General features: G+C 35.3%; 130 protein-coding genes, 1 pseudogene and 1 riboswitch (1 of these 132 running past the window's edge). Of the genes and pseudogenes, 25 read left to right on the top strand and 106 right to left on the bottom strand.

Annotated elements, in window-relative coordinates:
• Positions 1-147 carry the 5' portion of a FecCD family ABC transporter permease gene (locus tag MT489_RS11905; RefSeq protein ID WP_244681776.1) on the bottom strand. The gene continues 858 nt to the left of window position 1, outside the view, so only the first 147 of its 1,005 coding nucleotides appear in the window; it begins with the start codon at positions 145-147; the stop codon falls past the left edge of the window.
• A gap of 210 nt (positions 148-357) precedes the next feature.
• On the opposite strand from MT489_RS11905, the gene MT489_RS11900 reads away from it, so the two are divergent.
• Entirely contained in the window at positions 358-1,350 is a 993-nt protein-coding gene (locus tag MT489_RS11900; protein WP_244681775.1) for an ABC transporter substrate-binding protein, read from the top strand.
• Positions 1,351-1,427: 77 nt separating this feature from the next.
• Here the strand turns inward: MT489_RS11900 and MT489_RS11895 are convergent, their stop codons facing one another.
• From MT489_RS11895 to MT489_RS11855, 9 genes are all read right to left on the bottom strand, one after another.
• Entirely contained in the window at positions 1,428-1,934 is a 507-nt protein-coding gene (locus tag MT489_RS11895; protein ID WP_244681774.1) for a PepSY domain-containing protein, read from the bottom strand.
• Positions 1,935-2,267: 333 nt separating this feature from the next.
• Positions 2,268-2,972, bottom strand: coding sequence for a PepSY domain-containing protein (locus MT489_RS11890; RefSeq protein WP_244681773.1), 705 nt, complete (start codon positions 2,970-2,972; stop codon positions 2,268-2,270).
• Positions 2,973-3,093: 121 nt separating this feature from the next.
• Positions 3,094-4,452: a sensor histidine kinase gene (locus tag MT489_RS11885; protein ID WP_244681772.1), complete on the bottom strand. Its 1,359-nt coding sequence runs from the start codon at positions 4,450-4,452 to the stop codon at positions 3,094-3,096.
• The gene (locus tag MT489_RS11880) at positions 4,449-5,147 is read right to left on the bottom strand and encodes a response regulator transcription factor (RefSeq protein ID WP_244681771.1); all 699 of its coding nucleotides are present in this window, start codon (positions 5,145-5,147) and stop codon (positions 4,449-4,451) included. The genes MT489_RS11885 and MT489_RS11880 overlap by 4 nt, the downstream gene beginning before the upstream one ends.
• Positions 5,148-5,438: 291 nt before the next feature.
• Positions 5,439-5,906 carry a cupin domain-containing protein gene (locus tag MT489_RS11875; RefSeq protein ID WP_244681882.1) on the bottom strand — a complete coding sequence of 156 codons (468 nt, stop codon included), beginning with the start codon at positions 5,904-5,906 and terminating at the stop codon, positions 5,439-5,441.
• 204 nt (positions 5,907-6,110) lie between these two features.
• Positions 6,111-6,650 carry a hypothetical protein gene (locus MT489_RS11870; RefSeq protein WP_244681770.1) on the bottom strand — a complete coding sequence of 180 codons (540 nt, stop codon included), beginning with the start codon at positions 6,648-6,650 and terminating at the stop codon, positions 6,111-6,113.
• A gap of 220 nt (positions 6,651-6,870) precedes the next feature.
• Complete coding sequence (locus MT489_RS11865; protein WP_244681769.1) at positions 6,871-7,383, bottom strand: GNAT family N-acetyltransferase; 513 nt, start codon at positions 7,381-7,383, stop codon at positions 6,871-6,873.
• 158 nt (positions 7,384-7,541) lie between these two features.
• On the bottom strand, positions 7,542-8,315 hold the full coding sequence (locus MT489_RS11860) for a Cof-type HAD-IIB family hydrolase (protein ID WP_244681881.1): 774 nt from the start codon (positions 8,313-8,315) through the stop codon (positions 7,542-7,544).
• A gap of 435 nt (positions 8,316-8,750) precedes the next feature.
• Positions 8,751-9,383, bottom strand: coding sequence for a zinc dependent phospholipase C family protein (locus MT489_RS11855; RefSeq protein ID WP_244681880.1), 633 nt, complete (start codon positions 9,381-9,383; stop codon positions 8,751-8,753).
• 256 nt (positions 9,384-9,639) lie between these two features.
• Here MT489_RS11855 and MT489_RS11850 point away from each other — a divergent pair, with 256 nt between their 5' ends.
• The 4 genes from MT489_RS11850 (at position 9,640) to MT489_RS11835 (ending at position 12,032) form a co-directional block, all read left to right on the top strand.
• Positions 9,640-9,822, top strand: coding sequence for a sigma factor (locus tag MT489_RS11850; protein ID WP_244681768.1), 183 nt, complete (start codon positions 9,640-9,642; stop codon positions 9,820-9,822).
• 6 nt (positions 9,823-9,828) lie between these two features.
• Complete coding sequence (locus MT489_RS11845; protein ID WP_307415583.1) at positions 9,829-10,185, top strand: sigma-70 family RNA polymerase sigma factor; 357 nt, start codon at positions 9,829-9,831, stop codon at positions 10,183-10,185.
• A complete protein-coding gene (locus MT489_RS11840; RefSeq protein WP_244681766.1) occupies positions 10,160-11,527 on the top strand; it encodes a hypothetical protein in 1,368 nt (455 codons plus the stop codon). Before MT489_RS11845 ends, MT489_RS11840 begins: the two co-directional genes overlap by 26 nt.
• Before the next feature lie 313 nt (positions 11,528-11,840).
• Positions 11,841-12,032 (top strand): hypothetical protein, encoded by a 192-nt coding sequence (locus MT489_RS11835; protein ID WP_244681765.1) that lies wholly within the window; start codon positions 11,841-11,843, stop codon positions 12,030-12,032.
• Positions 12,033-12,081: 49 nt separating this feature from the next.
• Here the strand turns inward: MT489_RS11835 and MT489_RS11830 are convergent, their stop codons facing one another.
• From MT489_RS11830 to MT489_RS11745, 18 genes are all read right to left on the bottom strand, one after another.
• Positions 12,082-12,951 (bottom strand): alpha/beta fold hydrolase, encoded by an 870-nt coding sequence (locus MT489_RS11830; RefSeq protein ID WP_244681764.1) that lies wholly within the window; start codon positions 12,949-12,951, stop codon positions 12,082-12,084.
• A gap of 122 nt (positions 12,952-13,073) precedes the next feature.
• A complete protein-coding gene (locus MT489_RS11825) occupies positions 13,074-13,646 on the bottom strand; it encodes a DUF1697 domain-containing protein (RefSeq protein WP_244681763.1) in 573 nt (190 codons plus the stop codon).
• 78 nt (positions 13,647-13,724) lie between these two features.
• Positions 13,725-14,147, bottom strand: coding sequence for a VOC family protein (locus tag MT489_RS11820; RefSeq protein ID WP_244681762.1), 423 nt, complete (start codon positions 14,145-14,147; stop codon positions 13,725-13,727).
• Positions 14,148-14,253: 106 nt separating this feature from the next.
• Positions 14,254-14,688 (bottom strand): hypothetical protein, encoded by a 435-nt coding sequence (locus tag MT489_RS11815; protein WP_244681761.1) that lies wholly within the window; start codon positions 14,686-14,688, stop codon positions 14,254-14,256.
• A gap of 19 nt (positions 14,689-14,707) precedes the next feature.
• Positions 14,708-15,379: an alpha/beta family hydrolase gene (locus tag MT489_RS11810; RefSeq protein ID WP_244681760.1), complete on the bottom strand. Its 672-nt coding sequence runs from the start codon at positions 15,377-15,379 to the stop codon at positions 14,708-14,710.
• Position 15,380: 1 nt separating this feature from the next.
• Entirely contained in the window at positions 15,381-16,202 is an 822-nt protein-coding gene (locus MT489_RS11805) for a PP2C family serine/threonine-protein phosphatase (RefSeq protein WP_244681879.1), read from the bottom strand.
• 68 nt (positions 16,203-16,270) lie between these two features.
• Positions 16,271-17,578 (bottom strand): glycoside hydrolase family 125 protein, encoded by a 1,308-nt coding sequence (locus tag MT489_RS11800; RefSeq protein ID WP_244681759.1) that lies wholly within the window; start codon positions 17,576-17,578, stop codon positions 16,271-16,273.
• 187 nt (positions 17,579-17,765) lie between these two features.
• Positions 17,766-18,149 carry a VOC family protein gene (locus tag MT489_RS11795; RefSeq protein WP_244681758.1) on the bottom strand — a complete coding sequence of 128 codons (384 nt, stop codon included), beginning with the start codon at positions 18,147-18,149 and terminating at the stop codon, positions 17,766-17,768.
• Between the two features lie 254 nt (positions 18,150-18,403).
• Positions 18,404-19,441 carry an alpha/beta fold hydrolase gene (locus tag MT489_RS11790; RefSeq protein WP_244681757.1) on the bottom strand — a complete coding sequence of 346 codons (1,038 nt, stop codon included), beginning with the start codon at positions 19,439-19,441 and terminating at the stop codon, positions 18,404-18,406.
• A gap of 466 nt (positions 19,442-19,907) precedes the next feature.
• Positions 19,908-20,975, bottom strand: a complete 1,068-nt coding sequence (locus MT489_RS11785; RefSeq protein WP_244681756.1) for an LLM class flavin-dependent oxidoreductase — start codon at positions 20,973-20,975, stop codon at positions 19,908-19,910.
• 635 nt (positions 20,976-21,610) lie between these two features.
• Positions 21,611-22,207: an NADPH-dependent FMN reductase gene (locus MT489_RS11780; RefSeq protein ID WP_244681755.1), complete on the bottom strand. Its 597-nt coding sequence runs from the start codon at positions 22,205-22,207 to the stop codon at positions 21,611-21,613.
• 30 nt (positions 22,208-22,237) lie between these two features.
• On the bottom strand, positions 22,238-23,305 hold the full coding sequence (locus MT489_RS11775; RefSeq protein ID WP_244681754.1) for an LLM class flavin-dependent oxidoreductase: 1,068 nt from the start codon (positions 23,303-23,305) through the stop codon (positions 22,238-22,240).
• 17 nt (positions 23,306-23,322) lie between these two features.
• A complete protein-coding gene (locus MT489_RS11770; protein WP_244681753.1) occupies positions 23,323-24,171 on the bottom strand; it encodes a VOC family protein in 849 nt (282 codons plus the stop codon).
• A gap of 14 nt (positions 24,172-24,185) precedes the next feature.
• The gene (locus MT489_RS11765) at positions 24,186-24,593 is read right to left on the bottom strand and encodes a DoxX family protein (RefSeq protein ID WP_244681752.1); all 408 of its coding nucleotides are present in this window, start codon (positions 24,591-24,593) and stop codon (positions 24,186-24,188) included.
• A 403-nt stretch (positions 24,594-24,996) separates the two neighbouring features.
• Positions 24,997-25,857 carry an aminoglycoside phosphotransferase family protein gene (locus tag MT489_RS11760; protein ID WP_244681751.1) on the bottom strand — a complete coding sequence of 287 codons (861 nt, stop codon included), beginning with the start codon at positions 25,855-25,857 and terminating at the stop codon, positions 24,997-24,999.
• 153 nt (positions 25,858-26,010) lie between these two features.
• On the bottom strand, positions 26,011-26,469 hold the full coding sequence (locus tag MT489_RS11755; protein WP_244681878.1) for a GNAT family N-acetyltransferase: 459 nt from the start codon (positions 26,467-26,469) through the stop codon (positions 26,011-26,013).
• Positions 26,470-26,474: 5 nt separating this feature from the next.
• Complete coding sequence (locus tag MT489_RS11750; RefSeq protein WP_244681750.1) at positions 26,475-27,152, bottom strand: SDR family NAD(P)-dependent oxidoreductase; 678 nt, start codon at positions 27,150-27,152, stop codon at positions 26,475-26,477.
• A gap of 675 nt (positions 27,153-27,827) precedes the next feature.
• On the bottom strand, positions 27,828-28,037 hold the full coding sequence (locus MT489_RS11745) for a hypothetical protein (protein WP_244681749.1): 210 nt from the start codon (positions 28,035-28,037) through the stop codon (positions 27,828-27,830).
• Positions 28,038-28,420: 383 nt separating this feature from the next.
• On the opposite strand from MT489_RS11745, the gene MT489_RS11740 reads away from it, so the two are divergent.
• A complete protein-coding gene (locus MT489_RS11740; protein WP_244681748.1) occupies positions 28,421-29,332 on the top strand; it encodes a GNAT family N-acetyltransferase in 912 nt (303 codons plus the stop codon).
• A gap of 28 nt (positions 29,333-29,360) precedes the next feature.
• Here MT489_RS11740 and MT489_RS11735 read toward each other — a convergent pair whose 3' ends face one another.
• The 3 genes and pseudogenes from MT489_RS11735 to MT489_RS11725 form a co-directional block, all read right to left on the bottom strand.
• On the bottom strand, positions 29,361-29,564 hold the full coding sequence (locus MT489_RS11735) for a hypothetical protein (RefSeq protein ID WP_244681747.1): 204 nt from the start codon (positions 29,562-29,564) through the stop codon (positions 29,361-29,363).
• Positions 29,565-29,630: 66 nt separating this feature from the next.
• The gene (sstT, locus tag MT489_RS11730) at positions 29,631-30,860 is read right to left on the bottom strand and encodes a serine/threonine transporter SstT (protein WP_244681746.1); all 1,230 of its coding nucleotides are present in this window, start codon (positions 30,858-30,860) and stop codon (positions 29,631-29,633) included.
• Between the two features lie 645 nt (positions 30,861-31,505).
• Positions 31,506-32,049: pseudogene (locus MT489_RS11725) on the bottom strand (GNAT family N-acetyltransferase).
• A 283-nt stretch (positions 32,050-32,332) separates the two neighbouring features.
• On the opposite strand from MT489_RS11725, the gene MT489_RS11720 reads away from it, so the two are divergent.
• From MT489_RS11720 to MT489_RS11710, 3 genes are all read left to right on the top strand, one after another.
• Positions 32,333-33,112: a hypothetical protein gene (locus tag MT489_RS11720; protein ID WP_244681745.1), complete on the top strand. Its 780-nt coding sequence runs from the start codon at positions 32,333-32,335 to the stop codon at positions 33,110-33,112.
• A 223-nt stretch (positions 33,113-33,335) separates the two neighbouring features.
• Positions 33,336-33,848 (top strand): RNA polymerase sigma factor, encoded by a 513-nt coding sequence (locus tag MT489_RS11715; RefSeq protein WP_244681744.1) that lies wholly within the window; start codon positions 33,336-33,338, stop codon positions 33,846-33,848.
• Complete coding sequence (locus MT489_RS11710; protein WP_244681743.1) at positions 33,835-35,052, top strand: hypothetical protein; 1,218 nt, start codon at positions 33,835-33,837, stop codon at positions 35,050-35,052. Before MT489_RS11715 ends, MT489_RS11710 begins: the two co-directional genes overlap by 14 nt.
• A gap of 88 nt (positions 35,053-35,140) precedes the next feature.
• On the opposite strand, the gene MT489_RS11705 is transcribed toward MT489_RS11710, so the two are convergent.
• Together MT489_RS11705 and MT489_RS11700 are read right to left on the bottom strand one after the other, a co-directional pair.
• Positions 35,141-36,025 (bottom strand): CAP domain-containing protein, encoded by an 885-nt coding sequence (locus MT489_RS11705; protein WP_244681742.1) that lies wholly within the window; start codon positions 36,023-36,025, stop codon positions 35,141-35,143.
• Positions 36,026-36,283: 258 nt separating this feature from the next.
• Positions 36,284-37,042 carry a GH25 family lysozyme gene (locus tag MT489_RS11700; RefSeq protein WP_244681741.1) on the bottom strand — a complete coding sequence of 253 codons (759 nt, stop codon included), beginning with the start codon at positions 37,040-37,042 and terminating at the stop codon, positions 36,284-36,286.
• A 119-nt stretch (positions 37,043-37,161) separates the two neighbouring features.
• Between MT489_RS11700 and MT489_RS11695 the strand changes: the two genes are divergently transcribed.
• Positions 37,162-37,614, top strand: a complete 453-nt coding sequence (locus MT489_RS11695) for a hypothetical protein (protein ID WP_244681740.1) — start codon at positions 37,162-37,164, stop codon at positions 37,612-37,614.
• 262 nt (positions 37,615-37,876) lie between these two features.
• Here MT489_RS11695 and MT489_RS11690 read toward each other — a convergent pair whose 3' ends face one another.
• Positions 37,877-38,428 carry a GNAT family N-acetyltransferase gene (locus MT489_RS11690; protein ID WP_244681739.1) on the bottom strand — a complete coding sequence of 184 codons (552 nt, stop codon included), beginning with the start codon at positions 38,426-38,428 and terminating at the stop codon, positions 37,877-37,879.
• A gap of 420 nt (positions 38,429-38,848) precedes the next feature.
• Between MT489_RS11690 and MT489_RS11685 the strand changes: the two genes are divergently transcribed.
• The gene (locus MT489_RS11685; protein ID WP_244681738.1) at positions 38,849-41,239 is read left to right on the top strand and encodes a helix-turn-helix domain-containing protein; all 2,391 of its coding nucleotides are present in this window, start codon (positions 38,849-38,851) and stop codon (positions 41,237-41,239) included.
• 19 nt (positions 41,240-41,258) lie between these two features.
• On the opposite strand, the gene MT489_RS11680 is transcribed toward MT489_RS11685, so the two are convergent.
• Genes MT489_RS11680 through MT489_RS11665 form a run of 4 tightly spaced genes read right to left on the bottom strand, consistent with a single transcriptional unit; the run spans position 41,259 to position 43,293 of the window.
• Positions 41,259-41,486, bottom strand: a complete 228-nt coding sequence (locus MT489_RS11680; RefSeq protein ID WP_244681737.1) for a LexA family protein — start codon at positions 41,484-41,486, stop codon at positions 41,259-41,261.
• Between the two features lie 18 nt (positions 41,487-41,504).
• Entirely contained in the window at positions 41,505-41,849 is a 345-nt protein-coding gene (locus MT489_RS11675) for a YolD-like family protein (RefSeq protein ID WP_244681736.1), read from the bottom strand.
• On the bottom strand, positions 41,849-43,078 hold the full coding sequence (locus tag MT489_RS11670) for a DNA polymerase IV (protein WP_244681735.1): 1,230 nt from the start codon (positions 43,076-43,078) through the stop codon (positions 41,849-41,851). The genes MT489_RS11675 and MT489_RS11670 overlap by 1 nt, the downstream gene beginning before the upstream one ends.
• The gene (locus tag MT489_RS11665) at positions 43,078-43,293 is read right to left on the bottom strand and encodes a WYL domain-containing protein (protein WP_244681734.1); all 216 of its coding nucleotides are present in this window, start codon (positions 43,291-43,293) and stop codon (positions 43,078-43,080) included. The genes MT489_RS11670 and MT489_RS11665 overlap by 1 nt, the downstream gene beginning before the upstream one ends.
• Before the next feature lie 196 nt (positions 43,294-43,489).
• On the opposite strand from MT489_RS11665, the gene MT489_RS11660 reads away from it, so the two are divergent.
• Positions 43,490-44,431, top strand: a complete 942-nt coding sequence (locus MT489_RS11660; protein WP_244681733.1) for a BAR domain-containing protein — start codon at positions 43,490-43,492, stop codon at positions 44,429-44,431.
• 85 nt (positions 44,432-44,516) lie between these two features.
• Here MT489_RS11660 and MT489_RS11655 read toward each other — a convergent pair whose 3' ends face one another.
• The 43 genes from MT489_RS11655 to MT489_RS11450 form a co-directional block, all read right to left on the bottom strand.
• Positions 44,517-45,221 carry an N-acetylmuramoyl-L-alanine amidase gene (locus tag MT489_RS11655; RefSeq protein ID WP_244681732.1) on the bottom strand — a complete coding sequence of 235 codons (705 nt, stop codon included), beginning with the start codon at positions 45,219-45,221 and terminating at the stop codon, positions 44,517-44,519.
• A gap of 52 nt (positions 45,222-45,273) precedes the next feature.
• Positions 45,274-45,750, bottom strand: coding sequence for a phage holin family protein (locus tag MT489_RS11650; RefSeq protein ID WP_244681731.1), 477 nt, complete (start codon positions 45,748-45,750; stop codon positions 45,274-45,276).
• 61 nt (positions 45,751-45,811) lie between these two features.
• Positions 45,812-45,994, bottom strand: coding sequence for a hypothetical protein (locus MT489_RS11645; RefSeq protein ID WP_244681730.1), 183 nt, complete (start codon positions 45,992-45,994; stop codon positions 45,812-45,814).
• Position 45,995: 1 nt separating this feature from the next.
• Positions 45,996-46,232 (bottom strand): hypothetical protein, encoded by a 237-nt coding sequence (locus MT489_RS11640; RefSeq protein ID WP_244681729.1) that lies wholly within the window; start codon positions 46,230-46,232, stop codon positions 45,996-45,998.
• On the bottom strand, positions 46,229-47,146 hold the full coding sequence (locus MT489_RS11635; protein WP_244681728.1) for a hypothetical protein: 918 nt from the start codon (positions 47,144-47,146) through the stop codon (positions 46,229-46,231). Before MT489_RS11635 ends, MT489_RS11640 begins: the two co-directional genes overlap by 4 nt.
• Positions 47,146-47,541, bottom strand: coding sequence for a hypothetical protein (locus MT489_RS11630; RefSeq protein WP_244681727.1), 396 nt, complete (start codon positions 47,539-47,541; stop codon positions 47,146-47,148). Before MT489_RS11630 ends, MT489_RS11635 begins: the two co-directional genes overlap by 1 nt.
• A 1-nt stretch (position 47,542) precedes the next feature.
• A complete protein-coding gene (locus MT489_RS11625) occupies positions 47,543-49,183 on the bottom strand; it encodes a hypothetical protein (protein WP_244681726.1) in 1,641 nt (546 codons plus the stop codon).
• A 10-nt stretch (positions 49,184-49,193) separates the two neighbouring features.
• Complete coding sequence (locus MT489_RS11620) at positions 49,194-49,541, bottom strand: DUF6711 family protein (RefSeq protein WP_244681725.1); 348 nt, start codon at positions 49,539-49,541, stop codon at positions 49,194-49,196.
• A 13-nt stretch (positions 49,542-49,554) separates the two neighbouring features.
• Positions 49,555-52,293: a phage tail protein gene (locus tag MT489_RS11615; protein ID WP_244681724.1), complete on the bottom strand. Its 2,739-nt coding sequence runs from the start codon at positions 52,291-52,293 to the stop codon at positions 49,555-49,557.
• Complete coding sequence (locus MT489_RS11610) at positions 52,293-52,532, bottom strand: hypothetical protein (RefSeq protein ID WP_244681723.1); 240 nt, start codon at positions 52,530-52,532, stop codon at positions 52,293-52,295. The genes MT489_RS11615 and MT489_RS11610 overlap by 1 nt, the downstream gene beginning before the upstream one ends.
• Before the next feature lie 89 nt (positions 52,533-52,621).
• Positions 52,622-52,963, bottom strand: coding sequence for a hypothetical protein (locus tag MT489_RS11605; RefSeq protein ID WP_244681722.1), 342 nt, complete (start codon positions 52,961-52,963; stop codon positions 52,622-52,624).
• A 51-nt stretch (positions 52,964-53,014) separates the two neighbouring features.
• Complete coding sequence (locus MT489_RS11600; protein ID WP_244681721.1) at positions 53,015-53,437, bottom strand: phage tail tube protein; 423 nt, start codon at positions 53,435-53,437, stop codon at positions 53,015-53,017.
• 2 nt (positions 53,438-53,439) lie between these two features.
• Positions 53,440-53,823: a hypothetical protein gene (locus tag MT489_RS11595; protein WP_244681720.1), complete on the bottom strand. Its 384-nt coding sequence runs from the start codon at positions 53,821-53,823 to the stop codon at positions 53,440-53,442.
• Between the two features lie 4 nt (positions 53,824-53,827).
• On the bottom strand, positions 53,828-54,274 hold the full coding sequence (locus MT489_RS11590) for an HK97 gp10 family phage protein (RefSeq protein ID WP_244681719.1): 447 nt from the start codon (positions 54,272-54,274) through the stop codon (positions 53,828-53,830).
• Positions 54,274-54,618 carry a phage head closure protein gene (locus MT489_RS11585; RefSeq protein ID WP_244681718.1) on the bottom strand — a complete coding sequence of 115 codons (345 nt, stop codon included), beginning with the start codon at positions 54,616-54,618 and terminating at the stop codon, positions 54,274-54,276. The genes MT489_RS11590 and MT489_RS11585 overlap by 1 nt, the downstream gene beginning before the upstream one ends.
• A gap of 15 nt (positions 54,619-54,633) precedes the next feature.
• Positions 54,634-54,927, bottom strand: coding sequence for a head-tail connector protein (locus MT489_RS11580; RefSeq protein ID WP_244681717.1), 294 nt, complete (start codon positions 54,925-54,927; stop codon positions 54,634-54,636).
• Positions 54,914-55,075, bottom strand: a complete 162-nt coding sequence (locus MT489_RS11575; RefSeq protein WP_244681716.1) for a hypothetical protein — start codon at positions 55,073-55,075, stop codon at positions 54,914-54,916. Before MT489_RS11575 ends, MT489_RS11580 begins: the two co-directional genes overlap by 14 nt.
• 46 nt (positions 55,076-55,121) lie before the next feature.
• Positions 55,122-56,297 (bottom strand): phage major capsid protein, encoded by a 1,176-nt coding sequence (locus MT489_RS11570; protein ID WP_244681715.1) that lies wholly within the window; start codon positions 56,295-56,297, stop codon positions 55,122-55,124.
• A 3-nt stretch (positions 56,298-56,300) separates the two neighbouring features.
• Complete coding sequence (locus tag MT489_RS11565) at positions 56,301-56,903, bottom strand: HK97 family phage prohead protease (protein WP_244681714.1); 603 nt, start codon at positions 56,901-56,903, stop codon at positions 56,301-56,303.
• Positions 56,866-58,134: a phage portal protein gene (locus MT489_RS11560; protein ID WP_244681713.1), complete on the bottom strand. Its 1,269-nt coding sequence runs from the start codon at positions 58,132-58,134 to the stop codon at positions 56,866-56,868. The genes MT489_RS11565 and MT489_RS11560 overlap by 38 nt, the downstream gene beginning before the upstream one ends.
• Positions 58,135-58,148: 14 nt before the next feature.
• Positions 58,149-59,831: a terminase large subunit gene (locus MT489_RS11555; RefSeq protein ID WP_244681712.1), complete on the bottom strand. Its 1,683-nt coding sequence runs from the start codon at positions 59,829-59,831 to the stop codon at positions 58,149-58,151.
• Positions 59,828-60,289, bottom strand: a complete 462-nt coding sequence (locus MT489_RS11550; protein WP_244681711.1) for a phage terminase small subunit P27 family — start codon at positions 60,287-60,289, stop codon at positions 59,828-59,830. Before MT489_RS11550 ends, MT489_RS11555 begins: the two co-directional genes overlap by 4 nt.
• Before the next feature lie 137 nt (positions 60,290-60,426).
• Positions 60,427-60,813: an HNH endonuclease gene (locus MT489_RS11545; RefSeq protein ID WP_244681710.1), complete on the bottom strand. Its 387-nt coding sequence runs from the start codon at positions 60,811-60,813 to the stop codon at positions 60,427-60,429.
• 46 nt (positions 60,814-60,859) lie between these two features.
• Positions 60,860-61,495, bottom strand: a complete 636-nt coding sequence (locus tag MT489_RS11540) for a hypothetical protein (RefSeq protein WP_244681709.1) — start codon at positions 61,493-61,495, stop codon at positions 60,860-60,862.
• Positions 61,496-61,638: 143 nt separating this feature from the next.
• On the bottom strand, positions 61,639-62,034 hold the full coding sequence (locus MT489_RS11535; protein ID WP_244681708.1) for a hypothetical protein: 396 nt from the start codon (positions 62,032-62,034) through the stop codon (positions 61,639-61,641).
• 447 nt (positions 62,035-62,481) lie between these two features.
• Positions 62,482-62,772 (bottom strand): hypothetical protein, encoded by a 291-nt coding sequence (locus MT489_RS11530; protein WP_244681707.1) that lies wholly within the window; start codon positions 62,770-62,772, stop codon positions 62,482-62,484.
• Positions 62,773-62,800: 28 nt separating this feature from the next.
• Positions 62,801-64,663: a DNA primase family protein gene (locus MT489_RS11525; RefSeq protein ID WP_244681877.1), complete on the bottom strand. Its 1,863-nt coding sequence runs from the start codon at positions 64,661-64,663 to the stop codon at positions 62,801-62,803.
• Positions 64,664-64,695: 32 nt separating this feature from the next.
• Complete coding sequence (locus tag MT489_RS11520) at positions 64,696-64,953, bottom strand: nucleoside triphosphate pyrophosphohydrolase family protein (protein ID WP_244681706.1); 258 nt, start codon at positions 64,951-64,953, stop codon at positions 64,696-64,698.
• Positions 64,950-65,141, bottom strand: a complete 192-nt coding sequence (locus MT489_RS11515; RefSeq protein ID WP_244681705.1) for a hypothetical protein — start codon at positions 65,139-65,141, stop codon at positions 64,950-64,952. The genes MT489_RS11520 and MT489_RS11515 overlap by 4 nt, the downstream gene beginning before the upstream one ends.
• A 6-nt stretch (positions 65,142-65,147) precedes the next feature.
• Positions 65,148-65,357 (bottom strand): hypothetical protein, encoded by a 210-nt coding sequence (locus MT489_RS11510; protein WP_244681704.1) that lies wholly within the window; start codon positions 65,355-65,357, stop codon positions 65,148-65,150.
• A gap of 3 nt (positions 65,358-65,360) precedes the next feature.
• Entirely contained in the window at positions 65,361-67,046 is a 1,686-nt protein-coding gene (locus tag MT489_RS11505; RefSeq protein WP_244681703.1) for a hypothetical protein, read from the bottom strand.
• 13 nt (positions 67,047-67,059) lie between these two features.
• Entirely contained in the window at positions 67,060-67,233 is a 174-nt protein-coding gene (locus tag MT489_RS11500) for a hypothetical protein (protein WP_244681702.1), read from the bottom strand.
• Positions 67,234-67,628: 395 nt separating this feature from the next.
• Positions 67,629-68,120, bottom strand: coding sequence for a DUF669 domain-containing protein (locus MT489_RS11495; protein WP_244681701.1), 492 nt, complete (start codon positions 68,118-68,120; stop codon positions 67,629-67,631).
• Positions 68,120-68,425, bottom strand: a complete 306-nt coding sequence (locus MT489_RS11490; RefSeq protein ID WP_244681700.1) for an organic solvent tolerance protein OstA — start codon at positions 68,423-68,425, stop codon at positions 68,120-68,122. Before MT489_RS11490 ends, MT489_RS11495 begins: the two co-directional genes overlap by 1 nt.
• A gap of 213 nt (positions 68,426-68,638) precedes the next feature.
• Positions 68,639-70,501, bottom strand: coding sequence for an AAA family ATPase (locus MT489_RS11485; protein ID WP_244681699.1), 1,863 nt, complete (start codon positions 70,499-70,501; stop codon positions 68,639-68,641).
• Positions 70,498-70,791, bottom strand: coding sequence for a hypothetical protein (locus MT489_RS11480; protein ID WP_244681698.1), 294 nt, complete (start codon positions 70,789-70,791; stop codon positions 70,498-70,500). Before MT489_RS11480 ends, MT489_RS11485 begins: the two co-directional genes overlap by 4 nt.
• Positions 70,791-71,069, bottom strand: coding sequence for a VRR-NUC domain-containing protein (locus MT489_RS11475; protein ID WP_244681697.1), 279 nt, complete (start codon positions 71,067-71,069; stop codon positions 70,791-70,793). Before MT489_RS11475 ends, MT489_RS11480 begins: the two co-directional genes overlap by 1 nt.
• Positions 71,066-71,929 (bottom strand): DUF1351 domain-containing protein, encoded by an 864-nt coding sequence (locus MT489_RS11470; RefSeq protein WP_244681696.1) that lies wholly within the window; start codon positions 71,927-71,929, stop codon positions 71,066-71,068. The genes MT489_RS11475 and MT489_RS11470 overlap by 4 nt, the downstream gene beginning before the upstream one ends.
• Positions 71,910-73,151 (bottom strand): SNF2-related protein, encoded by a 1,242-nt coding sequence (locus tag MT489_RS11465; RefSeq protein ID WP_244681695.1) that lies wholly within the window; start codon positions 73,149-73,151, stop codon positions 71,910-71,912. The genes MT489_RS11470 and MT489_RS11465 overlap by 20 nt, the downstream gene beginning before the upstream one ends.
• 74 nt (positions 73,152-73,225) lie before the next feature.
• Positions 73,226-73,531: a hypothetical protein gene (locus MT489_RS11460; RefSeq protein ID WP_244681694.1), complete on the bottom strand. Its 306-nt coding sequence runs from the start codon at positions 73,529-73,531 to the stop codon at positions 73,226-73,228.
• Positions 73,531-73,674, bottom strand: coding sequence for a hypothetical protein (locus MT489_RS11455; RefSeq protein ID WP_244681693.1), 144 nt, complete (start codon positions 73,672-73,674; stop codon positions 73,531-73,533). The genes MT489_RS11460 and MT489_RS11455 overlap by 1 nt, the downstream gene beginning before the upstream one ends.
• A 109-nt stretch (positions 73,675-73,783) precedes the next feature.
• Positions 73,784-73,915, bottom strand: a complete 132-nt coding sequence (locus tag MT489_RS22145; protein ID WP_280518590.1) for a hypothetical protein — start codon at positions 73,913-73,915, stop codon at positions 73,784-73,786.
• Between the two features lie 33 nt (positions 73,916-73,948).
• On the bottom strand, positions 73,949-74,239 hold the full coding sequence (locus MT489_RS11450; protein WP_244681692.1) for a helix-turn-helix transcriptional regulator: 291 nt from the start codon (positions 74,237-74,239) through the stop codon (positions 73,949-73,951).
• Between the two features lie 156 nt (positions 74,240-74,395).
• Between MT489_RS11450 and MT489_RS11445 the strand changes: the two genes are divergently transcribed.
• The 3 genes from MT489_RS11445 (at position 74,396) to MT489_RS11435 (ending at position 76,945) form a co-directional block, all read left to right on the top strand.
• Entirely contained in the window at positions 74,396-75,154 is a 759-nt protein-coding gene (locus MT489_RS11445) for a LexA family protein (RefSeq protein WP_280518589.1), read from the top strand.
• Between the two features lie 15 nt (positions 75,155-75,169).
• Positions 75,170-75,388: a helix-turn-helix domain-containing protein gene (locus MT489_RS11440; protein ID WP_244681691.1), complete on the top strand. Its 219-nt coding sequence runs from the start codon at positions 75,170-75,172 to the stop codon at positions 75,386-75,388.
• A gap of 129 nt (positions 75,389-75,517) precedes the next feature.
• Positions 75,518-76,945 (top strand): recombinase family protein, encoded by a 1,428-nt coding sequence (locus tag MT489_RS11435; RefSeq protein ID WP_244681690.1) that lies wholly within the window; start codon positions 75,518-75,520, stop codon positions 76,943-76,945.
• A gap of 253 nt (positions 76,946-77,198) precedes the next feature.
• Here the strand turns inward: MT489_RS11435 and MT489_RS11430 are convergent, their stop codons facing one another.
• The gene (locus MT489_RS11430) at positions 77,199-77,573 is read right to left on the bottom strand and encodes a nuclear transport factor 2 family protein (RefSeq protein ID WP_244681875.1); all 375 of its coding nucleotides are present in this window, start codon (positions 77,571-77,573) and stop codon (positions 77,199-77,201) included.
• A 360-nt stretch (positions 77,574-77,933) separates the two neighbouring features.
• Between MT489_RS11430 and MT489_RS11425 the strand changes: the two genes are divergently transcribed.
• The gene (locus tag MT489_RS11425; RefSeq protein WP_244681689.1) at positions 77,934-78,641 is read left to right on the top strand and encodes a DNA alkylation repair protein; all 708 of its coding nucleotides are present in this window, start codon (positions 77,934-77,936) and stop codon (positions 78,639-78,641) included.
• Between the two features lie 232 nt (positions 78,642-78,873).
• Here MT489_RS11425 and MT489_RS11420 read toward each other — a convergent pair whose 3' ends face one another.
• The 4 genes from MT489_RS11420 to MT489_RS11405 all read right to left on the bottom strand — a co-directional run bounded on the left by MT489_RS11420 (position 78,874) and on the right by MT489_RS11405 (position 84,760).
• Positions 78,874-79,314 (bottom strand): hypothetical protein, encoded by a 441-nt coding sequence (locus MT489_RS11420; protein ID WP_244681688.1) that lies wholly within the window; start codon positions 79,312-79,314, stop codon positions 78,874-78,876.
• A 223-nt stretch (positions 79,315-79,537) separates the two neighbouring features.
• Positions 79,538-79,759, bottom strand: a complete 222-nt coding sequence (locus MT489_RS11415) for a hypothetical protein (protein WP_244681687.1) — start codon at positions 79,757-79,759, stop codon at positions 79,538-79,540.
• 324 nt (positions 79,760-80,083) lie between these two features.
• On the bottom strand, positions 80,084-82,144 hold the full coding sequence (locus MT489_RS11410) for a sigma-70 family RNA polymerase sigma factor (RefSeq protein ID WP_244681686.1): 2,061 nt from the start codon (positions 82,142-82,144) through the stop codon (positions 80,084-80,086).
• 387 nt (positions 82,145-82,531) lie between these two features.
• Positions 82,532-84,760 (bottom strand): AAA domain-containing protein, encoded by a 2,229-nt coding sequence (locus MT489_RS11405; protein ID WP_244681685.1) that lies wholly within the window; start codon positions 84,758-84,760, stop codon positions 82,532-82,534.
• Between the two features lie 441 nt (positions 84,761-85,201).
• Between MT489_RS11405 and MT489_RS11400 the strand changes: the two genes are divergently transcribed.
• On the top strand, positions 85,202-85,420 hold the full coding sequence (locus MT489_RS11400) for a hypothetical protein (protein WP_244681684.1): 219 nt from the start codon (positions 85,202-85,204) through the stop codon (positions 85,418-85,420).
• A 215-nt stretch (positions 85,421-85,635) separates the two neighbouring features.
• Here MT489_RS11400 and MT489_RS11395 read toward each other — a convergent pair whose 3' ends face one another.
• The 11 genes from MT489_RS11395 to MT489_RS11345 all read right to left on the bottom strand — a co-directional run bounded on the left by MT489_RS11395 (position 85,636) and on the right by MT489_RS11345 (position 96,759).
• Positions 85,636-85,866, bottom strand: coding sequence for a hypothetical protein (locus tag MT489_RS11395; RefSeq protein ID WP_244681683.1), 231 nt, complete (start codon positions 85,864-85,866; stop codon positions 85,636-85,638).
• Between the two features lie 150 nt (positions 85,867-86,016).
• Positions 86,017-88,092 (bottom strand): DUF4179 domain-containing protein, encoded by a 2,076-nt coding sequence (locus tag MT489_RS11390; RefSeq protein ID WP_244681682.1) that lies wholly within the window; start codon positions 88,090-88,092, stop codon positions 86,017-86,019.
• A gap of 406 nt (positions 88,093-88,498) precedes the next feature.
• Positions 88,499-90,262, bottom strand: a complete 1,764-nt coding sequence (locus MT489_RS11385; protein WP_244681681.1) for a Rieske (2Fe-2S) protein — start codon at positions 90,260-90,262, stop codon at positions 88,499-88,501.
• A 325-nt stretch (positions 90,263-90,587) separates the two neighbouring features.
• The gene (locus tag MT489_RS11380) at positions 90,588-91,892 is read right to left on the bottom strand and encodes a nucleobase:cation symporter-2 family protein (RefSeq protein ID WP_244681680.1); all 1,305 of its coding nucleotides are present in this window, start codon (positions 91,890-91,892) and stop codon (positions 90,588-90,590) included.
• Complete coding sequence (locus MT489_RS11375; RefSeq protein WP_244681679.1) at positions 91,892-92,476, bottom strand: xanthine phosphoribosyltransferase; 585 nt, start codon at positions 92,474-92,476, stop codon at positions 91,892-91,894. Before MT489_RS11375 ends, MT489_RS11380 begins: the two co-directional genes overlap by 1 nt.
• A gap of 140 nt (positions 92,477-92,616) precedes the next feature.
• Positions 92,617-92,718: riboswitch (purine riboswitch) on the bottom strand.
• A gap of 166 nt (positions 92,719-92,884) precedes the next feature.
• Complete coding sequence (locus MT489_RS11370; RefSeq protein WP_244681678.1) at positions 92,885-93,253, bottom strand: PH domain-containing protein; 369 nt, start codon at positions 93,251-93,253, stop codon at positions 92,885-92,887.
• A gap of 135 nt (positions 93,254-93,388) precedes the next feature.
• Positions 93,389-94,096, bottom strand: coding sequence for a M48 family metallopeptidase (locus MT489_RS11365; RefSeq protein WP_244681677.1), 708 nt, complete (start codon positions 94,094-94,096; stop codon positions 93,389-93,391).
• A gap of 20 nt (positions 94,097-94,116) precedes the next feature.
• Positions 94,117-94,614 carry a YehS family protein gene (locus MT489_RS11360; RefSeq protein ID WP_244681676.1) on the bottom strand — a complete coding sequence of 166 codons (498 nt, stop codon included), beginning with the start codon at positions 94,612-94,614 and terminating at the stop codon, positions 94,117-94,119.
• A 255-nt stretch (positions 94,615-94,869) separates the two neighbouring features.
• Positions 94,870-95,259: a hypothetical protein gene (locus MT489_RS11355; RefSeq protein ID WP_244681675.1), complete on the bottom strand. Its 390-nt coding sequence runs from the start codon at positions 95,257-95,259 to the stop codon at positions 94,870-94,872.
• A gap of 646 nt (positions 95,260-95,905) precedes the next feature.
• Positions 95,906-96,244: a DUF1801 domain-containing protein gene (locus MT489_RS11350; RefSeq protein WP_244681674.1), complete on the bottom strand. Its 339-nt coding sequence runs from the start codon at positions 96,242-96,244 to the stop codon at positions 95,906-95,908.
• 29 nt (positions 96,245-96,273) lie between these two features.
• Positions 96,274-96,759, bottom strand: coding sequence for an SRPBCC domain-containing protein (locus tag MT489_RS11345; RefSeq protein WP_244681673.1), 486 nt, complete (start codon positions 96,757-96,759; stop codon positions 96,274-96,276).
• A gap of 499 nt (positions 96,760-97,258) precedes the next feature.
• On the opposite strand from MT489_RS11345, the gene MT489_RS11340 reads away from it, so the two are divergent.
• The 3 genes from MT489_RS11340 (at position 97,259) to MT489_RS11330 (ending at position 99,600) form a co-directional block, all read left to right on the top strand.
• The gene (locus tag MT489_RS11340) at positions 97,259-98,956 is read left to right on the top strand and encodes a M3 family oligoendopeptidase (RefSeq protein WP_244681672.1); all 1,698 of its coding nucleotides are present in this window, start codon (positions 97,259-97,261) and stop codon (positions 98,954-98,956) included.
• A 301-nt stretch (positions 98,957-99,257) separates the two neighbouring features.
• The gene (locus tag MT489_RS11335) at positions 99,258-99,431 is read left to right on the top strand and encodes a hypothetical protein (RefSeq protein ID WP_244681671.1); all 174 of its coding nucleotides are present in this window, start codon (positions 99,258-99,260) and stop codon (positions 99,429-99,431) included.
• 16 nt (positions 99,432-99,447) lie between these two features.
• Entirely contained in the window at positions 99,448-99,600 is a 153-nt protein-coding gene (locus tag MT489_RS11330; protein WP_244681670.1) for a hypothetical protein, read from the top strand.
• A gap of 381 nt (positions 99,601-99,981) precedes the next feature.
• On the opposite strand, the gene MT489_RS11325 is transcribed toward MT489_RS11330, so the two are convergent.
• The 4 genes from MT489_RS11325 to MT489_RS11310 form a co-directional block, all read right to left on the bottom strand.
• Positions 99,982-101,706, bottom strand: a complete 1,725-nt coding sequence (locus MT489_RS11325) for an ORC-CDC6 family AAA ATPase (protein WP_244681669.1) — start codon at positions 101,704-101,706, stop codon at positions 99,982-99,984.
• 702 nt (positions 101,707-102,408) lie between these two features.
• Positions 102,409-103,779, bottom strand: a complete 1,371-nt coding sequence (gene rlmD / locus MT489_RS11320; protein WP_244681668.1) for a 23S rRNA (uracil(1939)-C(5))-methyltransferase RlmD — start codon at positions 103,777-103,779, stop codon at positions 102,409-102,411.
• 81 nt (positions 103,780-103,860) lie between these two features.
• Positions 103,861-104,256, bottom strand: coding sequence for a hypothetical protein (locus MT489_RS11315; RefSeq protein WP_244681667.1), 396 nt, complete (start codon positions 104,254-104,256; stop codon positions 103,861-103,863).
• Positions 104,257-104,535: 279 nt separating this feature from the next.
• Positions 104,536-105,531 (bottom strand): Gfo/Idh/MocA family protein, encoded by a 996-nt coding sequence (locus MT489_RS11310; RefSeq protein WP_307415585.1) that lies wholly within the window; start codon positions 105,529-105,531, stop codon positions 104,536-104,538.
• A 159-nt stretch (positions 105,532-105,690) separates the two neighbouring features.
• Between MT489_RS11310 and MT489_RS11305 the strand changes: the two genes are divergently transcribed.
• Positions 105,691-106,431, top strand: coding sequence for a YqcI/YcgG family protein (locus MT489_RS11305; RefSeq protein ID WP_244681665.1), 741 nt, complete (start codon positions 105,691-105,693; stop codon positions 106,429-106,431).
• 16 nt (positions 106,432-106,447) lie between these two features.
• On the opposite strand, the gene MT489_RS11300 is transcribed toward MT489_RS11305, so the two are convergent.
• Positions 106,448-106,984, bottom strand: a complete 537-nt coding sequence (locus tag MT489_RS11300; RefSeq protein WP_244681664.1) for a GbsR/MarR family transcriptional regulator — start codon at positions 106,982-106,984, stop codon at positions 106,448-106,450.
• 240 nt (positions 106,985-107,224) lie between these two features.
• Here MT489_RS11300 and proV point away from each other — a divergent pair, with 240 nt between their 5' ends.
• The 4 genes from proV (at position 107,225) to MT489_RS11280 (ending at position 111,005) form a co-directional block, all read left to right on the top strand.
• A complete protein-coding gene (gene proV / locus MT489_RS11295) occupies positions 107,225-108,466 on the top strand; it encodes a glycine betaine/L-proline ABC transporter ATP-binding protein ProV (protein ID WP_244681663.1) in 1,242 nt (413 codons plus the stop codon).
• Entirely contained in the window at positions 108,467-109,318 is an 852-nt protein-coding gene (locus MT489_RS11290; RefSeq protein WP_244681662.1) for an ABC transporter permease, read from the top strand.
• Entirely contained in the window at positions 109,315-110,214 is a 900-nt protein-coding gene (locus MT489_RS11285) for a glycine betaine ABC transporter substrate-binding protein (protein WP_244681661.1), read from the top strand. The genes MT489_RS11290 and MT489_RS11285 overlap by 4 nt, the downstream gene beginning before the upstream one ends.
• A 98-nt stretch (positions 110,215-110,312) precedes the next feature.
• Positions 110,313-111,005 (top strand): YjjG family noncanonical pyrimidine nucleotidase, encoded by a 693-nt coding sequence (locus tag MT489_RS11280; protein ID WP_244681660.1) that lies wholly within the window; start codon positions 110,313-110,315, stop codon positions 111,003-111,005.
• Positions 111,006-111,023: 18 nt separating this feature from the next.
• Here MT489_RS11280 and MT489_RS11275 read toward each other — a convergent pair whose 3' ends face one another.
• The 4 genes from MT489_RS11275 to MT489_RS11260 all read right to left on the bottom strand — a co-directional run bounded on the left by MT489_RS11275 (position 111,024) and on the right by MT489_RS11260 (position 114,763).
• On the bottom strand, positions 111,024-111,722 hold the full coding sequence (locus MT489_RS11275; RefSeq protein ID WP_370876390.1) for an NAD-dependent protein deacylase: 699 nt from the start codon (positions 111,720-111,722) through the stop codon (positions 111,024-111,026).
• A gap of 105 nt (positions 111,723-111,827) precedes the next feature.
• Positions 111,828-112,772, bottom strand: a complete 945-nt coding sequence (locus tag MT489_RS11270; RefSeq protein ID WP_244681658.1) for a siderophore ABC transporter substrate-binding protein — start codon at positions 112,770-112,772, stop codon at positions 111,828-111,830.
• 197 nt (positions 112,773-112,969) lie between these two features.
• Complete coding sequence (locus MT489_RS11265) at positions 112,970-113,692, bottom strand: ThuA domain-containing protein (RefSeq protein ID WP_244681657.1); 723 nt, start codon at positions 113,690-113,692, stop codon at positions 112,970-112,972.
• Between the two features lie 159 nt (positions 113,693-113,851).
• Positions 113,852-114,763, bottom strand: coding sequence for a diacylglycerol kinase (locus MT489_RS11260; protein ID WP_244681656.1), 912 nt, complete (start codon positions 114,761-114,763; stop codon positions 113,852-113,854).
• Between the last annotated feature and the right edge of the window lie 580 nt (positions 114,764-115,343).

Below are 115,343 nucleotides of genomic sequence, written 5' to 3'. Positions count from 1 at the left end.
GCCATTATAATTCCTAAATGCTTCAATGGCAGTTCGCCAATTCGTTTCCGTATATCCATAAATAACACTTGCACACATAACTAGTAACATAATCACCATTGCAACAATTAGACCAGCCCATTTAGTGGTTGTACTTTTTAACAGCATATAAAAAACCTTTCAAACCTTATTGTTATTAAAAACTTACTACTTTAGTTATATCTTTAATTGAGAATGATTGTCAATGACTTTGATAATCATTTTCAATTAAAACAGGTTTTATTTACAAAAATCGTTGACATCATCCAATAATCCAATTATGATAAATTCGTAATTGAAAATGATTATCATTCACAATTAGATTAGGAGGATACATAAATGAAATCAATTAAAGTCATCCTTTCTCTTTTATCCATCTTTACCATATTCTTATTGGCAGCTTGTGGAGGAGCTAACGAGAAAACACAGGATAAGGAGAAAACTACAAATACAGCTGAGGAAAAAAGCTACACCGTTGAACATGCAATGGGCTCTACCCCGATTAAACGTACTCCAAAGAGAGTTGTCATCTTAACAAATGAAGGAACCGAAGCACTATTAGCTTTGAACGTTACACCCGTTGGTGCGGTCCAATCTTGGTTAGGCGATCCGTGGTATGATCATATTTCCGAGAAGATGAAAGACACCAAAGTCGTCGGTACAGAAAGTGAAGTAAATGTAGAAGCAATTGCTGCACTAAAACCAGACTTGATCATTGGAAATAAACTTCGTCAAGAAAAAATCTATGACCAATTAAAAGCTATTGCTCCAACCGTTTTCTCCGAAACTCTAAGGGGTGACTGGAAGGAAAACTTTAAACTATATGCAAAAGCTTTGAACAAAGAAGAAGAAGGAAACGAAGTTTTAAATGCGTTTGATCAACATGTCGCAGACTTAAAAACAAAACTTGGTGATAGTGAAAATCAAACCGTTTCAGTTGTTCGATTCATGGCCGGAACAACTAGAATCTATTACACTGATTCCTTTTCAGGGATTATTTTTGACCAGTTAGGATTCAAACGCACTGAGCAGCAGGCAGAGCTGTTCACACCAGAAAATAAGCTAGGTAATCTTGCAATTGAAGTTGGTAAAGAGTTAATTCCAAAAATGGATGCTGATAATATTTTTTACTTCACCTATACACCAAATGATGATCAAACTGCCATCAACACAGCCAAAGAATGGACAAATGACCCTCTTTGGAAAAACTTAAATGCGGTGAAAAACGGACATACTTATGAGGTAAGTGATGCAATATGGAATACTGCAGGCGGTGTTCTCGCCGCAAACTTAATGCTTGAAGATGTTGAAAAAATCTTTTTAAAAAAATAAGTAAAGTATAGGAGATTGCTACATTATAAGTAGCAATCTTTTCTGTTATCTAGTTAGCATTAATCGTCCTTCAACTATTAGTTAATTATTGTTCCACTATTAGCATCTACTTTAATTTTATGGTTTTCGTTTTGATTTGATAGTTCAACCACATAATAATCATACTTTGTATTAATATCTACTTTGGTCGCTATTCCTGGTGTAATATTTCTGGCAATCGCTATTGCTTCCATTTTAGATATCTTGGCATTTTGACCGATTTCTTGACGATATTGCTCAGCTACATTACTTAGGTCTTCCTTAATCTTTAAAACTGAGCCCGTTTTTGCATCTACCTGAATATCTATGTTGCTTGAGTTTTCATTGTCGATTACATCTATATGATATATTAAATGACCATTATCTTTATCCATTACTATATTCTTGACTGTTCCATTTACTTCTTTTTCGGCAATTTTGCTTGCCTCTGTCATTGACATCATGCTGCCTTTATTAGAAATGAAATGACTATCAGAGATGGAACCCATCCCAATTGCTTTTCCAATTATTATTAATCCAACAATGCTTGTTAGGAATATTTTCATCTGAATTTCCTCCCGTATTAGAAGATACTTATATCATAATCCGCTAAAATGAGGATATACAGTATAAAAAACTGAGAAATTAATGAGAAAACTATGAGTTATGTTAACCTGTTCACTTAAAAAGTCGCAAAACTGGCCAATCGTAAAAAAACACATGAAATTTCAAGAGTATTAATGTGACTTTTTTAAAAATAACTATTCAAAGGGTCATTTTCAAAGGGGAACTAATTATTAGATGGTATGTTACAAAATCCCTCATGTACAGAAATGCCCACCATCCTTTTTTCATGATACACAAAGAATAGCGGGCTTTTAGCCAAATAGTAAGGTAAATTAATCGTCCCAAGTAATAGACATAATTTCTCCTGAAATGGCATTTATTTGCACAGTTGCATCTTTATCATTTTCTCTATCAACTTCTACAAGGAAATACGTTACACCATTCGATTGTTCAAATTCAATGTCATCTACTTTGCCACTAACATTTTTTAGAGCTATTTGAGCAGCCTTCTCCTTCGTTAGTATTTTATTTGTCGTAGTAGGCTGCTTCCCTTTTTGTGTAGTAGACTCCATTATTTTCCCATTGAAAGCATCAATTTTATAGGTTGTTTCCTCGCTTCCTTGTTGGATAGAAGCGTAGTAATATGTTCCGTCATCTTCTACTTTCTTTTCTATATTCGTTATATCACCATTTTGCTGTTGCTTAACAAGCCCTCTTATTTCCGCCTCTGTTTTCATCGTATTCTCAGGCAAATTATTTTGACTTGTTCTTGTCAAGCTATCGACATCTCCAGTTTTTCGATTTACTTCTACTACATATGTTCCTGTCTCTAATTCGAATGTAACTTTGTATTTATTTTCTAGCTTATTTATTTGAACAACGTTTCCGTTATAGCGTTCCTTTACAAGCTTACTTGCTTCATCCGCTGATAGAGGGCTAGCTGATGTAACGATTTTCGTCAATTGCCAGATCACTACGAATAGAACAAGCACACCGGCTACCGTTATAATAAATATCTTCCCTTTATTTATTCTCATTCTTCTCCCCCCAATAATCGTTAAACAAAGTTTTTTATAAAAAATCACTCAATCTTATGTGGAAAGATAACAATAATATTAAAATAGGTACGATAAAATTATATAGGGTTACTCTGAGAATTTAATGAGAATTAACTAATTTAAGCAAAATTTTTGCAGTAGTGCCTTGTCCCTCAACACTATCTAATCGAATTTCAGCACCTATTGCGTTCGCAATATCTTTGGCAAGTGGCAGACCTAGTCCAAATCCGCCAGACTTTCTTGTTCTTGCTTCATCTACGCGAAAAAAACGGTCAAATACTTTTTCCAACTCAGAACCTGGGATGCCTATTCCGCGGTCAATGATTTCAATAACAGCATTTCTTTGATCAGTCCTTACAATAACTTTTATTGATTCTGAACTGTATTTATGGGCATTTTCCATCAGTATATAAAATAATTGTTTTAATTTATTTGGGTCCGTTTTTACAGTAACTTGCTGTTCCCTAATAAGGTTGATTTCACGTTTAAATCCTTCACGGAACGATATTACAGATGCTTCTATAAGTTCAGATAAGGAAATGGTCTCTATTTCTACCTTCCACTTCTCATCATGCCTTGCAAGCATGAGCAATTCTTGTGTCATTTCAATCATTCGTATCGCTTCTGAATGAATCGCTTCAACGGATTCGTCAAACAGCTTTGGTTCAGTATTCCCCCTTCGTTTTAAAAGTTCTGCGTAAGCTTTAATCACCGTCAACGGTGTTTTTAACTCATGGGAAGCATTCGAGACAAACTGTTCTTGCTTTTCATAATTTGTCTCTAATAAATCCATCATGTCATTGAAGGTGTCTCCTAATTGAAAAAGCTCGTTCTTAGATTCCTTTGGTAAAGGAATTCGCTTGAATTGACCGCTTTTTTGAATTTCCCGCATCGTATTGATCAGGGATGTAATCGGCTGAATAATAAAATTGCTTAGCAGCCTAATGGATAAGAGAACAGGAACTGTCGCCACTAATGTAACAAGAATTAATACTAGCTTCAGTGTTTTTAATATATTTTCTGTTGGCTCTAAATTTTTCGTCATTTGTAATTCTGCAACTTGTCCTGCCGTCCAAATAACCGGGATTGAAACAAAGGCATACGTAATTCCTTTATATTCAATAATTTTTTGTATATCCCGCCCGTTATAAGTAATAGGTTGATCACGAAGATCCTGTTGGTCAGGCGCAGTGACGGCAGCAATTACTTTGCCATCTGGCGTTACAATTTGCAGCATCCCATTAATCGGTACATACGCACGCAACAAGGTATTAGGTGTTATCGATGCTTCCGCTTCATTGATTCCTTTGCTAGTTTTTGCTGCTTCCGCCTCTGCACGAACCAATTCGCTTCTTTCCATCATGCTGCTAAATGATAAGTAAATTGCACCATTTATCACAATCAGTAGACAAATAAACATTACGCTTGTATATAAGTTAATTTTACTTCTAAGTTTCATCGCGAATCCTTTATTACATACCCTACGCCGCGAACGGTATGAATGATGGGCTGATCATATGGCTTATCAATTTTGTTACGTAAATAGCGGATGTACACATCAACAATATTTGTATCTCCATAATAATCGTATCCCCAAACCCCGTTTAGCAGTTGCTCCCTACTAAGGACTTGGCGAGAATTCTTCATCAAATAAGCTAGTAAGTTAAATTCACGAGGAGTTAGTTCAATGAAATCTTCTCCCCTTTTGACTTCTCGTGTTACTTCGTTCATTTTTAAATCAGCAAACTGCAGCAAGTGTTGATTCTGATCCACTTCTTCTTGTTTTCGACTTAATCTTAATGTTGCCCGAATTCGTGCCAACACTTCCTCAATTTGAAACGGTTTGGTTATATAATCATTCGCACCTAAATCTAAGCCCGAGACCTTATCCTCTACAGAGTCCTTTGCCGTAAGTAAAATAACTGGAGTATCCTCATCGCCAGAACGAATCCGACGAAGAACCTCTATCCCACTAAGACCAGGTAGCATAACGTCCAATAAAACTAAGTCCCAAGATTGTTCACGAAACATTGTTAAGCCTTCAAGACCGTCTAATGCTTTCCCAATTTGGTAACCTTCATACGACAACTCTAATTCCAATAATCGTGCAATTTTCTCTTCATCTTCGACAATTAAAATATTCGTTTTATCCATTTTTTATCCCTCTTTTAACTCTTATACATATACGATTAATTCCTCTTTTTGTATGGGTAACCTAAGTATACGCAGCAAATGTTTTTTATTTAGAAAAGTAACTATTCACGTTAAAGGACTCAAAAAGAGACACCTTACTTTAGGTTGCCTCTTTTTGTAAAATTCATTTGTTTTTTAGGATCTTTAACACCAAACCATCGATATCTACACTAAATTAGGCAAGGTTTTCCCCTAAAAAAGTGAGTAAAAAGCATCCCTTTACTGAAGGAATGCTATCGCAGATTTATAAATTTAAACAGTCGTTATTTCTATCCCATATTTCAAAGCTATTGAAATCAAATTTTGAATTTCTTGTGGGCTAGGAGGACCTATTGGAACAGGAGGTAATTCTTGAGGAACAGGTACACTAAGTTCCTTAACAAAATGTTCAAATCCAGAGGGATAAACAGATACTAGTACTTTTGCTGTCTCTGTGTTCAACTTGAAGGTATGGGAAATTCCTCTAGGAGCATATACATATGTTCCTGGCGAAGCTTGAATAACTGAATCGGCTATGTTGTAGATAACTTCCCCTTCAAGCACGTAAAAAGTTTCGTCTTCCTTCATATGAATATGGGGTGGTGGTTCAAATCCTCTTCGTTCTTCCATCAAAATAGTAGAGTATCTACCTTTCGTATCCTCTCCACTGACTAAGATAGAAGCCTTATTACCTAAAAACAAAAATGTGTTATCCTTGGACGACTGACGAACAAATGGCATCTCCAAAAAGTTCGACCTCCAATCTTTTAACACATAATTATATGATTATCAAAACCCAATTATGTTTTTAAGTTGGGGGTGACCACCTTTTTTCACTCGTATTCTTTTGCCTTTTTTAAATCACTATCTGCCAAGTTATTTTCTCCTATACTTCGATAAGCAATAGATCTAGCCATGTATGCTCTGAATACTCCTCGCCAATTCTCAATTGGTTTCAAAAATTTCGAGAGCTTTGTTCGCAAATTCGATGATTTCTTCAGATGTGGTTTCGGAGATTCGTTTATTCCCAAGATCTGCTTTAATAATCCAGTACCAGCCTCTTCCTTGAATGCAGTCATAGTTGTCTTCCTTATCAAAAAGCTCTTTTGCTTTCTCAAGAAAAATCAACCCTTTGGAAAGTTGCTTGTTAGAAATTAGAGTGACACCTTCAGAAAATATACTTTGTGCAATAGTAGCATTATTTCCAGATCGTCGAGCAGCCTCGGCTTCCATTTCACTGTATCTTAACGCTTCACCGACTTGTCCCATTGAACGATACATATTCCCCTGTCTAAAGAGGCATTGCGCTAATACTTCATAAGCATTGTTAAGTTCCTCACCTGACAGAGAAGCTAATAACTGATTAATTTTCATTTCAATCATATTGTAGGCATGGAGTGCTTCACTATATTTATCATTTTGTTCAAAAGTAATGAGGATTTCTTCCATTTTCTTTTCAAGTAGTTTAACTTCATGACTAGCCATCCGTTGAAGTATTCTCCCTTTATACATATATTTATTACATGATTATTTATCAAAAGCAGCCTGTAAGTTCTAGTCCACTAATATAATATCTTCGTTTCTAGATTAAAAGTTTCTCTTCATAAACAAAGAACTGCCTAAACAGTCCATTAGCTATCAAAAATAAAGCGCCTGTTAGCGTAAGTACCTTTCTTTACAAATTGTTTTTAAAACTTAAAAACAGCTATTGTCCAATTATGTTATAACGCCAATTATTGCACCGCATAAAGCTCCCTAGAGGATATTCAAATTCGCATTCAGATATAAACTGAAAATTAAGCTTCCGACAAATTGCATTAGAAGCGGGATTATCAATCGAGGGGAAAGCGTGAATGTATTTATATTTCTTCTCCAAAGATGCTTCTTCAACTGCTAACTTTACTGCTTTTGTAGCTATTCCTTTCCCTTGAAACGAGGGTAAAACGCTCCATCCCGTTTCATATACACTTTCATTATTCCAAGTAGTTTGCCAATAACCTACAGAACCAATTGGTTCCATTTTTGACAACAATATAATGCTAAACATTCGTCCTTTATTACCAAGCTCAAGATATCGTTTATGTCGTTTCAAAATCTGTTCCTTACTCTCTGATCCTCCAAGATGCTGCGTCATTTCTGGAGAGTTTATGCGAAGAAGCAAATCAAGATCTTTATCCTCCCAAGGCTTTAACTGAATGATATGGTTATTAGCATCCATATTTTCTACATCCCTCACTAATTAATATTTACTCATTTTTACGAGAGCTAAAAATCCTCTATTCAATGATTTTGTTGTTTAACTATCCTGCCTTGTTGGGAGCTCACATTGGTAGTGAACTATTGAGCTTTACTCATTTATCTAGTGCAATTTCTTAATTAAATTATTTCATATTTTTTTAATGCGAATTCAATGCCATCTTCACCAGATGTTTTTGTAATGAAATCTGCAACTTTTTTTAATTTTTCATTCCCGTTACCCATAGCTATTCCAAGCCCTACTAATTCCAACATATCTATGTCATTCTCACCATCACCAAAGGCAATAGCTTCAGATTTATCAATTCCAAAATAACTTAAAACCTTTGATATCGCTAAAGATTTAGACACCTCTTCTTGTAAAACATTTAATACGTAAGGGTGCCATCTTTTAAATGTAAGATGCGGAAACTTATGAATGTATTTTGCTAGTGCATCATCAGTCGCAAATAGGCACATTAAATATACATCTTCATTACAAATGTGTGGATTTATTGTAGGGTAAATATCTAATGATAAAGTTTCCTTCAATGCTAGTAATACTTCTTCGTATATTACTCCATTCATACTAAATTGTTCGTTATAATATGAAAGAGCGTGGTTCTCTACTTGTGAAAATTCAACCACTTCTTGGACAATTCTTTTATCCATAGTTATTTTATGTATTACCCTTTGCTTATGTTTAACATAGGCTCCGTTTGCTGTAATAAACGTATCTATTCCCATTTCCTCGATTTCCTTGCACATAGACAATGGTCTTCCAGTTGCAGCCACAACTTTTATTCCTTTGCTTTTTAAAGATTTTATTGCATCTTTAGTTTTAATTGAAATACTGCCATCTTTATGATGTGTAATGGTTCCATCAATATCGAAAAATACAATTTTGTACTTCATAAAAATCCCCTTTTTGTGAATATTTGGAGGAACGGATTTCCTTTTCGCTAAATAAATTCTACTTAGGGGTATTAAATCCCTTCTTATCATATCTTCTTACTCTAGACGAAAAAGCGATTGCCCTTATTGGACAATCGCACCCTATAGTTTAAGTTAATAATTCGCAATCAAGTTATATTAAAAGAACACACAATCTACGTAAAATTATAAGCACAGCTATTTTGTTACCTATTTCCCACTTTCATACGGATTTATTATTCCGAAATAAATTAAATCTTCATATTTTCCATCTTTTACTACCTGATCTTTCAGTATGCCTTCCTGCTCCATACCGATTTTTCCATTATTCTACCTGAAGCTGGATTGGACTTAAAATAACCTGCGAATACTTTAAGTAATTTCTTTTCCTCAAATGCAAAATCTATTAATGATATTTTAAAATCTATTAATCAAGTATTGGCTTATTTTCAATAACCCCACATCAACTGATGTCTCTATATAACCAACTATCTGATTGAACGTAAAAACATTAAGTTTTTCATTTAATAACTTCTTGTCGTAATCCATGTCGTCTAATACAAAAGGAACATATTTTTCAACATCTTTGGACTTAACCTCTTCCAAATCTAAAATTGCAGGAAAATGACTAAATGTTTTTCTCAATTCATCTGTAATACCATAGTGTTCTAATAATTTTCCATTTAGTAATCGGAAATCATTATGGTATAACTTATATAATCCTTCATCAGTATCCATTCTGTTCTTTAACCAAGAAAGATTAAAACCTCTAAGCCATATATCATCAGCAATTAAATGTGTACAATACCCTATTAAATAATCACCTTTACTTCCTACATGTGAACTATATTTATGTAAAAATCCTTTATAATCAACACTTCTTGTATAATCTTGTACTTCACCTATAAAGAAATGTGACAAGTTTTTTTCTTCGTGTGAAAAAACAGCATCTGGAGCAATGCTTCCAAGTAAAAATGACGTTTTATCTTCTATCGATAAAGCATCTGCGATTTTTTTACCAATAATCGAATGCATTATTCTTGAACCCATAAATCCCCCGTCCTTTAGTAGTTTTTTCAACAACCCTACTTCCTTATTTCAATAACTAAGTTGTAATCTCCTCCTTTTAAAAGATAGACCTTTCTTTCGAAAACAATTAAGACAATACAACCCAAAAATTAATGGAACGTTTCTAATTCAAATGTTGTCTAATAAATAGACACGTTAGATTAGATCCGGACTAAACAATAATGTCTATACCCATAGATTCATAGTAAAATAATGCCAAGTGAAAAGGAGGGGTCCAATGTCTATATTCAAATCATTTCATAAGAGTTCAGATTCTGAAGAGGTTTCCTTCGAAACACTTATCAAAAAAGAACAGGAAAAACTTTATAAGGTTGCCTTTTCATATGTAAGAAATGAGCAAGACGCATTAGACATCGTACAAGAAGCAATCATAAAGGGTTATCAATCTTTTGAAAGATGAAAGGATATTAATTACTTCTCAACGTGGATGACTCGCATTCTAATAAATACTGCTATAGATCATATAAGGAAGGAAAAGGACGTAATTGTTCTAGAACCTGACTGGTTTGATCCAGGACAAAATGAGGAAAACAATTCGGTTATAACAATGGACATAAACCTTGTATTCGAGCAACTAAAAGCTCCGCAAAAAACTTTATTATTATTGAGATTTTATTATGGCTATTCTATTTCAGAAATATCAGAAATACTTAGTAAACCTGAAGGAACAATAAAATCCCAGCTACATCGCACCCTTCAATTAGTTAAGGTAAAACTTGAAAATGGAGGAGATACATATGGAAAAGCTTCAACGAGATATTAAGAGTATGGTAGACAATGTAGCTATACCAACTGATAAACTTAATAAAACCGTCCATACAGCAATATCCCATGCAAGAAAACAAAAAAAACATTCACTCTTTAATAGGCAGCATGTAATGGTTAGCATTGCTTCTACTTTCGTTTTGGTAATTGCAGCTATATTATTTGCCACTAACTATCCAAAATCATCTGAGTTAGCAGAAGGAATTACAAGCAAACAAGGTATTGGACACTTTTCATATACTGATAGTATTTTTTACGCTGTCGGTGATGATGGGTTAAAAAGAATGGCAATTGAAGGAAAGGTTAAGAATTTATCACTAGAATCAGAAGATCAGAAGATAAAAGTTATTCTAAAAGAAGGATTTTTAGATAGCCATCAAATGGCATTGTCATATCGAATAGAATTTAATGATGAGGTTGCCAGTGCACTTGATAACACGACAATTGAAACTGAACTCCTAGTTGATGGTATTTCCAATGGTTATTCTGGCTTTGGTGGGATGAAAACTAAAGAAATAAGCGAAAAAGGTGATATCTTTTATTTCGAGACTTCTAATGGTTTCCCAACAAATCCCGAGCTGGAGATTCGTATTCATTCGATAAATGAAGTCGAAGGCAATTGGTCCTTCACTTTTAACTTACAAAAGGAAGAAGAGTATTTAACAAAATCAAACATTACATCGAGAGAGGATGATTCTGGAAATTACTTTTCCGTTAATAATGCGTACCTCACTCCATCTAAGTTAGTCTTAAACACAAAAACTGAAATTACATTAAAAAAAGCAATGCCAGCTAATAGTTATCTATTTATGTCTGTTGTTGCATTAGGACCGGATGGATATATTTACCTTTCAGATCCTTTAAGACAGTACAGCAACGATACTAGTGCATCATATGATCCAATTACTAATGATAGAAAAATAAATGAATTTCTAGAAATACCAAGAGGAATTAGTACTTATTCGTATAAGATTGTACCGTATATCGCAACCTATAAGGGCGAAAAAGTTGGTGAATACGAATATAAGTGGAATGAGATTACTTCCCCATTCAGTCAAGGAGCAATACTAGAAACAGACTCTAGGATTAAAGTTGCTGAAATTAAAAACGATACAGAAGAAACTGTTGTATACTATGAAACGGATACTCTATTACCGATTTTCCCAAAAATTATAGATCGTGAAAACGACATAATGCTTGACGCAATATCCTATAAAAAAGATGGAAAATTTATTGAAGTAACTTATCCAAAGATAGACAAACCTGAATCCATGGAGTTATTAATGTATGAAGCTACTTATAAAGTATTTAAAGATTTGGAGATTGGGATAGATTTCTGAGATGATACATCTTAACAAATAAATTAGGTTATCTAAAGCAAAAATTCAAGCATGAGAAGCAATCTTTTCACTAGCTTGAATTTTTTTATTACATTATCTCGGTTTATTACATCAAAAGTGCCTTCTAGATTATTGTAGAAACAAACTTTTTCACATTAATGGAACAAAAATCTTCTCTCCTGAATCTGTTACAACCTGAACACCATCAACTCACCCATTACTTGTTCTGCATACAAGATTTTAATCATACATATATTGATATTGAATTAGGACAAGTCATAAAAAATGTATTAATCAAATCGGAGGGATAGTCTTGAAAAACAAGGAAAAGGATTATCAAGGCAATACTCAAAACAAAAACAATATAAACGTTAATAACAACATCAGTTTTTCTATTAATTTAGGGGATTCACTAAACTTGTTAACCCTTATAGCAGGTTTGTTTATCATTAAAACACTCTCAAAACATTACAAAATAAAGAAGAAACTGCAAAAAAGAGCATAAAAGAAAAAATGTTTCTTGAAAATTTTTCTTCCAGTAGAATTTTTAAACTTTAGCATAACGATTTCTTAAGGATTTCTTCCCATTGAGATAAATATAGTAAGTGTCCTTCATCATCGAGAAATGACATGGTGGAATTCGTATACTTTTCCCTAAGATACTTAGATGTCGAAGGTGTCCATACGTTATCTTTCCCACCTTGCCAAATATTCACTTTAATATTGGATGAAAGTTTATTTAGGGTAATTTTTTTACACAATGCAAGAGCATCATAATATACAGCGTAACCATTATTATGATAAGCCTCAATTGCACCTTTTGTTATAACTAGTTTTATATTTGTATCATCTACAATTCTTTTATCTGCTTCAACCATTTGATTAATAGATTTTTGTACCGTAGCTTCTAAATTATTAGTTAGTTCTCGACTAAGTTTTCGAAAGAAGGATTTTGACATAAACGGAATATATTGATTCATGTACGAAATCATCTTCCAATTTGAAGGTAGGATCTTTTTAGTCTCTTTACTATTTAATGGTATTGCACTACTAACTAAGTTAAGAGAAATGACTTTTTCTGAGTACTTGTCCGCGAAAACTTGGCTAAAAAGTCCACCTGCCGAATAACCAATAACAGAAACTTTCTGAATTCCCTTATTTTCAAGTAATTCATTTACGTCATCTGCTATATCTTCCATTGTATATATCCCATTTAAAGTCGTATCTCCATATCCTGGACGATTCACTGCAATTAAGTGAATATTGTTTCTATCTAATAAAGTTGTATCAGGATGAATGGCACTTGCTGAAGAACCAAATCCGTGAAAGAAAATAACTTTATTCTCATTTTTATCCCCGTAACTCTTAAACGATAATTTACGATTATCTAGTAGATGAATATATGAATCTTTAAAATTGTTCACCTTATTTACCTCATTTCAATTTTCCCAATCACTTTAACTCTCCCGCGTTCACATACTAAGGGAATTGTTAAATTGAATATGTTAACTTATTTTAAAAAGTTAATGTGGAGACTATATAATTATTACTTATTCTGTTTATAGTTGAATTCTTCGACCATACTTGAAAGCTTAGTGATGGTTTTCCAATTTCGGACGGTCGCTGGAACCTCAAGCTTTTTTAGATTATTTGCGAGTTTGGAATTTCGAATGCTGTCGTAGAATAAAAGATAGACATCTCTACCATTTATGACACAGAGTTCTTTTTCATTTATATAAGGTAATAACTTGTCACTATTTACCTCGGAAGGGACTGCCTCCAATAAAGCAACATGAAGACACTCTCCTTTAGATGAAGCACTTGCTTCTGAGATCATTTGATCTGAAAAAGGAGATTGATTAACAATTTGCTGTAATTCTTCTGCTGTCCTAATGATAACACTGCTGGATATCCCAAAATCCTCTTCAATTTTATTATGAATTTTCTTTTGTAAAATCTCCTCAGGTTCGCTCGATTCAAAAAGGATGTTTCCACTTTGAATATATGTCTTAATGTTTTGCAGCCTCAGTTGTTCAAGGGAACTTCTTAATTCTGCCATTTTAATTTTATTATGTCCCCCTACATTAATCCCTCTAAGAAGTGCGATATATATGGTCATACTATTTCCACCTAACATTATTTTAGATTTACATATATAAATTTCCCGCGTCTTCACTACAACCAAAGGCCGGGTATCTTATTCTGTAAACTCCCAATCTGGATTCCAAACGACTTCCCATAAATGACCGTCTGGATCTTGGAAGTATGCAGAGTACCCACCCCAAAATGTTTCGTGAGGTGGGACTGTTATAACTGCGCCAGCTTTCTCAACCTGTTTTATTACCAAGTCCGCCTCTTCTTTACTAGAAACATTATGTCCGATAGTGAATTCAGTGGGGCTTGGTGGTGCTTGCCTCATATTTGTATCAAAAGCTATATCTTTTCGATTCCAAATTGCGAGTTTTAATCCCGATTGTAAGTCGAAAAATGCGACAGCACCATGCTCAAATTCTCTGCCTACTATCCCTTCTGTTGGCAGTCCAAGTCCATCCCGATAAAATTGCAATGATTTTTCTAAATCATCCACACCTAATGTAATGACTGAAATTCTTGGTTTCATATTATTTCTCCCATAGTAAAATTATTTTACTAAGCTTAGTTAACAAAGTTTAAAAAATGTCCTTCACAACTGTTAACAAATTTCGAACATCACGTATTTCGTTTTTTTAATGATATTCACAGTCTTTCACTTCGTAATGCTTCCCCTCATCAGGAAACTTCCCTTCAGGAGGCATCCATGCACCTTGGCAAATTCTCTTTTTATTTTTCACCAAGTAAGCATAAGTCCAATCTCTTTCATTATCAAAATTCACAAGTAAATAATTTCTATTATATTGCCTCCCTATTTGCCTCGTTATTTCCCAATTTTGATTAGGGTATTGATTAATGAGGTATTGATTTAAATACTCCTTCTTTTTTGCAAATTGATAGTCATGTATATAGGGGCGGGCCGCAAAGAACATAAGAAGTAGAAAAGTCAATAAACTAGCAATATATATTCCAGGCTTCCTTAACCTTCTCGGCAAAAAAATAGCGACAATAAATAATAAACCAATGAAAATACTTGATGCGATTATTTCAATAACGGTTATTGGATGCAATTCATCACCCCATTATTTATCATTTGTATTTTTTGATAAATTTCTCAATAGATTCCATCACATCGTGAACAATGTTAATCGTCGTATGAATATCTCCTTTTACCTCTAATCCATGATTTGCATTAGGAATAACGAGCCCTGTAACGTTGATATTTTCATTAATGGATACAATAAGCTCTTCAACATAATGAGGGTCATCCGTTCCTATTACATAAAGAGAAGGAATCTCTGTTTTTAAAAGGGCATTATACACAATCTCATCTTTTATTAGAGGTGTCAGCCAAATTCCATATGTATTTTGTCCGCTAATAAAGTCCTTCTCATTCCATTCATATGCCATTGGAATAGTCCCAATCGATTTACTTAAAATAAAATATATTTCATACTTAGCATCATTAAGAACTTCTGTAACCACAGATTTCACATCTTCATATATCCATTGATCCTGATCATGGTGATCTAGTTTTTTAAAGGCTTCATTGTCTAAATAATTGTAATTAATATGAAGAATATCAACATTCTCATTCATACATACACTTGTCGCATAATGAAAAAGCGGTCGCTGAGTTGTGTAGCCAAGCCCAGGCAACATAATACAAAGACTATTATTTTTTTCGTTACCACATATCCATGTGTAGCTGATTGTCGATTGCTCATTTCTAACTACGCTTCCTTCATTAAATTGATACATTCTATTCACCTCTATTTGGTAGATCGCTTGGATACTGGGCAGAAAATAAGTTTTGGTACTCCCAACAAATGATAGTACCGCTATCTCTCCCTAGATGATCATGAACATGCTGCAACATCCGCCTTAAACTATTCTCTATTTTCAACTCATTAGAAAACTCGTTATATATATTCGTACTATCTTGATAATACTCTTTTCCGCATTCCAATATTCCATCTGTAAGCATTAGTATGACGTTTCTTCCCGGTCTCAGTTCCCTAACGCCAGAAGAGTAACAAGGCACGGGTAGTGAAAAAGTATTTACATAGCCAATCCATTCATAAAATTGGCGTTGATTCAGCTTATATTGCCCTAACTTATGCAACTCGTCATGTAAAAGGTAAACTAAGCAGTCTCCTACCGAAAACCACCAAAGATAGTTATCCTTTCTAACACATATGAGGCATGCGGTTTCTCCTTTTACTTTTTCACATGCTGCAGTAAATTCAGCAGATTGAAAGACTGAAAGTAAATGACCTTCTAATAAAGGAAATACACTTTCAATAGATTTACTCAATATCTCTGAAATGCTCTTCCATTCATTCTGGATGGTACGAATAACTAGGTCCACACTTTCCGAACTATCATGGCCATCCAAAATCATGGAAAGCTCCCAATCATCACCCGACCATACTAAAGCACCGTCTTCATTTTTATTGGCACCTGCTCTTGAATTGCCACCATATCTGCCTATTAGAACATGAAGGCATGAATCTATTTTAATTTCATCGATATACTGAATATCGCTTCCAGACCACTTAAATCTATTATCATTCAAAGAAATCCCCTCCAATTATCGTGCAGTTGATAAAAATAAAGGAAGAAAGCACCATGCCTCTTCCTTTTCTGCATTTATTTATTTCTGGTATTTAAAGGACTTCCTTCAACTGTCTTACCAATATAACTTAATACAAATTCACTAAACATTGAATTGGACCAAGCAAACCACTCACGTGTGAATTCTTCTGGCTTGGATGCATTAAAGCCTTCATGCATGAAGCCTGTTCCACCATCTGTATGTAAAAGTGTATGCAAGATTCTCTCTTTTTCCTTATCATTCAGACTTGTCATCCCTTGAATAGAAAGGGCAATATGCCATATATAATGATCTGGTGTATGGGGACTTCCAATTCCTCTTGCAGCTTTTCCTTCGTAATAGAAAGGATTGTTTCTACTTAAAATAAAGTTTCTTGTATTTTGATAGACTGCATCGTCAAAATCGCAGTAACCGAGATATGGTGCAGAAAGCAAGCTTGGTACATTGGCATCATCCATTAATTGATACCCTCCCATGCCATCCACTTCATAGGCATATATTTTCCCATAAAACGGATGTTCAATCGTACCGTATTGCTCAATCCCCTGGCGTATTTCTTCCCCTAGCTCCTTACACTCCTGTGCCAACTGAGCATCGTTTAATACTTTTTCACAAATCTCAGCAGCGTATCCAATGACGACTGCAGCAAACATATTGGCCGGTACAAGATAACCGTACGTGCAAGCATCATCACTTGGACGGAATCCACTCCATGTCATACCTGTCGGAACAACTTTTCCACCTTTTCCAGCACGCTTTAAAGTTTCTGTGTGTAAATTCGTATCACGCTCAAAACGATATGGTGAATTGTTTTCATGATCTTGTTCTGTTCTCCATACCTTTACGATTGTTTTAACAGCTTCTTGAAATTCATTACCCAAATGAGTTGTTTCATCTGTTGTTTTCCAAAGCAAATAGGCAAGTTGAATAGGATAGCATATCGAATCAACTTCATACTTACGTTCCCAGAGCCATGGAGTCATTTCTGTTTGATCATCATGATATCTCTCACCGCTTGGAGAGCTATTAAACGCATTCGCATACGGATCGTGCAAAATAAATTTAATTTGTCTCTTTACGACACCTACGAGCATATTCTTAATCTCTTCATCTTCATTCGCTGCCAAAAGATAAGGACGAACCTGAGCTGCAGAATCACGCAACCACATTGCCGGAATATCACCTGTAATTACAAAAGTCGTTCCATCATCCATTTGTTTTAAAGTAGTTGAGTATGTATTTATGAAGCACTTAGCAAACATTTCATGCAGTTTGTCTTCACCTGGAAAAGCCTGTTTCACTTGATTAATGATTGCTTCTAATGATGCTGGTACATTTTTCATTTTTGTAAGCTCCTTCGATTCCCAATGTCACATTTTTTATGTTCCGAAAAGTTTATTTTGCTAGTCTTAGTTCCTTTTTCTTTGATGGAAAATTCTATTATTCAAATAATATTATAATATTTTACTAGAAAAAGCTGACAAATGCAGTTAAAATTTTCTCTTTTATTAAAATATATTTAATATACTCTCAAGTAAAACAAGAACAAATCATTATGATATTCCCATCAGGGTCTTTAAACGTAAAATCTGCAAGATCTGGGAATGTTTCTATTTCACTTACAATTTCCGCTCCCATTTCCTGTACTAATTCATAAGCAGCATTAATGTCGTCTGTACTAACATTAAATAGCGGTTGGTTTGAAGGCATGAATTTATATTCCTCGTCAAAACAATGATTGTCTAACGTTAATCCAGGTCTCCCTGGTCCCATATCTATCGTATATATAGGTCCTCTGTAATCAGATTCTTGAAACTCTATTCCAAATAATTTTGAATACCATCTTACCGATTCTTTTAAGTTACTAACATGAATGAAAATGGTATCCACTCTTTTATATATAATAGGTTTCATATACAAAATCCCTCCCACATTAATCATATTTCTAGGCATATCTCGAAATCATTCAATTGCTTATATATTCGGCGGTTTAGCTCATTTTCCTTTATAGATCATTTTTTTGTAAAACGTATGTGAAAAAACATTGTATACATTTTATAAAAATCAAATAAAAAATAGAGCTGATTCTCTACTTACAAAGTCAGCTCTACATCTATACTTTATGATTATTAAAGATCCCAATTTACAAATGACCACTTTTTTCTCTTCTAATTGTTAGACTCTTCCCATGTTTTATTTAACCAATCAGCAAATAACTCTTTTTGCTCAAACTGTGGGTAATGAGCGGATTCATCAAAAATGACAAAATCTTTAACTGGTGCTTCAATTTCATTAAAATACGTTCTTGCGGCATTAACTGATGTCATATAATCATAGTTCCCCATAACTATAAAACAAGGTATTTCCAGTTTATCAACTATACTTGTAATATCAAGTTTTCGTTCCTCAGGTATTAATATCTTCTGAGAGAGAGAAACGCCTTTTATATATCGAACAACATCAAGAAAATTATACTCAGAACTAAAGAGAAATCCTAAATAGTAATCCATATTATCATTAATCAATCTTGCGGCTCCACCATATTTTCGAACTAAATTTCTAGGTGTTAATACATCTCCATTTTCAATCGAGATTCTCAGATTTTCAAGTTTGTTTGCATCTTTCTGATTTCCAGCTAACGTTGCCTGATTGATTGTATAATTTAAACTGTCTAATTCACTTTGAACCGTATTTGAAACCTGACCAATTCCTATATACATTGAAAATTTGTCTGGTGCTTTACTCGCTGCTTTCATTCCTATATATGTACCAAATGAATGCCCAATTAAAATCACTTTTTCTTGTCCCAATAATTCTTTGATATGCTCGGTCAGTTCTAAAAGGTCATCAACATGTAAATCAGTGGATAAATCTGAATAATCCTCAAAGAAATGATATGATTTCCCACTGCCTCGTTGGTCATAATGAACAATTGTAAAATTCTCTTCGAGTAAATCTTGGTACTTCCTAACATAAGGAATTTCCGAACAACCTGGACCACCATGAACAAATATGATAATCGGGTTAGAACGGTCTTTCCCTCTAATCATTACTTCAAGTTTTGTCCCATTTATTTCTACCTGTTCCAAAGTGCTAATACTATTTTTTCCTTTAATGTTTGGTGTCCATGTAGGTAAGACGAAACTAATTAGAACTAATGAAAAAATAAAAATACAAATTACTATCAATTTCTTCTTTCTATTCAAATCCTTACTCCTAATATCTTTTTTATTTTTCTCTCTATTTAATCCTCAAAGAAAAAGCATTACTAACTTAATAAAAACTGTATCCATTCTTCAACGCAAGAGTATCATTTTCCTTCTTCTCCGGATGAATTTATAGTAAAGGAAAATCATAATCAGAGTCTAATAGAAATCATTATAATTAGAATCGAAATAGACAATGGAAATTTAACATATAATTAGGAAAAATAATTTTTCCTAGATTAGCGATGACTCATAATGATTCAAACTCAGTTTGAGATGATAATCGAACAACATATAACAGCTTTGCAAGCTTATTGTAACAGACTTACATGTAAAAAGAGGGGATTTCCCCTCTTTTATTTATTCGCAAAACTGTCTAGTCTACATGTTAATTTTATTATTGGTATCTACACGTTTATCTGCATTGGTATTCTAAATGGTACTTTCTGGTAATAATAAGTACAATTCATGTACTGATCTTTTTTCGGACAACAGGAGCTACTTCCGTGGCTAAAAGCTCAATGGCCCTTGCTACATTTTCAAACGGAATTCCTCCTATGTCCATCTGAACCATAAAACGTCTATGTCCAAACAACTCATATTGATAAAGTATTTTTTCAACGATTTGCTGTGGACTTCCAACAAACAAGGCTGTCTCAGGACTTGTCATTTTTTCTAAGTCTTCAAGTTTCATCTTAAAAGTCATTCCACGCTGGCGGTTTAGGTAAGCCCAATAATTGAAGTAAAAAGGATAAAATTCTTCCATAGCCTGTTGAGTCGTGTCTGCTAAATACCCTTGTCCTGTTATGCTTACGTTTAGTTGTTCCTGATGCCCCGATTCCGTAGCGGCTTTTCGGTAAAGGTCAACCAAAGGCTTATACCATATTGACTCTCCGTCGAGAATGACCATCGCCATTCCTACGCCTAATCTGCCGGCACGATCTGCGCTTTTTGGGGTACGTCCAACACCAAGCCAGATTGGCAACTTTTTTTGTAAAGGGCGTGGAGCAATTTCAGCATTCTTTAATTGCGAGCGAAAGCGCCCAGACCATGAAATTCGCTCATTCTCATTTATCTTTAACAATAGCTCTATATTTTCTTTAAATAAATTATCGAAGTCATTGATATCGAATCCAAAAAGCGGAAAGGATTCTAGAAACGCTCCTCTACCTGCTATGATTTCAGCACGGCCATCCGAAATCAAATCTAAGGTAGCAAAGTCTTCAAATAAACGAACGGGATCAACTGTACTTAAGACGGTAGTGGCACTCGTCAATTTAATTCGTTTTGTTGCTTGGGCAATAGCTGCTAAAACAACTTGAGGGGAGGACACCGCATAGTCTAAACGATGATGCTCTCCAACTCCGAATATATCCAGCCCTCCTTCATCAGCTAGCTTTGCTGCTTGAATAATCTCTTTTATTCGCTGACTGGCACTAATTGTTTCACCAGTTAGAGGACTAGGAACGATATCCGCAAGCGTGTAGAGACCTATTTCAAATCCCGAATGTTTCAAATTCTTCTTAGATTCCATAACCCACCTCTTTCTATTTAAATATATTCACATTACCAGAAGGAGCATTAGGATAATCCATCTTCTTCCCTTCTGAATAGTTGCACCAATTTATTTTTGATTAGCTACTTATTTCAAGTTTCTTATCTAAGAAAATGAGTGAAAATAAATTTATCTCAACACATTTTTTTGTAAAGTGATCCATATTCCACTCCAAGTATTTGAATATGGTGGTTGATATTAATATATGAAAATGAAATAAATAGCGATTAAGTCCCTTGTGAATTATTTGGTTGGTCAGTAGGAAATTTCTCTAAGTCCTTAATGTTATTTGTACTGCCTAGCAGGTTGCTTGCACTAGACGGGCAATACCTTCTTATAAAATATCCACAAAGTTCAATCTATTATTTCTTAGCAAAATTAAATCCCCTAAACAGAATTTTTATAATCTGCGTAAGATGACTAAGTGAAGCAAGAACAAATTCTTACATTTTAAAATGTACAAATTTAAACTTCGATAAAAAAAAGCCGATATCCTATGAATCTAGGTATATCGGCTTTCATGATGTTAAATTATTTCCATGTGTTTCATCATATTGTTTATCAATTAATTGGAACTCTTAGAAATCATCTAGGTACTTACTCTTTTATTGGCTTTATCTGATTTTTTTAAATGCACTTCCCCAAGCCACAACGTCGCTAAGCATTTCATTAACATTGTCTAGATGCATATCACGAGGTTTGAAGTCAGTTCCATTTTCAAAATCTAGAAATAATGACAAGGTTGGATGTGTACGAACGTCTGCAATTTTAAGCTCACCACATATTCCCCGCAAATGTTCCACTGCACGGGCACCGCCTGTAGAACCATAGCTTACAAACCCTGCTGCTTTGTCGTTCCAAGCTTCACGCGCGAAATCAAGGGCATTTTTTAAAGCTCCAGTAATACTATGGTTATATTCTTGAACGATGAATACGAATCCATCCAAATTCGCTAATTTCTCATTCCATTCAGCTATTCCCGGTTCTGTACCATCGCTTGTCCCTAAGAATGGTAAATTAAACGTAGCGATATCGACGATTTCATAATTGGCATCTCCACGTTTATCCGCAATGTCTTTCACCCAATTACCTACTTGTGGGCTTACGCGACCTTGGCGTGTACTTCCTAAAATAATACCTATGTTCAATTTTTCGTTTACTGTATCTTCTTGATTTTGTTGTTTTCTAAATAGTTTTTGTAAAAATCCCATGTTGCACCTACCTATTAATTTTATTGATACTTATTTACTAATCTCTTTTCGAACAACAGGAGCTACTTCAGTGGCTAAAAGCTCAATTGTCTTTGCCACATTCTTAAACGGGATTCCTCCTATGTCCATCTGAGCCATGAAGCGTCTATGTCCAAATAGCTCATATTGATAAAGAATTTTTTCAATGATTTGCTGAGGACTTCCAACAAACAAGGCTGTCTCTGGACTCGTCATTTCCTCAAAGTCTTCACGTGTCATGTTAAAATTCATTCCGCGCTGGCGGTTTACGTAAGTCCAGTAATTGGCATAAAAAGGGTAAAATTCATCCTTTGCCTGTTGGGTTGTTTCTGCAATATACCCATGCCCCGTTACGCTTACGTTTAGTTGCTCCTGATGTCCAGATTCCATACCAGCTTTACGGTAAAGGTCAACCAAAGGCTTAAACCGTCTTGGATTTCCACCGAGAATGACCATCGCCATTCCAACCCCTAATCTGCCGGCACGAGCTGCACTTTCAGGAGTACCGCCAACACCAACCCAGATTGGCAACTTATCTTGTAAGGGACGAGGAGCGATTTCAGCATTCTTTAATGGTGAGCGAAAGCGACCAGACCATGAAATTCGCTCCGTCTCATTTATTTTTAAAAAAAGCTCCATATTTTCTATAAATAATGCATCATAGTCATGGATATCGAATCCAAAAAGAGGAAAGGATTCCAAAAACGCTCCCCGACCTGCTATGATTTCAGCACGTCCATCCGAAATCAAATCTAAGGTAGAAAAGTCCTCAAATAAACGAACTGGATCAACTGTACTTAACACGGTAGTGGCACTCGTCAATTTAATTCGTTTTGTTGCTTGAGCAATTGCTGCTAAAACAACTTGAGGAGAAGACACCGCATAGTCTAACCGGTGATGCTCCCCAACTCCGAAGATATCAAGCCCTGCCTCATCAGCTAGCTTTGCTGCTTGAATGATCTCCTTAACACGCTGACTGGCACTAATTGTTGTTCCTGTATGAGGATTAGGACCAATATCTGCCAGCGTGTAGAGCCCAATTTCAAAACCATTTTGTTTTAACTCTTTTCGCGATTCCATATCACACCTCATTCCAGTTAAAACATCAATTTAATCGCATTACCAGAAGGATCATAAGTGATAAAAACATCGTTTTCTTCCTTTAAAATTGCACCCATTTGCTTCAAATTGGCTGCAACCTTATTACGTGTTTCTTCATCTGAGTAAATTAATGTAAACGACTCAATCCCAACACCGTTTTTTGGTGGTTGTGGTGCCCCTATACCGTTCCATGTATTCAGCCCAATATGATGATGATATTTATTAGAAGAAATAAAAAGTGCCTGATCTCCAAAACGGTTTACTACTTCAAAACCAAGTCCTTTTGTATAAAATTCTTCTGTCTTAACTAATTCCGAAACATGTAAATGGATATGTCCCATTACCGTATCAGCAGGTAGTCCATTCCACGATCCTTGTTTTCCGCTCGATAGCAAATCTGGAAAATTCAAAGGATCCACTGCCATTGCTACTTCCCCGTTACTCCATTCCCAATCGGAGGGATCACGGTCGATATAAATTTCAATCCCATTCCCGTCCGGGTCAGATAAATAAAGAGCTTCACTGACAAGATGATCGGATGACCCGATTCGAACACTATTTTCAATAAAATGTAAGACTATATTCGCTAAATCCGAACGATGCGGTAAAAGAATCGCAAAATGATATAACCCTGTTGTTCTTGCTTGTTTAGGAATCACATTATCTGGCTTTTCTAAAGACAAGATACTAGTTTTTCCATCAGTCGTTAACTTAGCAGATGAATTCGTTTGTTCTAAAACTTTAAAACCAATTACTTCTTGATAAAATTGAAGAGAACGCTCCAAGTCTTCCACTTTAATTGTTACATGACCTACAAAAGTAGTCGGCTTATTATGAAATGTCATTTTATCCCTCCTTATCAACTAGTCTTATTTGAACGAAATAACTTGTAATCCAACGATAATTCTGATTGCTTCGCCAAGACAAAGTATATAGATGCAGCAAGTAAGATTAGATCGAGTTCATATCCTGCCATTTCTCGATTTCCAAGAAATCCTACCGAAAATTTGACCGTAAATATGGCACCTAACATGATAACCGCAAGTAATATTGATACAAGTCGAGTCCCTAGACCCAGTATCAATGCAGCGCCGCCAATTAATTCGATCAATGCAACGACATAAGCCAAGAATCCTGGAATTCCAATGCTATCAAAGAATCCGACGGTATTTGTAATTCCACCTTGAAACTTTGCTAACCCATGAATGAAGAAAATAATACCTAATGCTAAACGCAATACAACCTTGCCAAACTCATTGTTTTTCATAATTTTTTTGCTCCTTTAAAAATAATTAACTTACTTTATGTAAGTAAGTATATATAAGTGTCATAATTACGTCAAGTAACTTAATTTTAAAAGTGTTGTTAAATAATTGTTTTCCAGTTATTTTTTTACTGTACGGTAGCGAAAATTAGAAATATTAACCTTTTCAATAGTGGATGTGACCAGTTTCTTTTTAATTGGCCAGCAGATTTTGTATAAAGGATAGTTATCACCTCGTAATAAAGTAAACACCAAAAGTAATTTGAAATTGAATTACTTTTTAATTGTCGAAGTAGTTTTGACCTGATAATAAATAAATCCCTCAAATAACTCTATTTGAGGGAACAATAACAAACTTCATTTCTTTGTATTAGATATTACTTTTGAAACAAGCTACCTTTTAGCTTTAAATATCTACTCCTTGTAAGAAAGGATTAGTTCCAATTAAACTTTTTACCCGTTTAATCGTATTTGGCCATATAGGTGTACCACCGCTTCTGCTCAGCAAAATCCATCTTAGGCAAGCCAATGATTCGAAAACTTCTAAGTCTTCGTTTGGAATGTCATTTTTTAATAGATACGTGGAACGGAACACTTGGGCAAGCCGTTCCGAGGTGTAAATTCTTTTCAAAGTAAGTGACCAAGCAAAATCATATCTTGAATCACCTAATTGTCCATTCGTCCAATCTATAACAGTATATCGGTCATTCTCTTCCAAAATATTGGCAAGATGAAAATCACCATGAATAATACATTCCTGCATTATTTCGATATGATGAACCAATGAAATTACTGCATTATATATGTCAGGATGCTTGTTTATTTCAGGAAAAAAGTAGTCTGCGAAATCATACTTTGGAAGTTCAATCGTTCCTATCTCTTCAATGTTAGTTTGATGTAAAGATGATAATATTTTTGCAAAATCAATCATTTTCTTATTATTTACTTTAAGGACAGGTCCTCCATTAAAAGTTGTCAACAATACCTTGTGTGAGTTTTGATTTATCCCCCAACCAACTGGCTTAGATACTGATAATCCTCTTTCAAAAAGGACGTTCAATAAACGGAATTGAAAACTTATATCAGGTTTGGAGCTCTTATTCCATACTTTCAGTACAAAACTCTCATTATCTGATTCTATTTTTATTACTTCTGCTTCATAACCTTGATTCATTGGCTGTAAGGTTAAATTGTGTTCCTGAACAATTAAACCATCTAGAATATCACTTTTTTCTATCCAATTTATTACACTTAAAGGTGTACTCAATAGACATTTTCCTTTCACAAACTTATTTTGATTGGTATGTATAGATCCATCACATTCTGCTATCTTTACCATAGAAATTACACTCTGAACGTACGCAAGCATAAATATGACGTTAATTAAGTTTTATCTTGTTTGTTCTTCAACTTTACCTATTCAAATTCCTTCCGAAGATATCCATTCATACTTAATGTCAGGTAAATCTTCTTCATTTTCATGTCCTCTACCAATGATTTTAAACCCATGCTTTTGATAAAATCGTTGTGCATTTACATTTACTTCAAATGTAAATAACGTTAATCTCCCACTTGATTGTTCTTTTGCCCTATCCAATAAACTTTGACCTATACCCATTCCTTGATAATTGATATGAATGTAAAGTTGGCTGATTTCTATTTTATTGTAGGCAATCATCCCAACTACATTCCCATCCAGTAATGCTAAATCTATTTGAAAATCTTTGGTTAATATATGATTCAAAAAATATATGTGATTGTCGACGCTATGAATTTCTTTCTGACCAATAGCCTGTTCCTTACTATCTCGCCACATTTTCACTGTTTGTTCTACGTATTTGGGATGATATTTTGTAATGATAATTTTATGTGGGTTCACTGCTATTACCAAGCTTTTACTGCTTTCCCATGTTCAAATCTTTCAAATAAAAAGGTAAGTATCCTATCAGCTGCATACTCAGGTGTTTTTAAGATTTTTTTATTTACCGTATTTCTGTGCATATATGTATCAACCATTCCTGGTCTAATTGCCATGATCTTAACATTACTTTTCTCTATTCCAATGCTTTTTGTAAAAGTTTCAAGTCCTGCTTTTGATGTCGAATAACAACTTCCACCAGAGGATAAATTGAACGATGCACCAGAAGAAACATTTAAAATTCTTTTTTCTATATCGTATTGTTCAGATTGTTTTATAAAATTAGACGTTAAAATCATTGGAGAAATTAAATTTACATTCATCATTTTTATAATAGAGTCTGGCTCTGTTCCCTCTATATTTTGAGTAAAGTAAACACCAGCATTGTTAATGAGATATAAAGATTCAATAACAGAAGAATCGATTTTCTCAAAAATATTTTTCATTAGTTCTTCTATTTCATATGTATTGTTTAAATCGAATTCGAAGTAATCCAATTTGTGTTTCTTTGAATTTGCAAGTGAAATTAGTTCATTATTCTTTTTTCTAGAAACACATAGTAAATGGTTATTATTCGCTAACAGTTTTTTACAAATAGCTTCTCCAATACCTCTTGATGCACCCGTCAAAATAAAATAATTCACTTCTACCAGCCCCATTTTATGCAATAAATTTTTTCCGAAAAAGTATATAGTTATATTCTTTAAACTTATAAATAATTCCTTCAGTTAACTATTTCTTTATTTACGAACAGAAATCCTTAGTCAAAGAAAAAAGACCATCACATTAGTTTGTGACCGCCTTCTTCTTGGCTCTTACAACTCACCGTGACTTAAACATAATCTCTATCGAATTAAATGCACAACCATAAGTACTTGAGAGGGGTAAGCTAAGTCACTAATGATTGTTCATATATGAGATTATGTTGTGTAGGTCACGTTCTATTTGTGGGATAACAAAATAATAAGAATCTAGAAGTTTGGTGTTTAAATGAGTTAGATCTTTATTTTCGGACATCCCTCAGTGTCACTTTGGATACCATGTGGTGGAATCCGAAAATTGGATTTTTTAAAAGCATGAAAATGGTTAAATATGAAACACACTTGTCGTCCTAGTAATACTTTAATTGCCCTTAAGTCGGTAATTACAGTTATGGTCGTTCCCCTTCCAATGATACTGAAGATTTAATTCGGTATCTTTCCTATTAAACTTAATCTCTAAAGGATCCTCTTCGAAATTCATAAACTCTATATGAATTTTATCGCCTTTTATTTTGTGGCTACCCATCCAAACTCTAATGGTTGTAACTTCATCTTCTTTCACTTCTTCAAGTGTAATGGGTCTAAAATTTGAGTACCCATCTCGAAATTTAATACTTTGAAAACATCCCTCATTCGCTGAAGCAGCCTCCATGCTCCTTCCAACTTTGATTTTCCTATAGCCACATTAATAGCAAAATAAGAAAAATATCCAATGATCAGTAATAAAATAACAATTCCTGTAATCTTTAAGATTTTTTTAATTCTCATCACCTCCTATATAGCTTATTTCCAATATATATTATGCTGTTTAAAAAACAGCATAAAGAAAATGTATGAAAAATCAATAGTAAATAAGTTGCTACTTTAATGGACCTTGATAAGACTTTTGTCAAAATGACTAAAACGATTGTTTCCTATTATTCTTGACGTTAATTATTTAATTACGTAATGCTTTTCAGTTAGAGGATGTTATAATTTGGTATAAATACTACTGTTTACCTTCATACCCATTACGAATATTCCGATGCACAACAATTGATATGAATCAGTCAGTCGTTCAGCGGAGAATGGTATCCCTGCACCAGAAGGGTACGGGATTATCGGGGTTAATGGAAAGTAAAAGAAAGGTTGAATAGGAGGAAGCTAAAGGCATGGAGCGGATAAAAAACCCAAGTATAAAATTAAAAAGGCACTTGGATTACCAAGAGTATGTAGATATAAAAAGCCTCATGAAATACTGTGTGGAAAAGGATAATGTAGCACTAAAGCTAGAGCTTGATTATAAACTAAGTAAACCTCTAGATAAAAGTGAAGATCTTAATAAGATCAATGAATTTATGTTCTATGATGAAGGTACACTTATTGGATATATAGGCATATGTCAATTTGGTGGAGAAACGTTGGAAGTTAACGGTATGGTTCATCCCGAATATAGGAGGTTGGGGATCTTTAGTAGGTTATTCTCATTAGTGAAGGATGAGTGGTATAAAAGAAAATCACAGGATATGTATTTACTGAGTGATAATAATTCCCTACCCGGTCTTGAATTTATAAAGCGTACGGGCGCTTATTATGATAACTCGGAATATGATATGTTTTTAAAAGGTGATCTAAGAAGAGGCTCAGATTTAAACGAATTGAGACTTAGGAAAGCGATCAATAAAGATGCAAAAGAAATTGCAAGACAAAATGCTGTCTATTTTGATATAGACCCCAAGAAAGTGGGTTTAATTCTCCCGGAGGAAGAAGCAAACCGCGGTGTAGATATTTATATTGCTGAATTTAATAACACAATCATAGGGAAGGTTCATTTGGAAGTACATGATGGTATAGGTGGTATTTACGGGTTGGGAGTTCTTCCAGAATATAGAGGGAATGGGTACGGCAAGGAGATATTAATTAAATCGGTGCAGCTGCTAAGGGCAAAGCAAGTGAATGAAGTAATGCTGCAAGTTTCTGTGAAAAACAAGAGTGCATTGAACCTCTATAAATCCTGTGGTTTTGAGGTAGTTTCTACGATGGACTATTACAAACTAAGAAAAGAGATCAATAGTTTGCCTTAATAGGGATAGTTAGATTAAGCAGGAAATTTCAACAATCGAGCGCATATCCGGAATAGGGATTTGCGTGTTTTTTCATGATAGAGCCTAAATGTTTAGTAAGCTCAGCAATCGAGGTTATGGATTTATTCCCATCTAGTAGTAATTCAATAGCTTTTAAATGTATATCATCTAACATTAGTAAAAATCCCATTAAAAATATTTCTTTAGTAACTACTGTGTTTAACTTTTCCATAAAAAAAACTGTACCTCCAATCTAATAATGGAAGTACAGTTCAAGAGAATTACTTATCTATCCAATTTAGTTGATCTCTATTTTTTTCCCTTCTTTACGCCACTCTTTATATTCAGCAGCTGCTGTGAAAAGTACATCTGTAGAAGAGTTAAGTGCCGTTTCAAAAGAGTCTTGTAAAACAGCTATAATAAAGCCTACTCCAACTACTTGCGCAGCAACATCAGGCGAGATTCCAAATAAGCTACAAGCTAGAGGGATTAGTAATAACGATCCTCCTGCAACCCCAGAAGCACCACAAGCACATACTGCTGACAATACGCTAAGAATGATTGCTGTAGGCAAGTCCACTGGTATTCCTAGAGTATGAACAGCTGCAAGAGTTAAAACAGAAATAGTAACAGCAGCTCCAGCCATATTAATCGTTGCACCTAATGGAATGGAAACTGAATAACTATCCTTATTTAAACCAAGATTCTCACATAATTTCATATTTACTGGAATGTTTGAAGCTGAGCTACGAGTAAAGAATGCTGTAATACCGCTTTCCTTTAAGCACTTAAAAACAAGAGGGAAAGGGTTTTGCTTAATCATTACAAACACAATGAATGGATTAACAACCAACGCCACAAAGAGCATACACCCAATTAATATAACAAGTAATTTACCATAGCCGAGTAAAGCGCCGAGTCCACTTGTCGTAATTGACTCAAAAACTAGACCCATGATTCCTAATGGTGCTAACTTAATTACCCATGTTACTAACTTGGAAATAGCATCAGAAAAATTAGAAATCATTGTTTTTGTTGAATCAGCTGCATTTTTTAAAGCCAAACCAAGAAGTACTGCCCAAGATAAAATACCGATATAGTTTGCATTAAAAATTGCCTTAACTGGGTTATCAACAACGTCCAGCAATAATTTTTTAAGTACCTCAACAACATCTTTAGGAGGATTCACGCCCTCCGCACCTTTTGTAAGTGTTAGATCTACTGGAAAAATAAAACTTACAATTACAGCGATTAATCCAGCTAAAAAGGTTCCTATTAGATATAAAGTGATAACAGATTTCATATTCGTTTTTTGACCATTTTTATGTTGGGCGATGGCCGACATAACCAAGAAGAGTACCAACACAGGCGCAATTGCTTTCAAAGCACCTACAAATAAAGAACCTAAAATGACAACAGGTTTTGCTACTTCAGGAATTGTTAATGCAAGGATAATACCAATAATCAGACCTACAATGATTTGTTTTACTAGACTCAAGCGATTCCACTTTTTCAGTAGATTTTTCATAGATGCTCCCCCTACTTGTTATAATCTGTTTTAGATAAAATCGAACTGTTCATTTAGATGATTTTAAATGGAAGATGGTATTAACTATAATGCTAGAGATCTTCAAAAATTCACCTAAATATTAAAGCGGTTTCAATTACATTTTCTCTAATTGATTTTTCTAAACAAAAAAGATAATTGCTTTCTTGTAAGTAAAATTATACGTACTTTTTGTTATATTACAATACTATTATTATTAATGGGAATTATTAAATAAAATGGAATTTAAATAGATATTAAAGACAGGTGAAAGTTTTCAGTAAACTAATTGCTGAAGTTTATTATTTAAAAATCACCACAATCAGTATGAAAGGAAGCGTTGCAAATTGAACTAAAACTTTTATAAGTAATTAAAAAAACAGCGTTTAAATAACACTGCTTACTTTGATTATATTTTCTAATATTACCTTAGAAATTTTTTAATCCTTTTATAACCTTTTGTATCAAAATTAATATGAAATCTTTTTCATTTACAAGACAAACAATTAATTATTTCTAAATGTTCGAGTCCCTTAAATTGAGATAAAGGAAAATCTACTATTTTTCAGTTAATAACCACTTGATCTACAAACATCTAATCTATGTATAACATTTTTTTATGCATTTCTATCCATTCCATTCATCCGCTAGTATTCCATAAATAACATGGTCAACATAATGGTCATATAACCACTCTGCATTTCTAATACAGCCTTCATTTACGAAACCTAGTCTTTCTGGAATACTTCTACTCTTTTTATTCTCAACAGCAGCCCTAATTTCCACTTTATTCAATTTTAATTCGGTAAAAGCATAATCAGTTAATGCTCTAGCCACCTTCGTCATAATGCCATTTCCCTGATACTCTTCTACAAGCCAATAGCCAATATATGCTGTTTTGTTTGCCCAATTAATACTATTAAAGCTTGCAACTCCAACGATATTTCCCTTAAACAATATAACAGCAGTCAGACTTTTATTTTCAGCGAAAACCTCTTAAACACATTTTTATAAAATCTTCAGTATCCTCCTTTTTAGTTGTCGTATCTAGCCATGGAAGCCATTCACGCAGATAGTCTCTCGATTGAATGATTAATTCAAATAATTTCTCACTGTCCCTTAAATCAATAAGCTTTAAAGATAATTCTTCATCAATTTTATGTAGAAACATTTTATTCCCTCCGCAACATGAAAACTATTTTACCAACTTCTTGAACTTAAATCTAATTACCATTGAAAAATATGAAGAATAATAGTCTAGTTGATTTGCTTTGTTCCTCCTCTCAATCTGACTAGGACATGAAAGTTTTAGTTGATTCCTCGTATTATCCAACTTGGCCTCTTCTTTATGTATTTTGATTTTTAAAAAGCTTAATAAAACATAATATAAATAATTTTTTTAAAGGGTGTCCTTTTGATCTCCTCTTCTCTATATAGAGAGTGGAGGGATAAAATTGACAAATCGAATGAACAAAAATGATAGATTAGAATTATCACCGAACCTAGCTTTAAAAATTGGATTAAATGAGAGTATTGTTTTTCAACAACTAGCTACATGTATTCATGAAAATGGAATCTTAATGGATGGAGATTGTTGGGTTTCGTTGACATATGAACAATGGCAAGAGATTTTTCCTTTTTGGTCTACTTCTACAATCAAAAGAATCTTTACCTCACTACAAAAAATGGGATTTATTAAAATTGAACAACACGGCAAACATCGTTATGACAGAACTAATTGGTACTGTATTTGTAGCTCTAAAAACAAGGGTTTTATCCTAAAAAGTACAAAGAACCTAGAAAACATTGCTGAACAGTCTACACAATCTGAAACCAATCCTACTAACAAACAGAACCTGTCTCCTGAGGAAGAGCAAAAATATAAAGAAATAGAAAAAAGGTTAAACGAATTGCACTTCTTCCCGCTCAAAGAATATCAAAAGAAAGAATTGATAGAAGCATGCCAGTCCTTTTCATTGTCCCAAATCATGGATGCCATTCAACAAACAGAGGAAAAGTCTATTTACGCGTGGAAATACGCATATAAAGTATTGATTACAAACGGAGCGCATGCCAGAAGAAATAAGACATCCTTTCGAAAGCCGATTCGTACCGAATCACTGCCAGATTGGTTCGGCAAAGAAGAAAAACTAATCAATTTTGAATTAGATGAAGAAATGCTTATAAAGAAAAAACGACTGGAAGCGATACAAGCGAAATATAGAGCCGGGTAATTATAATCGATTGCTTTGCATTCCTAGAAAAATACATATATTGACGAACTTCATATACAAAAAAGATGTAGTATGTGTGCTTATAAGGCGAAATTTTGAAATTACCAATTTTATATGATTTTACATATGTAAAAGTCCATTTTAATTGAATTTTTTATTAACTGTGTCATAAGGAGTATTCTAATTCGTCTAATAAGTGAAATCGAAGACGGGGGACGGTGTTATGTCAAAAAGTAGCTTAATTATATCCGAATGGTTTCATCAATATAGCAATGACGTTTACAACTATCTAGTTTATTATACCGGGTCTACAGATGTAGAAGATTTGGTCCAAGAGGTTTTTATTAAAGTTATAAAGGGGTTGAAATCATATAAAGGAGAATCTAGTCCAAAAACTTGGATATTCAGTATTGCACGTAATGTTGCCATTGATGATGCGAGAAAAAGAAACAAAAAAAGAAATCTATCATTGGACGAACAAATGATCACCGCTGATGAGGATTCACCAGAAAAAATCTTTTTGCAAAATGAAGAAAAAAAAGCATTATATCATGCAATTCAAATGTTAAAAAGTAATTACCGCGAAGTGGTTTTACTAAGAGGTATTAAGGAAATGACGGTTTCAGAAACTTCCGAAATTCTTAATTGGAAAGAAGAGAAAGTGAGAAGTACTTATTCCAGGGCACTGAAGTCACTGAGAAAGCTACAAGGTGGGGATTTAAATGACGAACTCTAATCAAAAAGATATGGAACAACAGCTCCGTGACTTACCATCCTTTCAGTTGAATAAATCAAGTCAAGATAATATTCACAAACAGTTAATTAAAACCGTTATTCATTATGAACAGAAGGAAAGGAAAGCAAACATAATTAAAAAATTATTTGCTAGTTTTGCTGGTGTAGTCGCATTTTCCTTAGTCATATTTTTCACTTTTACAATGATTGATGGGCACTTTTTAAATGGCAATACAGATACTAAGAATCATGGGGCCAATCAGGGTCCAGATAAAACACAAAATCCTCCTATAAAAAACACGACTGAATTTAATGCCGAAAAAGCGAAGGAATTAACGACCCAATACCAGCAATTATTTAATTCTTTAGCAGAAGAAGCTAAAGAAAATAATGACAAAATCACATCCTTTGCTTCTAAAGCTGAAATTCAACAATCTTTTACTGGAGTTTTGACAGAAGAATTTGCAGCTTCCATCGTTGACTCTTATTTTACGGAGAAAGACGGGAATGTATTTATCATTCCAAAGACTGGTCCAGCTTGGTTATTAGACGAAGACTTTACTGTTACGAAAGTAGAGGATGATCATTATATAGTTACACAGGAACAAGATACCCTCACCTATGGCCATGCCTTAGTAACGTATCACTTTAAATATGTTGATGATAATTGGCTAATTAGTAAAGTGGAGATAACGAACCTTGATGAAAAAGAGATCGTAAGGGAAACTGCACAAGAAATTATGGAAGACATTGATAAATTAGATATGGTGAAGCTATCGGATTATGTCCATTCTGAGAAGGGTCTTTTGTTTTCACCTTATGTATTCGTAAACAAAGAATCTGTCGTTTTTCAAAAGGATGAAATTAGTGAGTTATTAAATAACAAAAACAAATACTTGTGGGGATATTACGACGGAAATGGGGATCCGATCGAGCTTACAACAAGTGAATATTTCGCAAAATTCCTTTCTGCTGAAAAATTTTTAAAAGATGGCTTAGTATTGGTTGATGATTTAAAGGAACGCGGTAATATTAAGAACAATATTAAAGATATCTTCCCTCAATCAAAAACGGTCGAATATTTTCTAGAAGGTACCCAAGAAAATGATGGTATGGACCGGGAAAGCATTATACTCGTATTTGAAAAAGACCAAAATGGTATATGGAAGTTAGTTGCAATCGTGAATGATGGATGGACGATTTAAAATAAAAGCTACACCCAATAATTATTTATGAAGTGGGATAAGGTTTAAGCCTTGTCCCACTTTTGTAATTACCGCTAATTTTGAAATTTCACTTTCCAATAAACATTTGAGTCCAATGTTTACCAGTCTGTTCGTAACCAACTCCGATATGGGTAAAATCCTTACTTAAAATATTTTTTCTGTGTCCTTCACTATTCATCCATGCTTGTACTACTTCTTGAGGAGTTTGTTGTCCCTGTGCGATGTTTTCCCCCGCACTTTTATAAGTTACACCAAAGTCTCTCATCATATCGAATGGAGACCCGTAGGTTGGACTCGTATGTGAGAAGTAATGTTTTTGTTGCATATCTTCAGATTTTTTTTGGGCAACACCACTTAATTGGGTATCTGCTTGTAAATCAGGCAAGCCTTGTTTTCTTCGCTCTGCATTTGTTAAATCAATCACCTGTTGTGCTGACTGAGTGATACCAGTAGTTTGTTTTTTTTCTGGCTGTTTTGGTGCTGGTTTTGCTTTTGTTTCTGGTGTTGGTGCTGGCGCAGGCTTTGGTGCTGGTGCCTGTTCTGTTGTTGGTTGCTGTGTTGGTGCTTTAGCACCTTGTCTTTCCTGCTGTGTAGGTGCCTGTTGATAATTTGGTGGTGGAGCCGCTTGTCTATCTTGCCATTGTGGTTCTTGCTGAGACATCGGCGGAAAACCCAGTTGATCTTGCCACTGATTTGGCACTTGACCATAATTAATATCAGGGACTTCCACTTGGAATTGATATTCTTCTCCAGGCTCTATCGGAATAAATTCGTATTTCGCCCTTTGGGTTAAAAGCGCTTGTGTGTGAGGATAATCCTTACTAGACATCGACGTAGACATACTAGAAATGTTAAGATCCTTGTTAAGATCCTTGTTATTATCATTGTTAATATTATCTGCATTGTTACTACATGCTACAAGGCTAAGAATGATGATAGGTGTTATTAACATACTGCTTTTCTTCTTTATCAATTAAAATCCCTCCTTTGAAACGATATTCTTACATCTTTATTTTTGATTATTTTTTCAAAAAAATTACTGGTAAAAATCAGTTATTTGTATGAATTTTATTGCAAAAAAGTTAAAGACTAATGATGCTCAGATAAATATTCTGTTATAGAATTGTTTCATGTGACTTTAAATAAAAAAAGACACCCAAATAGGTGTCGTAAAAGTCGTTGCAGATTAGAATTATTGAAAAAATGCTCTCTAATTTACCTTTAACTTCTGTCCCACAAAAATGACATTTGGATTAGAAATATTGTTAAGCTTCTGCAACTTCGCTACCGACGTATTAAATTTCAAAGCAAGCTCACTTAAGGTATCACCCTTTTTTACAACATAAACGTCAGTATTTTGTGATTTTTTATGTTGTACCGGCTGTATCGTTGTCAGATCTGAATACCCTATATTTAAATCTACTGGTTCACTTATGCCATTCACTCGACCATTGTCCGTGTATTGCCAAATAGAACAAGGAATACCTGGACCCCTACTTTCATCTTTATACCATGCTAACCATATTGGAACGTCTATTTTATTTATATAATTTTCAAGGTAGTTTTTATTGACATAGAGAGCAACCTTTTTACCAGATTGTTTTTCCACATAATCTAAAAACGTTTTTGCTGCATTAGTCAATTGCTTTTTACTTAAATTAGCACTATTTGTTTCAAGATCTAATGCAAGAGGACCACTTAAGTTAAAAGCTTTTGTTACTTCCAGAAAATGCTTTGCTTCATTAATTGCATCGTTTTCGGAGGTTATATGTGAAAAATGATACGCACCTACACCTTTAGGAAAGTTTTGAGCTAACGCATTTTTTGCATTTTCCTTAAATTTCGGGTCAGTATAGCCAACCCCTTCTGTCGCTTTAATGAATACAAAATCGATTCCATCATTTCTTACCTTTTTCCAATCTATTTCCCCCTGCCAGTGGCTAACATCAATTCCTTTATAAGTACCCATGTGAATCATTCCTTTCTATATATCTTATATAGCCCCTCTCAGAAGGTACTGAAATTTTTCAGCATTTTTATGAAAGCAACACGCTATAACCTATATCAGACTTAGAGGGGTGTGGCTTTTTGAAGAAGAAGATATTAGCAGGAATTGGGGCATTGACCTTAAGTTTTAGCTTATTGGGATCAGCTTCGGCAGCTGGAAATGTGCAAGTGGACTTGGCTAAAGTGAGAAATGCGACAGCAAAATATCATGATGTCAAGAAAGCTATTGCAGATGGCTATATTTCAAGCGATTTTCTTGTGCCTAATATGGGTATTCATTTTGTAAAGGAAGAATTAATTGATGGAGTCGTTGACCCGTTAACTCCAGAGGTTTTAGTATATGAACCAACAAAAAATGGACTAAAATTGGTTACTGTGGAATATATGTCTATTCCACCTAATAGTTTATTCGGGCAAGAAATGGACCCTCCTCATGGTGAACTACCATATACCCTACATGCATGGATATGGGCTCCGAATCCAGAAGGCATGTTTATGCCGTTTAATCCAAGAGTGGCCAATGTAAAAGAATAAGTATTATTATTGAGAGTCGCTTATGAATTAGCGACTCTTTCAAATTTAAAAATAATATGGCATTACATGTTCTCAAAAATGGCTCTATGTATCAAATGTTCTAATAAGCGGAAGACGATGGAAAAGTTCAGAGTACCGTCCCTGCTTAAAAATATTTTTAACTGACCTAAATATGTACGGTTATTTCTCACATCTAGGTGTTTTTATATTCATTTTTTTATTAACCTTATTTCGTTATTCTATTTTTCAGTTAAGGTAAAAACTACGATAGTATTTTTCGGTTTAAAGTATTTTCCATCAAGTTCCAAGCTTCATAACAGCTTGTAGTTGTTAAATAAGGTTCAAATCCGAAGTTTAAGTACATATTGATTGCTTGATAACTCGTAGTTTGAGATGTTAGATAGGCATTTGAATGGTGACTTGCCAAAATGTTCATTGCTTCACTAAGTAATGGTTTTGACAGTTTCTTTCCTTGATATTCTGGAACCACACTTACCCAATGTATTCTACCCGATATTTCCCCACTGCCACTTAAGTCTCCATACCACGCTGTTGTTGTTGCGATTGCTTCCCCATCTTTATTCACAATGAATAGACAACGCATTGACATTTCATCAATATGTGATCCAAATTCTTTAGTGAAGTGTTCTAGAGCAGCTTGTTCATTTTTAAATTCATTTACACTCGCTTCAATTCTAGCCCAATTATGTTCGTCTCCTTTTTCAAAGAATCTAATTTTAAAGCCGTCTAGAAGTGAATACTGTGGAATGTTCAATAAATTTTTTCTCACCATTTTCAAAGGAATACTTTTCATTTAAGCCTCTCCTAACTCTACTACTTTAATTTTTTTACTACATACTATTAATTGTAAGATAATTTCAGCCTTATTAGCTCTAAAAGCTGAAAGGATAACCTTTCTACTGAATCCTTCGTTCTTTATGACACTGCATTTAAGGAATATTATACCAAAACATTTCTTCTCTTATGGTCGTCACTATGAAAATAAAATTCAACTTCAAATTTGCCGATCATCCAAAAATAATCAGGATCAATGTACGCCTGAATAAAGGTGTTCCAATTGTATCAATTTGTTTTACCACACTTTGATAGATACCCCTATGACCAAGCTTCCAAATTATTGTTCTCCACGTTTTCACCAAAGCCCAACTCTGCGCATAACCTAATTTAAGAATTTATCACTTTTCATTTTCGTTTTGAGAGGGGTTTCATTTATATGGAACTAACAGCAGCTCACTGGATGTACTTAGCAGGAACAGTGATCATTATTTTAACGATGCTGTTTCGCCAAAATGTAGTAGTACCTTCGATTCTTGTCACATTCTTAGTTGGTTGGATTTATACTGGTTCCTTTATAGCTGGCTTGCAAACCATCTTCAATGCTAGTTTAATTGCGGCTGGGGAGTTGTTTAATATTTTCCTAATCATCGCAATCATGACTGCCTTATTATACTCATTGAAAGAATTAGGTTCGGACGAACAGATGATCACACCTTTTCAGAGGGTAATGAAGAATGGCCATATATCCTTCTGGGTCATTATTTTCGTCACATATGCAATTTCCCTCTTCTTTTGGCCAACACCGGCAGTTCCATTAGTTGGTGCATTGCTTATCCCAGTTGCTATTCGCGCCGGACTTCCGCCAATTGGTGCGGCCATAGCAATTTCACTAGCTGGCCAGGGAATGGCGTTATCGTCCGATTACGTCATTCAAATTGCTCCAACCTTAACCGCAACTGCAGCTTTAGTGGACGTTGCACCAGTCGCAGATCGTGCCTTTATTTTGTCATTAATTACAGGGATTACCGCCATTGTAATTGCTTATCTCTCTCTTAGAAAAAACATTTTACAACCATCTAATCAACACCTCCAAGCATGGGAAAATAGTATTCAAAATCTGAATGAAAGCGAAAAACTTTCCGAAACGAAGCAACCTCTGAAAAGTAAATATAGTCTTCTCTTTGCCATTCTCATACCAATCACATTTTTGTTGATTATAATCTATATGGTTCTTACGAAATTCTCCGATGTTCTTCCTTCTATTGAAGGTGGTACTGGAGCAGCATTAATTGGCGGAGCATCCTTTATACTCCTTATTGCAGCTTCTATCTTTAACAATATAAAGGCATCACTAAATACGGTTAGTGACAATATCGTAAAAGGATTTGTATTCGCTTTTAAAGCAATGGGACCAGTGATACCAATAGCTGGGTTCTTCTTTATCGGCAGTGGTGAATTAGCAGCAAAAATATTTAGTATGAATGTAGAAGAAACTCCATCTTTCTTATTTGATCTTGTCCTTGCTGGGCAGCAATTCATACCTGAAAATAGCTTTATAGCAGGCTTCGGTATTCTTATAATTGGAATGATTACTGGATTGGATGGTTCAGGGTTTTCAGGTCTGCCTTTAGTTGGCTCTTTATCTGGAGCATTAGGTAGTAGTGTTGGAGTAGATGTCGCTACGCTTGGAGCCATTGGCCAAATGGGGGCAGTATGGGTAGGTGGAGGAACACCTTCACCTATAAAAAACACTCAAACATATCGAAACTATAATTTAAAGGTAAATAAGAAAAAAATAAAAAACAAAAGAGCACAACGTGTGCATGTAGTGTTGGTAGCACTCATGCACCGTCCGCCTACTCACGATAGGCAAACACTTGCTGTACCCTTATGTCTATTTTACAGTCATAGGGCTTATTTAGCAACGGTTTGCTATCACAGGCCGTTGCTTTTTTGTTTCCGAATAGGAGACGTTGAAATGGAAAATAAGTATCATTTTGGGCACTTAGAAAACTATGCAACATTTAATAGTGTGCAAGAATTGAATCTACACGTAAATGGATTTCGTGATAAAACTACAGCGACTGAATTTAAAGTACTTTGGTTCATTAGTAAGTACTCAGTAAAATTTATTGGTGCTGCTCATTTGAAATTAGAAACAATCGCTGAAGGGATTAGTATGTCTATTAAGACTGTCCAACGTGCAATCAAGTCGCTTATTGATATGGGAGCTATTCAAAAGGTAAATACAACTAGACCAATCAAAGGAGGACAAGGGGCCAATATATATCAGATCCAACCTTCTTATGACCTTGATGTCCAAGCGCAAATGTCCAAGCGTGAGGATGACGAAAAACATGATGATAGCAACGGTCAACAAAGAAAATCTGAAAAACAAACAGCTTATTCTTTAAGCAATAAATCTATTAATTCTATTAATACGTATACGGCGCAAGAGATTGATGGTGACACTCATTATAGTAAGCCGTATTCGTCATTCATAAAATCAGTTGGTTATTTCATTGATGATAGAAAAACCGCATCTAAAATGTACGGAATCTACTTAGCTCAAACAAGATATATTAAAAATTCTTTTGACAAAAACACTCTACTAGATACAGCTATTAGCGCAATACGCACTACATTTCTCACTACTAAAAAGAAAGAAATTAAATCTATAACTGGCTATTTTAATGGAATATTGGATAAAAAATTAGACTACTTATATGTGCAAGCAATGGAACAAATGTGGGATGAGGATGACAATGATAAGATGCATAGCAATAATCCATCTAACCCTATTCTTTACAATTGGTTAGATGAATAAGTTTGCAATAAAACTTCTCTTAAAAGAGAAGTGGTCTTTTTAATACTGTTATGGTCCTAGGCGATCCAGGCATAAAAGAAATATAACCTTTTTCTTTTAGTCTATCCATGTGCCCAGAAATAGTAGAAACGGATTTAAGACCTAGATCATCCATCAAATCTCTATAAGCCGGTGAATATCCATTCTTTTCAATATAATTCATAATAGCATTTAATACTTCTTTTTGTTTTGTTGTTATGTTTGGCATTTAATATCTCCCCCTAAACTACATTATTTGTATGTTGATAATTGAATCAAATTTAATTTTATATATGTTTTCTTCAAAATCTTTTAGTCGAATATGTTTGTTTATATGGTCTACATAATGAATAAATCCCTCAAGAATCCCGTTAAAACCATTTAACCAATGCGTAATAGAAACAGGGCAATGATATTCCAAAGCAGTATGTATTGTTTCGTCAAATTCATCAAATCGTGACATGTCTAATATTGGTTTTATCATTTTACCTTTGTCGAAGTGATGTGAGATTATTTGCTCTTTATGTTCTGGGAGCATCATCCTACTTGATTCCCAGCGTAAATTAAGTCCTGGAGTTAGTTTATTAACCATTATTTATAGTGCCCTCCTATTTTGACAGCTCGTTCCGATGCCTGACCAGCTGCAGTTAATGAAGATGCTCTATACAAAGCCCTTCGGCCATATTTATCCCAAATAACATCAAATGCAGAATTAAGGCTTTCCTTTAGTAGATAGTTGTCAAATAAATCAATCTGATAATTATCTGATGGTTGCAGGTTAGATAGACTGACTCCTAAACTTCGAACAGGTTCACGATCCCAAAATTCTAACAGTAATTTGTATGCAGCATTAAAAATATCTAGGTCATAATTCGTTGGTAAAGGTAATGTAACTTGACGGTGGAAGCCTGTTGGAAAGTCGAAGTCTGCACCACGTACGCCAAAGGATACTGTCACACCCATATAACCTTTCTTTCGACATCTACGGGCTACTTCAGTACATAGTTCCAGGAGGACTATTTTTATTTCTTTTAAACTTTTGTAGTCCCTGGGCAATGTCATATGATGGCCAACTGCTTTTTGTTGATTATGTGTTTTGACAGTAACTGGCGAATAATCGATACCGTTTGCAGTCTGCCAAAGCACTTCTCCATTAATGCCCCATTTCTTTTTTAATGTTGGTAGTGGGTGTTTTGCTAAACCTCCTATTGTAAAAATCCCCATACCTCGTAAGTGTCTCTCCATTTTACTACCAACTCCGAACATGTTACCTATCGGCATTTTCCAAAGTTGATCTATGTTGCTTTCATCTAATCGGAATATCCCGTCTTTGTTCTTTTTGGCAAAGTTGTCGCAAGCCATTTTAGCTAAGATTTTGTTAGGTCCTATTCCTACTCTTGAATAAACTCCCGTATCCTCCAAAATCTTTGCCTGTACCTTTTTAGCAATTTCAAACTGGTCACCAAATAGTTTCTGACTACCTGTTACATCCATAAACTGTTCATCGATACTAAAAGGTTCAACTAAATCGGTAAACTGCTCCATAATTTTTGTAATTTGAATGGAGACATCAATATATTGTTGCATGTGAGGACGGACGACTTCCACATGAGGACATTTTAATTTAGCTGACCCGAGAGTTTCTGCAGTAGTTATTCCGTATTTTTTAGCAATTGGACAAGCAGCTAAAACAATCCCACTTCGCCGTTCTGGATCTCCCGCAACTATTACGGGTTTATCTTTTAAAGAATGATCACGGACCTTCTCCACAGTAGCGTAAAAGCTTTGCATGTCTGTTAGGAATATTATTTTTTCGCCCATTATGCTCCCATCCTTTTGTGAAAAGGACCAGCTGAAAGGATGTTTTCTAATTTGAATGTACGAAATTGTCGTTTGGTGTAACAATAGGCTTTTACAGCTTTATCAGTTACAGCTAGAACCTTAATTATTCGCTGTGATAATTGGCTATCGTTATTTATATAAATAAGTTCTAACCTTTGCTCCGTACCCACAGCTCGATTAATTATCCCAATCATGACCTTTTACCTCCAAACGTATGTTTGTATTTATTATAAGCAAACATACGTTTGTATTTCAAGTGGTAAAAATTTGTTAAAATGAAAAGTACTAAATAACAGAAAATAGTGAAATATTGTCTTTTTAAAGGAGTTATTGTTGTTTATGCAGAATATAGTTTGGTGTAAAATGTGGAAAGTATAAGGAGAGAGTCATTTGCGTAATAGAATAGTAGAAGGAATCCTATCAGCAGTAATCCTTGGAGTAATAACTTTTTTTAGTAATTTAATGTTAACTGATTGGTTCATTGAAAAATCTGTTTTAACAATAGGTGATTCAGTAGAAATTGACAACGAAACATATTTATTACCAATTACAATTAATACATTTGAAAAGGAAATAAATAATCTAAGGATAGGTTTCCCAGGTGACATAAAAGGAAATCAGATAAAAGCCAACATTCCATTAGAGATTAATAAAATCGAAACTGAAAAAAATTACTCAATCATTGAACTTACCGGTCTTTCAGAATTAAAGAGCTATCAATTAACATTAATAGCAAAAAAATACATTGAGCCTAATTCAATTGTTGTGCACAAAAATGGCAATAAAATTAAAGTGAACTATTCTATTAATGATTTAAAAAGTCCAATTAAAGAACAGATTAAGTTCATTGTAATTAATAGTCTTATATATGCAGGCTTAATATTTTTAATATCGCTATACCAAGAAAAAAGACGATCAGAATTAATAAAGCAAAATGCTGAATCAATAAATTCTTTAATTCAAGGTAATAAAGAATCATTAAATAATCTAATTGAAGATCGAGAAAGACTTCAAAAGTCTCAAGAAAAAACTAATAAAGATTTGGAAAAACTTGATTTAGAATTTAAAGAAATTAATTCAAGGCATGCAAAACTAAGATTACTTTACAATGCCAAACTAAACGACTATAGCAAGGAGTTGAATTTTTGGAGAAATACTATAAGGAGAATTTTATATCAATTACCTGATGGAAAAAGTAAAGCTGAGGAGGTAATTAAATCAGTTTCTTCAGCTTTAAAAACTCAACAAACTCATGGTAATATACAGCACGATTTCGAGAATTTAAAAATCCTCTCAAAATATTTAAGCGATAATGATAAGAATGAGGGGTAGATATTATTCTATATTAACCCACCCTCGTTCTACTTAAAAAAATAAAAAGAGAAGGCTATCATATCCTTCTCTTTCCTAGTATCAATTAATTCGTAGTAATATATGCGTCATATCCTTTTTTCTTAAGTTCTTCAACAAGTTTTTCGGCGTTTTTAGGATCAGCATATGCCCCCAATTGCACTCGATGCAACTTGCTAGAATTGTCAGCTGTCTCTGTCTTAGTGGGTGGCCTGCTTACCTGTTTCTTTTTCAAGTTCAATGCTTTCGATAAGCCGTCAGCATGTCCTCGAGCAACCTTTTCCAAGAATGAAGCTTGCTTTAAAAGTGCTGCGTCATTAGCATTATCGATAAAACCTGATTCTGTCAAACAACTCTGCATCCCTGATTCCCTTACCATATGAAAGTTTGCCTCTTTCTTGCCACGGTCTTTGAATCCAGTAGTTTTAATAATTTCATCATGGAGAACATTACGCTTATTATTAGTTGCTGGCTTTGTTTTATATATACCATTATAAATAAACGATTCAAAGCCAACACCGCCTCCTGCATTAATATGAACAGAAAGTAAATAATCAGCTTTCCAAGCATTCGCCATATCAGTACGCTGTTTGAGTGTAAGTGTTTGATCTCCAGTACGGCTTAACTTAATTTCTACATCTTCATATTCATTCTTCAAGATTGATTCAATGCGTTTGGAGATTGCTAATGTTAAATCCTTTTCTTTTAATCCGTTTCCGACTGCTCCGGGATCAGTTCCACCATGACCTGGATCGATAAATATTTTAACCATTGTTTTTTCCTCCTTATAATTTTGAAATTAAAAAAAAAGCGACGATTACTCGTCACCCAGTTAAATCATTCTTTCTCTTTTCAGACCTTGCTAGCTTCGATTCAATTTCTTCTTTCACCCAATTCGTTAATTTAGATAAAAGCCATTCCGGTACCCATTCTCCCCACCCTGCTCGAATAGAATTTGCTGTCATCGATTGGATAATATGATATAGCACTCCAAAAGACAATAGACCAAAAATAATACCAGGTGCACCAAAAATCATGTCTAATAAATGCCCACCTGCCGGCAAAAGCAAAATAAAAAAAGTACGGAATATACCATCTATCCCATACTTGCTAGCATATGTTTTATCTTTTTTACTTGCCCTTGTTCCACTGATCCAATCCATTGTTGTGAAAAATAATAAAGCTGACATGGTGTACATTACGGTCTCACTGGTACCATATAGGTATTCAAACATGGGTACCAGAACGCTTCCGAGTAACCCTGCAAGTAATCGTTCAGTTGATAATAAAAATTTTTCCATCCTCTCATCTCCCTAAATTTAAAATTAAAAAGAGAAGCTCTAGTTACTGTACACTATCACCCTAAGATTCAATATGATTAGGATTCCACTTCTCCAATAATCCTTCTAAACTACCTCTTTTTCGTAGTTCATCTTCTGTTTTTTTTCTTAATTCTAGTACATCTGGAACTAGCTTTATTCCTAAAGAATTTTCCCTTGTTGCCCTCTCTCCCATTTCGCATAAATCGGCATACAGAATTTCCATTTTACATTCCTCCAATTAAGATTAAAATAGTTTCAAATTGCTCTGCTTGAGATATTTTAAGTTGTGATATTTCGTCAATATCAAATTCTTGACCATCTATTAGTTTAAAAGATGAAAAATCAGTAATTCCACGAAAAGCAAATACTTCCGAATTACCTATATATCCAATAATAGAAGTATCGGATTTAACTATTTTTTCAGCTTCGAATACCTCACCATAAGCAATTAAATTCTTCATCGTATAGCACCCCCATTATCTATTCTTTCTGCGGTTGTACCAGAGGGTTGACCTGTCCTTTTCGAGATAACACCGCCCTCAGTAGCATATAAAGCTACTTGGTTTTGACTTCCACTACTAGCCGCGGAATAGACGTGTGCGCTACGTCTTGACGATATGGCAAAGGCTTTATTACTTAAACTACAACCATGGTTTTCCACCCGACTAGCACTTGCAAAAATACCATCTCGACTAGCTGAAACGGAATCCATACAAGACATGAATAATACGCGGGCACTTGAGTCCACGCCTAAACCAAAAGCATAATCAGTATTAGTAGGGTAAAATGACGATACCGAAACGGTAGCATGACAATTTGTAACTCTTATTGCATATACTTTATAATTAATCGCTTTAGCTATATCTGTTATTTCAACATCTCCATCAAATGCGATTATTTTAAAATCATTAACTGATGATAAAAGACTTCTCATGGAACGAAATCCGTGAACTTCGATAATTCCTTGTGATGAATAATCACCAGGTAACACCCTAATTCGTACATCATGCATAATAATTTTAGGTAATTTATCAATCGCTGTCTGTATGTTTTTAAAAGCAGTATCTTTTGTTAAACCATTATTATTGTCATTACCTTTTACTGCATCGACATAATAAATGATATTTTGAGTAGTCGCTAATCCATGCACTCCGTCCTGCAATCTTTCCGCCTCATGTTCATCAAGAGCTTGATATGCGCCAACTATCCCTTCCTCGATGTTATTCATGTTACTTGCAATAATTGGTGTGCCTGCCTCGATTACAGCACCTTCAGCAGGAATAAGTGTAATTGTGCCATCTCCATTGTCTTGCATAGAAAATGTACGTGGTCTTTCAACCTCTCTGTTCTTCCATTGATTTGGTACATAAAGCATTAAATCACTTCCTCTCCACATGTATACATGCCACAATACCTAAAGTTATCAACGTTTCCACGATAATAAAAATGCAGCAAGGAAAGATTCTTATCTAACCGTGCTGCATCGTTATAATCAAACGGATCATTTGCTTTCCAGTCGAGTTTATTTGAAATCCAATCCGGAGGTGTATAGTGTTGTCGCAATATTTCTTGATTGCTCTCAATTCGGTTTAGACTATCAGCAAATTCGATATACTTGATATCTCGATTTGTAATAACTATAATCTCCGGAAGTGATTCAAAGTATGATATTAACCCAGCAATGACTTTAGTGTTATTTTCTACTCTATTTAAATCATCAAAATTATAAAAGTCATCTTTTGTCCAATCTAGTTTAGGTATAATCCACACTTTAAACACCGCCTTTCGTTACAGTTTTTCCATCCAAATAGCCTTCAAAGTTAAATTCCTGTTTAATAATACGACTTTTCTTTTTGGCTCCAAAACCATCTTCGACAAGGACCGCATCTCCACATTCTAACGCTGGATTCTGACGCCAGTTGGTATCATATAAAGCTCTAAGGTTAGATTCATTTATAATCCACTCAGCAATTTGTTGAGCGTGTTGTACTGTGTTTATAAGCGGATTTTCCAACTTTAAGGAATCCCCTGTCTTAACAGCAGAATTAATAAATGTGACTTCTTGCCCTTCTTCTGAACCATCTTCAATTACCACTACTGTCAACGATTTAATCAGCTTGTCCAGTTCAATTTGTGGCTCATTATAAGTGTTGTCGAAGTTTATATACTTAAAGTCATAGTCCTGATCAACCTCTAATGTAGTCATTCCTGTGAATGTATCGTATCCGGAAAAGTTCAAGTAACCTGTGCTTTCAGTTAAGAGTTCTAGCTGTTTTATAGTGACTACGCCAAAACGGTCTTGATATACCACGCTTCTTCCTGCTAAACCAACATACTGTAGCGCATTCCTGGAGTTTAACTTCTCTTTAAAACCACTGGTTAATATCTGCTTTAATTTAGAATCAATTTGATAATTCTTAACTCCCGCTTTTATTAATATGTCCTGTGTAAGTAAATAAAGATTCGTATTTGTAATACTGGTATACTCTTCTTGCTCCAACAATTCAAATACATCTCGAGCAGTAAAGGTAGTTGTCAATGAACCTTCATCTGATTTCCATTCGGTAAGGTAAAACATTCCCATCGGGACAAACTCATAATCATCTGACCCTTCTACAAGCTCAAGTCCAATCTCAACTGTAACCTCTTGTCGTTCTCTCAGATATTTGTATACTCCATCAGGATTCAATATATTAAAAGCTCTATCGCTGTTGTCCACAGTAAAAGTAATCTCATTGGAAGGGATGGTGTCTCCAATAACGTTCATTTCTTCGATGATGTTCATGCTAATCAATTTATTACCCTGGTATTCTTTGATAAGACCAAAATCCACTTCTGTTACTCTTGCTCTTCGATTTCCATTGGCCCATCGTTTAATGCTTATAGTGATTCGGTTATAGTTATCAAGATTATGTTCCAAGACATAAAGAGATTCTGTATTTTCAATTACTTCTTCTTTGTGGATCTGTTGGTTATTCGAGTCAAAAACATAAATGTCAAAATCTGCTGCATATTCATTTGTAGATGTATCAAAAGTAATCGTTATGCCTATAGAGCTATGAGGTTCCGAAAAATCAAATTTAATCACTTGAGATGGACTAAAACATCCATTTTCGTCACATAAATCAGAACTTACCCAGCCTACTTCGCTATTTGTTTCATTTTGCTTAGGTGGAATGCAAAAGCTACCATCCAGTCTGAAAAAGTTAGGCTCAAAGGTAGCGTATTTGTTGGTTAGATTACGTTTTTTATTGGTGATTTGAGCTTTCCTGCTTATCACAGCTTCACTAGTAACAGAGACAGTGTTATCTTCGTAAGCCTCATTGTCGAGGATTTCAAATGACACCTTTGCTGTGGTTTTCCTGCTAGGTGCATAGATTTCATCTTTAAATCGTCTACTTACTTGAATCAAATCTATACACCTACCTTTCTACTAAATCAAATTTAATATCCTTATATCGAGGAACACCGTTTCGATAATCAATCAATCCAACGCTCCTATCGCCACAATAAAATGTACCTGTTCTAATACCATTTGTTTGCGGATCTGAATATTTTACACTAATGAAAACGGGAGAAACAGAATTTAACACCTGACTTAATTGGTCTTTACTAAGATAATTATAAGAGACTTCCAATTTCCGTTTTGTTGCAATACGTTCAATGATCATCGTTCCTCTGGAATTACGCTCAGCTTTACTTAAATCCATAATTCCAATATTCAAATCAGAAGGAGCCGGCATGTCGACTCCGTTAATACTAAAGACCACTCTACCGCCTCCTTTAAATTTGTTGAATCATAGATTTTCCAACTCGAACCTTTTCTTGATCGATATACGGATTGATTATTCTTCCGACGGTTTTCCCATCAAGCTGTAAGATAACATCTCCACTTTTACCTGAACCTTTACTAAATTGCATAGCATTAACAACAGCCGAACTTACAGCGCCTGCAATAAGGTCTTGTAAGTCATCCAGTGGAGAAACCACTTCACGACCACCAGGGTTATCACCGATTAATGCAAGAGTAGGTCCATTTGTTATTCCACCTTTTGCTAAAGCAGGAATCTTTGGAATGTCAGGTATATTTTTTACTCCTACTATTTTATTTTTAGCGCTATTAAAGTTACTAATAAGAGTATTTAGGAAGCCAACCGCTCTGTTATAAACAGATTTGAAACCGCTAGTCAGTCCCTCAGTTAATCCATTTTTTATGTTATTTAGAGCTTTTTTCGCAGGTTCTGCAACATTTACTTTAAACCAATCATATGCTCCTTTGAATTTATCCTTGATAGCTCCCCACACTTTACCAGCTGCATTGGCTATAGATGTTTTCCAATTGTCAAAGGCTTCCATTGGCCTCTTTGCTACATTGTCACGGAACCAATCATATGCTCCTTTAAACTTATCTTTAATTCCCGTCCAAATAGGTCCTGCTTTATTAGCAATGTTTTCTTTCCAATTGACAAGAACATCTGAAAAACGCTTCGCTACATTATCCCTAAACCAATCATATGCATTTGCAAATTTACCTTTTATTCCCGTCCAAAGTTCATTAGCTTTTGTTTGTACTGCTGATTTCACATTTGCAATGGCGGAAGTTATTTTATCTCCAAGATTCGTTTTAAACCAATTATACACATCAGCAAATTTCCCTCTGATAGCTGTCCAAATATCTCCGGCTTTGTTTGCGACTAAATTTTTCGAGTTTGAAAAGACATTAACAATTTTGCCAATCACATTTGTACTAAACCAATTGTAAACATCTAAGAATTTACTTTTTAAAGCATTCCACATATTTCCGCTATAAGTTTTGAAATTATTAATTAGGATGGAAATTTTCCCTCTGATAAATGTCATGACATCATCGAGATATCTTTGTGTCCCGGATTTGATTAATTCGAGCCCTTTCGTCCACCATTTACTTATCGTAGGACCAACATTTTTAAATAAGTTAATGGCTAAACCACCAAAGTTAGTTATGCCTTTTAGGATTCTTCCGATAAGGAGTAAATTCAGGATATTCCAAATGGCTTTTATAGCACCAAAAAATACGTCTTTACACCCTTCCCAGACTTTCTTCCAGTCTCCGGTAAAAACGCCTGTAAATATTTTTAGTAATCCAAGTACAACGTCAATCAAGCCATCAATTGCACCTTTTATATTTCCCCATATTAATTTCACTATAAATTTTACGATTGGTGTCATGATTTTGAGGAAATTCTTCCATGCCTGACCCATTTGAGCAGAGTTTTCTTTCCAAAACTTTGCCACGTATTCAAACTTTTCAAGAAGATATTCTTTAACTGTTTGATATACCTGTTTAAAAATCTTTCCTAAAGGCTTGAAATATTTCTTAACTTTATCAGCGAATTCTTGAACCTTTTTACTAATTTTCGTGAATGCTCCTTCTGTCGGACCAGTTGCAGGTATTATCGAATCAAAACCACTTCCTTCGATATCCCCGCCTGATCCAGTGCCTGTTCCACTACCGCCAGAAGAATCACTTGGTTCTGATAGTTGGTTGATTTCATCAAATCCGGCAATGCCTCTACTCGCTTTTGCCGCCTTCGTTGCTTCTTTACCAGCTTTTTTATAAGCTTTTCCTAATCCCCCAACGGCTCCAGTTTGCTGTTTTGTTGCTGCAACTTGCTGATTAGTAACTTTTACTTGAGAACTTTGAGTTTTAATAGATTTCCCGAAAAGAGCTTGCATGAATTGAGAAACAACAGATGTGACTCTTAATAAGGAGTTCGCAAAGTTCTGCAACAAGGGCATAACAGTAGTGGCAAGAGGAATAAAAGCTTGTCCTATATTAACGCGAATATCATTAAAGGTTCGTGTTAATGCTGCTAATTTCCCTGCAAATGTGTCAGTGTATTTTGCTGCATCTCCTACTTGCCATTGAGTCTCTTGGATAATCCCATTAACTTCTGCTTGGATTTTTTCTTGTTGAGTTAGCTGATTAGATGTTTTCCCAATAGAACGAGCGTATTCTTCCCACATCTTTGCTACGTTCTTGGTTACCCCGGCGTTATCGACTAGAATACTATTTTCATTTTTTAAACCTTCAGTAGCTGAACTAACGGCTTCACCAAGTGAGTATGAAGCTTGTCTACCAAAAGAAGCTGCGTCTTTTAAGCGGTTCATGACAGACTGTATTTGCTCATCGTTATACCCACGCGCCGCTAGATTTTTATATGCGGTTACAGCATTAGTAAGAGGGACAAGTCCATCTTCTATATAGTCATCAATAAACCCCTTTGCTTTTGCAAAGTTCCGTCCCTGACCAACTAAAATACTTTCCAACCCTTTAAATGCACTTTCCAAGTCGCTAGCAGCCATCATACTATCTTTTACAAACTTGCCAATTCCAATGGTAGCAAGAGCTGCTCCTATTTTCCCCATTATGCCTTTTACATTCGATTTAAAGTTATTTAAGTTTTGCTGAGATCTTGCTAATTCTTTACGCATTCCACTGAAATCAGCACCGCCGCGAATTAACAGGTTTCTTTGAGCCATTACTTCACCTCCTCGGTTCCGCCGAATAAAGCATTAAGTCGTTTAACTTGTTTAAACATTTCCTCATCAGTCATTTTCTTTTTCTCAGGCTCTTTTCCAAGAACTTTATTTAAACTAGGAAACTTGTTAATTCTTTGCCAATATGCCCCCAAATACGTTAGAACGATCTTTTCTTCATTTAACGCTCTTTGTTTTTCATTAAAATCTTGTATATTAAGATTTAACTCATGAGGCGTCATTTCGTTGTAATCTGCTATGCTTATTCCGATATGGATTGCGGATTTAAGAGACTGTTCCCAATCCCAAGCAATTGCTTGGTCTTCCGACTCTACTCCACAATCCGTTGAAAGTTTTTTTGTTCTTCCGCCATCTGTCCGAACGCAGCATTAAAAGCTAGTGTCATTTTTTCTAAGAGTTCGCCATAGTTATTCGCCTTATCTAGCAAATCTTCCATATCTTCAAGTTTTAAAGTTTCATTGTTTTCTTTAGCATCCGATAACAATCCACAATAAAAGACTTTTTCAATGGTTTCCAAATCGAAATTTTCCAAATCGATGTCGTCGAAAGTCATTCCAGTTAATGCTGTTAATGTTTTCAAAGCCTTGTGTCCAAAACGTAATACACGTGGTCTATCGAGATTAATAATGACTAAATCATTTTTATCGCTCATGTTCATCCTCCTGAAATATAAAAAATAGACTAGGGATTCATCTCCCTAGTCTTAAGAACCTGTTCCTACTGCTAAATTTGGCTTACCTGAAACTTTTATCGTAGCTGAAAAAGATAATGGATCCTCTAAATCTGCGCCGGTTGCAAAATTAGTTACAACCCCTTTAAATTCCCATTTTGCATTAACTTCTGGAGGGAACTCAATTGTAAAGTCTTCGGTAACTCCGCTTTCAAATAAATCATAAAGTTCTTTTTGCCCTTTTCCTGTTTCCGGATTAAAATATCCTTCTAACGGCACTTCTCCACCGTCTTTAAAGCCGCCAATAAATTCACGATATCCCCCGTCTGAATCTAATGTAGTGACATCGATTGTATCCGCCGATAAGTCAAGTCCGCCTATCGATGTTAATCCTGCTACTGGTGTAGATGTGGTTTTTCCTATTTTCAGTTTTGTTCCTAATGCTCTTTTAGCCATTGTTATGCCTCCTCATAATAAAACGTCACGTCAAAGATTCCTCGATAAAGTTGTAGTTCATTTTCATATGTTTCTGCCTGATTGTTAACAGTCATGTCCTGTATATAAATACCTTCATTTCCAATGTTTCTGAGTGGCAACGTGTCTAACTGTTTTCTCAGTTTTATAGATAAATCTTGAAGTTGTGAATACGATGAGCAAAGAATGTTTAGCAAATACCCAGCTTCAGTATGATTTTGAATGCCTTCAAACGTCTTTGTTTGCTGAAATCGTGATTTCTGATACACAAGAAAAGGGGCTCTCTCACCTTCAGGTGCATTAGTTGGATAGATTCTATTTTTTAATTCCGGAATTTTATTAATCTCATAACGTAATGCCTTTTCCAACTAATCACCCCCTAAGTTCCTTATCAATCCGCTTAGACATTTCATTAACGATGGTATCCTCTATTTTTCTTTTATTATTGGAAAGTGAGTCTCTAATAAAATAAAATCCCGGGATGTATTTTCCGTTTTTCGTAAAAAATCCATATTCTTGTGACACAGGATAATATCCCGTTATATCTCCCAATGAATTTCTCTTCTGAAAAACGTCATTCATCGAACGATCAAAAACAACACGATATACTTTCTTTCCCTTTGTTCGTGTTCGCTCACCAACTAATTTGATACCTTTTTTTAAATCTCCAGTCTGAACAGGAGCCTTTACTTTCGCATCTTTCGATGCAATATTCATTCCTTTTCGAGCAGCTGCTGTAACCGTTCGTTGAGGAACATCTCCAAGTTTTTTCAAATCCCTTTGAAGCTTTTTCATTCCCTCAATTTTGAACTTAGCCACTATATCAACTCCTTGCATAATAGCTGGAGTAATATGTTTTTCTCTTGAAAATTAATCGGTGGTGAAGATAACTCGAAAGTCCTTTCTCCATACTTAATTCTCATATCCGATGTGATACCTGGAACATATCGCATGTTGATTTTATGAGTAACCTCACTATTTACAGTTTCTGCTGCAAAGAACTCACGGCCACTCATTGGATAAATACCGGCACGCACTGTAAGTATTTCTTCCCATTCAATTGGATCCTTTATTTCTTCACCATAGTCATTTTGGGTACCTTGTAACTTTTGAAAAGTAATAACATGTCGAAATTCGCCTGGATTAATACGAAATCTAGACATTAAAAAATACACCCCCTATAAAAGATTGATGGAGTGCATGTCCAAAATTGATTTAATAACAATGTTCACCTTGTCATTTTCGACAGTGAAAGTACGATTATCATATAGTTCATTGGAAAGGACCATCAATGCAACGGTTAGGTCCTCTTTCATGTCCATTGCTTTATCATCGAGACCGGTATAACCCTTAATATAAGTCTTACATGCAGCTAAGATGGTTGTGAATGTTTTAATTACTTCTGGATCTTCGGTGTTGTATTCTCTGGCATATTCCATCAATTCTTTAATGGTGACCTCACTTACTTTCATCTTCAGTCACCTTCTTCTTCGTCTCTACCTTTTCCACGTATCCAGCACTTAGAAGGTCCTCATAGATAACCTTCTCCTTAATATCCCGAACTTCTCCGGGAGCCATGGTGACAGCGCCTGCAAAACTAACTAGTGCCTTGACTTTCATCCACATCACCCCCTAAAAAAAGAGAGGTGGGAGTTCCCCCCACCCATTAAGCTCCTGCTTTCATAATAAGCTTAGCAATTTTTTGCGCGTTTTCCACTTTCGAATCAATTTCAATCCAACCAACAACACCAACGGCATGTTGAGTAGCGTACTTTTCGCGAAGAACTTCAATTGAAACATCTTCAGCAAGTTTTACAGCAAGTCCACTCATATCCCCGTAATAGATAGCTGTCTTACTTGCTTCCAGTCCTGGCATATTGTCCGATGTATAAACATCTTTGCCCAGTAGAGTATATCCCCATTTTGAATTAAAGTCTTTTTGAAGTAAGTAAGTGCCATCGCCATCCTTCAACTTACGAATAGCCTTTCTAGTTGATTTATTCATAATCCAAATAGACTCACCTTGGAAAGCGTCAGGTACTTCTTCTTGAAGATCAATTAATTCATCAGCAGTTACTACTGTTGAACTAGCAGCGACAACTTTTAGTTTTACAGTTGAAAGTCCTGAAACCTTGTCTGTAGTACCATTAAGTAATTCATTTTCAATCCATTTAGCAATTGACTCCGCCATTTTATTAATAACAAAACTTGCAATGTCAAACTGAGAGTTATTAATTAAAGACTTAGAAACTTTGCTTAGTGCACCAGCCAAAAATCCTTTTAAAGAGATTGAACTGAATTTTCCACTAGTTGATTCTAGTTCAACAAATTCATCGGCATAAGCCATTTCAATTGTTCCAGCTTCTTCGTCGTAATATGGGATACTCAGTGTGCCGCCAACATTATAACGAGTCGCTAACTGGTAGATTGGAGAAAGGTCATAAACTCTTTGAATGATTTTATCCGCGATGGACGAAGGAATAACCGCACCATTATCACCGACAGTTAAGTTAACATCTTGTCTTTCTTCGACTATACCGCGAATGTAGTTAGTGAATGCACGTTCTTCAGCAAGTGCTCTTTCTTCTTTCGCTGATTTTTTCACAGGTTCTTTCTTCTCAAAGCCACGAGCTTCCACTTGCGCATTCAACGTGTTATCAATTTTAGTGATTTCCGCCTTAATTTCACCAAAACGCTTATTTTCTTCATCAGTGAAAGCACGTGTTTCCTCTTTCACTTTCTTTAGTAATCCGTCCATTTCATCAAGTAGATTGTTGCGTTGCTCTAAAAGAGATGGCATAGAGCGATATTCAATTACTGGTTTTGCTAGTACATTTAACATAATTCATTTTCCACCTTTCAGTTTTAAAATTTCTATTTGTTTCTCATATAGAGAATAATCAACGTTTTCCCGTTGTTCTTCCTTAGTTAAATCTTCAATTTCAGCTTTAAAATCAGTACTTCTGTTTTCCGAAATGACGTCTTCCTCACCTCTTGCCTCAATTGATGTAGCAATATAAGCAGGTGTTTTGTCCAATATTGATACTTCCAACAGGTCAATATCTTTCAAGAATCTTCGCTGTATTCCATCTGGACCATCTTGCCAATCAGGGTCATTGTCAATAAAACCAAACGACCAACCCCTTAATTCACTATTTTTGGCTTTTTGAATTACTTCATCATCGGAAACGGTAGCAATTGCTCGTAATCCAATATTGTCCTCGTACAACTGCAAGTTTCCTTCTTTAATGGATCCTAATTTCTTCTTTACATCATGGTTAAAACGAAGCTCCACATCATCTGCTTTCTGTAAGGCACGTTCAAATGTTTTCGGCTTAATCTGCTCTATAAACCTTCCCCTTGGAGATGGTAGTATTCGGCTATCTCTTGCTACCGCATTTACATAGCCATCAAGTAATACTTGGTTCCCTCGGATTTCTATTCTCATCTTCCTCACCTCCCTCCAAGGTTTTACTGGAATTATTCATATTAGATGACTTGTCTGTATTAGGTGTGTAAACAGCGCCTGTCTTAATGTTGTATAAAACGTCATTTAGACCAAGCACAATCAAATCTTCAAATGCCTTTATTGGCTCTGCATCTTCAAGGTATCTAACCTCGTTAATGCCAAAAATCTTATTTTTAATTGCAATCTCATAAGCTTTGAATCGCTTCTCGATATCGCCTTTAAGCAACTCCTTTGTATCGAAGGCAAAATAAAAAGAACCTTTTTCACTTGGCAGTAAAAGGTCCTTGTTTAAGGCGGTTTGTAAGGCTATTAGAATTGGTAGAATACAAACCTTTATCCAATTGTTATATACCTCATCACTTGCTGTTCCATCTAAAATAGATTCAGGAACAACAAATATTTTACAAATCTCTGCTGAATTGGTTTTCTTATTTTCATTAAGCTGCATTTCAACGGAAGTATTCGCAGCTTCTTGAAACTCCATTCCGTTATTCAATATGACGACATTCTCATCATTGTTTTTATATAGGTTTTTCCAGGCTAATTTGAGCTCTTCAATTGCTTCTTTACTAAGTCGATTTAGAGCTTTTAAAAACCCTTTTTTGTTTCCGCCTGTCTTAACAAGTGTGTCTTCAAATACCAATGAGTTATATGCAACAGAAAATACTTTATTATTTTCTTCGATAATGCCCATACCTGTTATTCCATCTGTCGTTTTTCTAGTTAATTTAAGAAACTCAAAGTCTCGATACATCGCTCCATGAACTAAAATATCATAGTCCTTAAAGATAGGATCCGTGTTCTTTTGAATTGACACATTAGTATGTTCCACATAATGAAGGCTCTCAATTGTATTTCGGTAACGATTTATAAAAGCATACCCAGCGCCATTAAGCAGATAATCTACAATCAATGCTTTTTTAAACTGAAAACCATCTAGAGTATCCTTGGTTTCATCATTGAGAAGAAATATACGCGCATCATCTTTTATCTCAGTAACCTTTCTGTTTTCAGATTTATAAAGCATAATTGGTAGTGAAGCTACTGTGTCAGAGATAATACCAACACAAGCACTTACAACTGGGATAGTTAAAGCTTCTTTGCTTGTAATTGTCGTATTACCAAGTAATGCTTTTAACAATACATCATCCACCTGTGGAGTTAATTCCTCTGACCTTTTCTCGCTTTTTCCAAATGGCCATAATCTCACTTTCTCACCTCCTCCTATATTACCTGTGCCCCCCAATCCGCATCAGGATTGAAAATTACATCTTGCTGTAGTAAATAAATAGCGTTAATCAAGCTAACAACCATATCGACTTTACCTGTAGATTTCTTTTTGTTTACATACATGTTTTTGTTAGTATCATAGGTTACTTTGGCATTCTGGAAGTTTTCCTCTAATAGCACGTTTTCAGTGTAATGGAACTCTTTATTAAGGATTTTTTCCTTTAATAGCTTAGTAGGTGGATGCAGAACACTTGAATGTTGTCTGACTTCCACTGTTGTATACCCTTCTCTTTCAAACCTTTGAGCACTAGATAAACAGTTGTAACGGTCATAACCTATACCCATAACCACAACATTATGCTTTTCTTCAATAGCTAAGATCATTTCCTCGATGAACCCATAATCAACTGTCATATCCCCACAAGCAAAACAAACTCCTTGTTGGATAAAATCATAATAATTAATTTTTTCCAGTTTATTTTTTTCTTCGATTCTTTCTTCTGGAACAAACGCAAATGATTCAGCATATATTTCTTGGTCCTCTTCTGTAACCATTGAGTAAGAACAGTTGTCCGTTGTCATCGCTAAGTCTAGCCCTACCCAAACTTGACGGCCAGACCAATCAAAGTTATCAATCTTACATTTTCGTAAATCGTCCACATTGATATATGCCTCACCACTGTTACTAGGTAAGAAGTGGTTCATATGTTTACAGAGGTATTCTTCGCGCTCAGCTGGCTTTTCAATAGCAGTTTTCCTTGCATCACGAATTTCATTGAAGTTTTCCTCAATTCGTAATGGATTCGCCTGGTATAATCCAGTGTCATCCCAAAGATGCTCTTCTTCTGCATAATAAAGAAGGGCAAACATGCGGTCATCTTCGACAAAACCGTTAAATACCTTTCGGATGTACGCAAGTTCTTCCAACATGATTGATTTATCTTCAGCATAAGCGGTTGTAAGTTTGAAGCGTAATGGATTCTTTACGTTCAACTGCCCCGATCTCATTGCATTAATATTCTTATAGTCCTTAAATGCTCCAACTTCATCCGCAATAAAAGCACTTGGTCGAATCGAGTTATTTTTATTCGCTTCAGCTGTTCTTGCCTGGAAGAAACTATTGGTTAATTTACAAATAACTTTCCCGTTTAAAGTTATTGGAATAACAAAGTACTTACTTACTGCCGGACTCGCATTAATGATTTGCGACATTGCTTTCTTAACTTCACCAGCAAGCTCCCTATCCAAACAAATCGAGTAAAACTCTGAATAATCATCCTCTGTTAACATCAGAATGATGAGAATCAATGCACAAATAAACGTTTTAGCATTTTTCCTCGGTATAAATAAAGTTACATCACGATAACGATATTTCTTTGGATCATCTTTAAACCGCCATCCAAAAATATTAACAAGAAAAAAAGCCTGGAAATCTTCCAGACCTTTTAACACAGGTTTTCCAATCACTCCTAAACCAGTTGCAAAGTTTAGCAATGAAAGAATACCTTCAATTGTTTCAATAGCATCTTCATCAAAGTAGTAATCAAAATCATCACTATCTTGCTTTTTTAAATCTCGTAAAAACAAATGACATTGAATAATTACTTCTTTTGTAGTAATTTCTTTTCCAGATGTTACTCTTTCAGCATACCTAATGGCTTTTTCTAAAAGAATCACTTCTTACCACCAGATAATACTTTTAACAAAGGATCATCTTCCTTTGCTTTAACCTGGAAATTAATGTTTCCAAGTTTTGCCCTACTTTGTGGAGAGAGACTCAATTCATTACAACATCGGAAAAAGTCTTTTGTATATTTTTCTTTAGCCCGCATCAAATTGTTATCAAGTAGTTTTTCTATGTCTTTATTAATCTGCTTTTCAATTTGCTGCAGACGATCAATGGAAATAGCGAAAGTACCTAAAATGTAAATATCCAAGTTACCAAGAATCCCACTTGCTTGTAATTCCTCAACAACATAATTGAAAATTTTCTTCTGCCTAGCGTTTAAATGCTTCGGAGGGGAAATATTATCAGCTGCCCCTCTAAGCTTTTCCTCCGTCTGTTTTCGAACCTCTATCTCTTCTTTTGTTAGGTTTTTACTCATCGTTTTTACGCTTTTTGATGGCCTAACCATTTCCTCACCTCCTGTGAAATAGTAAAATCTTTTTTATACATCCTAAAAATTTTCATTTAGGGAATTTTTTTCGAGCCGATGTGGATACGTGGTGTTCCGTAGGTCAAAAAAATTCGACCATGTCCCCGGGGGGGATATTAAGCAACATTTTCCTGTTCTTTTACAATTTCCAACAATTCCTCACGACTAATCTCACCGCATTCAGCTAACTCATGATGATATTTACAAAGTGAAATAAGATAGTCATCATCCAATCGTTTATTCCAATCCTCTGCAATTGGTACGATATGATGGACCTCTATATTATGAAAGTTATATTTTAATTGAGTGTTATGCAGTTCTCTTATACATACTTGGCATAGATGTTTATCACGTTCCTTAATATGATTACGTTTCTTTTGCCATACCTTGGACCATCTGAACTTATCAATGTAGGTAGTCTTATAGTTAGTGCGTTTAGGTTTATGCGGACACTTATACTTACGATCATGAATACCACCACAATACTTACAACTCTTTAGCAACACTAATCACTCCATGAAAAAAAGCCATCCGGAATGGATAGCTCTATTATTCTTCTTCTAAATCATCTGGGTAAACAACTGTTTCAAATACTTCTCCAGTTGCTTCATCTTCAATAGAAATCGTAACTTTGTTTTTCTCAGGATCAACACCATCAAAAATTTGATATAGCATTCCACTTACTCCTAAGCTCATTGTTACAAATCCATCAAAACTGTTTTCAAATTCATCTCGATTTACAATTGTTCTAAACTCAGAGAATTTTTTGTTATGAGTAATATCTTTAACAGATGCAAAATCTTCACCGCTTATTATGTCTTCGATAGATGTTTTCATCTCAGTTTCTAATTCTGACAACATCTCTTTGTGCTTTGATTTTGACATCTTATAAGTAAGAGATCCATCTTCATTTTGTATTACTTCACTAATTCCATCAGCTTTTGCTTCAGCAATTACCTGGTCAATACTCTTTTCATCTTCATCTAATCCTAAAAATGAGGCAGGTAGAGTAATTTCTACACTTAGAAGGTTTTTATCTACTTCAATAGATTCATTGTCAGTTTCAGCATTTTTCTGTTCAGAATCAACTTTAGCTGGATCAATAGCTTCTTTTTTAGTTTCGTCCTGATTACATCCTGTTATTACTAACAAAAATAGCATTAAGACTATCGATATTTTTTTCATTATTAATTCCCCCTTTTTGAACATAAAACAATTGTCTACTAAATGGAAGAATTTCGCAATAAGTTATAGTTTTATATGCTATTACTATAATAGGAATTTTCAATAGTTTCAGCATGGTAATGGTAAGTTACCTAAATAGTACTTTATTTGGACAATACCTCATCAGCAAATTTAATCATTCTCATAACCTCAGCGTGTTTACTTTTGATGTAGTTATAACTATAGTTTAGTTCATTTGCAATTACTTCTAATGTTTTTCCTTCAACATACTTTTTATAAAGAATCTGGTTCTTTACACCTCTAAACTTTCTAATTAGCTTTTTTGCATCACATAGATCATTCATCTTATGCGCTAATTCATATTCAATATTAGATATATTTTCTTCTAAATTAGCAGCAATAGATTCACGTTGTAATTTAACTCCTTGTAAATCACCGGAAACCCATCTTTTTAATTCCCTTTTACTTCTCTCTAAATTAAATTCAAGAAATTCAATTTCTTCTATTAATTTTTGATAGTCAAGTAGCCATTCATACAATAATGGTCACCCCTTTTGAGTAAAATGCGTTACGTTCTGTTACATCTGTTACGCGCTCAAACCATTGGTACATAACGATTTGTTATCATTTTGAAAGTAAAACGTAACGCATTTGACCCCTATTTTTCTTTTATAAGATAACTTTTTTGTATATTTATATATAATATTTATATAAGAAAGTGATTTTATCTGTTACATCTGTTACACAACCTTCAAACACTTGATACAACTGGATTTCATACGTAACAGATATCTGTTATACGTAACGCATTTATCCGTTATTTTGCGCATTTTTAACTAAAATGGTCATTATTTTGACTAATTTCTTGACCAAAAAACGGTCAAGACCTTTTGACCAACCATTGATATAACTGCATTCATTTTTTCTATTTGACCAAAATTTGGTCAAGCGCGGAAATTTCATGGTAGATTTAATCGAAATGTGAATTAAAGCTGTTTCAATTCCAAACTTGTACTCGCTATTAAAATTGGTTTTCTAATCAATTGATAAAGTACAGCTTCAATATCATCTACTAATACTTCCTTGATGAATGGACTTCTCAAAGGCAACTCATCAACTGTTACAGGGAAAGGAATATCTAATTCCATTTCTTTAGCCATTTGAGTAATAACCTTTAATCTATTTCTATCTGCACAAACAATGTATAGCTTTTCTTCACTAGCTTTTTTAATTAATTCAGTAGTTTTTCCACAAACTCTCCTGCCACCAATCATCATATTTCTTTCACTCCTTCGCTCTTTCTGTCTACTCACTTACAAATATTCTTTTATTCTTTCCATCCACTCTTTGGACAACCGTTGCATATCCAAATAACTGTCGAATTTGTTTACTGAAGCTAATATTACTAACGGCTTGATATCCATTTTCCGAACAATAAAGCTTGTATTGCATATAAATGTCACCTACAACCCCACGTTCAAGCTCAACATCTTCGTTATTGATAAATGAAATGATAGGATTATTTTCTTCCTGGTATTTTTCAAGTTCTGCTTCAACAGCTTTAGATTTAGTAAATTGATGATTCTTTAGTAATCTTTTCAATGCATCCAAGGCAATATTTAACACATAATGCATAGATTCATCGGATAATAGTTTATCTGTAATAAACGGGTCAAAATCTTCATCATTTGTACTAAATTTCGCTTTAAATGGAACAATCTGCAATCTTCTTCCTAATCCGTCACTATAATCATTTATTCGCGGCATTTCGTTAGCACTAAATATTAGCTTTGCATAGTTAGTAAAATCAAAAGGGTCCTTACCCTTACGTTCAACGTTTAATGTTTCACCAGTAGATAGCTTTTTGAAAATAGAAGACTCTTTGATATATCCTTTTGAAATATCGTCACCGATGTTAACGAGTTTTCCAAATAGCTCAGCTGTCTTAAAACGTTGATCTAGTTCATTCAAATCGAGGGAAGCAACATTATCTGAACCAGCAAGTTTTCTTATGATTTTAAGAAAAGAGGATTTCCCATTTGATCCATCACCAGTAAGAATAAATGTTGCAGCAAACTCATTTCTTCTAAATAAAATGTATCCAAGAATCTCTTCCAAAATCGCACGGATTTTTTTGTCCTGGACTGATATTTTATTTAATGTTTTATCAGTCACTTCATAATAAGCATCCTTTATGTAAGCAACCGGTATTTTATTTCGTGTTATTATATCCGGTGAAAAATCTTCTAGTTGCCATGTCTCTAAGTTAAAAACACCATTCTTCACAACTACATATTTTGTGGGTGAAAATTGTTTTTCCTTTGCCTTCAGCTGAAGATACGCTAATGTTTCTTGGCGCTGCATACGTTTGAGATTGGGAATATGCTTAATCATTGAGCCTTCAATGTCTTCTTGGCTATCACTATAAACTCCATCTTGATAGATATGAAGCACGTTGACTATTTTACAAATATGATGTTCATTTATAAGGAAGTCTCCAAATTTTTCATGTTGAAATTGATTCTTTACAAAGAAGGATTCCTTCATGAATGCATCATCACGTAATATTATATTTAATTCCGATTCGGAAACAGGTTGTTCTAAAATATATTTATTAATGATAGAAATGGTTTCTTTAATATCATTCTTGGCCATTCCCTGGGACTGCATTTTTAAAATATAGGTGAACAACTTATCGTTACGTCCGTCACCCTCTTCAAGTTTGGCCAAGTTAGGATTTTTCTTTGAGTACGGATATAACCATATTGGCATTGGGTCATGGTCATTCACTTTACGAATCCATTTACGAGTTTTACCGTTTATCTTGAGTGGATCAACCGTGTTTTTCATACCTAGTTTGTAATCACAAAGGATTCCGATATTGGAAAACCACTTTATTTTATTTGAAGTTAAATCGTAACCTTTGAAGTAGAAATGCATGCCGTTATCAGTCTCGAGGACAGAACATTGAATGTCCTTGTCCTCAACGATTTCAAATAATGTTTCTGCTTCGTCTATATCATCAACATCCACCATGATGTAATCCTCATCTAAAACTCCAACAAATGACTCGTATTTTCTAGCAGTATGATAGGATAATAGCTTATCGGAATCTTTAAATTTGGTTGCTGCATGTTTTCCCGTACCTTTTAAATAGCCCTTATAGATTGTAATCACCTACTTTCGTGCAAAGGGAAATTTTATTCTTGCAAAAGTACTTGCTCAGCCATTCTCACGCAACATGCTGCTGTTTCTATCAATTCACGATAAACTGAGTCCATATCGTTTTCCTGTAACGCTTCAGCTACTTCCCCTGCTTCTTCCATAATGGTAATGAAGCGCATCTGTAAATTTAATTCATTCGGATGTTTTATATTTTGCCTTTCACATTCCTTATTGATATCCGTTAATATTTTGGTTCTTGGAGTTTCGTTTTCATTTTCGTATCCCATAGTCACTCATCTATCTCCATTCTCTTTTTCTCCAAATCCCTTGCAGCCTTTACTGTTTCATCAAATATTTGAATGAGTCTATAACCATCTTCTTCAGGTAATTTTTTTGAAAGAGCATATACCTCTTTTCTCCGTTGTACGATTGTGTTGGAATAAGGAAAAAGTATAAATCCTTTTCTCAAAGCTTCGAACATTTCGATTCACCCCAATCCCATTTGTTTTGCAGCAGATTGAACAGCCATGTACATCGCTTGATTATCCGTAAAATCTTGTTTTTTCAATGCATCATAGTTAGATTTGGAAAGCTTAGCGAATACTGGAACCATTGTTAATAGTCCAGGTAGCACCTTGTTAATTTCGTCTCTCATCATTTCTAATTCAATCTGAGACATGCCGTTGAATTTGTTCATCCATTATTCCTCCCCTAAAAAAGCATTGATTCGTTCCACCGCTAAATCCCAATACCACCAGTAATCTAATTTACTTGGTATATCCATATTGGTTATGTCATCATTCAGGATAAAGCATCTATCAGGTGTATAAGATATTTTTTCGGCAGAACCGTTTTTAACTCTTTTTAACTCATGGTCATTCTTGTCCACACTTGCAAAAAGACGAAACACCTTTTCTTGCATTCTTCTTCGGCCATAAACGGCATAATCATATTTGCTACTGATTTTTACAATCTTTTGAAACTTAATAAGTTCCTTACAACTAAAAATTGTTTCTTCTGGATCAATGCCTTTTACAAACCAATTAACAATTGCTTCATTTACGATTGGTAAATCATTATCAAGTGGTTTTAGCTTTTTAACATACGCACCTTTTGATTTGTACTTACCTTCAGCATCTACCAAAATATAATTGTTCACATCTTTTTGAATAACTTTGACAAACTCTTCAAACTCAAGTTCCATCCTTGTACGTTGTTCCCATTCATAACAAATGTCATCGATTAAACGGTAATCATCATAATTCCTTAACTTAACGAGGATACCGTCAGTATTGGATTGAATAACTTCACAATGTGGCTCTAGCTTTTCTATTAAATCGAGTAATAACGTCATACCACCAATACATACATTATTGGCTTGCCTTGGATCATAAAGACCGTTGTATTTATCTTTCATTGCCCCATATGTACCGTTGATTACGATTTTTAGTGGCGCTTCACGTTTGTCTTTAGCTGCCTTATATTCCAATCGTCTATCACGTATTTCACGGAATTTCTTAGGGTCCTTTACGTTGCGTGAAAGATAATCGTATTCAATCATTAATGCTGGGTAATACGATGCAACATCGATATTTACAAAATGGCCGGTACCAATATAGTTATTCCTAGCTCCATGTAAACCACCCCAGGCAAATATGTGGGGAACACCTGCAACATCGATTTCAAGAACCTTGCTATAGTCTTTGTTTTCCATATAGAAGTTTAATACTTCGGTATATTTGTTGATTCGTAATGTTGATGGAAATGAAAAATCAAATTCGTCATTTCTTGGTACATTTGGTTGTTTTGCATCCAGGATAACTGCACTCAATTGAGCCTTTGTTTTTGAGATATTCCGCAAAGGAAGATTAAACATTTTCAGTAATTCAAGTTGTGATTCATATTCAGATATTGTTTCCGTAAAGATATGGATTGTTTCATGAACATCATGACGGCAATACTTAATGACATCTACAATTTCTTTCTCTGTTAATGGTCTATCCGTATCAAAGGAGACAGAAGTCTCCCTTATGTCATGTCCTTGAAAACCTTCAAGTTGCTTTAAGGACCTGAATTTGTTTGTCATTACGTCGAAATTAAGGAGTTGTATCTTCCAAAAGTCTTTATAAAATTTCCAACCTGGTTCATGTTTCTTGATGATCCACTCATTTATCTCTTGCGGACTAAATCCACAAACGATAGCCTTCAAAATATATTGATCGTAATGTCTCGAGTTGTAACCTATCCAAATATCTTTCTTACGTTTGTTATAGAATTCAATTAAAGCCGTTTCATTATTTACAAAAACGTGTTCCGATTGACTTGCAGCATCCACGATTACTACTAACCAATCATGGGAAAAAACTTCAAAATCGTAAAAGAGCAAAATATTTCACTCCTTAAAACCATTCATTTTCTTGATTTTCCACATTAACTTCCGTCGCTCTTAATATGGCCAGTTGGCTAACTAGCTCACGTCTGGATTTCCCTGCAGTATCGTAATAACCTAATCGGTGTAATTGCTCTATGATGTGGTTCATCATGATATCCTGCTTGGCTTCAAATGCTCTCATGAATTCACATCCTTATCTAATAAACATTTTAGTCGAACTATTCGTTATGATAGCGACCTAATTATTAAAAGTATTATTAAGGTTAAAGCTAACCCTAAATAAACGAGTTTTCTTTTCTTTACTAGAAAGTTCCATAAGTTTTCAACTGCTTTTTGGGTTAACTCCAATATCCAATCGAAAAAAATTACCATTACATCAGCAGCCTTTCTATGTCACTCTTTGTGTCTACTAGTCACCTCTTATGTTGATTCGGATGCTGTAACTGGTACCTACGACCATCTACTTCAATAACAGTAGGAACACCATTTTTCATCTTTATAACTGTAACTATTTTTTCTTCTTTCACGCCGTTCACTCCCAAAATAAAAGGGAGCCGCTAAGCCCCCCTTATTCAGTTATTCAACTTCAAAGATTTCAACAATCTTAAACTGATCAAATCCGCCCTTATCAGTAGTTTTGTCTAATAGATACTCAAATTGCCCATCAATCTCTTCATGAATATCCAGGACAAGATCCGCATAATCAGCAAACCCGGTAAACTTAACTTCATCCTTTTCGCAATCCCACAATGCACGCAACATTTCATTGTTTTGGTGAACCTGAATTCCAAATGCTTTATCATTTTGTGGCTGCATGACTTTGTTATAGAAAATGCGTTGCCCCTCATATTCACCATCAACAATTTTGAACCAAATAGTTAACATTGGGTCACCTTTTTTGGATTCAGTTAGCTCCATTTTTTCAACTTCTACCTCATACTGCCCATCTGGAAGTGGTTCAAAATCACCGAACCCACCGTTTTCTTCAACTTCCTTCACATCATTTTCTAAAGCTTCTAAATCTACTTGTTTATCAAACTTGCTCCAATCAAATTTCTTTTCTGCCATTATTCATCGTCCTCCTCAGTTACATTTGCATTTACTGTCCCATCATCATTAACACTGTACTCAATGCCTTTATGGTCTGATTTAGGTTCTTCCTTCTTAGTTGGAGCATTCTCCATAATTTCCTTTGGTGTGTCATAGCTGAACTTTAAATCAACCAAGAAGTAGGTGCCGTATTTATTGTGCTTTTCACTAATTTGAAATGATGTTAAATAGATATCTTCCTTTGCTTCAGCAACTAATTCTTCCGCTTCATCACGAGTATCAGCGTAGTGCTGCTCTTTTGCATTAAGTTCTTTAACTGCCATTTTACATTCCTCCAATTTAGATTTTTATATTGTGTTTCCTAATAAACTGATTTGTAGTTATATAAACAGGTATCGCTCTTCCATTTTTCCAATTCACTCTAACTGAGCGAAATGAATATGGCCTATTTGCATATTGGAGGGATCCGGATTGGTAATCCCTTTCCCTCCGAATTTCTCGTAATCTCCTATATCGTTTTCTACGATATCTATTTATCAATCACGGGTCCTGCGTGTTCTACGAGTACGTTTTGGTGTTTCCTCTTCTTCCGCAAGAGCATCTTCACCAGGTGGTGTATCATCCTCAACTGGCTTACGCTCTCTTCGCTGACGACGAGGTTTTTCTTCCTTTTGCTCAGATTCATCTTCGGTCTTACGGGAGCGACGCTCACGCTTTGGTTTTTCCTCATCTACCGATTGTTCTTCCGTATCCACCTTTTCAGTTTTCGAAGAATCTTCACTGTTTCGTCTAGTTCTTCGACGCTCATTAGGGGTATTCGATTCTTCAGTTTTATCAGCATTTTCATTAGATCGACTGGGCTCGTCCTTATTTTCTTCACTTTTAGGCTTGTTCTTTGAAGCATGAAGGTTTTTATTAGCCTCATCGTATACATCAAATAATTGGTCGACATCTAATTCAATTTCAGATACTGGTAGATTTGGTAACCTCCCACCACTAAAGACATAATCTTTAGATTTAAACACTATTCGACGGTCATCATCGTCCGCTACAACCCGACCGACAATATCAACCATTCCAGCAATTTTTAATGCGGCTTTTTCTTGTAAGTTAGGTTTAATAGCCGTTATTTTATCCCCTGACTTTTTAGTAACATCTTTTGTAGTATCCTCGTGTGAGATTAGAATAATATTTTCATAATCCAAATGAACAACACGTTTCATTGTGCTCAAATATTCAGTTCGGACCATGTCCCATGCTTTGAAGCTATTATCAGCTTCGTGCTCAATCCCAAGTTTTTCATACATGTATAGGCGGCACGCTTCGAATGTGTCTTCTAATAAGTCCACAATGACGGTTTTGAATTCATTATTTTTCTTTTCCAATTCGAAGAGGGCATCTTTAAATATGTCCCAAGCTAATTTTGTGTTAGTCACACGGCCAGTAGAAGTGACTTCATTCGCTATTCTGAGATATGGAGCATCAACAAAACGAATGTTTCCATCAGTATTTAACATTATTGGATTTGGAAAACCATTCGCAAATGTGGTTTTTCCTGTAAACGGCGCACCATATAACCAAATGACCCGTTTTGTAACTTTCTCAACGTTTCTTCGTTGGGCACTAGGTAATTGCATAATCATATCTCCTTTGTAATCAGTTATTATTTCTAAATAATCAGGCGCGAATCTAGGAATGCAGCTAAAACAATTCCCACTATTATTTCTTTTTGAAAAATCCGTTGTCTTTTCAATTTTTCGAGTGTTGTTCAAGAAATAAACACTTTCCATTTCTTTAAATTCAATAGGTACAAAAGTAAGATTTGATTCTTCAACTGCTTGTACAAGTCGTTTACGAAAATGGAATAAATCTTCATCCTTTTTCTGCTTTATGCTTGTCTTTGGGACAAACAGATAAGCCAATCTTTTTACTTTAAAACCATCTTGCTCCAAACGATCTTTATAGATGTGCAGCTGCCCACTATCCATGTAATTTTTTATATGGTTACTATATTTAAAGTCCATGACCATAGATGTGCCATCAGGGGCAGTAATAATCAAATCCACATAGCCAATGAAATCGTCATGATCTATTTTGTATTCATGGATAAACTCACAATCTGAAAACTGCTCTAGGAACTCTTTCACTTTCGGAATTAAGATTTCCAGTTTCATAGATTCTTCAATGATCGCATCCGTAAGTACAGGAAACTCATTAAAATAATCTTGGATAGCTGTGGTAACATCATGCTCAACACCTGAATGTAATGCTCGACCAATGATTAATGGATTGTCTGCATCAAACTTAGGTATCTCTGTTAAGCGTTGGTTGTACCGTAAATCATAGTGATAATGACAATCGTTAAAGAGTGAGACTCTTGAATAAGAATATTGAGTCATGTTTTCATCACTTCCAGTAACTTGGCGTTCGATTCATATACCTGTTTTAGATGGCTTTTAAGGTCACTGATAGCCTTTTTATCTATTAATAACTCATTGCTTTGGATAAACTGCAAAGCGGACAAAATGTCCTTAGAATAGCCTTTAAAACGCCACTTGCGAATAGTTTCTTTACTGATGGGATTGAAAACTTCTTCGTATCTTTCTACAACGACATTCATGCTGTCATATTCTTTAACGCGTACATTATCGATAGTGATTAAGACTTTCTTTTCGTTCTTCTCAGCCATTAAAACCACCTCTCTTTCCAAGACTCAAAATCTTTTGGCCGCAATATATAAGCCTCACCGCCTGAATCTTTTATTTTTCGAATGTTATAGAGTTGTAGTTTACTAGCAACTCCAACATCTGTTTTTAATTCAATTCCGTGAAAGGTACCATCAATGCACGCTAATATGTCCGGAACGCCTTCTTTGGTGTATTGGGACCCTGCCCAATATTTGATATGCCATACATCCTGGTCTTTCAGGAATTTAATGACCTTCTTTTGAAAAGCTGATTCTTTCATTCCTCAATCACTTGCCATTCGATTTCTTCATTGTTCATAAATTCTTCCAGTGCATCGAGCTGTGATTCTGTTCCGATTACCTTATACATTTCAGTAAATGTTTTTTCATCTATTGCCTCGTCAGGTACAGTAACATTATCTTCGTGATTCGTTTCTACATTCGTAGCTTCTACATATGAAAGAAGTCTTTCAACTTCTTTTTCAGCATCTTGTTCAATCTGTTCCTTAATGTTTGGAACTTCCGCACCATAATCCAGTAAACTTACATATGCCGATTCTGGAAGATTAACTTTGAATTTTGTATTAATTAATTGAACATGAGATTTTATTATTTCTTGATCTGCATCTTCTTTATCTTGTTTGATTCCAAGATGTTCAGCTTTAGCAGTAAGCTCTTCTTTGATGGATTTTATTGTTTTACTTTTATTGAAATATTCCTCAGTAATAGTCAATTGAGCAGAGTACTTTTCATTAAGACCTTCCTTATCAAGTAATTCGTCTATCACATCTTGAATTTGCTTACGCTTTTGTTCTTTACGGTCGTCTTCAAATTGATCATGCTGCTCTTTCAATGGAGCAATCACGGAATCAAACTTCTTATTCAATTCCTTGCATTTATTTTCGAATTCCGTTACAGAAGCAGTGAGCTGTTTCTTAGTTTCCTTACGATAGGTATCAAGTGCCTTTTTACCCTTGTTTAATTCAGCAATTGTTTTCTTGCATTCAGCCACATCTTTTTCGGTGAATGTAAGACCTTCATACTTTTTCAAACTGTCATCCAAAATTGCAGATAGTTCATAAAAATTAAATTCCACTATTGCAGGTGTTAACGTAATTGTTTTAACTTGTAAATTGTTCATCTTTTTCCTCCTCTTCAAATAACGCATCTGTATAATCTTTACGTTCATCAAGTACTGCTTTCATACGCCATTCAATGGACCCAGCAGTTAACAGATAGTAGTAAAAACATGGTCTATCTTGACCAATACGATGGATCCGTTTCTTACTCTGTTCAAACAACTCACTTTTATCGGTGAGAGTAAAATAAACAATTTTATTGGCCTTCTGCAGATTCAGACCCATTGCACCGGCTTGATATTGAATCAACGTGACGCTATTTCCATGGTCCTCGTATGCAGATAAATCTTTTAAATCTCCATTTACAGTGGCAATCGGTCTATCGATCATGTCAACCAGTGCCGCGTATTCTTTTTTAAAGTTGTAAAAAATTATTACTCTATCGTTTGTACTATCAATTAGATCCTTCACATACTGAAGCTTATTTTGGTTATAGACTCCGGCTAGCTGACGTAAATACAATTTCTTAGTAGTTGCCGTATCTCCAACAAGAAGCTCGTCACCAATTTCGATAATGTGGTCCTTTTTAAACTGAACGTACTCTTTGGTACTTCGTATTTTGACAATCTGATCATTAACTTTCGGAAGGTCAAATACTTCTTCAGTTTTCATAAATACCGCACCATGTTTGCGTAATTTAGCTTTGAGCCTTTCGACATTTTTATAACCCACAATGTCATATGATTGATTACGATCGTTCCATTCCTGGACGACGAACTGTTTCATGAACAGTTTTTTATTAATCTTCCAACCTAGCAAATGAAGCTGACTCCATAATTCCTCATACTTCCCACCAGTTGGAGTTCCAGATAGTAAAATTACATTATCGGCTCTTAGTTTTAATATGAATTTGCTACGATTGGAAGACTCATTTTTGATCATGCTGCTTTCATCCAACATGAGTGTAAAATCTTTTAATTTATGTAATTCAGGTCTTCTCCAAACCTTGTCATAGTTGATGATTAATACACTTTCAAGTGGAATGTTTTCTATACGTTGCTTGTCATAAACAATCACGTTATAGTCGTAGTGCTGTTCAAAATGCTCTTTCCAATCTTCTATTTTTGACTTCTGACAGATTACTAGATTGAATGGTGTATTTAGTTCCCACATCTTCTCAGATCCTACAAATGTCTTCCCTAGCCCCATATCGAGATAGTAGGCAACACGATTATTTTTGTAGGTTTCATTCAATACTCTTTCTTGGTGTGGGAAAAGTTTCATTTACATCACCAATTTTCGTGCTATAATGTGCTTGAAAATATTTTTTATTGGCCACTTTGCAGAGTGGTCTTTTTTTATTTCCATCTGATTACAAAATAATGAACATCATACTCACTAATTAAACCTAATCTTTTTTCAGTTTCGAACTCACATTTATACCCAGCTGCCTGTAGATATTTCTGAATAACTTTTAAGGATCTAACTTCATCTTGTGAATGAATCTTCCTTCTATAACCTGTGTAACCCTTTAATGCTGAATCCTCAATTGATTGAAGAACCTTTTTGAACAAAGGACCTTCCAAAACTTCCTTTTCAAATTTCTTCTTACCTTCTTCTGATAACTCCATCATTTCATTTGGAGTTTGTATTTTAACTAACATTAGTTATCACCTCCTTGATATTTATCAACCATGTACCCGACTGTGACGATTTCTCGTAAGTTCGTTGAATGTTTTATATGATTAAGCTTTGTGTGTAAATCTCCATCCACTACACATTTCAAAAGCTCTTTGCTGATTGACATTTATATCACCTCCTTTAAAGCGACAAATTAAACTATTAAATAACTATTTCGACCTATTTCAACTACATTTTTTGCATCTAACTGTAAAAAAAATAAGTAAGGATTACTTCTATTTGTGTATCGTGATGTTCCCCATAGTTAAATTAATAAGCTTTACTTCCTTTCCATATTTTCTTGACAATACCGTTTCGAATATGGGCACAAGCTTTCGAAGTTTTTCCTCAGTTATTTCAATCTTCATGATGTTCACCTCTATAAACCATATGCTGATTCATTATGAGGACTGCTCTATAACTTCAATATTTTTTAACATTTCAATCCGTTCAGCAATTTTCCTTTGAACATGTACGATTTTTTCGTACTTAGGACCAAAAAAAATTTCCTCGTACGTCACATTGAATAAATACATGTACTTTTTTATCAGATCATCCGGTAGACTGCTAGAATCCTGCTCATACAACCATAACGTTTTAGGGGAAACATGAAGTATTTCTTTGGCGAACTTTGCTTGGTTGTATCCGGTACTCTCTCTCAGTTCTCCTATGGTCCATTGTTTGAAAATCATTACCATCGCCTCCTTATGTTTCCAATAATATTACTAAATTCATGTAAATTCAATAAGAAAATACGAAAATATCATACTAAATTAATTCTTTACGAATTTTTCGTAATGTGTTATTGTGTAATAGTGAGGGAAAAAATATTAAAAGGCGGTGATTTAATGATTGAAGAGCTAGATCAAATAGTCGAGGAGCAAAAAAAAGTAATTGTACAGAACATCAAAAAATATCTTAAGCTTAATAATCTGACCCAATCAGATCTCGCAGAAAAAATTGATATAGCAAAAAGTACTATGAGCGATTACATGAATTATAGAGCGAAGCCGAGCTCAGGTGTCTTAGAAAAGATGGCTATGGTTTTTGGGGTAACTAAAGCTGATATTGATACAACTTATAAAAACAAAGTAGTAGACATTGTAAATGGACAGTTAGAATATGTTTCCAAAGAAACTAACATGTTTAGAGCAGTTGAGGAAACTAAAGGTTCATATCAAGATTCACAAAAACCTTTAAAATTAAAGAAAAGTAAAATTCCTATTCTCGGCAGCATAGCAGCTGGACAACCAATTGAAGCAGTTGAAGATATAGTGGATGAAATTTATCCGGCGTACGATGTTAAAAATTATCAAGATGTTTTCGGATTAGTTGTTCGTGGTGAAAGTATGAACAAAATTGCACCTAATGGACACTATGCAATTTTAAGAAAACAAGAAGAAGTGGAAAATGGAGAAATAGCAGCTGTAATTGTGAATGGAAGTTACGCCACATTAAAGAAAGTTTATAAATTTACAGACTTAATAGTATTAGAACCCTGTTCTTTTGATGAAACAATTATCGATCAAAAATATACAAAAGAAAATTGTGATGACATCAAAATAATAGGTAAATTTTTATACAGTGTAAGTCCAATGATTAACTAAATAGGCGGTGGAACAGTGTTTGATGTCGGCAGATGCCGACTGAATGAAATCTTACAAAAGAAAAAGATGACCCAAGTTGACTTAGCTTTTAAAGTAGGAATGAAAAAACAGCAAATAAACGCTTATGCTAACAATGAAACAATCATGTCATATCGTACAGCGAAGAATATATCATATCATCTAGATGTTAAAATGGAAGATTTATATGATTTCATTCGGTCGGAAGAACAGTGAGTTTATCTCACTGGGCACGACAGTCAAGTACTTACTTTACTCCGAACTACATAACTTCAATTTTCACTTCACATACTTCTCATACATATTTCCACATCATTGTTTAATAACTTTTATTGAGGTGAGAGAATGAATACTGTTATATATATTCGTGTGTCAACAGAAGAACAAGCTAAACATGGATATTCCATTGCTGCTCAAAAGGAAAAGCTAGAAGCATTTTGTGTATCACAAGGTTGGAAAATTTCTAATACTTATATCGATGATGGATTTTCAGCTAAAGATTTGAATAGACCAAAATTTAATATGATGTTAGATGAAATTAAGAAAGGAAATGTAGACGTCTTGTTAGTTTATCGTTTAGACAGACTCACAAGATCTGTTTTAGATTTATACACTATTTTAAAAGTATTAGATGAACATAATTGTAGCTTTAAAAGTGCAACAGAAGTATACGATACTACTAATGCAATGGGTCGTTTGTTTATTACCCTTGTTGCTGCCATCGCACAATGGGAGCGCGAAAATACTGCTGAACGAGTAAGACTAGGTATGGAGAAAAAGACAAAATTAGGTATTTGGAAAGGCGGTACTGCTCCATATGGTTATAAAGTTGTAAATAAGGAGCTTGTTGTTAATCCAGATGAAGTAGATTTAGTTAAAACGATATTCTCACTTTCTCGTACCTATGGGTTCTTAACTGTCGCAAAGAAGTTAAATACAATGAATTTTGACACACGAAAAGGAGGGGACTGGCATGTTGATTCTGTTAGAACGGTGGCCAATAATCCAGTTTACGCAGGATATTTAACATTTAACGAAAGTCCTAAAACATATAGAAAACCTGCATCTGAGCAAACTTTATACGAAGCAGTTCACGAGAGAATTATTTCAAGGGAAGAGTTTTGGGAACTGCAAGACATATTAGAGAAAAGAAGAATGCATGGTGGTAAAAACCAAACCAGCAATTATTATTTTTCAACAATATTAAAATGCGGCAGATGCGGTTCTTCTTTGTCTGGACATAAAGGTGGTAGAGGTGAAAAAACATATAGATGTTCAGGGAAAAAGTCAGGTAAAAATTGTACTAGTCATATCATAAAAGAAGACACTTTGGTAAAAAAAATTTTTAGTGTTTTTGATGATCTAGTTGGAGATTTCATTGGATCATCCAACGTATCTGATTATTCGTTTGAAAAGATATCCGAATTAGAAAATGAATTGAAATCAATACAGAAACTGCTAGAAAAACAAAAAACATTGTATAAGCATGACATAATAGACATTGATGAGTTGATTAAGGAGACTGAAACCTTACGAGAGCGCGAAAAGGAAATCACTCAGGAATTGAAAACTATTAAAAATAGCAACAAGCACAACAAAGAAGAAATTGAAACTATCGTTGAGAATATTGATTCATTATGGACACATGCAAATGATTACGAAAGAAAACAAATAATGACGACCTTGTTTAATCAAATTGTAATTGATACTGAAAATGAGTACCAGCGAGGTACTGGAGTCCCAAGGGAGATAATAATCGTATCAGCCAAATAATTAAATGTCTTGTGTCGGTAGAAGTACTTTAATTGCTTGGTCTTCACTTGTAGCGGTAGCTGGTTTTGCTAAAGTTCCTGTTATGGAGCTTGTTCGAAAAAGCATCTTCCCTGTTTTCGCAGGTCTGATTATTTCAACGATCATTGGATTATTAATTTTCTAGAGAATCGAGGGAGTGTTCCTCGATTCTCTTTTTTGATTGTCTTTCCTTTCAATAAGAAACATTCAATACCATAAAATACATAAGTTTTCTCTAGAACATCCCATTCTGATTAGGTGAGTCCTCTGATATAGCTTGGCCAATATCCCACAGTTCAACAATTTGATCATCTTGAAAACGAAATATATGTACAACAGCCACTCCAAGATCATTTGGATTCTGCTTCACATGGGAGTGAACTGCAACTTTATCTCCATCTTGAATAGCAAGTTTTACATCAAATATCTTTTGAGGGTTTTTAGTTGCATTCTCTTCCATTGCTAGCATGAGAGATTCTGCATCTCCAGGAAAATAGGGGTTATGGTGACTAAATTCAGGACCAACGTAACTTTGGTATGCTTCCAGAACTTTTCCTGATGCTACGAGTTTAAGAAAAGATACCGCTTTTTCTTTAATGGACTGATTCAATGTAAATTGTTGTTCCATACTCAGCTCAAACATCCTTTCATTTACGGATTTATTTGCATTACAATTAATAGAAGTTTAGGGTAAGAAAAAAATGATGTCAATTGTAGGAATCTTTACGATAATTTTCACCAGTATATTTTTAAAAATTAAATACAGTAAAGGTTTAGCTATGGCTTTGTGTTATTGTTTAAGAAGGTAGATTTTTTTGGAGTTAGGACTTGAAGATTTGTTTTCATAAAAATGCGCTTAAGCTAATGAAAAATACTTTTTAAAAGATTATTGGAAGAAGTATGGAATCTTGATAAGAAATAGGAATTACTTATTTTAATTATGGGTTAATTATGGAAGGAAGTGCAAAACTTGGATTTTGAAACAGTTATGGCAGAACTTGAAGCGCTAGGCAAGGAGCGAACGAAAAAAATATACATATCCAATGGTGCCCAAGAGCCGCTTTTTGGCGTGGCTACAGGTGCTATGAAACCAATCGCAAGGAAAATAAAAATAAATCAAAGTTTAGCTGATGAGCTTTATGCAACAGGCAACTACGATGCAATGTACTTTGCTGGCATTATTGCTGACCCCAAAGCCATGACAGATGCGGATTTTGATCGTTGGATGGATGGAGCATATTTTTATATGTTGTCCGATTATGTGGTAGCAGTAACTTTATCAGAGTCAGATATTGCACAAGACGTTGCTGATAAATGGATTGCAAGCGGTGACGAGCTGAGAATGTCAGCGGGCTGGAGTTGCTACTGTTGGCTCTTAGGCAATCGCAAAGACCATGAATTTTCCGAAAGTAAGATTTCCAATATGCTTGATATTGTAAAAAATACCATTCATAATTCACCAGAGCGAACGAAATCAGCTATGAATAATTTTTTATACACCGTTGGGACTTCATATTTACCGCTACATGACAAGGCTGTAGAGACTACAAAGGAAGTAGGAATAGTAGAAATCAAACGGGACAATAAAAAAAGCAGTTTCCTAAACGCACACGAAAGTATTCAAAAAGAAATCGATAAAGGTAGAATTGGTTTTAAACGCAAATATGTAAGATGTTAAAAAGAGCTCACCTATGGGGGACGCTCCTTTTGTAGAAGTGACTGGCCTAAAGGGTTCATTTATCTTAACTTCGATGCGAGAACTATTGGTGCACGCTAATTAAATTTCTACATAAAAAGGCCACTCCTTAATACCTATACGTGCTAAGGATTGGCTTTTTTATAGATTAATTTATAGCTTGTTAAGAGTACCAGAAAAAAAGAAGTTTATGAATAAACTCTTCGAAACTTTTTCATTTTGATTTCAAGTCAATTGTTTCTGACTTTTTATTCCATTCAATTTGCAATTTTACTTTGGTGTCTTTAGTTGAAATAGACTCATTACTAGCTATTGAACCTAAGTAATAAATTCCCTTTTCAGGTACATCTTTGAAATACGCAGCACCATTTCCAACATCGCTACCTAAATCATAATTATAGCTTATTTTACCTGTCGGGTTTGGTTTCTTGCCTATATACTTTGTATACAATTTCGTTGAATATTTATCTTTATCTTTCGCCTTATAAACGATATAAACTGCTGCCCAATTATCACTGTGTCCCTTGTACTCATGATACTCCGTATTTATGTCATTTAAAATGTCGTTCTCAATACCAGAATAAAAGTCACTGCTCTCACTGCAACCACTAAGAACTATTAAACACACAAACATCATACTTATGATTCTCTTCAATTTAACGGATTGCCTCCTTTACATTAGGGATGCAAAATTCTTTATTAAATTGAATCCACATGAAGTGGAGCTAATTATAAAAATATAGGTGTTATCTTTTGATTCAAATCTCCATTGATGATATCCATCTTGTCGGATACTGACTTAAGAAGATTTTTAATAATTAGTTTAAGCCCTATCACTTTCTTGCTTTGCTTTCCAATAATGCAGTACTTTATTTTCACTATACTTTATAGACGTCTTCTTTTGAGTTCTCTAATTGCATTCGTTCCAATTCTAATCTCAACTTTTCCGTCTCCAGCAAATAATTCTTATGTTTCATTTTTTCTAATTCCAACTGGTCTTGAATGAATTTACCTTTGATACTTGCACTAGAACGCAAATGTTCCGTTATTATTCCAAGTATTGGAATTGAACAAATCATAATACCAATAATCCACCACAAAAAAATCACCTCATTTTTTCTGTTTTCAATGGTTTAGTACAATATGGATAAGTAATATATAGTTTATATACGGTAGAAAAGACATTTAGATTCAAGGTTGTATGAAATTAATTTCTTCATATTATAGAGCTTGTGTAAAAGAATATCTTTCCAGTTTTCATGAGATAAAGAAGACCCGGAAATCGTATTCTAACGAATTCAGGGTTGGGATCCGAGATGTTTATTTTTACTGGGAAACGCATTTTAGTTTTGAAACCTTTAAGTACAGACTGCATTGGGCAAGCTTGAGTTCTGATAGGCTTTTAGACACATAAGCATGAAACATTATTCCAACGAAATATTCACTACATCATCCAAATATTTTGTTGTACTATATTCATAAATCTCCAGTCTTTTAGGGTTCACAATCTCTTCATCGTCATTACTTTGTAACTCTATAGTCTGAACTGTAACGAAATAACGGGGCTGCTCAATTTCTTCATATACGAAAGGGTTCTTCTTCATATCGTATTCAATCCAGTTTTTATCAACTAGAACTCCTTCATAATCTATCCCCATGGAATTAACTTCATATTCGTCTTCATTCATAACACGGAATTGAATCTGATCGTATGCTCGATTTTTGATTTCATGATTACTTATGACAATTTTGGTAGGTTGTCCAACTTCCACTTTGTCGATGGAGATTGTACTACCTGCATATTCAAAGGTTTGAGGATATGTCTGAGAAGCATCCAGCTCAATAGATTTTTGCTCTTCATATACTAAATAAACAGAATTGAACTGAACTGTAATCTCTTTCGGTTTTTCTCCAAAAAGTGGGTCAAAATGTGCTTGAAAAGAAATCCAAGTGCCGTCGTTAGTTACAAAAGAGTTACCATATAAATCAGCTTCCAATATTTTATCGACCACTTTTAGATTGTCAAAATCAAGATTTTGTACCCTCTTCCCTGGCAGTTCATAGTTAAAAGCACTATGCAGAATTGTCGTTGTTGGAGCAATCGTTAGTTTATCAAATCGAACAGGAATCCCCTCGATTTCTGTTTTTACATCTAACGTATATTCTATAGAGGGCCGTTTTGTTACAGAGATCTCAAAATTCCATTCCCCTGTTTTATTTTCTATGTTTTCGTAATCTATAAGAATATTCTGTTCAGAGTCATCACGAATTAATTTGTGAAGCTTTATAATCTTAAATTTTATTGTATCTTTATCATTTAAAAGTGGCCGCAGACTTAACTTTCCTTGATACACATTCTTTTCTATATTATTTGAATCCGATTTAAGATCAGGAGGAAAGTATCTTGGGGGTGTTGTATGGCTCATGATTTTATATTCGTCCTCCACAGAAACGCCCTCATAATAATCAATCATATATTGATTCTCTCCCACTGTATCTTCTATTTCATAAAAAATCAGCGTCTGTATATCATCAGCAATCACACTCTTGAGCTTAATTTTGACCCCGCCGCTTTCTGCTTCCATGTTCAATCTTTTCCCCATGCCATGTTGTATAAAGGCACGCAATTGCTCATCTTTTTCTGTCCGTGCATAGTAGTGGTTGGTCATAAACCCTGTAAAAAATTCTATACCTATTAATAAAGTAATAATACCTACAAAGATAAGCCCTATTCTTTGACGCTTGTTGTTCTTCTGTTTTTCTTGCTTCTCCTTTACAGCAAGCCTATCTTTGACGTTCTCCATGAAACCAGATGGCACATGGAAATTCTTCATCCTTTCAGTAAGAGTTAACAAGATATCCTGAAAGGAGCCCAAATCCTCTCGACAGTCTTGGCAATGATAAATATGCATCTCGACATCAATCTTTTTCGAACGTTCTAGGGTTCTTTCAAAGTAATCAATGTAATTCTTATAATACTCCTTACAACCATTAGAGGATGACCCGTATTCCCATTCTTTTTTAAGTGACTGAATTCCTGAAAACAAAAGTTCTTTCAACTTTTCCGCTGAAACGTGGAGAAGTTGTGCCGCTTCCTCTCGAGAAATTCCTATAACATATGTAATCACCACTGCTTCCCTCTGATCCTTATCCAACTGATCGAGTGCTTTAAATAAATCGTGACGATGTTCACCATCCTCAGAAACTTTTAAACTTTTTTCATCAGAAAGTTCCCGGCACGTATGTAGAAATATAGACGTTGCCCATATTTCGAATGATGTTTCTCTATTAAATCGAGGCAATTCCTTATCCAATTTAATGATAGATCTGTAAAAAATCTCTTCTATTTGCTTCTGATTCCTAAAATAGCACCAACCAAGTGTATAGAACGATTGTTTATGCTGTTCGAACCAATCAACGATAGACTCCGCGCCCTTTTCTCTTATCGTAGTGATTGTCATGGAGTCTATTTTTGCTGGGATCATAAATCTATATCCCCCTTTTTAACTTTTCTTTTTATCATTCTCTATTATTCTATCCATTGTCTCTAATAGTTGAGCTTTTCTACCTGTAATGGCTGTAAATGTCTATTTTCTTGGACACTTAACTCTGTGGTAGTTAAACAACTTATTGTACTGTATATTTTTTCCCGAATTTCCAGATTATTTAATCCTATTATAGCTTTGTTCATCAGTTAAATAAATTAGATTCTGGATCAAAATAAATATTCATAAACTTATTAATTTTTCGGTGGATGAATCACTGAATTTTGCATCCTCTGATTGATCTGGTTGAAATTAATGTTAATTACTGTTTTAGACAACATTGCAGCTGCTTGGCTCCCCAAATCAATAGAAACAATCAATCCTTTTCTAAATCTGCTTTAATAAGTATTCACACACTCTACTCGAATTAAGCCTAGCGGCAACATAAGGGAGCTGGACTCCTCTAGCGCCTTCGAGCGGAAGTCCTAACCATAAAACTTTCTCGTCAATAATCACAAATGGAAATGGAAAGCTTTCATCCATCCAGTCATCGCACTCGCTCCACTTTTGATTCGAAATAATGGTCAATTTTATTCGTTTTCCTCTATTTAGTAACTGTTTAGTCCATTCTTCAGATAACTTGCTACCTTCCGGCAAGGATATGGTAATTGTTGTCTTTGCCGATCTCATGTCTTGAAAAACAGCATCTAATTTACGCGCATGAATCCATCTTAATTTTGGGTGTTGGTTTCGAATCCATGTACCAATCTCTTTCGTTGTAACCATTTGTTTATTCCTAACCTGATGGTCAACAAGTTGCCGCAGTGTTTTTCCCGGATAAATGTTCTTTTCGATAAAATTTCTGTTGCTGACGTGAAGAAACTTTCCTTTAGTTCTTGTAATGGCTACGTTAATCAATCGTTCGCTTTCCTTGCCGGTTATTAGCATACCAGCCCGATTTTGCGGAGCACCATCGACCGTATCAAATATCATCACATCCCGTTCACTCCCCTGGAATCGGTGGACGGTAGCCGCAATAATATCCGCTTGACTGCGCTCTTTCTCATATATCTCTTCAAGAAGCAGATCCATTAGATTCGCCTGGGCACGGTATGGCGTTACATATCCAACCGATTTAGCTCCACTTAATGTTGATTCATGAATTAATTGAAAAGAAAGCAAAAGCTGCCATAGATTGAATCTGGAATTGGTTGTTTTATCACTTATACAATGTAGACCTGTGAAACTCGTATCCAAGAGCACAGAAGCTTTCTCTTTAAAAGGAGCAAGCCTTGTGATGCTACTTCTGCTCTTATAGACACTTTCGTGATTTCCAACGAGGGAATGATAGATGTACTGATTGGTAAAAGCTGATATATCAGGGTGCATCCTCCGCTGTTCTTTTAATAAAAATAGTTGAGGATGAAGTTTCTCTTCATTCAGCCCTTCCACCACTCCAGCCTTATGGAACACATCCTCTTTCAGCCATTTGGCCACAAGCGCGTCACGGCTTGAAGCAATCGGAGGCAACTGCTTGAAGTCGCCGCAAATAATGACTCGCTTTCCCAAAGTTGCTGCAAAAGCTGCCTGTGGTACATATGCCATACTTGCTTCATCAAGGATGACAAGATCATAATCAGGTTCATAAATAGCACTGTCACTAGCCGCCTTTGCCAGCGTCGTGCCTACAATGAACGCATCTTTTACTAATTGAACTTCTTTCTTACGTATTTTTTCTAGTATTCTCGTAATCTTGGTTTCCAGTTCAAGAAGAACGTCAGAATCTCGTTTACTGAAAGATTGAGCTAAGTCTTGCTTTAAGTGGCGCCTTTCTTCAACTAGTCTCTCTCTATCTTGAGCAAGGAGCGGATCCTGCTTTTCAATCATCAGATTTGTTGTAATTTCTTGATGAGATGATAGAGTTTCCCCATTGATTCCACCGTAGCGGAGCACATCCCCTTCTCTAAATCTTTTTTTCTTTTTAATAAACTTAGTCAGTTCCCCCATCAATACATCGACAGCTTGATTGCTATGCGACAAAATCAACACTTTTTTCTTCTGAAAATATTTATTAGCTGCTGTTCTGGCCAATGTGTATGTTTTTCCAGTACCCGGTGGTCCCCAGACGAACGTAGTTGAATTATATTTGGAACGCAAAACCAATTCATGGAGGTTACTCTTAATCTTTTCCTCAGGATGTTTCGTTTCCACTGAAGGATTCATCAATCTCTTTATTCGTAGTCTTTTTAGTTTGCTTTTTTTGATTTCATCCAAGCGCTCTATTAATTGTTCAAGTAATTCCCAAGGGTCATGCAGAAGATAAGCATCTGGGATGAGATCACCGAAGCTTTGTTCCAATGTAAGTATGATTCCCCTACCTTCAGAAGATAGTACCTTTCCACTGCTTTTCATCGTTCCCCATTCCAATTTTATGGAGGATCCAACTGGTATCCTTAATGAGATAGCAGTATCAAAATAATAGCTATAAGAGCCGGCGTTTGATAATAGTCTTCCATTTATGACAGAATAGCGACTTCCGCCAAACTTTTTTAAGTGATTAATCTCCTGTTGCAGAGCTTGCTGCCATTCTTTTATATACGTTTTCGTTGTTGTCATTTGCTTCCCCTTGTCATTTACTACTCGGCTTTATTCCCATAAAACTAATTTTATATATAGAAAAAGTAACATAAAACTTAAGTAAGAGATTTCTATGTTACAAACTTTTTACTAAGACCCTAAGGAGTGACCACGAATACCCTTGCCTCTGAATAGTTTTTCACATGAATCGCAGAGAAAAAGTTAAAAAAAAGCAACGCCCAAATGGTTAGTTGCCTTCTTTCATTATGTATTTTACCACGCATTCTTACCTTGAATCAGTAAATTACTAGCTAGAATACTAATGGAAATTATTTCTCCTCCAAGTATAAAGCTTTCATCATTTTCAAAGGATTATACTAATCTTTTGGTCTAAATCTAACTGTAATCATATATTTTATTAGAAGGATACAATATATATTTTTATGTAATACCCTACCATATGAAAGAGGTGTTGGTAAAATGTTTGTTGTTTATTTTTTAGAAGACAAAAATGTTTTATTAAATCAGCTGCTTAAACGTGTTCCATCTGTAGGTGAAGATATCAGTATTAAAGGTCGTAAAGGTAAAATTACAAGTGTTGATAGTATTGATGAAAAAAAATTTCACGTTCAAGTTATTTTTGAAAAGGTGAAAAAAAATACACTTATTGTAGATAATTCAAAAAAGAAAAAAAGGTGAGTAACATTTGTTTATCTCTCTACCGATCATTTTTTTCACTTTCACATAGACAAGGATTTTTTTCAGACAGGAGTTTTATATAAATGGCAGTAGTTTTTTTGCTCCACAATTTATAGATATGGAAAAGGCCTCTCTTATTCTGGAGAGGCCTTTCTTACTAGCTAGAATTCCACTTTGTTTTCTATAAAGCAGTAAGCTTATTTGGCTGCCTTTTACTATACTTTAAAGACTTCTTCTTTTGGATTCTCTAATTGCATACGTTCCAATTCTAACTTCATTTTTTCAGTCTCCAGCAAATAATTCTTATGTTTCATTTTTTCTAATTCCAACTGGTCTTGAATGAATTTACCTTTGATTTTTGAACTAGAACGCATATGGGCAGTTATGATGGCAGTAAGCGCAATAACTGTCATTAAACAAAACATGATACCAATAGTCCACCACAAAAAAAATCACCTCATTTTTTCTATTTTCAATAGTTTCATTCATTATGGATAATATATATCTATTTGATTTTGGCAGCATATGGTTGCTAGTGATTTTCTATATTTATATCGAAGAATTTTTGTAACCATAGCATGTATGTATTAAATGTTTTATCTTAAAGTAAACGTCACAACATCATCCAAATATTTTGTTGTATTATATCCATGAATCTCTAATCTTATAGGAATTACTGCCTTTTCTGCCTCTTCTGCATCGTTACTGTATAACGCCACACTTTGAACTGTATAGAAATAACGGGGCTGCTCGATTTCTTCATATGCGTAAGGATTTTTATCTAAATCGTATTCAATTCCATTTTTATCGATAAGTACACCTTCTGAATCATATTCACTTGAACTAATCACATTTTCTCCTTCCTCACTCACGATATCAAAGTTAAGTCCCAGATATTCTCTATTCTCAATTTCATGATTACTAATGACAACTTTAGTTGGCTGTCCAACTTCTACCTTGTCAATGGAGATTGTACTGCCTGCATATTCAAAGGATTGAGGATATGTCTTAGAAGCATCTAGCACAATGAATTTTTGTTCATTTACCATTAAATCAACAGATTGGAATTGAATGTTAACCACTTTTGGCTTTTTTACAAAAAGTGGGCTAAATTGTATTTGATAAGAAAGCCAATTATTGTTTTCATATCCGCCATAACTGCCATACATATTCGCTTCAACTTTTTTATTATTCACTTGTAGAGAATCAAAAGCAAGTCCATGTATCCTCTTCTCCGGCAGATCATAAATATAAGAACAATGCAGGATCGTCGCTGTTGGAGCAATCGTTAGTTTATCAAATCTAACCGGGACACCTTCGACCTCTGTTTTTTCATCCAACGTATATTCTATAGAGGGCTGTTTTGTTACAGGGATCTCGAAGTTCCACTCCCCTGTTTCATACTCCATGTTCTCTTGAGCCATAAAATTATTCTGGACAGAGGGCTCACCAATCAGTTTCTGAAGCTTAGTAATCTTAAGTTTAATTGTCCCGTTATCCATTTTTAATGGCAGCAGACTAAGCTTTCCATGATATACGTTCTTTTCTCTATTATTTAGATCGGATTTAAGGTCAGGAGGATAGTACATTGGAGAAGTGTCACGACTCATGATTTCATGTTTGTTCTCCACAATAAAGCCTTCATTGTAATCCATCATGTATTGATTATCTTCCGCTGAATCTTCTATTTCATAAAAAACAAGCGTTTGTATATCATCAGCAATCACACTTTTGATCTTAATCTTTACCCCATTGCTTTCCGCTTCCAGGTTCAGCCTTTCACCAAAACCGTGTTGTAAAAAAGCACGCAATTGCTCATCTTCTTCTGTCCATGCATAGTAAAGGTTGGTCATAAACCCCGTAAAAACTTCTATACCTATTAATAATGCTAGAACACTCGCAAAAATAAACCCTATTCTTTGACGTTTCTTGTTCTTCTGTTGTTCGTGCTGTTCCTTTTCATCCAGCTTATCCTTGACGTTCTCCATAAAACCAGATGGCACATGGAAATTTTCAATTCTTTCTTTAAGATTTAGCATAACATCCTGAAAGGTGCCCAAATCCTCCTGACAGTCTTGGCAATGATAAAAATGCTTCTCGAAATCAATCTTTTTCGAACGTTCTAGAGTTCTTGTTAAATAATCGATGTAATTCTTATAGTACTTCTTACAGCCATTAAAGGATGACCCATTCCCCTTTTCTTTCCTAAGTGACTGAATTCCTGACAACAAAAGCTCGTTCATCTTTTCCGCAGAAACTTGAAGTAGATGTGCAGATTCTTCTCGAGAGATTCCCATTATATATGTAAGGAGCACTGCTTCCTTCTCATCCGCTTTTAACTGGTGGTCTAGCGCTTTGAATAATTCCTGCCGTGGTTCACCTTCCTCGGAAACTTGTAAACTTTTATCATTAGAAAGCTCGCGGCAGATATGTAGAAAAATAGACCTTACCCACATTTCGAATGAAGTTTCTCTTTTATATCGGGGCAATTCCTCGTGCACTTTTATAATGGCCCGGTAAAAAAGATCTTCTATTTGCTGCTGATTCCTAAGATAGCACCAACCGAATGTATAGAATGATTCTTTATGCTGTTCGAACCAATTAACGATAAATTCCATGCCATTTTCTCTTATAGTAGTAATCGACATTGAATCTATTTTTGCTGGGATCATTAATATGTATCCCCCTTTAAATTTTCTTTTTATATTTGAATTCTCTATTAGTTTTTCCAACGTTACGAAAAGGACGTGGGCAGGCGATTCAAAACTTAAATACCCGTCTCTAATTTTGAAACTTGCTACCTGAAAAGGCTGTGAATTTCTACTTTTCTTGTACACTTAACTCTATTTATCTTAAAACCAACTGGATTGCATATTTTCCCCTTAATTTCCAGGTCGTTTAATCCTATTATAGCTTTGTTTATATGTTAAATAAATTAGATTCTGAATCTAAATAAATATCAGTAAACTATGTAAATTTAGATAAACATAAAAAAACAACAAAGTTTACGAAAACAGCCTACCAAAAAAAACCCACTTGAAATTGATCAAGCGGGATTCCATTTTTCTTTTTTCACAATCATTCATCTTCAAATAATTTTTCACCGCGGTGGAGGCGCATTGCAATTCGAGCTGTATGTGGCGTTTCCCTAGCTGTTGGCGCATGGCCAGCTAAATAACGAGTTACTGCGAGGATCAACGTTTCTTGTGCATGACGAGCCAGCTCGGAATCCTCTATTTCCCAACGTTCATGTTCTACCATCGCTGCTTCATACATTTGAAAAGAATGAAACTCTGCATCCTCTCTCAGCAAAGCATGCCCGAGTGTATTGAAGAGTTCACCTTTATCACCGCCGCGTGCCAAGTAATTCACTACCCAACGTGCTGATTCTGTAACTTGTTGTTGTTGATTCATCATTTCCAATAATTCAGCAGGATTCTGCGGTTCAGCTTCTATATTCTTTGGTTCTGGTCTCCTTGCAGAAGGTGTATTGAGGAAACGATCAAGATAGACACTCATCGCCCCATGGAAAACAGCGCGGGTTAGTTCAGGTGTCGTGGAGCGTCTTAACGTTTCATGTACCGCATGCGCATGAGTAAAAGTATGAAGTGCGGTAATCCAGTCATTGAATTCATTTTGTACATGGAAACGGGAAATCCGTTCCGCCGCCGCCAAAGCTACGAGCTGGGCCAAACGTACAGGAGAGATTCCAGTTTTAAGTGCATCCAACATCGTATTTACTGTCTTTAAAGCATTATCTGATAAAATTTGCTTGACCAATGCTGCTTCATCCACATCAATTTCCCCTTGAGCTAAAGGATTAGCAAGAATATCAGGTAATTCCTGGAATGCCTCCATTAATGGTTTAACCAAGTTCACAGGTGATTGCCAGCTATGGGATTCTTCACTCCGGGATATATTACCGATACCGGGTAACAATGATGATAATACATATGGCCGGTGCTCAAAACCAATCTGATTGAGAATCTCGAATGCTTTATTATGAAAATCGACTGTATGACCTGTATTTACATAAAAATGATCCGTAATCGCTGTCATCATCATGTCAGCAAGCTGCTCATTCGAGAAGCCTAATTCAATCGCTGTCAAGAGTACTCGTTCAGCTCCCTGAGAATCGCGGACCTCTACACAATGACGATACCATTCAGATAATTGTTCGAATGATTGGGTATTCATTTCATCTGAGACAGGAAGTGGTCCGAGTAAAAATCGTGTTCCTCTTCCGGAACTTTCCCTTGCAACATGAACGAGACCTTGAAACAATCCTAAAATCTGACCGGTTTTATCCAATTTAGGCAATATATTAGTCATGGCTGTTAAAATCGTCAAACCAGAACCCCAGCCACCTTGATGATGTGTCGTTCCGAATTCGACTCCTACCTGTGCGATCTCAGTCGCTGGAAAACCAGCTTCCATCAATCCGACAACTGATTTTGCGATGACAAGACTTAAATTTTGCTCAAGCCCTTCACGTAATCGCACTCTTAATTTTTCGACTGTTACTTTATTATAAGGAACAGGGTTGACCCAAACCTCATCTTCTTTAATTTCAACAGGATATGTAGCGACATCATCTGCCCATGGATCCAAGGTTCCGCCGCTTTTTATATCAAAGCGAGCATGATGCCAGTGACACGTTAAAATCCCATTACACAAGCTTCCTGTATGGAGGGGAAAACCCATATGCGGGCAACGATTATCCACCGCATATACTTGTTTTTCGTGAACAAATACTGCAATTGCATGACTTCCACCTTTTATTACCTTTGCACCTTCATCTTCTAGCGTCTTTAATGACCCTGCATAGATCAATTCTGACAATGGTTTCACTCTCCCTGAAAATGAATTCAATAACCCCTCAAAGTGAATGGAAAGAGGACGTACAAAATAGTTACCTATAATATTATATTAAAGGTGGAATACAGTAATCCTTCATAAGTTGCGAACTTTCTCATCCAAAAGTCTGTTACGCATAAGAAAGTGCTGGTAATAACTTTAACGAATTACTTGTGACCCTGGCTAATGAGATTTTTTTTGGGGTGAAATGAAATGTTCTACTTTTGCGACTTCTTCAGAGTGCAAAAAAAATCCTATTCAGCTTGCGTAATTAATCACCGCAAGATGAATAGGAGCATGTTTTTACCTTTTAAGCACTTTGCTTCGTAACAACAATTGTTTCTTGCCTTTTCCTATTTGGCAACATATTAAAAATAATATTAAGCGCAATAGCTGTTAGACTACCAGCAACAATACCATTACTCGTTAATATTTGTAGTCCTGATGGAAGTGCTGAAAATAGGTTAGGTGCAACCGTAACACCAAGACCTAACCCGACAGAACAAGCAATAATCATCGAGTTTTCTTGGGAATCGGAAATAGTTTTACTTAGCATTTTAATCCCTTGAGAAACGACCATACCAAACATCGCCATCATTGCTCCCCCTAAGACGGAGGTTGGAATAATGGTTGTGAATGCCGCAATTTTAGGCAGGAAACCAAGGGCGATTAGCATGGAACCAGTAATTAAAATCACTTTTCGAGACCGAACACCTGACATTTGAATCAAACCGACATTTTGCGAAAATGTTGTGTATGGGAAGGCATTGAAGAGACCACCAATGACGGAAGCTAGCCCTTCTGCTCGATAACCTTTTGCCAAGTCCTCTTTCTTCAGCTTCTTTTCACAAATATCACTCAGAGCAAAATAAACACCCGTAGACTCTACTAAAGATACCATCCCAACGATTGTCATTGTAAGAATGGCTGACCATTCAAATGTCGGATATCCAAAATAGAATGGCTTTACCATTTGTGCAACTGCCGCATCCTGTACCGGCATTAAATCAACCTTACCCATGATACTGGCAGCAATTGTACCAACACCAAGACCGAGTAATATGGAGATTGCCCGAATAAAGCCAGTGGAAAAACGGAAGATTAAGATAATCGTTATTAAGGTTCCAAAAGCTAATATAATATTTGACAATGACCCAAAATCCGCCGCATCTTGGCCACCGCCCATATTATTGATTGCTACTGGAATTAGCGTAATACCAATAATAGTCACAACGGAACCTGTTACAACTGGTGGAAAAAATTTGATCAATTTGCCAAAAAAGCCAGCAATCAACATGATGATCAATCCAGAGGCAATGATGGAACCATAAATAGCAGATATACCAAATTCCTCACCAATTTTCATAATCGGACCAACTGCAGTAAATGTACAACCAAGCACAACAGGGAGGCCAACTCCAACAAATCGGTTACTCATGATTTGTAATAGTGTTGCAACTCCACACATCAAAATATCAATCGACACAAGATACGTTAATTGTTTATGATCAAATCCCAACGATTTTCCGATAATTAATGGCACGAGAATAGCGCCTGCATACATAGCCAAAAGATGCTGGATTCCTAATGTGGTGGACTTCAATGCATTTTTCATTAGTTGGAACTCTCCTCCATAAATTCGATTTTCCCATTTTGCAAGGATGCAATATTAGCAAGTGATTCAACCCGAATTCCGCGATCACGAATCAATTGACCACCTTTTTGGAAACCTTTTTCAATAACAATTCCAACTCCCGCAAGTTTTGCTCCTGCCTGTTCAATCATTTCCAGTAAACCTAAAACGGCTTGTCCATTTGCTAAAAAGTCATCAATAATCAACACAACGTCATCTTGCTGAATAAAATCACCGGAAATTGAAATTTCATTTGTTTCCTTTTTTGTAAAAGAGTGAACTTTAGCAGTATAAAGATTTTCTGATAATGTTAATGACTTCCTTTTCCGAGCAAATACAACGGGGACATTCATCAAAAGCCCTGCCATCGTTGCTGGAGCAATACCAGAGGATTCGATTGTAATAATTTTTGTAACACCAGCTTCCTGAAAACGGACAGCAAATTCCTCGCCAATTTCCTTCATTAAATTCGGATCTATTTGATGATTTAAGAACGAATCCACTTTTAATACGGTATCTGACAAGACTCTTCCTTCTGAAACGATTTTATCCTGTAATGCCTTCACAATGTTGTCCCCTTTCAACTAACTGACTTAAAATGAAAAAAACTCGGAGACGATGCCCCCTATTAAATATAGGTAGCAAAGTCTTCGAGTTTGAGTCTTAAAGAAATAGGAAAAAACAAGATTATCAAGTAACCTTATTTTTCCAATCATTTGCCACCCATAGTCGATTTGTTTACGGCAAATTGGTAGAAACTTGCAGGCCCTATCCCCGCGATTATATGAGTGAATAACTATAGAATTGTAGAATATTGTTATTATAGCACTTCTATTCGGATTTTCAATCATTACTTTTTTGGTAATAGAAAGATAGATATCCAAACGCACAATGCAAAAGATTTAAGGCCTTCTTACATTCAATTGATTGTAAAACTGGCATCTTTATATTTAAAGCCAATAAAAAAATATAAATTATAATAGGGCATTTGCAATTAATCTGTCTAGCTTACGAATATCAATACCTTTTTTCAGATTAACTTTAATATGACCAGCTTTTGTCCATAATTCAACCTCTGCGTTTACATCAAGAAAACTTCCGGCATTCTCTGTTGACCACATGTGAATTGATGAGTATGGCAGAGAATAGATTTCAACCTTTTTACCAGTTAAACCCTGTGCATCCCTTACAATTAACCTCTTAGTTGTAAAGATTGCACTATCCCTGAATGTTTTATAAGCAGCAATAGCTTTTTCACCGTCTACAAATAAATCATTTACGTCATTTGGAATTGGACACTCCGAAATAAAAGTCCATGTCAATATTCCTTGAGGTACAGCCATTTGAAAGCCTCCTTCTAGTTTTACTGACATTCTATCACACTTTTCTGAAAAAAGAAGATTGCATAGATAAAGAGAGCAGGTATCCGCTCTCTCCGTTTTAATATGCACTGAAAATCAACCACTCAAACGGGACTACTAAATAGTCATTTTCCAGCTTGATAAAGTCAACCAGTTTTCCTTTTCCTTATAATCAGGCATTATTTTTCCAACAAGACGCCAGAAGGATCGGTCGTGATTCATATGAACCATATGGCACATTTCATGAACGACTACATAGTCAATGACCTCAGGTGGTGCCATTGCTAGTCGCCAATTAAATGTTAACTGTAGCTTTGAATCACAGGTTCCCCAAGTTGCTTTACTATCCGAGATACGAATAGAACGTGGTTTTGTTTTGAAGTTGCTTTGATAGGAGGAAATGCTCTTTTCCACTAACGCCTTACACTGTTTGTAATAAAATCGTTTCAAAGCTTGCTTTATTTTTTCAGTGTCTGGCTGCTTTACATAAATATGAAGCTTGTCATCTTCAAACACTACATGATCTTGCGTTATATTAATATCTTGGAAAATCTGAATGGGATAACTGTTACCTAAATAAAGAAATCTCTCACCATACTCATAGACCTTTTTCTGCGGCCCCAGCTGCCTATCCTTCATTTCTATTAATTTTTGCTGTATAAGATCCCATTTTTCTTCTAGTATTTGAAGTACTCTATCATCCGATGTCCCTCTCGGAGCTTGAACCTCAATATTTCCATAACTATCTATTGTAATTCCTATAGATGTACGATTTTTGTACTTGATTTCAAAACGTATTGTCTCACCTAAGTAGGTATGTATCATGTCATCACCTGTATTACGGCTTATTCCCTGTATTTGATTGCCAATCCTTTTAAGAAATTCCTGGCATATTTATCTCCGCACTCTTTATAATTCTTATGTCCTTCTTTTCTTAATAAAGCGCCTAGCTCCCCTTTTGTAACCGTGATTCCTGCATTTTCGAATATTTCCAGCATATCCTCAGTCGTTAATGCCAATGCAATTTTCACTTTCTTTAACAGGAGATTATTAACATTTGCACTTTTCTTTATAGACGGATCTGGCGTATCAGACTGCCCTGGTTTTGGCTCTTGTTTTCCTCTTTTATAAATAATAAAACCATTTAAAAATGAATCTAACATACTGTTATTACATTTTAATTGCTCCTCACTTTCCTCATCATACTCGTCGTATTTTGTGAGAATCTTTATTACTTCTGGGACTGATACATTTACTCCCCCAAGTTTAAAGATCTCTGCCATTTCTTTATTCTTAATTTCCAGCGCATATCTCAATCGAATTAATATATCGTTATTATCCATAATAGACCTCCATAAAAATAGCGTTAAGCCTCACTCTAATCAAAGGCAAAGACTAATTGTTAATCTAATACTACCTTATCGTAAATTGGATATCAAAAAAGTAAATAGGCAGCTCCTAATGGGGTAGTTGCCTACTTTTGAAACTTTTACGCGACATTTTTACTTTTCTAGAGTGTAATTGGCAAAACCAATAATAACGGATATCAAATGGGATATTGTATTGTTCACAAGAAAAGGTCCCAAAAATTCTATTCTTCATCTACTTACGAAAATTTCATATTGTCTTCGGACAAAATCCTTTAATTGTTCCATCCTATCTTTATTGTGGATTACTTCAAATGGAACATAAACCTCATGTTTTTTTAAAGTAAAACTTCTCATATCTTTTATATTAAAATGAAAGAGTTCCTGAATATCTTTTTGAATCATTTTTCCTTTAAGTGATTCCTGATTACCCGGATCAACATGTAGTATCAAACAGTTGTAACGTTTTTCCCCATATAAAGTAGCAAACTTTGGCATCCCGCCACTAAAACTAAAAGGCTTATATCCCAATGTTAAACTCTTTGGGGCAAGGGTATAATTCATACTACCGAGACCATTTAAAAACTTATGAAGTTCACTAAATACTTGTAATTCGTTCATTTACTTCACTCCTAGCATCCTATTATTATGTCAAATGACTTACTCTTAATCCTAATACTGAATTAATACGAATGCGAACTTATTTCCATTACTATTGTATATTTTTCATTTTACGATATTCAAATTGTTTCTTTAAATGCTTGGGTAACGAACAATTTGCCTATGCTCAGCTTTATGGGTTAATAGGAGAAAAAAAGAAATCGACGAAGATTTGGTGAAATGATGTGAGAATATATTTTTAATATGAGTTGGAAAAAAAAGAGGGGATTGCGCGAGTAGAGTAGAGCATATAATGATAATTATGCTCTTGAGATGTAGAAAAAAATCAGGAGCTTCGAGAAGGTAAAATACATGCGTTCATGGGGCAAAAGTATAATTTTGTTATTAATAGGTAGTACCCAAATCGACCGATAAAATATCCTCTCAAATTAGACCCCAGCACAGACAAAAAGTATAGGTCCAAACGATCTATCGTTAAATAACACAATGTAGATAGGTTAGAAGCGGTAGTTTGTTGTTTTTTTAGCAATTTTAGAATTACTTAACGACTAGTAATCTAATTAAAAAAAGAGTCCCAACTAATTAATAGTGAGCGGACTCCCAATCAATTTGATAAAAAGGTAATGTTTGGCATTTCCTTAGTATTCTATAGCGAACTGGATGCCTGAACAAGCAATTTGGCTAGGACATCATAAGGAGGTAAATCCCCTTCATAAATTTTTAACCATTTCCGCTCCGCAGGACCATCAAAACCTTTCGGTACATCAAGTCCAGCTGCATTCATAATCATAAAAGCAATGGCGTCCTTGGAGGGTGAGATTACCGCAGCATAATGACCGTTTTTTAGGAAATGCGGCTTCTTATATTGAATTCGTTCTTCCACTTCAGGTATAGCTTTATGGACCAATTGACGAAGTTGATTTGTGACTTCAATCTTCCACGGCTGATTAAGACTTTCGATAAATTTGGTAACTTCCTGGTTCATTGTTTTCACCTTCCTGCTAACATGTATTCTTATATCTTTTCCAGATGTTTGGCAAACCGCTCCATCGAATCGATTGCCCCTTGTTCCATTCCCGTATCTAAAGCTCCCTGTAGTGCTTCGGCTGATTTGAACTCAGTTCTGCTCGTCAGTTTTGTCTTCTCTCCTTCAATTTCTTCAAAAGTATCGTACGTCACTGACTCATACTCATTAAAGGGTTCGACGTCAAAAATTTGAGTATAGACTAGCCTTGTAGGACTGGTAACCTCTCGATAACTCCCAATAAACGGATACTCGGTGCCATCTTCTCCCTTTTGGACATACCTATAGGAACCACCTTGACACAAATCGACATCACAAACATAAAGCGGTACGCCTCCGTAGCCCCACCAGAGAGAAACATGTTCAGGTTTCGTCCATGCATCCCAGACTAATTGCCGGGGCACATTGTACACTCGCTCAACAATAAGAGACAGGTTCTCTACACGAGAGACGGTTTCGATTTCGGTTTTGCTCATGCTCATCCTCCATAAGAAAATTATTCCACACCATCGTATGGTATGTTTTCTCCTCAACACTCATAGCCTTTGAGGTTCTAGTTGGCAGGTAATAGTATGGTATTTGTAAATATTCGATTCAAAATGGCTATTTTCCTTCATCCATTTTCCTGTCTTTTTAAGAACATCCCTCTTTTTTTCTAAGTGCTTTTAAAGGTTTAAAAAGAAAAGAACCGGAAATCGGTAATATTTATTTTCACGAAATCAGGATTTTAGTTAGACAATTATAAAACTAATTGCGCCACACACTCAACTTGTCCCAAGTGTATGCAGCAACACATGGTGTGTTTGGTGAGTTTACACTCGTTTTATAAAGTTATCCCGTTTAAAAAGCAGATTCTATCATCTTCATTAAAAATTTAAATTGTTGATCCTTTTGAAAAAGCTAGTTTTGATAACTAGAAAACTATATTATAATTATTGAGATAATTAAATTATTTAAAGGGGGAGGGAGTTATCCATGACACAAGTTACAGGTCATAATTATTATAAAGAATTAATTGATTTACAAGATGTAGAAGGGGTCGAAGCTCAATTCCGAAGTTTACTTGAGGTTCCGATCGAATCCGTTTCTGACCTAGAAAAGTGGTTAAAAGATGAAAAGGATTTAATGATTAAAATCAATGAGGCGATGACAGGTCACCAAGTCGACTTCTATCGCAACACAGATAATGCGGACATCAAGTCAACTTATCTTCACGATCAGCAAGTCATCCAACCACTTTTAATGAAATATGAAGCAAAACTCAATGAGAAATGTTGTGAGTCTCCTTATTTAAATCAATTAGATGAAAACCGTTATGGTTTAATGCGACGCGTCCGTGAGTCAAAACTTAAACTGTTCAGAGAAGAAAACATTCCATTAATGGTAAAAGAACAAGAGCTCTGTACGAAGTATAGTGAAATTATGGGAGGATTAACAGTTGAATGGGACGGTGAGGAAAAGCCTTTTCCATTTATCCAATCCCAACTGGATAATCTAGACAGAGCAGTAAGAGAAAAAGCTTATCACGCGATGATGTCAGCCCATCGTCAAATTAAGCCCGATATGGATGCCATCATGGACGAACTCGTTCAACTACGTCACCAAATTGCATTAAATGCAGGCTTTGAAAATTATCGTGATTATATGTTTGTGGTCAAAAATCGTGAGTACAGTGTTCAAGATTGTTATGACTTTCATGAAAATGTAGAAAAACATATTATTCCGGCTTGGAATCGACTAGCAGATGTCTTTAAGTCCAAGCTTGGTGTTGATACATATCGCCCTTGGGATAACACAGCAAAATTGATGAAAAACCCACCATACTCCGAGGTATCTACTCTTATGGATGGCGTTTCTGAGATGTTAGGAAAGACCGACCCTTATTTTGCAGACCGTTTCGATTACATGAGAGAGCATGGGTTACTAGATCTTGGAGATCGGAAAGGAAAAAGCCCAGGTGGTTTCTGTACTCCCTTACCTGTTTCAGGGGATACCTTTGTTTTTGCGAATTTTAGTCCATCCTTTTTCTCTCTTATCGCATTAATTCATGAAATGGGCCATGCAGTGAATGGGTACCTCGAGTTTTCAGAACACGGTCCTCTTGAAGAATACCAGCACAGAATGGAAATTGCTGAACTGTATTCACATGGGATGGAATTGCTCTTATTGGATAAGTTAGATCGTTTTTATCCAGAAGAAGAAGATTTTAAGAGCGCACAGCGTGAAGAGCTGAGACGGGCATTTACAATGTTATACGGCCCATTGTCAGGAGACCTTTTCCAGCATTGGATGTATACGAATCCTAATCATACTGCCAAAGAGCGTGATGAAAAATACTTTGAAATCTCAAAACGTTATGGCTTGAACCCTGTCGATACTTCTGGGTTTGAGGAAGAAATTGGGATGAGCTGGTCAGGCACTCTTCATTATTTCGAAGTTCCTTTCTATAATATTGAATACTCTATCTCCATGCTTGGTGCTCTACAATTACTTGAAAATTATCGAAAAAACCCAGAGCAAGCTGTCGAATCCTTTAAAAAAGGTGCAAGTGGGGACTACAATCAATCCATCGCAGCTATTTATAAAGAAACTGGGGTTAGTTTTGATTTTTCAGAGCCGGCAGTTAAGCGAATGGGTGAATTCCTAGAAAAAGTCATTCAAGACATTGGTTAACGAAGTGGGAGCTTGGGATTGTTTTTAGCAGAGGACAATCGGAAGTAATCCGCACAAAAAGGTACAACTAGTGAGATTCTAGTTGTACCTTTTGTTTTATAGTCAAAAGATCTATTCACAATATTTTCGATTGCCTGAGAAGAATGAAGTCGCGGTCCTAGCCTAGGGGTTTCAATATTTTGATTTTCCATGTTTTTTGGGGAGTCAACCTTCAATCGACGTCAGAATGCGGGAAAGTTGTTTGTCCTGATTGTGGTAGCGGAATGCACATCAAGCCTGATAGACGTAAAGGGGCGTATGTATGCTGTGGGGTACGTTAAATATACGTCTAGGTACTGCTCGTCGCATATCATTGCGGAAAAGGAATTACTACAAGCAGTTAAGAATAACGTTAATATGGATAGGCTATACGGTATTGCCGAAGAAAAAGCTAATTCGGTACAATCAATACCAAAAAGGAATTAGCCCGTATTGACAAAGAATTAGCCGAAATGGATAAACGCTTTGACAAGCTGTTAAGTCTACACGCTGACGATAAAGTTACGCCAGAGCAATTCATGCGACAAAACGAACGAATAGTACAGCAACAACAAGGATTAGCGAATAAAAAAGCTGAACTAATCGTATTGTTTGATGCAAGGTAAGACCTGGCCGAACAATTAATAAGTTTTCAAAAAAGAAATAGAACGGTACTCGACCCTCGACATTGACGAAGTACAGGTCATGAAACACGTTCTACAAAGGTTATTGCAAAAAATTGAAGTATTTGAAGGCGGAAAATTAAAATTCAATATAACCTATCCAACCCTCTTCTACAAGGTACAGTCTAACGGGCTGTATTTTTTCTTTCAAGTCTTATTGTACACTCCACCTATTTATTGATTATCTAGGTCTTTTGGTAAAACGCTGCTACTGCCGAAAGAAGACATTGCTCCGCAAACTTTTTCAATGCTCCTTTAATCAGCAGTATATCTAAATAACCTGAAAATTAAATGCAATAAAGGCAAAGTCATTCAGTAACGCTCTTAGAGAATTTCAATATCGAAAGCTATTTGAGCACCGCGCTCAGATTTCGAAGGTATAAATCTGACCCTTTTTTCATGAAATAAAGATTTGTCCTTATCCTCTTGAATGACCATTGCTTGATCAAAGTAATAATCAATACCATCATCACCTTTAATAAAGCCGGCATCTCCCCTTATCCAAACAACAGACCCTTCAATTTTCCCTGGAAAAGTTGCATGTTCAATGATATTGTCTGATATCTTAGTGACTTTTTTAATCCAAGAACCCGTTTTTTTACTTCTAGATTTATCTATACGCTCCGCCCCTTGTATATGATGAGTTGGAATATCATGATAAAAACAATATGCGTAATCAAAAGCATAGGTAGTTCCTTTTCTCCCTGTTCCATTGTCTATGATATTCAAAATATTGTATTCAGCTGATTTGTTTACATATTTTGATAACAAAAGAGATTTATTGGGAAACTGAAAACGAAAAGTTCCTCTACTTTTACATGTATCAGCTAATGTTACTAAGAAATCTCTATCAACTTCACTAAATAATGATTCCATAGATATAGCATGCTCTTTTAACGTTTTATTGACATGCTCTAACTTCACAACATCAGTACCTTTATTTTGCTTGAAAGATATACTTAAAGATTGATCTAACAATTGTACGAATCTACGGATATTACCATTTGAAGCATTTATTAGTTGTTCAAATAGATCTCCTTCGTCGCCTGCTAAACTAAATAAAAAATCATATTTCATTTCATCTTCCATAGCGTTTGAAATATATCTTTCTACTAATGCTAATGCTTTTTCTCTAAAAGCTTGAAACCCCTCCTCATTGGTTATATCTTCTTGTAGCCATACTACATCCCCGTATCTTGTTTCATTTAAGATATCGGAAAATGAATTTGGATAAACCGCAATTTTAGTACGGACGAAATCCAAAGTTCTTAATTGATTCATTAATACCTCAAATAAAGCGGGCTCCCCCTCCTCTCCTTTAAAGAAGGATTTGTTAATTGATCCGGCTTCATCTATTAACAGTAATATCTTACCGTTAAAATCTTTTAATAATGTGTCGTAGGCATGGTTAATATCCGATATACCTGGTGTTCTTTTTTCTTTAAGTTCTAAAACTTTACCTTCTCTATATTCAGCAGAAATTTCAAAAAAATTCGGTTTAGCTTTTCCCGAATAATTTAAATCCTTTTGAATTTTTTCTACATATTCATCTGCACTTAGTTTTCTTAACTCATTAAAAATTGTTGCAACCTTTTGTTCGCTTCCGAAGATACTTGGAGGTAAACTTGTTATGCCATTATGTAAATTAGCTAACTTTCGGCTATCCTGTAAATGCATAAAAACTGAGGATAATTCCTCTATAAACTTTAATATGAAAGAATTGTATATTTGTATTGGATCGGAAATATGCTGAAAATCACTTAATCGAATATAAACTGGTAAAATAATCTCTTCTTCATGGAGTATTGATGGTACCACAGAGTATAAATAGCAAGCATGATTCGCTCGTAAATACATCGTTTTTCCGGTACCCATTTTTCCTTTAACGATTACATTTTCAAAATCAAATGGATTTGTTAAGCCCTCTGTAGGGTCGATAAATAAATCCAAAATTTGTTCAGTATCAAATTCATCTGCATTCCTAACTTTAAATGGTCTTTTTGAATATAACACTCGTAATTTATCCGTTTCTGTAATAATTTCTGGCATTTTATTCTCCCTATAATCTATAAACTTTAATAAAAGCATTATACCAAATATTAGGGATATTTTTAAGGGATTATGATAAAGCACTTTCTTTATTTCAAAAAGATTGAAAGTAGGATGAAAGACTGTAAAGTAAACGAGTTTGTTTTGGATCAAGAATTTTATACAACAAAAATAAACACTTATCCCCACCGGCGTTAAAATAAAGATTTTCGACCGAACCCTTTTTACTCATTTTCGTGTATAAGCTGTCCTTTTTTTTGCCTCTTTTTCCCCTAATTTTCGCCAGCAATTAAACGAAATCAGGGTCGGAATCAAAAATGTTAATTTTTTAGATGAAAAATTTATTATTAGGTTACAAATTTTGTACAACCCTATTAAACTCCTCCGAAATCACCCGCTCCAAACCCGCATTCCACCGTCGCTGTTAAAATAAAGTTTTCCGACCGAACCCACATTTTGAACCTTTTTTGATTCAAAAATGGCCGTTTTTCCGCCTCTTTTCCACCTGTTTTTTCACATTTTTCCGGGAGTTAAAATAAAGTTTACCGAGAATGTTGCATAAGGGAAAGAAGAAGAAACCGAGACAGGACAAGGGATGTTCATGAAAAAGACCCTGAAATCGGAAATGTTTATTTTCACGAAATCGGGGTCGGATTGAGAGATGTTTATTTTTACTGAGTAGAGTTTATTTTAGTTAGACAATTACAAAACTAATTGCACCACGCACTCAACATGCATCGTCTGCGGAAACATATCCACCGGCTGCACCTCAACCGTCTTATATCCGCCATCTTCCAAAATGCGCAAATCCCTTGCCAAAGTTGCAGGATTACACGATACATAGACAACCTTTTTCGGTTTCATGTTAATAATCGTATCAAGCAGTTCCTGGTCACAGCCTTTACGTGGTGGATCGACTACGAGAACGTCAGCTTGGATGCCTTGATTGTACCAATTTGGAATGACGGTTTCTGCTTCCCCTACTGCAAATTCAACGTTTATGATGCCGTTTAGTTCTGCGTTTCTCTTTGCATCTTCAATTGCTTCAGGAACAATTTCGACTCCGTATACTTTTTGGGCTTTTTGAGCTAAAAATAATGAGATTGTCCCAATTCCGCAATATGCGTCAATTACCGTTTCTTCTCCGCTCAAATTCGCATATTCTAGAGCCTTATCATAAAGGACTTTCGTTTGGTCTGGATTCACTTGATAAAAAGAGCGTGCGGATATAGCGAATTTGATGTCTCCAATATAATCATAGATGACTTCTTCGCCCCACAGGACCGTTGTTTGGTCACCAAAAATCACATTTGTACGTTTGGAATTAACGTTTTGTACGATGGACTTAATACCTGGTGTTGCCTCAGCGATTTCCTCTACAATTTGTTTACGGTTTGGCATATCTGCAGTACGGGTAATCAAGACGATCATCATTTCACCGGTCTTTTTACCGGTACGTGCCATCACATGTCGTAACGTCCCTTTATGAGTTTGTTCGTTATAGGCTTTAACACCATACTTACTGCAAATCTCCTTGACCTTTTGTAGTATAACGTCATTTTGCTCCATTTGGATGAGACACTTTTCCATATCAATGATGTCGTGGGATCTTCTTTGATAAAATCCTCCTATCAGTCCGCCTTCATGCTCACCAATTGGAACTTGGGATTTATTCCGATAACGCCATGGCTCATCCATTCCTAACACTGGATGAACAGTTACATTTTCAAGTTTTCCGATCCGTTCCAAAACGTCGCGAACTTGCTTTTCTTTCGCTATCATTTGTCCTTCGTAGCTCAGATGTTGAAGCTGGCAGCCGCCACACTCTTTATAAATCGGACATACCGGCTCAACCCTATACTTACTTTCTTCATGAAGTTCAATTAAACGTCCGAATCCGTATCCTTTATTTAACTTAGTAACTTTAATTTTCGCTTTTTCACCTGGTAATCCATTTGGAACAAAAAGCGGATATCCATCAACCTTTGCTACTCCGTTGCCATCATGAGTCAAATCTTCAAATGTAACATCTATATAATCATTTTTATTTACTGGTGCTTGAATTTTAGCCATGAATGTCTTCCTTTTCAGTACATTTTTACTTTAATGATTGTAACATAATTTGTTTTTTTCACATAAAAGGAACACGATGAATTATCTCTTCTTTATAACTAAGTAGCTTTGAAGGAAAAAAATAGCTCCTAACCCCAAGATAAAGATTTCATTTTTCCATCCCAATGCTCTAATTGAAATAATGAAAGCAATGATAAAACCAAGTCCAAGAACTAAGCATAATCCGATATAAATTATTCTCCAGGTTTTCTTTTTAAGCCAAAAAGGTCCCAATCCAGTTATTAACCCCAAAAGTAATAGAATGATCACAATAGTTATTGCAACTGAAATGTCAGGTGTTGCATTCTCATATCCTGAATTCAGTGCTTTATATAAACCTGTTCCTATTAAAAAGAGTATCCCAAAACCTATTGCTACAAACATAGTTAATATACCTGCGACAATACCTACTATCTTAGTAATCTTATAAAATTTCATTATTCACCTCAAAATTTATTTCATTATATTCACTATGTTATTTAACGATTGGCTGAGTCGAATTTAAAAATTTTTCAACGCATTCACCTTTTCCAATTTTATCCTAATCATTCGTAATATAATAGGATGAAATCATCAAGATTTCATCCTCATTAATTCCCTACTACTCTCAACTTCTCCACCACCACTTGCTTTGAGTAAGATTGTTATCATTCCTTTTAAGTGGTTAGCAAATGAAACAAAGACCCCATCTTGTAAAAAAGATGGAGTCTTCCATAATTAATTTAATTCAATTCTTTTTCCTTCTTCTTGTGAACGCGCAGCTGCTTCATTCACTGCTGTTAAACGAATAGCGTCATCTTTCGTGATAGAAGGAGTTGTTCCATTCAAAATGGCTTCTGTCCACTGTACCATTGGCATCGGCAATGCTTTTGGTGCTTCTGGATTTTCCCAGCCTTCAAAATGTTTTCCAGTTGCTCTAAGCTTTCCATCTTCATATAAAACAGTTCCTTCAGTACCATACAGTTCAAGCTGGAATGGACTTCCGTTAGATACGAAGCTTGTTTCGATAATCCCTAAAGCACCAGATTCGTATTCTACTAGAACGACCGCATTGTCGTCTACACCATGCCCATTTGTTTGTTGAAGTCTCGCTTGAACGGCAACAGCATTTCCAGCAAGACGATTCGTTAAATAAATTGGATGAGCACCAAGGTCGATTAATGCGCCACCGCCAGCTTCTTCTTTACTGAAAAAGCGTTCCGGTAACCAGCCACTTGTTGCTCCTTCATTCGGAACAGCACCGTTATGTGCAAAGCGGCAACGAATTGTTGTAAGCTTACCTAGTTTTCCTGAATTTAATGCCTCTTGAGCATATAAATAATAGCTTTCTGTCAATCTAGGCAATGAAAGCATTAATTGAACTCCATTTGCTTCTACAGCTTGATAGATTTCTTCACAATCTTCCACTGAGAAAGCTAACACTTTTTCTGAAAAAATATGTTTCTTATGATTAGCAGCTGCAATCATCACTTCTTTATGTAAACTTGTTGGAGTGCTAATGATAACCGCATCGATATCAGCATTTGATAATACTTTCTCCAAATCTGCTTCAAAAGGTACTCCAAGCTCTTCTGCCCACTTCTTACCGCGTGCAGGATCCTCATCCCATACTAATTGAATGGAAAGGTTTTCATTATCCCGAGCATTTCTCGCATAATCATCAGCATGTACATGCCATCTACTCAATAAAGCAACATTAATCAATTCATACACTTCCCTTCTATTAATTATGAATCCCAAAAAATGAGAATCATACAAAGCTATTATATCTTTATATATGCAGGATGTGAACTTTATTTGTTATCGCTAACAGTTTTCTTTTGTTTTATCTAAAAATCATGCGGGTAAATATGTCAGTACGAGGTGATTTGTATGAACAGTCTCTTATTGACAAAGGAAGAGATGTCTAACCCAAATTTAGTCCCAGAATGGGTGGCTAGAGAATACAAGAAATTTAATAAAATCGTGACAAACAAAACCTTTCCTTGTACATTTGGGATGGCTGGAGAGAAAAAAGGTGAACTCCGTTATTCCTATATTTCACAAGATGATTGGTCCACACTTCCCGCAACTTTAGAAGAATTTATTTCTCTTTTTGATTCATCAAAGCAATTGATTCGCCATGGCTTTTTTCTATTTGTAGAACCTGAACAAGAAGAAAAATCGTTAGAATATTATCGTCAATATTTTTGGAGAATCCTTCAATACTTGCATGAAGTAGATGAAAAACCATGGCCAGAAGACTATCCTATTGATCCTGATCATCACTTATGGAATTTTGTATTTGCTGGAGAGCCTTTTTTTATTTTCGGAAATACACCAGCATATAAACAAAGAAAAACGAGGGATTTAGGTAATAGCCTTATCCTCGGATTCCAACCTCGCAGAATATTCGAGGGATTAGAAGGAACTTCTAAAGGCGGCATCATGTCCCGTGAAAAGGTAAGGGCAAGAGTTGAAAAGTGGGATAAGTTGCCTAAGCATCCAAATATAAGCCATTATGGTGACCCAGAACATCGCGAATGGAAACAATATTTTATTGGGGACGATGCCAAACCAATTGAAGGCGAATGTCCTTTTAAGCATAAAGAAATGAAAAAAACCTGTCTATAAATGACAGGTTTTCCTTTTACTCTCTTTCTTTCGGAACTAAGGAAAAAATTTCGTGACTTTCAAATGATTCAATTAAACGATCTAGCCATGTATAGTATTGAAGAATATATTCCAATTTTTCTATATCGATTTTTGCCAGCTCCTTAATTTCCTCACTAGCATTATCATCCGATACGAGTTGCTTTAATTCAGACAAAGACTTTTGAATGGAATGGATATGCATTGAAATGGCACTTTTCCATTTTGTCGAGAATAAGTCGATAAAACTTTGATACCAGTCTTCTTGTACTTGGTATAAGTCTTTTCTTACTCCTTTTTTCCAAACTCTCTCTACCATTTTTAAATCAGATAAAGACCTAACGGACGTACTCATACTCGTCTTACTCATTCCTAGTTCTTCTTTCATTTCGTCAAGAGTGATCGGTTCATTATGAAAATACATCATTCCATATAATCTTCCTGCAGAAGGGGTAACACCATATAAGTCAATATTTTGTGCAATCGTCTCTATTATTCGTTCACGTGCTCTGTCTAGTTGTTCTTTTCCTTCCACTTATTTCACATCCTAAAGAATAATCGCTCCTTTATTTAGAGTATAATTCCGTGCGTCTAATGTAAAGTATCATATTGCAAAGCAATCGGGAGTATTCGCGAGGATTATTAAGAATAGGCAAGATTTGTTTTGTACAGTTTATACTGTACGTACTATATACATTGAATATCAAGCTATATGCTGTTTGAGTTACAAACTGCATTTCCCCTAAACTTATATAGGTAGTGAAGGGGTGAAGTCATGAAGGAAATTATGTTACAGAAAAAAATAGAAGTAAAAAATGTAACGAAGATTTTTGGTAAAAACATAAAAAGAGCAGCACAATCTATACAAGAAGGAAAAAGTAAAAGTGAAATTCTTAAAACAACGGGCGCAACCGTCGGTGTAAATAAGGCAAACTTTGATGTATACGAAGGTGAAATTTTCGTCATTATGGGATTATCTGGGAGTGGAAAGTCTACACTTGTCAGAATGCTGAATCGGTTAATTGAGCCTACATTTGGTCAAGTAATATTAGATGGACAGGATATTGTCTCTTTAAATAAAGAACAATTACGCGAAGTGCGCAGGAAAAAGATCGGGATGGTCTTTCAGAAATTTGCTCTTTTTCCTCACCGTACGATCTTGGAAAACACCGAATATGGATTAGAGATTCAAGGTGTCGCAAAAGACACTCGCAAGAAAACGGCCATGGATGCCTTGAAGATTGTAGGTTTGGAAGGATATGAAGATCAATATCCTAGCCAATTAAGTGGTGGCATGCAACAAAGGGTTGGGCTTGCAAGAGCACTCGCAAATGATCCAGATATTTTGCTAATGGATGAAGCTTTCAGTGCGCTTGACCCTCTTATTAGAAAAGATATGCAAAACGAGTTGCTTCAATTGCATGACGAAATGGGGAAAACGATTATCTTTATTACACATGATCTTGATGAAGCGCTCCGAATAGGAGATAGAATTGCCCTAATGAAAGATGGGGAAATTGTTCAAATAGGTACTCCTGAAGAAATTTTGATGAATCCTTCAAATCATTATGTTGAAAGATTTGTTGAAGATGTAGACCTTTCGAAGGTATTAACAGCTAGCCATATTATGAAGCCTGCTGAAACAGTTCAAATAGACAGAGGGCCTCGAGTCGCTTTACGTTTGATGAAGCATCATGGAATTTCCTCTATTTACATTGTTGATAAGCAAAATCGCCTTCTAGGTGCTGTTACTGCACAAGATGCAAATGCTGCATCAGAGAAAAATCAATCTCTCCAAGATGTCCTCATTGAAAACATTACTACGATTGCTTCCGATACGTTGCTAACCGATCTTTTCAATGTCGTTTCAACTGCTTCCATTCCAGTTACAGTAGTGGATGAAGAAAATCGTCTACAAGGAATTATTATTCGTGGAGCCCTTATTGGTGCATTAGCTGGAGATAATGATTTTATTAATGACCAAGAAAACTCTGTTGACTTGCGGGAGGTGAATTAAGTGAGTGATTTATTACCGCGAATCCCTCTCGCTTCGTGGATCGACCAGTTTCTCGATTGGCTCATTACACATTTTGGAAGCTTATTTGATGGGATTACAGCTTTGTTGGAAGGGATTGTTGATGGAATTGTGAATAGTTTAGCATTCATTCCATCTATAATTCTTGCAATCCTATTTGGACTTGTAGCATGGTGGATTTCAAATAAAAAAGTTGCCCTATTTTCTCTTATTGGCTTTTTAATCATCGATTATTTAGGCTACTGGAGTCCGATGTTACAAATGCTGGCCCTTGTTGTAACATCAGTCGGTATATCGATTGTCATCGGTGTACCTATTGGCATATGGGCTTCGCAAAAGGAATCTGTAAGTAGAATTGTGACACCTATTCTTGATTTTATGCAGACAATGCCGGCATTTGTTTATTTATTGCCAGCCATCTTCTTTTTCAACATCGGTGTCGTGCCCGGAATAGTTGCATCGGTTATTTTTTCAATGCCTCCTACAATCAGGTTAACGTCGCTGGGCATCCGTCAAGTGCCTGAAGATTTAATCGAGGCGACAGAAGCTTTCGGCTCCACGACCGGACAAAAATTAATGAAAGTCCAGATCCCACTAGCAATGCCGACAATCATGGCCGGTATCAACCAAAGCATTATGTTGGCATTATCGATGGTGGTCATCGCCTCAATGGTCGGTGCACCAGGACTTGGTGAAGAAGTGTACCGTGCCGTGACCCAATTGAAAACCGGTGTCGGGGTTGAAGCAGGGTTGGCTATCGTTATTGTCGCAATCATATTAGATAGAATTACTCAACATGCTGGAAAGCAAAAACAAGGGGGAAGTCAATCATGACTTTATTTAAAAAGATAACAGGATTAGGAGCTGCAAGTATTTTAGCATTGGGACTAGCGGCTTGCGGAAGTGATAATGCCAACTCGAGTGGATCGGGATCTGACTCAGTAGGTAAAAGTGTAGATTATAAGATTACTGGAATTGACCCGGGAGCTGGCATTATGCAAGCAACAGAAGAAGCGATTAAGGAATATGAACTTGATAAATGGAAGCTTGTATCTGGTTCAGGTGCTGCGATGACCGCTTCTTTGAAAAAAGCGTATGATAAAAAAGAACCAATTATCATCACGGGATGGAATCCACACTGGATGTTTTCCAAATATGACCTGAAATATTTAGATGATCCTAAAGGGGTATACGGCGGGGCTGAAGAAATTCATTCGATTGGCCGTCTCGGACTAAAAGATGATCATCCAGAAGCATATAAAGTTCTTCAACAGTTTAAATGGGAAGATACAGATATGGGTGCTGTTATGGTAGATATTCAAGATGGTGAAAAACCCGAAGTAGCAGCTCAAAACTGGATTAATGAAAACGAAGAAAAAGTAGCTGAATGGACAAATGGCGTAAACAAAGTAGATGGTGACAAGTTGAAGCTTGTGTACGTTGCTTGGGATAGTACGATTGCGAGTACGAATGTCATGAAACTTGTTCTCGAAGATCTAGGTTATAACGTATCGATTTCACAAGTAGAAGCTGGACCAATGTGGACAGCAGTAGCTGACGGAAGTGCTGATGCTTTATTAGCTGGTTGGCTCCCGGTCACTCACCAAACATATGCCGAAAAATTTGAAGGTAAGTATGAAGACATTGGAGTCAGCATGGAAAATGTAAAAATCGGTCTTACAGTTCCAGCATATATGGATATTGACTCTATTGAGGATTTAAAAGAATAATAATTTCGAAGCCCTTCGCAATATCATGCGGAGGGCTTCTTGCCCTTTTTCGAGATTTGCGGTAACCTATTTACTAAACTTATTAAAGGGTGTTTTTCATGGATTATAAAGCTATTATATTTGATTTAGATAATACTCTACTAAACTACTCTGTGAGCGAATTGAAATCCATGCAAAAAACAGTGACAAAGCATGGATTAATACACAATAAGTCGTTTACTTGGGACCATTTTTGGAATGTGTATACAACGATTAACATGAATTACTGGAATGATCGAGTAAAATCCAATTACTCTATTTATCAAGTATTGGAGTACTCCTTCAATGACACGTTAAAAAACCTGAATCTTGATATCACAGAATCTAAAATTTTGGCTAATTTTTACTGGGAAACATTTTGTACTGCGTGTGATTTTGAAGAACATGCACAAGATCTATTGTCCCATTTACATGGAAAATATCGAATGGCTATCATATCAAATGGGATTGGAGAAGCTCAGAGGGGCAGACTGTCTGCCGGTGGAATTGATCACTTCTTTGACGAATTGATTATTTCCGATGAAGTCGGCTACTGGAAGCCTGATAAAGAAATTTTCGAAGAAGCGCTAAAACGATTAGATATTAGCAGTACTGATGCCCTATTTGTCGGGGACTCACTTCAAGACGATTACTATGGAGCGTTAAACGCAGGAATTGATTTTTGCTTTTACAATCGTATGGGACATTCAATTGAGAAAAATATCCGTCCAAAATATATGATTGAAAATCTGAATAAGTTAATGGCCATATAAAAAAGATCTCTTCTGATTTCAGGAGAGATCTTCGTCTATTTCTTTTAGCACTTCCCCGATTTTTCGGTCATTCACTACGAGATCAGCGTAAATATCAAAATCGGTTGGTTCCATATTAATAATCACAAGTTTTGCACCATTCTGTTTTGCGATAATAGGAAATTGGTTTGCAGGAGTTACAGTTAAGGAAGAACCAAGAACAATAAACAAATCTGCTTTTTCGCTTTCTTCCGCTGCTTGTATTAGCGCGTCTTCAGGAAGCATTTCACCAAATAATACAACAGAAGGTCGAAGCTTCCCTCCACATTCACACATAAACTCTTCATTTGCATATTTCTCATTTCCATATTCCTTGCCGCAGTCCTGGCAATGAACTTTTTTCATCGTTCCATGAAGTTCTATCACATTTTGACTTCCACCTTCTGTATGGAATCCATCAATGTTTTGAGTGATAATACTTTTGATAAGTCCTTGTTTTTCCCATTTCGCTAGAATTTCATGACCTTTATGCGGTTTCGCTTGATTTAGTCCAAGCACCCTGTGACGGTAAAATTGGAAAAATTCCTCAACGTTTTTATTTAGGGCTTCTGTGCTAGCGATCTGACTTGGATCTTTTTTAGTCCAAAGTCCTTTACCAGCAGAACGGAAATCCGGCAACCCACTCTCCGTAGACATTCCAGCACCAGTTAAAATAACTGTATAGTTAGAGTCCATCATCCATTGTGATAACAATTAGACAACCCCTTTCACTTCTACTCACTGTCATTATAACATTATTCAAAAAAAGAAGACCGCTCCCACATAATGGAGCAGTCCCACCTATTATTCTAGTGCACTTTCTACTTCTTTCACCATGCTAGAAACGGATTCAAGCCCGCCTCCAGATAAATACCAATAGTCCGGATCTAAATAAATGATTTTTCCATTTTTATAAGCATTTGATTTTTTCACCATGTCATTTTCAACGATTTGCTTAGCTGATGATTTCCCATCAACTGCTGCCCCTCTATCAACGACGAATAAATAATCCGGATTCTTTTCAACAATGTATTCAAAATTAATGCTTTGACCGTGTGTTGATACTTCAATCGAATCGTCTACTGGCGCAAATCCAAAAACATCATGAATAATTCCAAATCTTGATTTTGGTCCATATGCACTTACTTTTCCTTCATTGGCCAATACGACTAATGATTTACCGTCAAGGCTAGATGCTTTTTCATTCAATGTTTTTATGCTTTCTTCAATGGCAGAAAGTTCTTTGTTTACTTCATCTTCCTTATCAAAAATGTTGCCGATTGTTCTAGCATTTGATTCAAATGATTCCATATATTTTTCAGTATCAACACCTAGGAAGATTGTTGGAGCAATTGCTTTGAATTCATCATATAGCTCCATTTGTCTTCCAGAGATGATAATTAAATCTGGTTTAAGTGAATGGATTTTTTCAAAATCAGGCTCTTTCAAGCTTCCTACGTTCTCATACTTTTCATCTTCGTACTTCGCTAAATATTTTGGTATATTTGTTTTTGGTAATGCAATTGGTTCGATTCCGAGTTTATCTAACGTATCAAGAGATCCAAAATCAAAAACAATCACTTTTTCAGGATTCTTTTTCACCTTAGTTTCGTCTAGCTGGTGTTTAATAGTCAATTCTTCTGAAGGTGCAGCACCTGTATTTTCATTACTATCTTTTGTATTTGTCCCACAAGCAGAAATTATGATCATTAATGCGGAAATAACGAATATAGAAAAGATTTTTCTCATTATCTTCACCTCTAAAATTTAATTATGTAAAATTATCTATGATAACCATTATCAATTACTCTTAAAAAAATAACTCTTTTAACCTCCTTGTTTCTCTGTGATAATGATATTCATTCTCAATTAGTAATATAACACAAATAAATAATAATTCAACTAAAAAAATCCTTGTCACAAATTAGACAAGGATTCATGGATAATTATTTTTTTGAAATTTCTTCTAATGGCTTCGCGTTTCCGTAAGTTGGATACGGTCGATTAGATGGGCTTACATATTTTGCTGCGTTCACAAGCACTTTTTGAATCTCTTTATTATGATACGTTGGGTACGTTTCGTGACCAGGTCTGAAGTAAAAAATCTTACCGTTACCTCTTTGGTACGTACAGCCGGATCTGAAGACCTCTCCTCCTTCAAACCAACTTACAAAAACTAGTTGATCTGGAGCTGGAATGTCGAAATGCTCTCCATACATTTCTTCTTTTTCCAATTCAATGTATTCTCCAATCCCTTCTGCAATTGGGTGAGAAGGATCAACAACCCAGAGTCTTTCACGATCATCAGCTTCACGCCATTTTAAATTACAAGTTGTCCCCATTAATTTTTGGAAGATTTTCGAGAAGTGTCCGGAATGCAATACTACCAGACCCATTCCTTCTAAAACACGTCTATGTACTCTGTTCACAATTTCATCAGTTACTTCGTGATGAGCCATATGTCCCCACCAGAAAAGTACGTCTGTATTATTTAGAACTTCTTCAGTTAATCCATGTTCAGGCTCATCTAAGGTTGCTGTATTCACATCTTCAAATCCATTATCAGATAAGGCTTTCGCGATTGTTCCATGAATGCCTTCGGGGTAAATATCTGCAACGACTTGATTCATTTTTTCGTGGCGATTCTCATTCCAAACTGTGATTCTCATGCTTTTCCTCTCCCTTTTATATAATCTCTTAATATAGAGTCTAAACCGCTTTCATACTCTAATATTGTTAATATAGCAATTATATGGAAGATGAACAAGGAATTAAATTCAAAAATGTCTAAAATGAAAAACAGCCTTTCACAAAAATGAAAGACTGCTTCATACTTTATCCTGTTCCCTGATTTTATCAATCGGTACAAAAACTTCTAAGTGGCGATATAGGTTTGAAAATTCTGCTGGAAGCAGCCCACCATACTCACCATCAATGTTTAGCTGCATTTTTTCTTTCGATTTTACTTTTATATAATTTGCCTTCGTATAGATTAAATTCGGATCATTAATATGCTCTCCACGAAGGGCTAATGATGCAATCCGAATGAATTCAGCTAAGTTTGTCTTTTTCAAAATCATCAGTGTGAATAAACCATCATTTATCGATGAATCGGGAGCCAGTTTTTCAAAACCACCTACAGAGTTGGTTAAGCCAATTAGAAAGAGCATGATTTCCCCTTCAAAAAGCTTTCCATCGTATTCTATGGTTACATCTGCAGCGTGAATCGAAGGAAGCATTTCAATCCCTTTTAAATAATAAGCCAGTTGCCCTAATACGGTTTTAAGCTTGCTCGGGACTTCATATGTCAACTCTGTTAACCGTCCACCGCCAGCAATATTGATAAAATAACTATCATTCATTCGACCAATATCAACCGGGATAGTATCATTTTTAAGGATGACATCAACAGCGTAATCAATATCCCTCGGTATATTTAATGCGCGAGCAAAATCATTCGTCGTTCCGGTGGGAATAATTCCGAGCTTTGGACGATATTCCTGTTCCGCCAACCCGTTGACCACTTCATTGATTGTGCCATCGCCGCCAGCTGCAATAACAATATCGTATTTACGATCAACAGCTATTTTGGCAGCTTTAATCGCATCTCCCTCACCTGTCGTCGCATGACATGAGGTTTCATATCCAGCACTCTCTAATTTTTGCAAGACATCTGCTAGATTACGTTTGAAAATTTCCCGGCCTGAAGTCGGATTATAAATAATTCTCGCTCTCTTCATACACTTCACCCCATCACCAAGAAATCAATAATTGAACTTTTACTATAATCAATTAAGCATCCGGACATATCATACCTCTTTTTTTCAAGAAAATCCAGAATCCTTAACAAGAATGGGCCAGGAGTATGGAGATGATGTGAACTTTTTCGAACAGTTTGGGTAATGACCTTGCGATTTTGGTTCTTTCTTGTGAACCAATCGCTTATTGAATATTTCAATCGGACAGCGGAGGTGGTTTTCATTGGAATGCGGGCACTTTGAACGATCCAATTGGACAACTGTGGCTATTTTCTATGGGACACGAGCACTTTGAATGCTCCAATCGGACAACTGTGGCTATTTTCTATGGGACACGAGCACTTTGAATGCTCCAATCGGACAACTGTGGCCATTTTCTATGGGACACGAGCACTTTGAACGATCCAATTGGACAACTGTGGCCATTTTCTATGGGACATAAGCACTTTGAATGCTCCAATCGGACAACTGTGGCTATTTTCTATGGGACACGAGCACTTTGAATGCTCCAATCGGACAACTGTGGCCATTTTCTATGGGACACGAGCACTTTGAACGATCC

The organism is Lederbergia wuyishanensis, assembly GCF_022900255.1.
GTDB classification, from domain to species: domain Bacteria; phylum Bacillota; class Bacilli; order Bacillales; family Bacillaceae_C; genus Lederbergia; species Lederbergia wuyishanensis.
Note: the sequence above shows the minus strand (reverse complement) of the source record. Positions and strands in the feature narration are given on the sequence as shown.

Coding starts and splice junctions, on each gene's coding strand:
- MT489_RS11900 (WP_244681775.1), top strand. CDS start 358: ATGAAATCAATTAAAGTCATCCTTTCTCTTTTATCCATCTTTACCATA.
- MT489_RS11895 (WP_244681774.1), bottom strand. CDS start 1,934: ATGAAAATATTCCTAACAAGCATTGTTGGATTAATAATAATTGGAAAA.
- MT489_RS11890 (WP_244681773.1), bottom strand. CDS start 2,972: ATGAGAATAAATAAAGGGAAGATATTTATTATAACGGTAGCCGGTGTG.
- MT489_RS11885 (WP_244681772.1), bottom strand. CDS start 4,452: ATGAAACTTAGAAGTAAAATTAACTTATATACAAGCGTAATGTTTATT.
- MT489_RS11880 (WP_244681771.1), bottom strand. CDS start 5,147: ATGGATAAAACGAATATTTTAATTGTCGAAGATGAAGAGAAAATTGCA.
- MT489_RS11875 (WP_244681882.1), bottom strand. CDS start 5,906: ATGCCATTTGTTCGTCAGTCGTCCAAGGATAACACATTTTTGTTTTTA.
- MT489_RS11870 (WP_244681770.1), bottom strand. CDS start 6,650: ATGGCTAGTCATGAAGTTAAACTACTTGAAAAGAAAATGGAAGAAATC.
- MT489_RS11865 (WP_244681769.1), bottom strand. CDS start 7,383: ATGGATGCTAATAACCATATCATTCAGTTAAAGCCTTGGGAGGATAAA.
- MT489_RS11860 (WP_244681881.1), bottom strand. CDS start 8,315: ATGAAGTACAAAATTGTATTTTTCGATATTGATGGAACCATTACACAT.
- MT489_RS11855 (WP_244681880.1), bottom strand. CDS start 9,383: ATGGGTTCAAGAATAATGCATTCGATTATTGGTAAAAAAATCGCAGAT.
- MT489_RS11850 (WP_244681768.1), top strand. CDS start 9,640: ATGTCTATATTCAAATCATTTCATAAGAGTTCAGATTCTGAAGAGGTT.
- MT489_RS11840 (WP_244681766.1), top strand. CDS start 10,160: ATGGAAAAGCTTCAACGAGATATTAAGAGTATGGTAGACAATGTAGCT.
- MT489_RS11825 (WP_244681763.1), bottom strand. CDS start 13,646: ATGACCATATATATCGCACTTCTTAGAGGGATTAATGTAGGGGGACAT.
- MT489_RS11820 (WP_244681762.1), bottom strand. CDS start 14,147: ATGAAACCAAGAATTTCAGTCATTACATTAGGTGTGGATGATTTAGAA.
- MT489_RS11810 (WP_244681760.1), bottom strand. CDS start 15,379: ATGTATCAATTTAATGAAGGAAGCGTAGTTAGAAATGAGCAATCGACA.
- MT489_RS11800 (WP_244681759.1), bottom strand. CDS start 17,578: ATGAAAAATGTACCAGCATCATTAGAAGCAATCATTAATCAAGTGAAA.
- MT489_RS11795 (WP_244681758.1), bottom strand. CDS start 18,149: ATGAAACCTATTATATATAAAAGAGTGGATACCATTTTCATTCATGTT.
- MT489_RS11785 (WP_244681756.1), bottom strand. CDS start 20,975: ATGGAATCTAAGAAGAATTTGAAACATTCGGGATTTGAAATAGGTCTC.
- MT489_RS11780 (WP_244681755.1), bottom strand. CDS start 22,207: ATGGGATTTTTACAAAAACTATTTAGAAAACAACAAAATCAAGAAGAT.
- MT489_RS11775 (WP_244681754.1), bottom strand. CDS start 23,305: ATGGAATCGCGAAAAGAGTTAAAACAAAATGGTTTTGAAATTGGGCTC.
- MT489_RS11770 (WP_244681753.1), bottom strand. CDS start 24,171: ATGACATTTCATAATAAGCCGACTACTTTTGTAGGTCATGTAACAATT.
- MT489_RS11765 (WP_244681752.1), bottom strand. CDS start 24,593: ATGAAAAACAATGAGTTTGGCAAGGTTGTATTGCGTTTAGCATTAGGT.
- MT489_RS11745 (WP_244681749.1), bottom strand. CDS start 28,037: ATGAGAATTAAAAAAATCTTAAAGATTACAGGAATTGTTATTTTATTA.
- MT489_RS11740 (WP_244681748.1), top strand. CDS start 28,421: ATGGAGCGGATAAAAAACCCAAGTATAAAATTAAAAAGGCACTTGGAT.
- MT489_RS11735 (WP_244681747.1), bottom strand. CDS start 29,564: ATGGAAAAGTTAAACACAGTAGTTACTAAAGAAATATTTTTAATGGGA.
- sstT (WP_244681746.1), bottom strand. CDS start 30,860: ATGAAAAATCTACTGAAAAAGTGGAATCGCTTGAGTCTAGTAAAACAA.
- MT489_RS11715 (WP_244681744.1), top strand. CDS start 33,336: ATGTCAAAAAGTAGCTTAATTATATCCGAATGGTTTCATCAATATAGC.
- MT489_RS11710 (WP_244681743.1), top strand. CDS start 33,835: ATGACGAACTCTAATCAAAAAGATATGGAACAACAGCTCCGTGACTTA.
- MT489_RS11705 (WP_244681742.1), bottom strand. CDS start 36,025: ATGTTAATAACACCTATCATCATTCTTAGCCTTGTAGCATGTAGTAAC.
- MT489_RS11700 (WP_244681741.1), bottom strand. CDS start 37,042: ATGGGTACTTATAAAGGAATTGATGTTAGCCACTGGCAGGGGGAAATA.
- MT489_RS11690 (WP_244681739.1), bottom strand. CDS start 38,428: ATGAAAAGTATTCCTTTGAAAATGGTGAGAAAAAATTTATTGAACATT.
- MT489_RS11685 (WP_244681738.1), top strand. CDS start 38,849: ATGGAACTAACAGCAGCTCACTGGATGTACTTAGCAGGAACAGTGATC.
- MT489_RS11680 (WP_244681737.1), bottom strand. CDS start 41,486: ATGCCAAACATAACAACAAAACAAAAAGAAGTATTAAATGCTATTATG.
- MT489_RS11675 (WP_244681736.1), bottom strand. CDS start 41,849: ATGGTTAATAAACTAACTCCAGGACTTAATTTACGCTGGGAATCAAGT.
- MT489_RS11670 (WP_244681735.1), bottom strand. CDS start 43,078: ATGGGCGAAAAAATAATATTCCTAACAGACATGCAAAGCTTTTACGCT.
- MT489_RS11665 (WP_244681734.1), bottom strand. CDS start 43,293: ATGATTGGGATAATTAATCGAGCTGTGGGTACGGAGCAAAGGTTAGAA.
- MT489_RS11655 (WP_244681732.1), bottom strand. CDS start 45,221: ATGGTTAAAATATTTATCGATCCAGGTCATGGTGGAACTGATCCCGGA.
- MT489_RS11650 (WP_244681731.1), bottom strand. CDS start 45,750: ATGGAAAAATTTTTATTATCAACTGAACGATTACTTGCAGGGTTACTC.
- MT489_RS11645 (WP_244681730.1), bottom strand. CDS start 45,994: ATGGAAATTCTGTATGCCGATTTATGCGAAATGGGAGAGAGGGCAACA.
- MT489_RS11640 (WP_244681729.1), bottom strand. CDS start 46,232: ATGAAGAATTTAATTGCTTATGGTGAGGTATTCGAAGCTGAAAAAATA.
- MT489_RS11635 (WP_244681728.1), bottom strand. CDS start 47,146: ATGCTTTATGTACCAAATCAATGGAAGAACAGAGAGGTTGAAAGACCA.
- MT489_RS11615 (WP_244681724.1), bottom strand. CDS start 52,293: ATGGCTCAAAGAAACCTGTTAATTCGCGGCGGTGCTGATTTCAGTGGA.
- MT489_RS11610 (WP_244681723.1), bottom strand. CDS start 52,532: ATGACGCCTCATGAGTTAAATCTTAATATACAAGATTTTAATGAAAAA.
- MT489_RS11605 (WP_244681722.1), bottom strand. CDS start 52,963: ATGAGCGATAAAAATGATTTAGTCATTATTAATCTCGATAGACCACGT.
- MT489_RS11600 (WP_244681721.1), bottom strand. CDS start 53,437: ATGGCTAAAAGAGCATTAGGAACAAAACTGAAAATAGGAAAAACCACA.
- MT489_RS11585 (WP_244681718.1), bottom strand. CDS start 54,618: ATGTCTAGATTTCGTATTAATCCAGGCGAATTTCGACATGTTATTACT.
- MT489_RS11580 (WP_244681717.1), bottom strand. CDS start 54,927: ATGAAAGTAAGTGAGGTCACCATTAAAGAATTGATGGAATATGCCAGA.
- MT489_RS11575 (WP_244681716.1), bottom strand. CDS start 55,075: ATGAAAGTCAAGGCACTAGTTAGTTTTGCAGGCGCTGTCACCATGGCT.
- MT489_RS11570 (WP_244681715.1), bottom strand. CDS start 56,297: ATGTTAAATGTACTAGCAAAACCAGTAATTGAATATCGCTCTATGCCA.
- MT489_RS11565 (WP_244681714.1), bottom strand. CDS start 56,903: ATGAGAATAGAAATCCGAGGGAACCAAGTATTACTTGATGGCTATGTA.
- MT489_RS11550 (WP_244681711.1), bottom strand. CDS start 60,289: ATGGTTAGGCCATCAAAAAGCGTAAAAACGATGAGTAAAAACCTAACA.
- MT489_RS11540 (WP_244681709.1), bottom strand. CDS start 61,495: ATGAAAAAAATATCGATAGTCTTAATGCTATTTTTGTTAGTAATAACA.
- MT489_RS11530 (WP_244681707.1), bottom strand. CDS start 62,772: ATGATGATTGGTGGCAGGAGAGTTTGTGGAAAAACTACTGAATTAATT.
- MT489_RS11515 (WP_244681705.1), bottom strand. CDS start 65,141: ATGTTCGAAGCTTTGAGAAAAGGATTTATACTTTTTCCTTATTCCAAC.
- MT489_RS11510 (WP_244681704.1), bottom strand. CDS start 65,357: ATGAACAAATTCAACGGCATGTCTCAGATTGAATTAGAAATGATGAGA.
- MT489_RS11500 (WP_244681702.1), bottom strand. CDS start 67,233: ATGAGAGCATTTGAAGCCAAGCAGGATATCATGATGAACCACATCATA.
- MT489_RS11495 (WP_244681701.1), bottom strand. CDS start 68,120: ATGGCAGAAAAGAAATTTGATTGGAGCAAGTTTGATAAACAAGTAGAT.
- MT489_RS11490 (WP_244681700.1), bottom strand. CDS start 68,425: ATGGCAGTTAAAGAACTTAATGCAAAAGAGCAGCACTACGCTGATACT.
- MT489_RS11485 (WP_244681699.1), bottom strand. CDS start 70,501: ATGACTCAATATTCTTATTCAAGAGTCTCACTCTTTAACGATTGTCAT.
- MT489_RS11480 (WP_244681698.1), bottom strand. CDS start 70,791: ATGGCTGAGAAGAACGAAAAGAAAGTCTTAATCACTATCGATAATGTA.
- MT489_RS11475 (WP_244681697.1), bottom strand. CDS start 71,069: ATGAAAGAATCAGCTTTTCAAAAGAAGGTCATTAAATTCCTGAAAGAC.
- MT489_RS11470 (WP_244681696.1), bottom strand. CDS start 71,929: ATGAACAATTTACAAGTTAAAACAATTACGTTAACACCTGCAATAGTG.
- MT489_RS11465 (WP_244681695.1), bottom strand. CDS start 73,151: ATGAAACTTTTCCCACACCAAGAAAGAGTATTGAATGAAACCTACAAA.
- MT489_RS11460 (WP_244681694.1), bottom strand. CDS start 73,531: ATGTTAGTTAAAATACAAACTCCAAATGAAATGATGGAGTTATCAGAA.
- MT489_RS11455 (WP_244681693.1), bottom strand. CDS start 73,674: ATGTCAATCAGCAAAGAGCTTTTGAAATGTGTAGTGGATGGAGATTTA.
- MT489_RS22145 (WP_280518590.1), bottom strand. CDS start 73,915: ATGAAGATTGAAATAACTGAGGAAAAACTTCGAAAGCTTGTGCCCATA.
- MT489_RS11450 (WP_244681692.1), bottom strand. CDS start 74,239: ATGATTTTCAAACAATGGACCATAGGAGAACTGAGAGAGAGTACCGGA.
- MT489_RS11445 (WP_280518589.1), top strand. CDS start 74,396: ATGATTGAAGAGCTAGATCAAATAGTCGAGGAGCAAAAAAAAGTAATT.
- MT489_RS11435 (WP_244681690.1), top strand. CDS start 75,518: ATGAATACTGTTATATATATTCGTGTGTCAACAGAAGAACAAGCTAAA.
- MT489_RS11410 (WP_244681686.1), bottom strand. CDS start 82,144: ATGATCCCAGCAAAAATAGACTCCATGACAATCACTACGATAAGAGAA.
- MT489_RS11405 (WP_244681685.1), bottom strand. CDS start 84,760: ATGACAACAACGAAAACGTATATAAAAGAATGGCAGCAAGCTCTGCAA.
- MT489_RS11400 (WP_244681684.1), top strand. CDS start 85,202: ATGTTTGTTGTTTATTTTTTAGAAGACAAAAATGTTTTATTAAATCAG.
- MT489_RS11390 (WP_244681682.1), bottom strand. CDS start 88,092: ATGATCCCAGCAAAAATAGATTCAATGTCGATTACTACTATAAGAGAA.
- MT489_RS11380 (WP_244681680.1), bottom strand. CDS start 91,892: ATGAAAAATGCATTGAAGTCCACCACATTAGGAATCCAGCATCTTTTG.
- MT489_RS11370 (WP_244681678.1), bottom strand. CDS start 93,253: ATGGCTGTACCTCAAGGAATATTGACATGGACTTTTATTTCGGAGTGT.
- MT489_RS11365 (WP_244681677.1), bottom strand. CDS start 94,096: ATGATACATACCTACTTAGGTGAGACAATACGTTTTGAAATCAAGTAC.
- MT489_RS11360 (WP_244681676.1), bottom strand. CDS start 94,614: ATGGATAATAACGATATATTAATTCGATTGAGATATGCGCTGGAAATT.
- MT489_RS11355 (WP_244681675.1), bottom strand. CDS start 95,259: ATGAACGAATTACAAGTATTTAGTGAACTTCATAAGTTTTTAAATGGT.
- MT489_RS11350 (WP_244681674.1), bottom strand. CDS start 96,244: ATGAACCAGGAAGTTACCAAATTTATCGAAAGTCTTAATCAGCCGTGG.
- MT489_RS11345 (WP_244681673.1), bottom strand. CDS start 96,759: ATGAGCAAAACCGAAATCGAAACCGTCTCTCGTGTAGAGAACCTGTCT.
- MT489_RS11340 (WP_244681672.1), top strand. CDS start 97,259: ATGACACAAGTTACAGGTCATAATTATTATAAAGAATTAATTGATTTA.
- MT489_RS11335 (WP_244681671.1), top strand. CDS start 99,258: ATGCTGTGGGGTACGTTAAATATACGTCTAGGTACTGCTCGTCGCATA.
- MT489_RS11330 (WP_244681670.1), top strand. CDS start 99,448: ATGGATAAACGCTTTGACAAGCTGTTAAGTCTACACGCTGACGATAAA.
- MT489_RS11325 (WP_244681669.1), bottom strand. CDS start 101,706: ATGCCAGAAATTATTACAGAAACGGATAAATTACGAGTGTTATATTCA.
- rlmD (WP_244681668.1), bottom strand. CDS start 103,779: ATGGCTAAAATTCAAGCACCAGTAAATAAAAATGATTATATAGATGTT.
- MT489_RS11315 (WP_244681667.1), bottom strand. CDS start 104,256: ATGAAATTTTATAAGATTACTAAGATAGTAGGTATTGTCGCAGGTATA.
- MT489_RS11305 (WP_244681665.1), top strand. CDS start 105,691: ATGAACAGTCTCTTATTGACAAAGGAAGAGATGTCTAACCCAAATTTA.
- proV (WP_244681663.1), top strand. CDS start 107,225: ATGAAGGAAATTATGTTACAGAAAAAAATAGAAGTAAAAAATGTAACG.
- MT489_RS11285 (WP_244681661.1), top strand. CDS start 109,315: ATGACTTTATTTAAAAAGATAACAGGATTAGGAGCTGCAAGTATTTTA.
- MT489_RS11280 (WP_244681660.1), top strand. CDS start 110,313: ATGGATTATAAAGCTATTATATTTGATTTAGATAATACTCTACTAAAC.
- MT489_RS11275 (WP_370876390.1), bottom strand. CDS start 111,722: ATGATGGACTCTAACTATACAGTTATTTTAACTGGTGCTGGAATGTCT.
- MT489_RS11270 (WP_244681658.1), bottom strand. CDS start 112,772: ATGAGAAAAATCTTTTCTATATTCGTTATTTCCGCATTAATGATCATA.
- MT489_RS11265 (WP_244681657.1), bottom strand. CDS start 113,692: ATGAGAATCACAGTTTGGAATGAGAATCGCCACGAAAAAATGAATCAA.
- MT489_RS11260 (WP_244681656.1), bottom strand. CDS start 114,763: ATGAAGAGAGCGAGAATTATTTATAATCCGACTTCAGGCCGGGAAATT.